The 110,475-nt window shown below is 67.3% G+C and carries 112 protein-coding genes, 1 tRNA gene and 1 pseudogene (2 of these 114 running past the window's edge); 49 read left to right on the top strand and 65 right to left on the bottom strand.

Features of this window, described 5'->3' with window-relative positions; genetic code table 11:
• The 5 genes from L2D01_14355 to hslU form a co-directional block, all read right to left on the bottom strand.
• Positions 1-599: the 5' portion of a F0F1 ATP synthase subunit gamma gene (locus L2D01_14355; protein ID WBQ10053.1), read on the bottom strand. It extends 286 nt beyond the left edge of the window; 599 of the gene's 885 nt are visible here — the first part of the coding sequence; its start codon is at positions 597-599; its stop codon lies off the left edge, out of view.
• Between the two features lie 60 nt (positions 600-659).
• Positions 660-2,192, bottom strand: coding sequence for a F0F1 ATP synthase subunit alpha (atpA, locus tag L2D01_14350; GenBank protein WBQ10052.1), 1,533 nt, complete (start codon positions 2,190-2,192; stop codon positions 660-662).
• Between the two features lie 4 nt (positions 2,193-2,196).
• Positions 2,197-2,757, bottom strand: coding sequence for a F0F1 ATP synthase subunit delta (locus L2D01_14345; GenBank protein WBQ10051.1), 561 nt, complete (start codon positions 2,755-2,757; stop codon positions 2,197-2,199).
• A gap of 492 nt (positions 2,758-3,249) precedes the next feature.
• The gene (locus tag L2D01_14340; protein WBQ10050.1) at positions 3,250-3,552 is read right to left on the bottom strand and encodes a type II toxin-antitoxin system ParD family antitoxin; all 303 of its coding nucleotides are present in this window, start codon (positions 3,550-3,552) and stop codon (positions 3,250-3,252) included.
• Between the two features lie 84 nt (positions 3,553-3,636).
• Positions 3,637-4,941: an ATP-dependent protease ATPase subunit HslU gene (gene hslU, locus L2D01_14335; GenBank protein ID WBQ10049.1), complete on the bottom strand. Its 1,305-nt coding sequence runs from the start codon at positions 4,939-4,941 to the stop codon at positions 3,637-3,639.
• A 64-nt stretch (positions 4,942-5,005) separates the two neighbouring features.
• Here hslU and L2D01_14330 point away from each other — a divergent pair, with 64 nt between their 5' ends.
• The 4 genes from L2D01_14330 (at position 5,006) to L2D01_14315 (ending at position 9,592) form a co-directional block, all read left to right on the top strand.
• Positions 5,006-5,965: a hypothetical protein gene (locus L2D01_14330; GenBank protein ID WBQ10048.1), complete on the top strand. Its 960-nt coding sequence runs from the start codon at positions 5,006-5,008 to the stop codon at positions 5,963-5,965.
• A gap of 53 nt (positions 5,966-6,018) precedes the next feature.
• Complete coding sequence (locus L2D01_14325; GenBank protein WBQ10047.1) at positions 6,019-6,498, top strand: glyoxalase; 480 nt, start codon at positions 6,019-6,021, stop codon at positions 6,496-6,498.
• Between the two features lie 92 nt (positions 6,499-6,590).
• Positions 6,591-9,164 carry a valine--tRNA ligase gene (locus tag L2D01_14320; GenBank protein ID WBQ10046.1) on the top strand — a complete coding sequence of 858 codons (2,574 nt, stop codon included), beginning with the start codon at positions 6,591-6,593 and terminating at the stop codon, positions 9,162-9,164.
• Positions 9,165-9,175: 11 nt separating this feature from the next.
• Positions 9,176-9,592 carry a DUF1330 domain-containing protein gene (locus L2D01_14315; protein WBQ10045.1) on the top strand — a complete coding sequence of 139 codons (417 nt, stop codon included), beginning with the start codon at positions 9,176-9,178 and terminating at the stop codon, positions 9,590-9,592.
• On the opposite strand, the gene L2D01_14310 is transcribed toward L2D01_14315, so the two are convergent.
• From L2D01_14310 to hemC, 7 genes are all read right to left on the bottom strand, one after another.
• The gene (locus tag L2D01_14310; protein WBQ10044.1) at positions 9,578-11,233 is read right to left on the bottom strand and encodes a Na/Pi symporter; all 1,656 of its coding nucleotides are present in this window, start codon (positions 11,231-11,233) and stop codon (positions 9,578-9,580) included. The genes L2D01_14315 and L2D01_14310 overlap by 15 nt on opposite strands.
• 202 nt (positions 11,234-11,435) lie before the next feature.
• Positions 11,436-11,511 (bottom strand) — tRNA-Thr (locus tag L2D01_14305).
• 116 nt (positions 11,512-11,627) lie between these two features.
• A complete protein-coding gene (gene udk / locus L2D01_14300; protein WBQ10043.1) occupies positions 11,628-12,302 on the bottom strand; it encodes a uridine kinase in 675 nt (224 codons plus the stop codon).
• Between the two features lie 8 nt (positions 12,303-12,310).
• Positions 12,311-13,768, bottom strand: a complete 1,458-nt coding sequence (locus L2D01_14295) for a hypothetical protein (protein ID WBQ10042.1) — start codon at positions 13,766-13,768, stop codon at positions 12,311-12,313.
• Positions 13,765-14,949 (bottom strand): hypothetical protein, encoded by a 1,185-nt coding sequence (locus tag L2D01_14290; protein ID WBQ10041.1) that lies wholly within the window; start codon positions 14,947-14,949, stop codon positions 13,765-13,767. Before L2D01_14290 ends, L2D01_14295 begins: the two co-directional genes overlap by 4 nt.
• 81 nt (positions 14,950-15,030) lie before the next feature.
• Complete coding sequence (locus tag L2D01_14285) at positions 15,031-15,753, bottom strand: uroporphyrinogen-III synthase (GenBank protein WBQ10040.1); 723 nt, start codon at positions 15,751-15,753, stop codon at positions 15,031-15,033.
• A 1-nt stretch (position 15,754) separates the two neighbouring features.
• Positions 15,755-16,711: a hydroxymethylbilane synthase gene (gene hemC / locus L2D01_14280; protein ID WBQ10039.1), complete on the bottom strand. Its 957-nt coding sequence runs from the start codon at positions 16,709-16,711 to the stop codon at positions 15,755-15,757.
• A 60-nt stretch (positions 16,712-16,771) separates the two neighbouring features.
• On the opposite strand from hemC, the gene tsaD reads away from it, so the two are divergent.
• Together tsaD and L2D01_14270 are read left to right on the top strand one after the other, a co-directional pair.
• A complete protein-coding gene (gene tsaD, locus L2D01_14275) occupies positions 16,772-17,917 on the top strand; it encodes a tRNA (adenosine(37)-N6)-threonylcarbamoyltransferase complex transferase subunit TsaD (protein ID WBQ10038.1) in 1,146 nt (381 codons plus the stop codon).
• Between the two features lie 11 nt (positions 17,918-17,928).
• Positions 17,929-18,930, top strand: a complete 1,002-nt coding sequence (locus L2D01_14270) for an NAD(P)-dependent glycerol-3-phosphate dehydrogenase (protein WBQ10037.1) — start codon at positions 17,929-17,931, stop codon at positions 18,928-18,930.
• 16 nt (positions 18,931-18,946) lie between these two features.
• On the opposite strand, the gene L2D01_14265 is transcribed toward L2D01_14270, so the two are convergent.
• Both L2D01_14265 and L2D01_14260 read right to left on the bottom strand, forming a co-directional pair.
• Positions 18,947-19,246: a GNAT family N-acetyltransferase gene (locus L2D01_14265; GenBank protein WBQ10036.1), complete on the bottom strand. Its 300-nt coding sequence runs from the start codon at positions 19,244-19,246 to the stop codon at positions 18,947-18,949.
• Positions 19,247-19,277: 31 nt separating this feature from the next.
• Positions 19,278-19,676 carry a DUF2237 domain-containing protein gene (locus tag L2D01_14260; GenBank protein ID WBQ10035.1) on the bottom strand — a complete coding sequence of 133 codons (399 nt, stop codon included), beginning with the start codon at positions 19,674-19,676 and terminating at the stop codon, positions 19,278-19,280.
• A 181-nt stretch (positions 19,677-19,857) separates the two neighbouring features.
• Here L2D01_14260 and L2D01_14255 point away from each other — a divergent pair, with 181 nt between their 5' ends.
• Complete coding sequence (locus tag L2D01_14255) at positions 19,858-20,478, top strand: peroxiredoxin family protein (protein WBQ10034.1); 621 nt, start codon at positions 19,858-19,860, stop codon at positions 20,476-20,478.
• Here L2D01_14255 and L2D01_14250 read toward each other — a convergent pair.
• Positions 20,475-21,241 (bottom strand): IS5 family transposase gene (locus tag L2D01_14250; GenBank protein WBQ10033.1). Its coding sequence is split into 2 segments (ribosomal slippage): positions 20,475-20,932 and positions 20,932-21,241, totalling 768 coding nucleotides; the frame shifts between segments, so codons are not numbered across the junction. The genes L2D01_14255 and L2D01_14250 overlap by 4 nt on opposite strands.
• Before the next feature lie 113 nt (positions 21,242-21,354).
• Between L2D01_14250 and L2D01_14245 the strand changes: the two genes are divergently transcribed.
• On the top strand, positions 21,355-21,948 hold the full coding sequence (locus L2D01_14245; protein WBQ10032.1) for a GNAT family N-acetyltransferase: 594 nt from the start codon (positions 21,355-21,357) through the stop codon (positions 21,946-21,948).
• A 193-nt stretch (positions 21,949-22,141) separates the two neighbouring features.
• Here the strand turns inward: L2D01_14245 and L2D01_14240 are convergent, their stop codons facing one another.
• A complete protein-coding gene (locus L2D01_14240; GenBank protein WBQ10031.1) occupies positions 22,142-22,915 on the bottom strand; it encodes a LytTR family transcriptional regulator in 774 nt (257 codons plus the stop codon).
• A 166-nt stretch (positions 22,916-23,081) separates the two neighbouring features.
• Here L2D01_14240 and L2D01_14235 point away from each other — a divergent pair, with 166 nt between their 5' ends.
• From L2D01_14235 to L2D01_14215, 5 genes are all read left to right on the top strand, one after another.
• Positions 23,082-23,558: a DUF2141 domain-containing protein gene (locus L2D01_14235; protein WBQ10030.1), complete on the top strand. Its 477-nt coding sequence runs from the start codon at positions 23,082-23,084 to the stop codon at positions 23,556-23,558.
• Position 23,559: 1 nt separating this feature from the next.
• Positions 23,560-23,946 (top strand): DUF2306 domain-containing protein, encoded by a 387-nt coding sequence (locus L2D01_14230; GenBank protein WBQ10029.1) that lies wholly within the window; start codon positions 23,560-23,562, stop codon positions 23,944-23,946.
• A gap of 69 nt (positions 23,947-24,015) precedes the next feature.
• On the top strand, positions 24,016-25,251 hold the full coding sequence (locus tag L2D01_14225) for an alkaline phosphatase family protein (protein WBQ10028.1): 1,236 nt from the start codon (positions 24,016-24,018) through the stop codon (positions 25,249-25,251).
• 122 nt (positions 25,252-25,373) lie between these two features.
• Positions 25,374-26,777 carry a dihydrolipoyl dehydrogenase gene (lpdA, locus tag L2D01_14220; GenBank protein ID WBQ10027.1) on the top strand — a complete coding sequence of 468 codons (1,404 nt, stop codon included), beginning with the start codon at positions 25,374-25,376 and terminating at the stop codon, positions 26,775-26,777.
• A gap of 144 nt (positions 26,778-26,921) precedes the next feature.
• Positions 26,922-27,476: a GNAT family N-acetyltransferase gene (locus L2D01_14215; protein ID WBQ10026.1), complete on the top strand. Its 555-nt coding sequence runs from the start codon at positions 26,922-26,924 to the stop codon at positions 27,474-27,476.
• Here the strand turns inward: L2D01_14215 and L2D01_14210 are convergent.
• From L2D01_14210 to L2D01_14195, 4 genes are all read right to left on the bottom strand, one after another.
• Positions 27,473-28,282, bottom strand: a complete 810-nt coding sequence (locus tag L2D01_14210) for an exodeoxyribonuclease III (GenBank protein WBQ10025.1) — start codon at positions 28,280-28,282, stop codon at positions 27,473-27,475. The genes L2D01_14215 and L2D01_14210 overlap by 4 nt on opposite strands.
• 19 nt (positions 28,283-28,301) lie before the next feature.
• Positions 28,302-28,916 (bottom strand): hypothetical protein, encoded by a 615-nt coding sequence (locus tag L2D01_14205; protein ID WBQ10024.1) that lies wholly within the window; start codon positions 28,914-28,916, stop codon positions 28,302-28,304.
• A gap of 353 nt (positions 28,917-29,269) precedes the next feature.
• Positions 29,270-31,360 (bottom strand): EAL domain-containing protein, encoded by a 2,091-nt coding sequence (locus L2D01_14200; protein ID WBQ10023.1) that lies wholly within the window; start codon positions 31,358-31,360, stop codon positions 29,270-29,272.
• 261 nt (positions 31,361-31,621) lie between these two features.
• On the bottom strand, positions 31,622-32,626 hold the full coding sequence (locus L2D01_14195) for an adenosine kinase (protein ID WBQ10022.1): 1,005 nt from the start codon (positions 32,624-32,626) through the stop codon (positions 31,622-31,624).
• 131 nt (positions 32,627-32,757) lie between these two features.
• Here L2D01_14195 and L2D01_14190 point away from each other — a divergent pair, with 131 nt between their 5' ends.
• On the top strand, positions 32,758-33,681 hold the full coding sequence (locus tag L2D01_14190; GenBank protein WBQ10021.1) for a hypothetical protein: 924 nt from the start codon (positions 32,758-32,760) through the stop codon (positions 33,679-33,681).
• Here L2D01_14190 and L2D01_14185 read toward each other — a convergent pair.
• Positions 33,662-34,534, bottom strand: coding sequence for an isoaspartyl peptidase/L-asparaginase (locus tag L2D01_14185; protein ID WBQ10020.1), 873 nt, complete (start codon positions 34,532-34,534; stop codon positions 33,662-33,664). The genes L2D01_14190 and L2D01_14185 overlap by 20 nt on opposite strands.
• A 172-nt stretch (positions 34,535-34,706) precedes the next feature.
• Between L2D01_14185 and L2D01_14180 the strand changes: the two genes are divergently transcribed.
• Entirely contained in the window at positions 34,707-35,480 is a 774-nt protein-coding gene (locus L2D01_14180) for an SDR family NAD(P)-dependent oxidoreductase (protein WBQ10019.1), read from the top strand.
• Positions 35,481-35,483: 3 nt separating this feature from the next.
• Here the strand turns inward: L2D01_14180 and tadA are convergent, their stop codons facing one another.
• Positions 35,484-35,966, bottom strand: coding sequence for a tRNA adenosine(34) deaminase TadA (tadA, locus tag L2D01_14175; protein WBQ10018.1), 483 nt, complete (start codon positions 35,964-35,966; stop codon positions 35,484-35,486).
• A gap of 38 nt (positions 35,967-36,004) precedes the next feature.
• Between tadA and L2D01_14170 the strand changes: the two genes are divergently transcribed.
• Both L2D01_14170 and rsmD read left to right on the top strand, forming a co-directional pair.
• Complete coding sequence (locus L2D01_14170; protein WBQ10017.1) at positions 36,005-36,895, top strand: rRNA pseudouridine synthase; 891 nt, start codon at positions 36,005-36,007, stop codon at positions 36,893-36,895.
• Positions 36,870-37,430 carry a 16S rRNA (guanine(966)-N(2))-methyltransferase RsmD gene (rsmD, locus tag L2D01_14165; GenBank protein ID WBQ10016.1) on the top strand — a complete coding sequence of 187 codons (561 nt, stop codon included), beginning with the start codon at positions 36,870-36,872 and terminating at the stop codon, positions 37,428-37,430. Before L2D01_14170 ends, rsmD begins: the two co-directional genes overlap by 26 nt.
• A gap of 31 nt (positions 37,431-37,461) precedes the next feature.
• Here rsmD and L2D01_14160 read toward each other — a convergent pair whose 3' ends face one another.
• Positions 37,462-38,274, bottom strand: coding sequence for an SDR family oxidoreductase (locus L2D01_14160; protein ID WBQ10015.1), 813 nt, complete (start codon positions 38,272-38,274; stop codon positions 37,462-37,464).
• 37 nt (positions 38,275-38,311) lie between these two features.
• Entirely contained in the window at positions 38,312-39,265 is a 954-nt protein-coding gene (locus L2D01_14155) for a hydrogen peroxide-inducible genes activator (protein WBQ10014.1), read from the bottom strand.
• A gap of 176 nt (positions 39,266-39,441) precedes the next feature.
• On the opposite strand from L2D01_14155, the gene L2D01_14150 reads away from it, so the two are divergent.
• The 4 genes from L2D01_14150 (at position 39,442) to L2D01_14135 (ending at position 42,475) form a co-directional block, all read left to right on the top strand.
• Positions 39,442-39,993: a peroxiredoxin gene (locus L2D01_14150; protein ID WBQ10013.1), complete on the top strand. Its 552-nt coding sequence runs from the start codon at positions 39,442-39,444 to the stop codon at positions 39,991-39,993.
• A gap of 96 nt (positions 39,994-40,089) precedes the next feature.
• Entirely contained in the window at positions 40,090-40,623 is a 534-nt protein-coding gene (locus L2D01_14145; protein WBQ10012.1) for a carboxymuconolactone decarboxylase family protein, read from the top strand.
• 122 nt (positions 40,624-40,745) lie between these two features.
• The gene (locus tag L2D01_14140) at positions 40,746-41,024 is read left to right on the top strand and encodes a hypothetical protein (protein WBQ10011.1); all 279 of its coding nucleotides are present in this window, start codon (positions 40,746-40,748) and stop codon (positions 41,022-41,024) included.
• 125 nt (positions 41,025-41,149) lie between these two features.
• Positions 41,150-42,475, top strand: coding sequence for a dicarboxylate/amino acid:cation symporter (locus tag L2D01_14135; protein ID WBQ10010.1), 1,326 nt, complete (start codon positions 41,150-41,152; stop codon positions 42,473-42,475).
• A 59-nt stretch (positions 42,476-42,534) separates the two neighbouring features.
• On the opposite strand, the gene L2D01_14130 is transcribed toward L2D01_14135, so the two are convergent.
• The 3 genes from L2D01_14130 to L2D01_14120 form a co-directional block, all read right to left on the bottom strand.
• Entirely contained in the window at positions 42,535-42,999 is a 465-nt protein-coding gene (locus L2D01_14130; protein WBQ10009.1) for a PTS sugar transporter subunit IIA, read from the bottom strand.
• Positions 43,000-43,035: 36 nt separating this feature from the next.
• On the bottom strand, positions 43,036-43,698 hold the full coding sequence (gene raiA, locus L2D01_14125; GenBank protein WBQ10008.1) for a ribosome-associated translation inhibitor RaiA: 663 nt from the start codon (positions 43,696-43,698) through the stop codon (positions 43,036-43,038).
• A gap of 152 nt (positions 43,699-43,850) precedes the next feature.
• Positions 43,851-44,747: a hypothetical protein gene (locus L2D01_14120; GenBank protein ID WBQ10007.1), complete on the bottom strand. Its 897-nt coding sequence runs from the start codon at positions 44,745-44,747 to the stop codon at positions 43,851-43,853.
• A gap of 218 nt (positions 44,748-44,965) precedes the next feature.
• Here L2D01_14120 and L2D01_14115 point away from each other — a divergent pair, with 218 nt between their 5' ends.
• The 3 genes from L2D01_14115 (at position 44,966) to L2D01_14105 (ending at position 48,575) form a co-directional block, all read left to right on the top strand.
• Positions 44,966-45,886, top strand: coding sequence for a calcium/sodium antiporter (locus L2D01_14115; GenBank protein ID WBQ10006.1), 921 nt, complete (start codon positions 44,966-44,968; stop codon positions 45,884-45,886).
• 111 nt (positions 45,887-45,997) lie between these two features.
• Entirely contained in the window at positions 45,998-47,365 is a 1,368-nt protein-coding gene (locus L2D01_14110; protein WBQ10005.1) for a DUF1800 domain-containing protein, read from the top strand.
• A 22-nt stretch (positions 47,366-47,387) separates the two neighbouring features.
• Positions 47,388-48,575: a DUF1501 domain-containing protein gene (locus tag L2D01_14105; protein WBQ10004.1), complete on the top strand. Its 1,188-nt coding sequence runs from the start codon at positions 47,388-47,390 to the stop codon at positions 48,573-48,575.
• A 13-nt stretch (positions 48,576-48,588) separates the two neighbouring features.
• On the opposite strand, the gene rpoN is transcribed toward L2D01_14105, so the two are convergent.
• The 5 genes from rpoN to L2D01_14080 form a co-directional block, all read right to left on the bottom strand.
• Positions 48,589-50,046 (bottom strand): RNA polymerase factor sigma-54, encoded by a 1,458-nt coding sequence (gene rpoN, locus L2D01_14100; GenBank protein ID WBQ10003.1) that lies wholly within the window; start codon positions 50,044-50,046, stop codon positions 48,589-48,591.
• Between the two features lie 59 nt (positions 50,047-50,105).
• Positions 50,106-50,873 carry an LPS export ABC transporter ATP-binding protein gene (gene lptB / locus L2D01_14095; GenBank protein ID WBQ10002.1) on the bottom strand — a complete coding sequence of 256 codons (768 nt, stop codon included), beginning with the start codon at positions 50,871-50,873 and terminating at the stop codon, positions 50,106-50,108.
• An 85-nt stretch (positions 50,874-50,958) separates the two neighbouring features.
• Entirely contained in the window at positions 50,959-51,528 is a 570-nt protein-coding gene (locus tag L2D01_14090; protein ID WBQ10001.1) for an OstA family protein, read from the bottom strand.
• Positions 51,525-52,202 carry a hypothetical protein gene (locus L2D01_14085; GenBank protein WBQ10000.1) on the bottom strand — a complete coding sequence of 226 codons (678 nt, stop codon included), beginning with the start codon at positions 52,200-52,202 and terminating at the stop codon, positions 51,525-51,527. Before L2D01_14085 ends, L2D01_14090 begins: the two co-directional genes overlap by 4 nt.
• A gap of 37 nt (positions 52,203-52,239) precedes the next feature.
• Entirely contained in the window at positions 52,240-52,854 is a 615-nt protein-coding gene (locus L2D01_14080) for a ribonuclease D (protein ID WBQ09999.1), read from the bottom strand.
• 206 nt (positions 52,855-53,060) lie between these two features.
• Between L2D01_14080 and L2D01_14075 the strand changes: the two genes are divergently transcribed.
• On the top strand, positions 53,061-53,453 hold the full coding sequence (locus L2D01_14075) for an STAS/SEC14 domain-containing protein (GenBank protein ID WBQ09998.1): 393 nt from the start codon (positions 53,061-53,063) through the stop codon (positions 53,451-53,453).
• Between the two features lie 14 nt (positions 53,454-53,467).
• Here L2D01_14075 and L2D01_14070 read toward each other — a convergent pair whose 3' ends face one another.
• Positions 53,468-54,178, bottom strand: coding sequence for an FkbM family methyltransferase (locus L2D01_14070; protein WBQ09997.1), 711 nt, complete (start codon positions 54,176-54,178; stop codon positions 53,468-53,470).
• 142 nt (positions 54,179-54,320) lie between these two features.
• Between L2D01_14070 and L2D01_14065 the strand changes: the two genes are divergently transcribed.
• Entirely contained in the window at positions 54,321-54,968 is a 648-nt protein-coding gene (locus L2D01_14065; GenBank protein WBQ09996.1) for a hypothetical protein, read from the top strand.
• 7 nt (positions 54,969-54,975) lie between these two features.
• On the opposite strand, the gene lptD is transcribed toward L2D01_14065, so the two are convergent.
• From lptD to rdgB, 4 genes are all read right to left on the bottom strand, one after another.
• On the bottom strand, positions 54,976-57,132 hold the full coding sequence (lptD, locus tag L2D01_14060; GenBank protein WBQ09995.1) for an LPS assembly protein LptD: 2,157 nt from the start codon (positions 57,130-57,132) through the stop codon (positions 54,976-54,978).
• A 93-nt stretch (positions 57,133-57,225) separates the two neighbouring features.
• On the bottom strand, positions 57,226-58,044 hold the full coding sequence (locus L2D01_14055) for a YmdB family metallophosphoesterase (protein WBQ09994.1): 819 nt from the start codon (positions 58,042-58,044) through the stop codon (positions 57,226-57,228).
• Between the two features lie 88 nt (positions 58,045-58,132).
• A complete protein-coding gene (gene hemW / locus L2D01_14050; GenBank protein WBQ09993.1) occupies positions 58,133-59,281 on the bottom strand; it encodes a radical SAM family heme chaperone HemW in 1,149 nt (382 codons plus the stop codon).
• Positions 59,278-59,883 (bottom strand): RdgB/HAM1 family non-canonical purine NTP pyrophosphatase, encoded by a 606-nt coding sequence (rdgB, locus tag L2D01_14045; GenBank protein WBQ09992.1) that lies wholly within the window; start codon positions 59,881-59,883, stop codon positions 59,278-59,280. Before rdgB ends, hemW begins: the two co-directional genes overlap by 4 nt.
• A gap of 452 nt (positions 59,884-60,335) precedes the next feature.
• Between rdgB and L2D01_14040 the strand changes: the two genes are divergently transcribed.
• Positions 60,336-60,890 carry a DUF2975 domain-containing protein gene (locus L2D01_14040; GenBank protein WBQ09991.1) on the top strand — a complete coding sequence of 185 codons (555 nt, stop codon included), beginning with the start codon at positions 60,336-60,338 and terminating at the stop codon, positions 60,888-60,890.
• 18 nt (positions 60,891-60,908) lie between these two features.
• A complete protein-coding gene (locus L2D01_14035; protein ID WBQ09990.1) occupies positions 60,909-61,148 on the top strand; it encodes a helix-turn-helix transcriptional regulator in 240 nt (79 codons plus the stop codon).
• Positions 61,149-61,151: 3 nt separating this feature from the next.
• Here L2D01_14035 and L2D01_14030 read toward each other — a convergent pair whose 3' ends face one another.
• Entirely contained in the window at positions 61,152-61,817 is a 666-nt protein-coding gene (locus L2D01_14030; GenBank protein ID WBQ09989.1) for a hypothetical protein, read from the bottom strand.
• Positions 61,818-62,163: 346 nt separating this feature from the next.
• Positions 62,164-64,101, bottom strand: a complete 1,938-nt coding sequence (gene acs / locus L2D01_14025) for an acetate--CoA ligase (protein ID WBQ09988.1) — start codon at positions 64,099-64,101, stop codon at positions 62,164-62,166.
• 125 nt (positions 64,102-64,226) lie between these two features.
• Between acs and L2D01_14020 the strand changes: the two genes are divergently transcribed.
• Entirely contained in the window at positions 64,227-64,754 is a 528-nt protein-coding gene (locus L2D01_14020) for a hypothetical protein (GenBank protein WBQ09987.1), read from the top strand.
• 6 nt (positions 64,755-64,760) lie between these two features.
• Here L2D01_14020 and L2D01_14015 read toward each other — a convergent pair whose 3' ends face one another.
• From L2D01_14015 to L2D01_13985, 7 genes and pseudogenes are all read right to left on the bottom strand, one after another.
• Complete coding sequence (locus L2D01_14015; GenBank protein WBQ09986.1) at positions 64,761-66,950, bottom strand: prolyl oligopeptidase family serine peptidase; 2,190 nt, start codon at positions 66,948-66,950, stop codon at positions 64,761-64,763.
• 162 nt (positions 66,951-67,112) lie between these two features.
• Complete coding sequence (locus L2D01_14010) at positions 67,113-67,781, bottom strand: thioredoxin family protein (protein WBQ09985.1); 669 nt, start codon at positions 67,779-67,781, stop codon at positions 67,113-67,115.
• A 31-nt stretch (positions 67,782-67,812) separates the two neighbouring features.
• Entirely contained in the window at positions 67,813-69,978 is a 2,166-nt protein-coding gene (locus L2D01_14005; protein WBQ09984.1) for a thioredoxin family protein, read from the bottom strand.
• Between the two features lie 174 nt (positions 69,979-70,152).
• Complete coding sequence (locus tag L2D01_14000) at positions 70,153-70,995, bottom strand: SapC family protein (protein ID WBQ09983.1); 843 nt, start codon at positions 70,993-70,995, stop codon at positions 70,153-70,155.
• Between the two features lie 79 nt (positions 70,996-71,074).
• Positions 71,075-71,320, bottom strand: a complete 246-nt coding sequence (locus L2D01_13995; protein ID WBQ09982.1) for a TonB-dependent receptor — start codon at positions 71,318-71,320, stop codon at positions 71,075-71,077.
• A gap of 42 nt (positions 71,321-71,362) precedes the next feature.
• Positions 71,363-72,505: a TonB-dependent receptor gene (locus tag L2D01_13990; protein ID WBQ11653.1), complete on the bottom strand. Its 1,143-nt coding sequence runs from the start codon at positions 72,503-72,505 to the stop codon at positions 71,363-71,365.
• 576 nt (positions 72,506-73,081) lie between these two features.
• Positions 73,082-73,537 (bottom strand): annotated as a pseudogene (locus L2D01_13985) (Plug domain-containing protein).
• A 142-nt stretch (positions 73,538-73,679) separates the two neighbouring features.
• Here L2D01_13985 and L2D01_13980 point away from each other — a divergent pair.
• Together L2D01_13980 and L2D01_13975 are read left to right on the top strand one after the other, a co-directional pair.
• Positions 73,680-74,117: a transcriptional repressor gene (locus L2D01_13980; protein WBQ09981.1), complete on the top strand. Its 438-nt coding sequence runs from the start codon at positions 73,680-73,682 to the stop codon at positions 74,115-74,117.
• Positions 74,118-74,130: 13 nt separating this feature from the next.
• Positions 74,131-75,054 (top strand): hypothetical protein, encoded by a 924-nt coding sequence (locus L2D01_13975; protein WBQ09980.1) that lies wholly within the window; start codon positions 74,131-74,133, stop codon positions 75,052-75,054.
• Here L2D01_13975 and L2D01_13970 read toward each other — a convergent pair.
• From L2D01_13970 to L2D01_13940, 7 genes are all read right to left on the bottom strand, one after another.
• Positions 75,051-75,875, bottom strand: a complete 825-nt coding sequence (locus L2D01_13970; protein WBQ09979.1) for a protein-glutamate O-methyltransferase CheR — start codon at positions 75,873-75,875, stop codon at positions 75,051-75,053. The two genes, L2D01_13975 and L2D01_13970, sit on opposite strands and share 4 nt — an antisense overlap.
• Positions 75,872-76,951 carry a chemotaxis response regulator protein-glutamate methylesterase gene (locus tag L2D01_13965; GenBank protein ID WBQ09978.1) on the bottom strand — a complete coding sequence of 360 codons (1,080 nt, stop codon included), beginning with the start codon at positions 76,949-76,951 and terminating at the stop codon, positions 75,872-75,874. The genes L2D01_13970 and L2D01_13965 overlap by 4 nt, the downstream gene beginning before the upstream one ends.
• 33 nt (positions 76,952-76,984) lie before the next feature.
• Positions 76,985-77,350 carry a response regulator gene (locus tag L2D01_13960; GenBank protein WBQ09977.1) on the bottom strand — a complete coding sequence of 122 codons (366 nt, stop codon included), beginning with the start codon at positions 77,348-77,350 and terminating at the stop codon, positions 76,985-76,987.
• 13 nt (positions 77,351-77,363) lie between these two features.
• Positions 77,364-77,813: a chemotaxis protein CheW gene (locus L2D01_13955; protein ID WBQ09976.1), complete on the bottom strand. Its 450-nt coding sequence runs from the start codon at positions 77,811-77,813 to the stop codon at positions 77,364-77,366.
• 11 nt (positions 77,814-77,824) lie between these two features.
• A complete protein-coding gene (locus tag L2D01_13950; protein ID WBQ09975.1) occupies positions 77,825-80,524 on the bottom strand; it encodes a chemotaxis protein CheW in 2,700 nt (899 codons plus the stop codon).
• Positions 80,525-80,626: 102 nt separating this feature from the next.
• On the bottom strand, positions 80,627-81,301 hold the full coding sequence (locus L2D01_13945; protein ID WBQ09974.1) for a histidine phosphotransferase family protein: 675 nt from the start codon (positions 81,299-81,301) through the stop codon (positions 80,627-80,629).
• 56 nt (positions 81,302-81,357) lie between these two features.
• Entirely contained in the window at positions 81,358-81,582 is a 225-nt protein-coding gene (locus L2D01_13940) for a hypothetical protein (protein WBQ09973.1), read from the bottom strand.
• 257 nt (positions 81,583-81,839) lie between these two features.
• Between L2D01_13940 and L2D01_13935 the strand changes: the two genes are divergently transcribed.
• A complete protein-coding gene (locus L2D01_13935) occupies positions 81,840-83,333 on the top strand; it encodes a M23 family metallopeptidase (protein ID WBQ09972.1) in 1,494 nt (497 codons plus the stop codon).
• A gap of 24 nt (positions 83,334-83,357) precedes the next feature.
• Here the strand turns inward: L2D01_13935 and L2D01_13930 are convergent, their stop codons facing one another.
• Entirely contained in the window at positions 83,358-84,596 is a 1,239-nt protein-coding gene (locus L2D01_13930; GenBank protein ID WBQ09971.1) for an argininosuccinate synthase, read from the bottom strand.
• 149 nt (positions 84,597-84,745) lie between these two features.
• Between L2D01_13930 and glsA the strand changes: the two genes are divergently transcribed.
• On the top strand, positions 84,746-86,044 hold the full coding sequence (gene glsA, locus L2D01_13925; protein ID WBQ09970.1) for a glutaminase A: 1,299 nt from the start codon (positions 84,746-84,748) through the stop codon (positions 86,042-86,044).
• Here the strand turns inward: glsA and L2D01_13920 are convergent.
• Together L2D01_13920 and L2D01_13915 are read right to left on the bottom strand one after the other, a co-directional pair.
• Positions 86,041-86,727: an SdpI family protein gene (locus tag L2D01_13920; GenBank protein ID WBQ09969.1), complete on the bottom strand. Its 687-nt coding sequence runs from the start codon at positions 86,725-86,727 to the stop codon at positions 86,041-86,043. The two genes, glsA and L2D01_13920, sit on opposite strands and share 4 nt — an antisense overlap.
• A complete protein-coding gene (locus L2D01_13915; protein WBQ09968.1) occupies positions 86,717-87,016 on the bottom strand; it encodes a metalloregulator ArsR/SmtB family transcription factor in 300 nt (99 codons plus the stop codon). Before L2D01_13915 ends, L2D01_13920 begins: the two co-directional genes overlap by 11 nt.
• A 72-nt stretch (positions 87,017-87,088) precedes the next feature.
• Between L2D01_13915 and L2D01_13910 the strand changes: the two genes are divergently transcribed.
• The 7 genes from L2D01_13910 (at position 87,089) to L2D01_13880 (ending at position 93,376) form a co-directional block, all read left to right on the top strand.
• Positions 87,089-88,489 (top strand): alpha/beta fold hydrolase, encoded by a 1,401-nt coding sequence (locus L2D01_13910; GenBank protein ID WBQ09967.1) that lies wholly within the window; start codon positions 87,089-87,091, stop codon positions 88,487-88,489.
• 30 nt (positions 88,490-88,519) lie between these two features.
• On the top strand, positions 88,520-88,936 hold the full coding sequence (locus L2D01_13905) for a hypothetical protein (GenBank protein WBQ09966.1): 417 nt from the start codon (positions 88,520-88,522) through the stop codon (positions 88,934-88,936).
• A gap of 283 nt (positions 88,937-89,219) precedes the next feature.
• Positions 89,220-90,104, top strand: coding sequence for a glycosyltransferase family 2 protein (locus L2D01_13900; GenBank protein WBQ09965.1), 885 nt, complete (start codon positions 89,220-89,222; stop codon positions 90,102-90,104).
• A gap of 39 nt (positions 90,105-90,143) precedes the next feature.
• Entirely contained in the window at positions 90,144-90,848 is a 705-nt protein-coding gene (locus L2D01_13895) for an acylneuraminate cytidylyltransferase family protein (protein ID WBQ09964.1), read from the top strand.
• A gap of 4 nt (positions 90,849-90,852) precedes the next feature.
• Positions 90,853-91,797, top strand: coding sequence for a phosphoglycerate dehydrogenase (locus tag L2D01_13890; GenBank protein WBQ09963.1), 945 nt, complete (start codon positions 90,853-90,855; stop codon positions 91,795-91,797).
• Complete coding sequence (locus tag L2D01_13885; protein WBQ09962.1) at positions 91,797-92,534, top strand: SDR family oxidoreductase; 738 nt, start codon at positions 91,797-91,799, stop codon at positions 92,532-92,534. The genes L2D01_13890 and L2D01_13885 overlap by 1 nt, the downstream gene beginning before the upstream one ends.
• Complete coding sequence (locus L2D01_13880; protein WBQ09961.1) at positions 92,531-93,376, top strand: SMP-30/gluconolactonase/LRE family protein; 846 nt, start codon at positions 92,531-92,533, stop codon at positions 93,374-93,376. The genes L2D01_13885 and L2D01_13880 overlap by 4 nt, the downstream gene beginning before the upstream one ends.
• On the opposite strand, the gene L2D01_13875 is transcribed toward L2D01_13880, so the two are convergent.
• The gene (locus L2D01_13875) at positions 93,373-95,499 is read right to left on the bottom strand and encodes a glycosyltransferase (GenBank protein ID WBQ09960.1); all 2,127 of its coding nucleotides are present in this window, start codon (positions 95,497-95,499) and stop codon (positions 93,373-93,375) included. The two genes, L2D01_13880 and L2D01_13875, sit on opposite strands and share 4 nt — an antisense overlap.
• Complete coding sequence (locus tag L2D01_13870; protein ID WBQ09959.1) at positions 95,499-96,263, bottom strand: glycosyltransferase; 765 nt, start codon at positions 96,261-96,263, stop codon at positions 95,499-95,501. Before L2D01_13870 ends, L2D01_13875 begins: the two co-directional genes overlap by 1 nt.
• 154 nt (positions 96,264-96,417) lie before the next feature.
• Between L2D01_13870 and glmS the strand changes: the two genes are divergently transcribed.
• From glmS to L2D01_13850, 4 genes are all read left to right on the top strand, one after another.
• The gene (gene glmS, locus L2D01_13865; GenBank protein WBQ09958.1) at positions 96,418-98,244 is read left to right on the top strand and encodes a glutamine--fructose-6-phosphate transaminase (isomerizing); all 1,827 of its coding nucleotides are present in this window, start codon (positions 96,418-96,420) and stop codon (positions 98,242-98,244) included.
• Between the two features lie 84 nt (positions 98,245-98,328).
• Entirely contained in the window at positions 98,329-99,444 is a 1,116-nt protein-coding gene (locus L2D01_13860; protein ID WBQ09957.1) for a DegT/DnrJ/EryC1/StrS aminotransferase family protein, read from the top strand.
• 76 nt (positions 99,445-99,520) lie between these two features.
• Entirely contained in the window at positions 99,521-100,531 is a 1,011-nt protein-coding gene (locus tag L2D01_13855; protein ID WBQ09956.1) for a dipeptide epimerase, read from the top strand.
• Positions 100,528-101,535, top strand: coding sequence for a DUF1611 domain-containing protein (locus tag L2D01_13850; protein ID WBQ09955.1), 1,008 nt, complete (start codon positions 100,528-100,530; stop codon positions 101,533-101,535). The genes L2D01_13855 and L2D01_13850 overlap by 4 nt, the downstream gene beginning before the upstream one ends.
• Before the next feature lie 11 nt (positions 101,536-101,546).
• On the opposite strand, the gene L2D01_13845 is transcribed toward L2D01_13850, so the two are convergent.
• The 5 genes from L2D01_13845 to L2D01_13825 all read right to left on the bottom strand — a co-directional run bounded on the left by L2D01_13845 (position 101,547) and on the right by L2D01_13825 (position 104,612).
• Positions 101,547-101,798, bottom strand: a complete 252-nt coding sequence (locus L2D01_13845; GenBank protein ID WBQ09954.1) for a helix-turn-helix transcriptional regulator — start codon at positions 101,796-101,798, stop codon at positions 101,547-101,549.
• Complete coding sequence (locus L2D01_13840; protein ID WBQ09953.1) at positions 101,782-102,282, bottom strand: DUF2975 domain-containing protein; 501 nt, start codon at positions 102,280-102,282, stop codon at positions 101,782-101,784. The genes L2D01_13845 and L2D01_13840 overlap by 17 nt, the downstream gene beginning before the upstream one ends.
• An 85-nt stretch (positions 102,283-102,367) precedes the next feature.
• Positions 102,368-102,817: an acyl-CoA thioesterase gene (locus tag L2D01_13835; GenBank protein WBQ09952.1), complete on the bottom strand. Its 450-nt coding sequence runs from the start codon at positions 102,815-102,817 to the stop codon at positions 102,368-102,370.
• Positions 102,818-102,844: 27 nt separating this feature from the next.
• Entirely contained in the window at positions 102,845-103,438 is a 594-nt protein-coding gene (locus L2D01_13830; protein WBQ09951.1) for a hypothetical protein, read from the bottom strand.
• Positions 103,439-103,469: 31 nt separating this feature from the next.
• Positions 103,470-104,612: an iron-containing alcohol dehydrogenase gene (locus L2D01_13825; GenBank protein WBQ09950.1), complete on the bottom strand. Its 1,143-nt coding sequence runs from the start codon at positions 104,610-104,612 to the stop codon at positions 103,470-103,472.
• 89 nt (positions 104,613-104,701) lie between these two features.
• Here L2D01_13825 and L2D01_13820 point away from each other — a divergent pair, with 89 nt between their 5' ends.
• From L2D01_13820 to L2D01_13810, 3 genes are read left to right on the top strand one after another with little or no spacing between them, the layout of a single operon-like run.
• Complete coding sequence (locus L2D01_13820; GenBank protein ID WBQ09949.1) at positions 104,702-105,829, top strand: phenylalanine 4-monooxygenase; 1,128 nt, start codon at positions 104,702-104,704, stop codon at positions 105,827-105,829.
• Positions 105,830-105,837: 8 nt separating this feature from the next.
• On the top strand, positions 105,838-106,449 hold the full coding sequence (gene thiE, locus L2D01_13815) for a thiamine phosphate synthase (GenBank protein ID WBQ09948.1): 612 nt from the start codon (positions 105,838-105,840) through the stop codon (positions 106,447-106,449).
• Positions 106,419-107,558 (top strand): sel1 repeat family protein, encoded by a 1,140-nt coding sequence (locus L2D01_13810; protein ID WBQ09947.1) that lies wholly within the window; start codon positions 106,419-106,421, stop codon positions 107,556-107,558. The genes thiE and L2D01_13810 overlap by 31 nt, the downstream gene beginning before the upstream one ends.
• Positions 107,559-107,593: 35 nt before the next feature.
• Here the strand turns inward: L2D01_13810 and cmk are convergent, their stop codons facing one another.
• Both cmk and L2D01_13800 read right to left on the bottom strand, forming a co-directional pair.
• Positions 107,594-108,226, bottom strand: coding sequence for a (d)CMP kinase (cmk, locus tag L2D01_13805; protein WBQ09946.1), 633 nt, complete (start codon positions 108,224-108,226; stop codon positions 107,594-107,596).
• 27 nt (positions 108,227-108,253) lie between these two features.
• The gene (locus tag L2D01_13800) at positions 108,254-109,027 is read right to left on the bottom strand and encodes a YebC/PmpR family DNA-binding transcriptional regulator (protein WBQ09945.1); all 774 of its coding nucleotides are present in this window, start codon (positions 109,025-109,027) and stop codon (positions 108,254-108,256) included.
• A 167-nt stretch (positions 109,028-109,194) separates the two neighbouring features.
• Here L2D01_13800 and kdsB point away from each other — a divergent pair, with 167 nt between their 5' ends.
• Complete coding sequence (gene kdsB, locus L2D01_13795) at positions 109,195-109,971, top strand: 3-deoxy-manno-octulosonate cytidylyltransferase (GenBank protein WBQ09944.1); 777 nt, start codon at positions 109,195-109,197, stop codon at positions 109,969-109,971.
• A protein-coding gene (locus tag L2D01_13790) for a histidine phosphatase family protein (GenBank protein ID WBQ09943.1) crosses the window boundary here: on the top strand, positions 109,971-110,475 show its 5' portion. 134 nt of this gene lie beyond the right edge of the window; the window shows 505 of its 639 coding nt (coding positions 1-505); the start codon lies at positions 109,971-109,973; its stop codon lies beyond the right edge, outside the window. The genes kdsB and L2D01_13790 overlap by 1 nt, the downstream gene beginning before the upstream one ends.

The following is a 110,475-nucleotide window of genomic DNA, read 5'->3' as shown; positions in this document are numbered from 1 at the left end:
TCAATGGCGTCGCGCGCCGGGATCAGCACCTGGGCGCGCGGCTTCTGGGTCATCACCGAAATGAATTGCGAGCTGATCACCTCGCACACGTCGAACTCGCCCTCGTCAAACAGCGACACGATACGGTCGCCGATCTGGCCGGCCACCGCGCCGTCCAGCGCCTTCACGGTCCGAAGCTCGATCACGCCGATGATCTTGTCGGCATGCAGGCGCTTCAGCGCGTCTGCGCCCTTCTTGCCGACGCACAGGATTTTCACTGTCTTGCGGGCGGATGTCAGGGCCGCAATGCGCTCGCGGGCGAGGCGGGCGATATTGGTGTTGAACCCGCCGCACAGGCCGCGGTCAGCCGCCGCGACGAGCAGCAGGCGCACCTCGTCCTTGCCGGTTCCCACCAGCAGGCGCGGCGCTGTCGGCCTATCGGCGGCCGTGGCGAGATTGGCCATCACAGCCGCCATGCGCTCGGCATAGGGACGCGCAGCCTCAGCCGCGTCCTGCGCCTTGCGCAGCTTGGCGGCGGCGACCATCTGCATCGCCTTTGTGATCTTCTTGGTCGAGTTGACCGAGCTGATCCTGTTCTTCAGTTCCTTGAGGCTGGCCATGATTTCCGTGCCGCTCGTGTCAATTCAGTCGCCGGCGGCCTGAACCGCCGGCGCAGAGGATCAGGCAAAGCGCGAGGTGAAGGTCTCGACCGTGCTTTTCAGCTTGGCCTCGGTGTCGTCGCTGAGCTTTTGCTCCTTGCGGATCGTGGCCAGCAGGTCGGCCTTGTCGGCATGAAGATGGCGCAGGAAGTCCGCCTCATACCGGCCCACATCACGCGCCGGAATCTTGTCGAGATAGCCGCGCGTACCGGCATAGATCACGCAGACCTGCTCTTCCATGGACAGCGGCGAGAATTCGGGCTGCTTGAGGAGCTCGGTCAGGCGCTCGCCGCGGCCCAGCATGCGCTGGGTGGCGGCGTCCAGATCGGAGCCGAACTGGGCGAAGGCGGCCATTTCGCGATACTGGGCGAGCTCGCCCTTCATCTTGCCGGCGACCGACTTCATCGCCTTGGTCTGGGCGGCCGAGCCCACGCGCGACACGGACAGGCCGACGTTCACCGCCGGGCGGACGCCCTGGTAGAACAGCTCGGTTTCCAGGAAGATCTGGCCGTCCGTGATCGAGATCACGTTGGTCGGAATATAAGCCGCCACGTCATTGGCCTGGGTCTCGATGATCGGCAGCGCCGTCAGCGACCCCGAGCCGTGCTCTTCATTGAGCTTGGCGGCGCGCTCCAGCAGGCGCGAGTGCAGGTAGAACACGTCGCCGGGATAGGCTTCGCGGCCAGGCGGGCGGCGCAGCAAGAGCGACATCTGGCGATAGGCCACGGCCTGCTTGGACAAATCGTCATAGACGATCAGCGCATGCATCCCGTTATCGCGGAAATACTCGCCCATGGCGCAGGCGGTGAACGGCGCCAGGAACTGCATCGGCGCCGGGTCCGAGGCGGTGGCGGCGACCACGATGGTGTAGTCCAGCGCGCCTTTTTCCTCGAGCGTCTTCACGATCTGGGCGACGGTGGAGCGCTTCTGGCCGATGGCCACATAGACGCAATAGAGCTTCTTGCTCTCGTCGTCGCTTTCGTTGATCTGCTTCTGGTTCAGGATGGCGTCGAGCGCGATGGCGGTCTTGCCAGTCTGGCGGTCGCCGATGATCAGCTCGCGCTGGCCGCGTCCGACCGGGATCATGGCGTCAATGGCCTTGATGCCGGTGGCCATCGGTTCGTGCACGGATTTGCGCGGCAGAATGCCCGGCGCCTTCACGTCCACGATGCGGCGCTCGGCCACGTCTTTCAGCGGACCCTTGCCGTCAATCGGCTCGCCCAGCGCGTTGACGACGCGGCCCAGCAGGGCCTTGCCGACGGGCGCGTCCACGATGGAGCCCAGACGCTTGACGGTGTCGCCTTCCTTGATGCCCCGGTCTTCACCGAAGATCACGCAGCCGACATTGTCGCGCTCCAGGTTCAGGGCCATGCCCTTCACGCCGCCGGTGAACTCCACCAGCTCGCCGGCCTGGACCGCGTCCAGCCCGTGCACGCGCGCGATGCCGTCGCCCACCGACAACACCTGACCGACTTCGGACACGTCCGCAGCGGCGCCGTAATTCTTGATCTGCTCTTTGAGAATGGCGGAGATTTCCGCAGCCCGGATGTCCATGGCGTCAGGCCTCTTTCAACGTTTTGCGCAAGCCCTCGAGCTGCGTGCTCAGGGAGGAATCAAACAGGCGCGAGCCGACCTTGACGATCAGCCCGCCGATCATGTCCGGCCGAACTTCGGCGCGGATTTCAACGTCTTTGCCCAGCGCGGTCTTCAGCGCCTCGGCCAGTTCCTTGAGCTGGGCGGCGCTCAGCGCATCGGCGCTGGCCACCTCGGCCGTCAGGGCGCCGCGGCGCTTGGCCGCCAGCACGGCGAAGGCGCGCGCCATATCGCCCAGTCCGCCAGCCCGGCCATTGCGGGCGGCGACTGCGACGAAGCGCCGCGTCAGGTCGTGGAATTTGAGCGCATCGGCGAGCTTGTCCAGCGCGGCGGCCTTGTCGCCGGTCTTGTGGACCGGGCTGGCCATGGCCCGCTGCAGCGCGTCTGATTGCGCAAAGGCGGCGGCCAGCGCCGCCATATCGGCTTCGGCGGCGTCAAGCACGCCTGCCTCATCCGCCAGTTCGAAGAAGGCGCGCGCATAGCGCCCGCCCGCTTCGCTCGTGATCGCATCCTGTCCGGTGGTCACCGTTAGCGCCGCTTTCTTCTCATGATGCCCGTCTGCGGGTCGCGCCCTGAAGGCCGACGCAAACGATTGAAGGACCGTAAGTTTTTAGACGGCGCGACTGGCCTGAGCCCAAGCGTCCGTTAGAACCCGGCGCCGAACTAGCACAGGGGGATGCAGGCGGCAACACCGCGCGCAGGGCCGCTGCAGGGTGAGGGGTGGCTAAGCGCCTGACTGGAGCGCGGGTCCGGGGTCCTGGCGGGAATGAAGAACGCGGACAATGGTGACGGCATCGGGGTCTGCGATGTAAAAATCACGTGCGACCCGGCGGGCCAGGCCCGCATGTTTTCACTCAAATCGTCCCGGCTGCGCCCAGAGAGCGGCCGCTCGCCAACGCTGGCGATGGCGGCTCGCAGCAGACCCATATAGCGCCGCATCTGCTCGCTGCCCCATTCATGCAGAGTGTAAGCGCCAATCGACCGCAGGTCCGCATGCGCCGATTGCGCGATGTTGACCTTAGCCATGGACCGCCGCGGACTGCTCGGGCGTGCGCGGCTCTTCTGGCATGTCCGCAGCCTCTGATTCGATCTCGGCCATCAGCGCATCAAAGTCGAGTTCGCTGACCCGGCCGTGCTTGACATCCTCAAGGCCCTTGTCGATCTCGGCGCGCAAGGCGTCCAGCTTCTCCTGATGGGTTTGCTCGGCGCGCATCTGGGTGCGCAGGGCCTCGCGGATCACCTCGCTGGCATTGTTGTAGAGGCCGCTCTCCACCTTGGCGCGGACCCAGGCTTCCAGTCGGTCGGTGAGGGAAATGTGCATGGCGGCCTCCGGCGCAAAGTGACGCCGTGACCATACACGCTTTGACAATGTTTGTCGCTATGGCGCCCGCCTGATGGCGGCGCGCTAGAGAATGAACTTCGACAAATCGGCGTTCTTCGCCAGCGATTCCACGCGCGCTTTCACATAGGCCGCGTCGATCACCAGCGCGTCGCCGGACCGGTCAGACGCCGTGAAGCTGATTTCCTCGACCACTTTTTCCAGAATCGTCTGAAGCCGCCGGGCGCCGATATTCTCGATGCTGGCGTTCACCTCTGCGGCATAGTCGGCGACCGCATCGATGGCGCTGTCATCAAACGACAGGTCAAAGCCTTCGGTCTCCATCAGCGCGACATACTGGGTGACCAGGCTGGCTTCGGGCTCTGTGAGGATGCGGCGCAAATCGTCGCGGGTCAGCGCCTTGAGCTCCACCCGGATCGGCAGGCGGCCCTGCAGCTCGGGCAGGAGATCGCTGGGCTTGGTCACGTGAAACGCGCCCGACGCGATAAACAGCACGTGGTCAGTCTTCACCGGCCCGTACTTGGTGGCCACGGTGGCGCCTTCGATGAGGGGCAGGAGATCGCGCTGCACGCCTTCGCGCGACACGTCCGCGCCGCGATTGTCGGCGCGGCCGGCGACCTTGTCGATTTCGTCGAGGAAGACAATGCCCTCGTTTTCCGCCAGCCTGATCGCGTCGATCTGGATCTGGCTTTCATCCAGCAGCTTGTCGGCCTCTTCATTGATCAGGGGCGCATAGGCGTCCTTCACGCTGGTGCGCACGGTCTTGGAGCGCCCGCCCATGCCCTTTCCCAGCATGTCCGACAGATTGATCATGCCCATGCCGCCGGGCATGCCGGGAATGTCGATATTGCTGAAGGGCGAGGAATCATCCGCGATCTGGATCTCGATATCGCGATCGTCCAGATCGCCGGCGATGAGCTTCTTGCGGAAGGATTCACGGGTCCCGGGGGAGGCGTCGGCGCCGACCAGCGCATCCAGCACGCGGTTCTCCGCCGCCTCGTGGGCCTTGGCCTTGACCTCTTCACGCTTGGCGTCGCGCACGATGGAGATGGCGACCTCCACCAGATCACGCGCGATGGAATCCACGTCCCGGCCCACATAGCCGACCTCGGTGAACTTGGTGGCCTCGATCTTCAGGAAGGGCGCGCCGGCGAGCTTCGCCAGGCGCCGGGAAATCTCGGTCTTGCCCACGCCGGTGGGGCCGATCATCAGGATATTCTTCGGCGTGACCTCCTCGCGCAGCCCCTCGGCCAGGCGCTTGCGCCGCCAGCGATTGCGCAGCGCGATGGCCACCGCCTTCTTGGCCTCGGACTGGCCGACAATGTGACGGTCGAGCTCGGAGACGATCTCGCGGGGAGAATAATCGGTCATTTTTCTCTTTCCATGTTGAGATATTGCAACTAAAGATGCAATCCGCTGCAACAAGGCGGGGACCATGAAGGCATTTCGTGAGATTTTGCGGAACCTGTGGAAGGCATACCTTGCGATTGGTATCGTCACATTAATCCTAGCAGTGGTGTACCATCAATGGTTCATTCCAGCATCTTGGTGCGATGAAAACGCGTGTGTAGTATTTGACAACCGCGACCATTTTTCGGCGTTCTATATAACATGGCTAGAAGACGTAATTTTCTTTTCACTTATTGGCATACCGGCAGTCTGGATAAGTCTGCGAAAACCTGATGACGATCATATAGAACACAGATTTAATTATTTGTTCAATAGCGATGACGCGCGCAGTCATAATATAGTTAGAGAATTTAATGAAGTCTTTACGAAGATGTCAGCATTCTGCACTCAAGCGAATATCAAAATTCGGCTTTCCGAGTTTATAGAAAGCGGAGACATAATAAAAGTCGAAGCCCAATATCAAATGTACATATCCAATATGTACAAAGATCATACTTATAAAGACCCGGCTCTCGGAATTATAATAGAAATTGATAAAGATGTCGAGAATATCGAAATGCTTGGAGAGGTGACGCTATTGAGAACAATGAAAAATAATATACCAAATGATTACATTTCATCACCAATCCGCTTAAGCAAAAGCAGAAAGTCATTCGAGAAAAAGATAGAGTTGGAGATCGATCCAAATGGCTCAGTTCTATATGAATTTGGTTTCTTTTTATATATAAGAAATGATGATGACTTTTGGGTAAAAGTTGATCGATATACGAAAGATGCCAGTATAACTATATTGAATGATGTGATCGGAACAGAACTCATTGTGAGTTCTGGCGCTGACGGGTTTCTAAAACCTGCGGCGCCGATCTTGCCAGCGGAAAAGCCGACGTCCATATATGAGGGTAGGATGGAGTCGCACAAACCTGTGACTTTTCATTTGAAGCTTTCGAAAGCTTCGAACTCGCCGGAGGAAGCAGATGAGAAATAAGATAGCACACTTTATCCGTGGCGGCGGTGGCGGTGCTAGTGGCGCCAACATAAGTGCACAGATGGGCGGCGGCGGCGGCGGTGGCGGCGGGTGAGGTAAGGTTTCCGCGCTTTCACCTCGCCTTCCCGGTGCATGATCTGGCCGCGGCGCGCGCCTTCTATGCCGGCGTTTTGAACTGTCCGACGGGCCGCGAAAGCGAGTCCTGGATCGATTTCGATCTGATGGGCCATCAGGTGGTGGCCCATCTCTCGCCCGGCGACTGTACGCCGGTGGGCGCGGGCGGGGTGGATGGCCAGGCGATCCCGGTGCGCCATTTCGGGCTGATCGTGGACTGGGAATTGTTTGATGAGCTTGCCGCCCGGCTGAAAGCGGCGGCGGCGCCCTTTCTGGTCGAACCCTATCTGCGCTTCGCCGGATCGCCGGGCGAGCAGAAGACGTTGTTTGTCGCCGATCCCAGCGGCAATGCGCTAGAGTTCAAGGCGTTCCGGGACGAGGCGATGATCTTCGCTACCGATGGCCGCCTGTTCGCCTGAGCTTGCGGGCGGCGCGCGCTTTTGCGCGGGCGCGAAATCGTCTAAGACCGCCAGCCAATCCCTGCCGCTCCAGACATCACGGTCCTGCGCCCATGAAACCGTTTCCCGATTCCTATGACGCCAAGGCCAATGAGGCCGCGCTGCGCGCGCGCTGGGCGCAGGATGACGCCTTCCGCTGGGATCCGGCCCGTCCGGCTGACACCGATTATGTGATCGACACCCCGCCTCCGACCGTGTCGGGCCATCTGCATGTGGGCCATGTCTATTCCTACACCCAGGCCGACATCACGGCGCGCTATATGCGGATGAGCGGGCGCAATGTGCTCTATCCCATCGGCTGGGACGATAACGGCCTGCCTACCGAGCGCCTGGTGGAGAAGGTGCGCAAGGTGCGCGGCGGCACCATGGCGCGCGATGAATTCGTGGCGCTGTGCCGCGAGGTGATTCCCGAATACGAGCAGCAATTCCGCGATCTGTTCTCGCGCCTGGCGCTGAGCGTGGACTGGAGCCGTGAATACCAGACCATCTCCGATGAAAGCCGGGCGGTGTCGCAGATGTCCTTCCTGGACCTGTACCGCAAAGGGCTTCTTGAGCGCCGCCTGGAGCCCACCTTGTGGGATCCGGCCGACCGCACCGCCATCGCCCAGGCCGAGGTGGACGAAATCGAGCGCGACGGCCTGCTCAACTACATCGCCTTTGAAACTGAGGGCGGCGGCGAACCGGTGGTGATCGCCACCACGCGGCCCGAGCTCATTGGCGCGTGCGGCGGGCTGATGATCCATCCCGATCACCCGCGCGCCGGTGAGCTGATCGGCAAGCGGGCTGTCAGCCCGCTCTACCGCGTCCCGGTGGAGATCTACGCCGAGCCCAGCGTCGACCCTGAAAAGGGGACCGGCATCGTGATGTGCTGCACGTTCGGCGACGTGACGGACATTCAGTGGTGGCGCACCCACAAACTGCCGCTGCGCATGGTGATCGATCAGGCTGGCAAGATGATCGCCGAGCTTCCCATCGGCACTGGCGACTGGCAGAGCCTGGACCCGCAGGCCGCGCGCGACGTGACGGCAGCGCTGGCCGGGCAGAAAGCAGCCAAGGCCAAGGAGATGATCCTTGAGATGCTCAAAGCCGCAGGCGTGGTGTTGAAGCAGGAGCCGACCCGGCAGGTGATCCCGGCGGCCGAGCGCTCGGGCGCGCCGCTGGAAATCATCGTGACCCCGCAATGGTTCATCCGCACGCTGGACTTCAAGGACGAGATCCTGGCCAAGGGCCGGGAGATCAATTGGCGTCCCGCCTATATGCGCCAGCGCTTTGAAAGCTGGGTGGAGGGGCTGAAATGGGACTGGTCAATCTCCCGCCAGCGCCATTTCGGCGTGCCTTTGCCGGTCTGGTACTCCAAGCGTCCCGGCGAAGAGGGCAAGATCATTGTCGCGTCGAAAGACGAGCTGCCGGTTGACCCCACCTTGCAGGCGCCAGGTGGCTACGAACCCCACGAGGTGGAGGGCGAGCGCGATGTGATGGACACCTGGGCGACCTCGTCGGTCTCGCCCCAGCTGGTCACGCGGTCGATCAATGCCGATTTCGCGTTCGACTTTGAGAGCCACAAGCGCCAGTTCCCCATGGCCCTGCGCCCGCAGGCCCATGAAATCATTCGCACCTGGGCGTTCTACACCATCGTGAAGGCGCTCCATCATGAGAACGTGACTCCCTGGAGCGACATCGCCATTTCAGGCTGGTGCCTGGCCGGCGACGGATCGAAAATGTCCAAGTCCAAGGGCAATGTGACCGATCCGATCAAGCTCTTGGACGAATACGGGACGGACCCGGTGCGCTACTGGACGGGGACCTCGCGCCTGGGCCAGGACACGGCCCTGTCAGTCAATACGCTCAAGCAGGGCAAGCGCCTGGTCACCAAGCTGTGGAACGCGTCCAAACTCGCCCACATGGCGATCAGCGCAGCCGAGGTGCACGGGGCGCTGGAGCCGGTTTCGCCGCGCGCCGACATCGAGGCGGGCCTGATCAGCCATCCCATGGATGTCTGGCTGATGGGCAAGCTCGCCGAGACCGTGCGCAAGGCGTCCGAGGCGTTCGAGAGCTATGAATACGCCGCCGCCCAGCGCGCCATCGAAAGCTTCTTCTGGAGCGATTACTGCGACAATTATCTGGAGATCGTGAAACGCCGCACCCGGTTTGAGGGCGCCCCCAGCGATGAAGAGCGCTCGGCCGTGCTGACCCTGTGGCACGCCAGCGACGCGCTGATCCGCCTGTTTGCGCCGTTCATTCCGTACGTCACCGACGCGCTCCACGCCATCTTCCATGGCGAGGAGGCGGGCACGGTGCATGCCTGCGGGATGTGGCCGAAACTGGCCGATCAGGCGGACGAAGCCGCCTTCCGCACTGAGGGCGAGGCCTTCCTCGAAGTGCTGGGCGCGGCGCGCAAGGTGAAGTCCGAAGCCCAGCTGTCCATGAAGACGCCGGTCACGGTGCTGACGGTGATTGGCGAGGGCGCGCTGACCGATCTGATCGGCGATACGGTCGAGGACCTTAAAGCCGTGACCAGCGCCGAACGCGCCGAGCGGGCGCCGGCGGCGCCGGAGGGCGCCCGTCAGGCGTCAAGCCCGGACGAGCGCCTCACTGTGGCGCTTGTGCTGGCGCCGCAAGAAGGCTGAGGGGGCCTGCGATGACCCATATCGATCCCGAACGCGCGGCCTTTGAGGCGTTCAAGGCCCTGCCGCGCGACGAGCCGGTGGAGATGCTCAATCTGATCGCCCTGCATGACCGCGCCGCCTATCCCGACGGGCGCGCGATCAGCGGCGCTGACGCCTACCGGCTCTATGGCGAGACCTCCGCGCCGGTGTTTCAGCGTGTCGGCGGGCGCATCCTCTGGCGCGGGACGCCGCGCTGCGTGCTGATCGGACCCTCAACCGAGCAGTGGGACCTGGCCTTCATCGCCGCCTATCCCAGCGCCTCCGCGTTTCTGGAAATGGTCACCGACGCGTTCTATCAGGCCGAGGCCGTGCCCCACCGCCGCGCCGCCGTGCGCGACAGCCGGCTGATCCGCAACGCGCCGTCCGGCGCCGGGTCAGCTTTCGGCTGAGGCTGTGTCTGCATCGGCGGCCTCGGGCTCCACAACTGGCAGGGCGGGTCGCCACGGGTGCAGACGGCGATGGGCCTTGATCACCGTGTCGCATATCTGCCGGATGCGGCGCGCATGCATCAGGGCCGGATCCACTGCGCTGACGGCCAGATCGCCCGACGCGACGCCATTGAGCAATTCAGCCTTCACATCGCTATAGGCGGCCTGAAACGTGCGGTCCAGGCTGCGGGCCCGCGTCTCAAATCCGGCCTCGTCGAGATTGCTCACGTCCAGCGCCAGGACGGCGTGCAGCGCGTGCTGAAGGCCCGTCCACGCCTCGCTCTGGCCAAACCGGCCGGGCGGCGCCGTGTCGGACGCGATCTCGGCCGACAGCATGGCCAGTTCTTCCAGATGCTGCAGGGCGCGCACCAGATCGGGCACGGCCGCTGTGACGCTGCCGGGTAGGGCTGAGGCATTCATGCGCGCCAGAAACGCCCGGATCTGCTCGCCCAGCTGCATCAGCCCGTCCCGGCGCAGTTTCAGGCGGGTCTTGGCCATGGGCTGGGGCCCTGCCGCCTCGCGCACCAGGTCGAGCGTCAGGCCGGTCATGCGCACCAGCTCCTGGGCCAGCGCATTGAGCGCCAGGCTGGGCACGGGCAGGGAGGTGGGGTCGAGATGGACCGGCCGCGCCAGCGTCTCGTCTTCTGTGACGAAACGGGTCGACAGCCACGCCACCGCCCGGCCCACCAGCGGCCAGGCCAGCGCCACGCCCGTAACATTGAACAGGGTGTGGAACAGGGCGAGCGTTGCGGGCGTGTCCTCAGAACCCAGCACCAGCCCGGCCAGCTCACGCGCGGCCGTCAGGAGCAGCGGCAGTGCTGCCAGCGCCACCAGGGCGGCGAACACATTGAACGCGATATGGGCGCTGGCCACCCGGCGGGCGGGCGCGCCGGCGCCCAGCGCGGCGAAGACGGCGGTGGAGGTGGTGCCCAGATTGGTGCCGATCACGGCGGCGGCGGCGAACTCAAGCGGGAAGGCCTGGCCGGCGCTGGCGGTGAGCACAATGGCGATGGCGGCGCTGGACGACTGGGTCAGCACCGTGACCAGCGCGCCCAGCGCCACGAAGGCCAGAATCGAGAGAATGCTGGCGGTTTCCGGGGTAATCGACGCCAGCGCCGGGGCCAGGTCGCCAAACCCGGTCTGAAGCACGCCGACGCCGAGGAAAAACAGGCCGAATCCGGTCAGCGCCCGCCCCGATCCGGCGATGCGCGCCCGCTCGCCGGCGCCCAGCGCCAGCGCCATGCCGATCCCGATCAGCGGCAGGGCCAGTGCGCCCACATCCACCTTCACCCCGACCAGCGCCACCAGCCAGCCGGTCATGGTGGTGCCCACATTGGTGCCCAGGATCACCCATACCGCCCGGCGCAGGCTCAACAGGCGCGCATTGACGAAGCCCACCGTGGCCACGGTCACCGCGCTGGACGATTGAACCACAGCTGTGATCAGCACGCCCAGCGCAAACCCGCGCACGCTCGACTTCGTCCAGGTCTGCAACAGGGTGCGCAGCGCGCCGCCGGCGGCGATCTTCAACCCGTCGGTGAGCAGTCCCATGCCCAGCAGGAACAATCCGATCCCGCCGGCAAGCGTCAAAACCGCCATCATTGACGTCCGCTCCGCTAAGCTGCTCCGGGTTCGGACAATACAGCGATTTGACGACGGATGGAGCGGGCAGGGGCAGCGGGGGTTGTGAAAGGATATGGTGGGGCCTGGCGGATCAAATTCGAACCGGCAGGGTTCGCAAGGGCGAACGCCCGCCCGCAGCGTCAACGAGGATTGACTGAGCGGAGCGAAGGAGAATGGAAAATGGTGCCGCTTGCGTGACTCGAACACGCGACCTACGCATTACGAATGCGTTGCTCTACCAGCTGAGCTAAAGCGGCTCTGGACCCGGCGCGTGGCCCGGTTCAGCGACGGCGGAACCTACCCTTGAACGCCGGGACGGGCAAGCGGGCAGTGAAGCCCGGTTTCAGCGCTCGATACCCCGCTGTTTTGAGCCTCACCCTTGCTCGTCCCGGAACCGCGCGATGGCGTCGCAGACCGGGCGCGACAGGCTTTCGAAGAACGCGGTCAGGTGATCGCTGGGGCGCGCGGCGGCGGCGTCATTGCGGATCACCAGATGGGCGTGTTCGCGGCCCGGCGCGGTCCATTCATGGTGCATGGGGCGCACGGTGCGCAGATACTGGCCGACCACCGACTGGGGCGTACGGCCGCGCTCATTGACGTCGCGCAAGAGGCGGCGCGCCAGGCGGATATCATCGGGCGCATCCACATAAACGCGCAGGTCGAAAAGGTCGCGCACCTGCGCATCGCAGAACAGGTGAATGCCTTCCACGATGATCACATCGGCCGGTTCGATGCGGCGCGTATCGGCGCGGCGGCGGTGAATCGTGAAGTCATAGATCGGCGCCTTGACCGGCTTGCCGTCCTTGAGCGCCGCCAGCTGGCGCGCCAGCAGGGCATGGTCGCGCGAGGCCGGATGGTCAAAATTGAACGCCGCCGGCTCGAAATCCGGTTTGGCGCCGTGGTCGCCGTAATAATCATCCTCGGCCATGACCAGCGCCGACAGGGGCGCGGCAGAGCGGGCGGCGGCGCGCGCGATCTCGGTCTTGCCCGAGGCAGACCCGCCGGTGACGCCGATCAGCAGGCGTTTCTTCGGTGCAAGCAGGCTCATGGGCGGCATCAGTCCTTGCGGGCGTCATCCTCAACGCCGGGATCATCCGGCGCGCGCGGGGCCTGATAGCTGTCCGTGGCGGCGCTGTCGCCCGGTTTTGCAGCGCGCGGTTTGGCCGGCGCTTCCAGCAGGGCGCTGTCGGGCGCAGCGGCGGCGGCGATCTCATAGCGCTCATGGCGCGGGTGGATCAGCCGGCTTTCCCGGCCCCAGGCGTCCACCATGCGCTTCCAGTCCTCGTCGGTATAGGGGAAGGCGGCGCCGGTCTCGTCGATATCCGACCAGTCGGCTTCGCCGGGCGCATGGGCGGCGCGGGTCATCCAGCGCCGCGCCCCGGCGGCGTCGCCGTCCAGCTGGGCGGCGCGGGCGGCCAGTACACAGACCCGCGCCGAGACAGGCGGCTGGGCGGTCAGGCTGGCGAGCGCGTCGCGGGCGGCGTCGCGATTTTCCTGATCCAGCGCCGTTTCGGCCAGCAGGATGCGGCTTTCGCGATGCTCCGGATTGAGGGCGGCCAGGGCGCGCAGGCGCTCGGCCCGCTTGGCCTTGGTGTCGGATTTGCGCAAGGCGCCATGAGCCCGGGCCAGCGCCGGGTGGGGCGCGCGTGTCCAGGAGGTTTCCAGAATTTGCGCCGCCTGCCGGTGACGGCGCTGATCGGCCAGCAGCCTGCCGGCCAGTTCCGCAGCGGGGGCGAAATCGGGCGAGGCGCCCGCGGCGCGCTCGGCCAGCCGGGCCGCCGCTTCGGGGTCGGAGGCCTCCATGCGGCGCGCCTCGGCGGTCAGGAGTACCGCGCGGGTGCGCGCCGCGCGCAGCTTCTCCACCAGTCCGCGCTTTTCACCTTCGGACAAAGTCGTCTCCGCCTCGCGCCAGCGCGCGGCGTTCACCTGGGCGGCGAAAAGCGAGTCATAGGCCCAGCGCGCCGGGCCGGAGGTCTCGAACGCCTCGCTGGCATGAGTGATGACGCCCAGCGCATCGCCGCGCGCTTCGGCGATAGAGGCGAGGCCCCGCCGGGCCACCAGCCGGGTGCGCGAATCCTCCAGCATGGCCTCATACTGGCTCTGGGCGCTGGCCAGATCGCCGTCGGCTTCGGCGGCGCGCGCCGACAAGAGCCGCGACAGGGCCGGCCGGTCCAGCAACGCCTCGGCCCGGGCCGCCTGACGCACCGCCAGCGCGCCCTGGCCTGCGGCGGACGCGATCAGCGCGCGCTCCAGCGCATCGAAGCCCTGATCACGCTTGCGGCGCTGACGGAATTTGCGGAACGCATCCGGCGCGCCCCAGACCTTGGCGATCAGCCACCAGGCGACCACCAGCAAGAAGGTCGCGAGCAGCAGCACGCCCATCGCCAGCGCGAACGGCCCTTCGGCCTGAACGCCCAGAAACTCCACGCGCACCACGCCCGGATTGAGAGTCAGGAAGACGGCGAGCGCCGCGGTGAATACGCACAGTGCAATGGTGGCGATCAGGCGGATCATGGCGCCACCTCATCATCCAGCGCGGCGCGCACCTGGCTCAGCGCCGCCTCGACCTGCAGGCGGGCTTCCGCGCCCTGCAGCCAGTCTGCGATCACCGCGCGGGCCGGATCCTCAAGGGCGCGGGCGTCCGCCACCGCGCCTTCCAGATCGCCATCGTCCAGCGCCGCCCGAATAGCGTCGCCGGGACCCGGGCCTTGCGTATTGCGGGCGATGCGCAGCACGCCGAACCAGACTTCAGTCTGCGCGCTGACGGCCTGCAATTCGTCATCAGGCAGTTGGGCCGCCAGTTGTTCGCGCGACGGCGCGCCGGTGCGGGCATGGGCGCGCAGATCGCCCATTGCCGGCGCATCCGGCCAGGCGCGGCGCAGCTCAGCGAGCTCGACGGCGAAGGGGGCTGATCCGCGCGCGGCCGAAGCCAGATCGGCATAGGCGAGGGCGCGGCGCGCCCCGTCGGGTGAGGGCGGGGCGGCGTCTGGCGCAGCCTCCACCTCCGCCAGACGCGCGTCCAGATCGTCCAGGCGGCCGGTCGCCGCATCGAGGCGGGACTGAAGTCGCGCCGCCTCGTCATTGGCCCGTTCTGCGGCGGCGATCCGGTCGGTCAGCGCATCGAGCCGGGTCAGCACCGGGTCCAGAGCGGCGGACACATCGACGCCTTCACCCGCCTCACCGCTTCCCAGCGCGGCGATCCGGGCCTCCAGGGCGTCGAGGCGGCGGGCGGCGTCGCTGGCCGTCTCGTCGATGCGCGTCTCCAGCCCCGTCAGATCGGTGCCTTCCGGCGGCTCTACAGCCTCCAGCGAGTCCACGCGATCGCGCAGGGCCGCGGCGTCGCGCACCAGCTGTTCCAGCGCCTGCCCGCGCAGGGCTTCGCCCGGATCTTCGGTCTCCAGCGCACTCAGGCGCGTCTCAATGCGTGACAGGTCTGGCGGGGGTATTTCAGCGGTTTCCAGAGCGCCCAGGCGCGCTTCCAGCGCGGTGAGATCCGGGGCCGGCGCCGGCATGGCGCGCACCAGCACCCAGCCGGCCGCGCCGCCAATCAGCGCGGCGGCGACCACAAATCCGGTCAGGCGCAGTATCGCCAGCGCCCGCGACAATCCCTTGCGGGGTTCGGGTTCGCTATCCACCGGTTTGAACTCGGCATCCACCGGTTCGGGATCGCCGTTCGGCTTTGTCCGCCCGCTCATCGCGCCTGCCTCGTCAGCAGCCTGTCATCCATAATGCGCTCGAGTCTAAGCCGCGCCGCGCCTGCGCGCCACCGCCCGATGTCAGGTTTCTCGCGGCGCAAGGATTGTGCTGAGCGCTTCGAGCAGCGCCGCTTCATCAGGTCGTTGCGCTACCGTCACGCGCCCTGCACCCGAATGGCGCAGCGGCCCGGCGGCCGCGTCGGAGATCGCCAGAATATGCGCGCCGCCAAGCGCTGACAGCCGGCCTGCGGCCTCCACCAGCGCCAACAGTCTTTCGGTCCCGAGCGGCGAGTGGAGCAGCACCACGGCGCCGGGTCCGAGCGCCTGCAGGGCGGCCTCAGGCAGGGCGTCCACCGGGCGCGCCTCATAGGCGACGTGGCTCTGGGCGTCGCGGCCCATGGCGGTCAGGGCGCCGGACAGATCAAAGGCCTGATCGCGACCGCGCACATGGATGAGGCAGCCCGGATCGGGCGCGTTGAGGATGATGTCGAGCAAGCCGGCCGCATCGCCCGACCCGGTGACCACGTCCTCATGACCGGCGGCGCGCGCTGCGGCGGCGCTGGCGGGGCCAACGGCGAAGATTTTGAGAGATGGCGGCGCGCCCAGGCGCGTCAACTGACCCGCGCCATTGGGGCTGGTGACGATCACGGCGCCCGCGCCTGTCCAGTCCGGCGCGCCGTCCGTTGCCGCGATCTGCGCCGTTGCGGCGTTCACCGCGTGATAGCCCAGCGCCGCCAGCCGCTGGCAGGTGAGCGTGGCGCCGGGCTCAGCGCGCGTGACCAGCACCGGGCGCGCTTCCGTCATCTCATCCGGTTCCGGCGATGATCGCGGCCAGCGCTGCGCCGCCTGCATCGCGGATGTGCTCACCCACGCTGCGTCCCAGAGCTGCGGCCTCGGCCAGACCCATAGCCGGCGCCGAGCCGGAACCGGTCCAGCGCTGCTTGCCGTCTTCGGACAGCGCCTCCGCGCTCAGCCGGATTTCACCGTTTACGATATGGGCGTAGGCGGCGATGGGGGTGCGGCACGATCCGTCCAGCGCTTCCAGCACGCCGCGTTCCGCCGCCGCGGCCAGCGCGCTGTCGTGATGCTGGATGGCGGCGCATAGGGCCTGAGCCTGCGCGTCGCCCATGCGAATCTCCACGCCGACGCAGCCCTGGGCGGGTGCAGGCAGCATGGCGCCGGTGTCGATGGGCGTGAGCTTCGCCTCGTCCCGCCCCAGCCGGCGCAGACCGGCGCGCGCCAGGAAGGTGGCGTCAATGGCGCCATCGCGCACCTTGCCCAGGCGCGTATCCACATTGCCGCGCAGAAGCGTGACTTTGAGGTCAGGCCGCGCCGCCAGCGCCTGGGCCTGGCGCCGGATGGAGGCGGTGCCGAGCACGGCTCCTTGGGGCAGGTCGGCGAGCTGGGCCGAGCCGTTGGCGACGAGGAGCACGTCGCGCGGGTCCTCGCGTTCCAGGATCGCGGCGATGGCCAATCCTTCCGGCAGGCGGGTCGGAACATCCTTCATGGAGTGCACGGCGAAGCGCGCTTCACCGGCCAGCAGGGCGGTCTCCAACTCTTTGGTGAACAAGCCCTTTCCGCCCGCCGCCAGCAGCGCCCGGTCGGTGATCCGGTCGCCGGTCGTGGACAGGCCCAGGATTGGAAACGCTGCCGCGTAATCCTCCACCCCGGCGGCCTGGCCCAATATGGCCTGCAGATTATAGGCCTGGGCGAGGGCCAGCGGCGAGGTGCGCGTGGCGATAGGCATGGGTTCAAAAGGCATGGCCGCTCCTGAACGGCGCCGCCCATTGTGTGCGGGCGCGCGCAGCGCTAACGATCTGTCATGGCGTTATCCCATGCTTTTCCGTTCGGGCAACCCGTCGCGTCACCGCAAAAGGCGTTGACCGTGCTGGGTCTTGAGTCCAGCTGCGACGATACCGCCGCCTCCATTGTGCGCCGCGAACCCGATGGTGCGATCACGATTCTGGCCGAGGCCGTGATCGGTCAGAACGACGCCCATGCGCCCTATGGCGGGGTGGTGCCCGAGATCGCCGCGCGCGCCCATGCCGAGCGGATGGACGGTCTGGCGGCGCGGGTCCTGACGGAAGCCGGCCTCTCGCCGGGCGATCTTGACGCGGTGGCGGCCACCGCCGGACCGGGCCTGATTGGCGGGGTCATGGCGGCGCTGATGACTGCCAAGGGCATCGCGCTGGGCGCCGGCATTCCGCTGGTGGCGGTCAATCATCTCGAAGGCCACGCCCTGTCGCCGCGCCTGACGGGGCGGCTGGACTTCCCCTATCTCCTGCTCCTCGTCTCCGGCGGCCATACCCAGCTTCTGATCGTGGAGGGCATCGGGGCGATGACGCGGCTGGGGTCCACCATTGATGACGCGGCGGGCGAGGCGTTCGACAAGACCGCCAAGATCATGGGGCTTGGCTTTCCCGGCGGCCCGGCGGTTGAACGCGCCGCGCGCGAGGCCCGCGATCCGGGCCGATTCCCCCTGCCGCGCATGCTGACCGGCAAGCCGGGATGCGATTTCTCTTTTGCCGGCCTCAAGACTGCCGCGCGCCGGGTCTGGGACGGGCTGGATTCGCCAGACGAAGCGGACCGCGCCGACCTCGCCCACGCCGTGCAGGGCGCCATCGCCGCCCATCTGGCCGAGCGTACAGGCCGGGCGATGGACGTGTTTACAGACCGCCTGCCCGAAGCCGGGCGTACGCTGGTGGTCGCTGGCGGCGTGGCGGCGAACCAGACGGTGCGCAGCGCGCTGACGGCAGAGGCCGGGGCGCGGGGCTTCACCCTGGTGGCGCCGCCGCTGAAATACTGCACAGATAATGCGGCCATGATCGCTCTGGCGGGCGCCGAGCGTCTGGCGCTGGGGCTGACGGACGGGCTGGATGCGCCGGCGCGCGCGCGCTGGCCGCTGGACGCCGACGCAGCGGCGCTCGCCCCGGCGACGGGCTCGGGCCGTAAGGGTCCCAAGGCGTGACGGGAGGGGGCATGAACAGGTTTCAATCCATCGGCGTGATCGGCGCGGGCGCCTGGGGCACGGCGCTGGCCCAGGCCGCCGCCAGCGCCGGGCGCGATGTCACGCTCTGGGCGTTTGAGCCGGAAGTGACCGACGCGATCCGCACCACCGGCGAGAACACCGCCTTCCTCAAAGGCGTGGCGCTCAATTCCGGCATCCGCGCGACCTCCGATCCCGAGGCTCTGGCTGGGTGCGCCGCGTATCTGCTGGTCACGCCAGCGCAGCACGCACGGCGCACGCTCGCCGCGTTCGCCTCTCACATCCCGGACGGCGCGCCGGTGCTTTTGTGCGCCAAGGGCATCGAGCAGGGCTCGCTGGCGCTGATGACGCAGGTGCTGGCCGAGACCATTCCCCATGCCGTGCCCGCCGTCCTGTCCGGCCCCAGCTTCGCCATCGACGTGGCGCGCGGCCTGCCTACGGCGGTGACGCTGGCGTGCGATGATGAAGGCCTGGGCCAGCAATTGATGGAGGCCATCGGCTCACCGGCCTTCCGGCCCTATTGGAGCTCGGACCTGATCGGCGCGGAGGCGGGCGGGGCGGTGAAGAACGTGCTCGCCATCGCCTGCGGCATCAGCGAGGGCAAGGGGCTCGGCCGGTCCGCCCATGCCGCCCTGATCGCGCGTGGTTTTGCCGAGATGACCCGCCTGGGCGTGGCGCTGGGCGCCCGGCGCGAGACGCTGGCGGGGCTGTGCGGGCTGGGCGATCTGGTGCTCACCTGCTCCTCGCCGCAATCGCGCAACATGTCCTGCGGGCTGGCGCTGGGCCGGGGCGAGGCGCTGGCCGACATCATGGCGGCGCGCAACGCTGTCACCGAAGGCGTGGCCACCGCGCCTGCCGTCACCCAGCTTGCAAAGCGCGCCGGCGTGGGAATGCCGATCTGCGCCGCCGTCGATGCCGTCCTGTCCGGCGCGCTGGATGTGGACGGCGCCATCGAGGCGTTGCTGTCACGCCCGTTCGGGCCGGAAGCCGCCTGATAACTGGTTCGCCGTGCTAGCCCGCCAGCACGTCCTGCCATTCGGGATGACGGTGGATCTGGGCCTTGGCGAAGGGGCAGAGCGGAACAATTTTCACGCCGCGTTCGCGGGCATCCAGCACCGCCCGCTCCACCATCGCCTTGCCCACGCCCATGCCGCGCCATTCGTCGGGGACGCCGGTGTGGTCGATGATGATGGTGCGCTCATCCATGATGGAAAACGTCAGCTCCGCCTCGGGCTTGCCGTCAGCGCGAGCGGCATACCGGCCTTTCGAGCCGGACCGTGTTTCGGTGATCTCGTAGTCAGGCGTGGTCATGATATCGCTCCGGGTCGCGGTGGTTGATGGGTCAGTGGCGATCCACCGCGTGAGCGGTCAGCGCCTCCAGCGGCACGATGGCCAGCGTGCGGGCATGGGTCGCCGCCAGATCGACCCGGGGCGCGCAACCGGCCTCGTACGCTTCCAGCCACCGCGCCGCGCACAGGCACCAGCGGTCGCCGGGGCGCAGGCCGGGAAAATCGTACTCAGGGCGCGGCGTGGACAGGTCATTGCCCCGGCTCATGGAAAATTTCAGGAAATCCCCGGTCAGCACAGCGCAGACCGTGTGGACGCCGCGGTCCTCCGGCCCGGTATGGCAGCAGCCATCGCGGTAGAAGCCGGTCTTGGGGTCATGGCTGCAATCGGCCAGCGGCCCGCCCAGCACATTGCGCGGGGCGCCGCCGGAACCGGATACGTGATCGAAGGGCATGGCGGGACTCTCAGCTTAGCGGATGGTCAGACTGGCGCGCATGGCCTGTCTGGGCAAGGGGCAGGCCGGGATGTGAGGCGCCGATCACATGGGCTTCACAACACGCTGAGGCGCCTTTTTCTGGCCCGCACGGCGCGGCACAGTGCCTCCCATCAATCCTGACCCGCTGGAGGGCCGTCCCATGATTACCCGCACTGTCGTTCGCAAGCTCGCGTGCGCGTTTGTTGTTTTTCTCGCGGCCCCCGCCGCCTTCGCCGCCAACGATCCCGATCCGGCCATGCTCGCCAGCGAGGCGGCGGCGGCGTTCGGCCCGGCGGTCGGCGCGCAGGCGCCTGATTTCGCTCTGCCGGACGCCAGCGGCCAGACCCGCACGCTGGCCGATATCTCCGGGCCGCGCGGCGCAGTGATCTATTTCAACCGGTCGCTGGACTGGTGCCCGATCTGCATCGCCCAGACGATCGAGCTGCAAGAGGCCGTCGAGGCGTTCGAGGCGGCGGGCTGGGGCCTGGCGGTGCTAACCTACGACAATGTAGAGACTTTGGCCGCCGCCGCCGCGCGGCGCGAGCTGACGATGACCCTGTTGTCGGACGAGGACAGCGCCGTGATCGACGCGTTTGACGTGCGTGACCCGATTTATGCCGAGCCGCGCCACCGCGCCCATGGCGTGCCCTATCCGGTGGCGATCGCCATACGCCGGGACGGCAGCGTCGCGGGCAAGTTCTGGCATGAAGGCGGGCTCGGGTCGGATCGTGGCTATGCGGTCCGGGTGAGCGTGCAGGAGGTGCTGGCCGCCCTCGACTAGGTCGTGGACTCATAAGCTCTGATCCAGAGTCTTGCTGATGCGAGTGCGATGGCGGCCAGGAAGTTTCTGGCCAGCTTTTCGAATCGTGTGGCGCATCGTCTGAAGTGCTTGAGTTTGCAGAAGTAGCGCTCGACGAGATTGCGTTGGCGATAGATGTGCGGCGCGACCGATCGCTGGACCTTGCAGTTTTTCTGGGTCGGGATGTGAGCTGTGGCGCCCATGGCTTCGATCTGCTCCACAAGGGCGCGGGCGTCGTAGCCGCGGTCGGCCACCACATGGCGGGCGCGGCGCAGGGTGGATATCAGCTCGGCGCCGGCGCTCTTGTCACCAGCCTGGCCTTGAGACAGGGCCAGGCGGATGGGCAGACCCTGATCGTCCACGATGGCGTGGATCTTGGTGCTCAGTCCCCCGCGAGAGAGACCGATGGCGTGATCCGGACCCCCTTTTTTCCGCCTGCGGCGTGCTGGTGGGCGCGGATGATGGAGCTGTCGATAAAGGTCATCGACTCTGGAGACTGGTCGGCCAGAGCATTGAAAACACTCACCCATACCCCCGCCTTGGCCCACCGGTTGAAGCGGTTGTAGACCGTCGTGTACGGGCCGTAGCGCTCCGGCAGATCGCGCCAGGGCGATCCCGTCCGCAATATATAGAAAATCCCGTTCAGCACACGCCGGTCGTCCGTGCGCGGCACACCGCGCGGCTTGTTCGGCAGGAGCGGCGCGATGATCGACCACTCCGCATCACTCAAATCAAATCGGGCCATGACCAAACTCCCTTCAAGGAGCTTGAATCACGACCCAGCTGATTTGGGAATCCCGTTTATGGGTACAGAACCTAGGCGCTTGCGTCTGGCGGCGCGCGGGGCGAGTCTGGCGGGTGATACGCACCGCCGGGGAGGATGGCGCCATGCTGGACGGACCGGTTCTGGAGACCGCGCGCCTGCGCCTCCGTCCGCCGCAAGAGGCGGATTTTGCAGGGCTTTGCGCCCTGATGGGCGACGAGCAAACGGCCCGGCACATCGGCGGCGCCACCGAACCGGCGCTGACCTGGCGCTCCATGGCCATGCTGATGGGTCACTGGATGATCCGCGGCTACGGCTTCTTTTCGGTTGAAGACAAGGCCACCGGCGACTGGGTCGGCCGGGTGGGGCCCTGGAACCCCCATGAATGGCCGGCGCCGGAGGTCGGCTGGTCGATCCTGCGCAGCCAGTGGGGCAAGGGCTATGGCCCGGAAGCTGCTGGCGCAGCACTGGATTTTGTCTTTGACCGGCTCGGCTGGGAGCGGGTGATCCACCTGATCGCGCCGGAGAATGTCAATTCGGCCGCCGTGGCGCGCAAGCTGGGCTCGGTCAATACCGGCGAAAGCGCGCAAATCCCTGGTTTTCCAGGCATTCTGACGGATGTCTGGGCGCAGTCAAAGGCGGACTGGGCGGTCAATCGTGCGCGGCTTGTCCACGCCCTGACGCCGTGAGCGGGGCGGGGACAGATGCGCGGCGGGCGCGGCGATACAAGCCCTGTGATCTCCAATTCAGGTGTCGAAAATGGCCTGGCATGTGTCCAAAAGGGCGCCTTGAGGGGTCAAGGGGGCGCATTACGGGGTCAAGACGGACGGATTCATGGCCTTGACGGCGCCAGGCCCGTTCAGTCCCCGCCCTCGCACCCCCTCAAAACCACCCCGCCTCCTTGAGCGCCGGGTAGTAGCTGCGGCTGACCGGGACCTCGGTGCCGTCGGTGAGGATCAGCACGCCGCGGCCGTCGCCTTTCCTGGCGTCGGCGACGGCGGCGCGGGCGACCCACCAGGAGCGGTGGGTGCGGGCGCCGTCGAGCGCGGCGCAGGCGGCGGCCGCGTCTGACAGGCGCATCAGGATCAGGGTTTCGCCGGCATCGGTGCGCACGCGCAGATAATGATCCTCGGCGCTCATCGAGAGGATGGCGGCGCGGCGCAGGCGCACGGGCAGCTTGTCGATGAGGGCGGCGGAGGCGCAGGCCGGGGCGGCTGCGCCGGCGTCCGCGTCGGCGGCCTGCGCGCCCGCCGCAATCATACGGGTCTGGCGGTGGCGGACATAGCTGATGCCGGTCATGGCGGCGGCGATCACCAGCACGAAGACGCCGAGTAGGGGCAGGTGCGACCAAACCGGCGCGCCCCTGCGCACCGCATCGATGGTGAACACCATGGCCGTCACCGGCACGGTGAGGAACACGGCGGCGCCGGCGAACCAGATCCCGTCCGGTCCGTGCGGGCGCAGGCGCCGCACGAGGCGGACGCCCAGATCGCCGCTGATCCCGCCCAGGAGGATCAGCCCCGTCCAGTAGACCCAGACCAGTGGCCATCCAAAGACCTGCGTGCCATAGGGGCCCAGCACGGCCAGAAACGTGCCAATGGCGCTGAGCACGCCCGCTTCGCGGACGGCTTTTACAAGCCGGTCCCGGCTGATCATCCTGGCGACCCCTCCCGTTGGCGAAGCGTGAATGACAGCCATAGCGCCATTCACGACGGCTTTCAGCCCTTTCGCGTATTGACGGTTTTCGCGCCCCGCAGCGGCTGGCAGGTCTGATGGGGCCCGCCGCAATCGTGCGCCGGGACGACTGCATCAGGAGCCGACCATGAGACCCCGCCATTCCATGTCCCGCATCGCCCTCGCCGCTCTTCTGGCAGCCCCGCTCATCGCCTTCGCCGCGCCCGCCTTTGCCGATGACGCCGCCAGCCCGACCGGGCGCGTCAGCCTGGAGATCACCGGCATGGTGGGCGCCGGAGGCGAGATCGCCGTCGCGCTGTATGCCCAGGACGGCGCCTGGCTCGGATCTAACCCGGTGGCGGCCCAGCGCGCGCCGGTCTCCGATGGCGTGATGACGATCGTGTTCGAGGACCTCGCGCCGGGCCGTTACGCCGCGTCGGTCTATCAGGACGTCAACGCCAATGGCGCGCTGGACACAGGCTTCATGGGCATTCCGACAGAGCCGTACGGCTTTTCGGCCGGCGCGGCCGCGCGGTTCGGCCCGCCCTCCTTTGATGCGGCGTCGTTTGAAATAACAGAGGGGCAGGAGACGGCCCAGACCGTCACCCTGCGTGCAGGGCGCTGAGATGAATCCCGACGCTTTCTTCGCCGCCCCCTGGCATATCCAGCTGCACGCCGGGTCCGCCATCGCGGCGGTGCTTCTGGGCGCTGTGCAGCTGATCGCGCCCAAGGGCACGCTGCCGCACCGCCAGCTGGGCTATGTCTGGGTCGGGCTGATGCTGACCGTGGCGGTCACGGCCATCTTCATCCGCCACAGCGGCAGCTTCAGCTGGCTGCACATCTTTGTGCCGCTGACTGTGTTCGGGGTGGCCGGGCTGATCATCCAGGCCCGCAAGGGCCTGGTCAGCCGGCACCGCAATTCGGTGCTGGCCCTGTATCTGGGCGCCTTGATGATCCCCGGCGCGTTCAGCTTCATGCCGGGGCGCCTCATGTGGGACGTGGTGGCGGGGTGAGGTCGTCATTGACCTGACGCAGGCATGGCGTATCAGGGACGGATCCCGCGTGTAACAGGAGCACCGCCCATGTCCCGCCGTCTGACCCGTCTTGCCCGCCTGGCCGGTTTCGCCGCGCCGCTGGCGCTCGTTCTGGCCGCGTGCAGCGAGCCGGTGGCGATGGATCCGGCGCGCGAGACGCCGCCGCCATCGGTGGACATTCTGCGCGAGGCCGGGCTGATCGAGCAGCCAGAAACGCCCTGGGCGGCGCTGGAGTCCTTCTACGACCAGCTTGAGTATGACGTGCCGCGCGCGCCCGCCGGGCCGGCCCTGCCGGGTTCTGATCGCGCGCTGAGCTCCATCGCCTTCGGGTCCTGCAATACGGCCGAGCGCGAAATCCCCATCCTCAACGTGATCGCGGATGCGGGCCATGAGCTGTTCATCTATGCGGGCGACAATGTGTATGGCGATGCGCGCGCCTATGACGCGACGCTGCCCGAACTGCGCACCGCCTATCACCAGCTGGCCGCACGGCCCGAGTTTCAGCGCCTGCGCGCCGCGGTCCCGATGCTCGCAGCCTGGGACGATCATGATTACGGCATGAACGATATGGGCCGCGACTTTGCGTTCAAGGGTTTCGCCGAGCGCCTGTTCCTGGATTTCTGGGGCGCGGGCGAGGACGATGTGCGCCGCACCCGCGAGGGGATTTACGACGCCCATGTGTTCGGCCCCGAAGGCCAGCGCGTGCAGGTGATCCTGCTCGATACCCGCTGGTTCCGCTCCGACCTTACGCCCACGGACGAGCGCGGCGCGGTCGGGCGCGAGCGCTATATCCCCAGCGACGATCCCGATCAGGACATGCTGGGCGCGGCGCAATGGGCCTGGCTGGAGGCCCAGCTTCAGGTCCCGGCGCAGGTGCGCCTGATCGTGTCCTCCATCCAGGTCCACGCGGACGGGCATGGCTGGGAAGCCTGGCGCACCATGCCGCGCGAGCGCGACCGGCTCTATGGGCTGATCCGCCAGACCGGCGCCAATGGCGTGGTGCTGGTGTCGGGCGACCGGCATTCCGCGGGGCTTTATGTGCGCCGGGACGTCATCGATTATCCGCTCTACGAGATCACCTCGTCTGCGCTCAACATGTCGTTCCGCGATGTAAACGACGAACCCGGCCCGCACCGGATCGGCGACATGTTCGCGCCGGAGAACTATGGCGTGATCGGCATTGACTGGGAGGCGGGTGCGCTGAGCCTGGAGATCCGCGACAATACCGGCGCCACGGTGCGCGAGCAGGCCGTGGCGCTGAGCGAGATCGCGGCGCTGCGCTGAAGCGGGGTCAAGCCGTCATGATCGCGTTGACGCAAGCGCGGGGGTGAGTAGGGTGCGGCCAAACCGCGCCCGGCCCCTTTCCGCCCGCTTCGCCCGGCGCCCTCGACGAAAGGCGCGACACCATGGCTGACCAGTTCGACCTGATCATCATCGGCGGCGGCCCTGGCGGCTATAACTGCGCCATCCGCGCCGGCCAGCTGGGCCTCAAGGCCGCCCTGATCGAGAAGCGCAAGACGCTGGGCGGCACCTGCCTCAATGTCGGCTGCATCCCGTCGAAAGCCCTGCTGCACGCCTCTGAAATGTATGAGGAGGCGGGCCTGAACTTCGCCGATATGGGCATTGGCGTGGGCGCGCTGTCGCTGGATCTCAAAAAGATGATGGCGCGCAAGGACGAGGCAGTGAAGGGCCTCACCGACGGCGTCGCCTTCCTGATGAAGAAGAACAAGGTCAAGGTTTTCCACGGGGCCGGCGCGATTGCGGGTCCCGGGAAAGTCACCGTGACGTCCGACGCGGGCGAGGCGCAGACGCTGGAGACAAGCCATATCGTCATCGCCACGGGCTCCGAGGTGACGCCGCTGCCGGGCGTGGAGATTGACGAGGCGCGCATCGTTTCGTCCACCGGCGCGCTGGAGCTGGCCTCCGTTCCCAAAAAGCTCACCGTGATCGGAGCGGGGGTGATCGGGCTGGAGCTGGGCTCGGTCTGGCGCCGGCTGGGGTCGGACGTGACCGTGGTGGAATATCTCGACCGCGTCCTGCCGGGCATGGACGGCGCGGTGTCGAAAGCCGCGCGCAAGATTTTTGAAAAGCAGGGCGTCAAGTTCCAGCTGGCGCGTAAAGTGACGGGCGTGGAAACCGGCCAGGACGGCCTGACGGTGAAGACCGAAGCGGCAGCGGGCGGCGACGCGCAGAGCCATGCGGCCGATGTGGTGCTGGTGAGCATTGGCCGGCGGCCCTACACCCACGGGCTGGGCCTCGATACAGTCGGCCTGGAAACGGATAAACGCGGCTTCATCCCCAATGAGCACTTCCAGACGTCGGCCGAGGGCGTCTGGGTGATCGGCGATGCCACCCATGGGCCGATGCTGGCCCACAAGGCCGAGGATGACGGCGCGGCCTGCGCCGAGCTGATCGCGGGCAAGGCGGGGCATGTGAATTATCTGGCCACCCCGAACGTGGTCTACACTTATCCGGAGATCGCCGCGGTCGGGTATACCGAGGAGCAACTCAAGGAACAGGGCCGCGCATACAAGACCGGCCAGTTTCCCTTCATGGCCAATTCGCGCGCGCGCACCATCCACCAGACCGACGGCATGGTGAAAATCCTCGCCGACGCGAAGACGGACGAGATTCTGGGCGCGCATATCATCGGCCCCCATGCGGGCGAGATGATCGCCGAGCTGGCGCTGGCCATGGAGTTCCGCGCCTCGTCTGAAGATGTGGCGCGCACCTCCCACCCCCACCCGACCCTGTCGGAAGCGATCCGGCAGGCGGCCATGGGCGTGGAAGGCTGGACGATGCAGATGTAGCCGCAGCTGCGGGGACGGAGATTGGCCTTGACGGCGACGCGGTCGCAGGGCCGGCGTGGGGCTGCAGGTCACAAAAGATTTGGATGACGATGCCGTGCGGCGCTGCTCTATATGGCTGCATGGGTGCGGGGCGGAGTGGCGAGCATGGGCGGGTCTGGAACACGGATCGAGGTGCGCACGGCGCGCTTGCGCCTCGTGGCGCTGGATGCGTGGCTGGCGCGCCTGCAATTGCACGCCCGCGACGCCTTTTTCACCACGCTGGACGCGCGCCGCGAGGCGGCCTGGCCGCCCGAGCTCAAGGACTTTTTCTCCATGGACCGCGCGCTGGCGGCGCTGGATGCAGCGCCGTACGAAGCGGGCTGGCATGGCTGGGTGTTCCTGATGCCGGTGCAGGGCGGGCCGGACCGGGCCGTGGGCGCGGGCGGGTTTCATGGCGCGCCGGGCTCCGGCGGGACCATCGAGATCAGCTACGCCATGCTGCCCAGCTTCCGCGAGCAGGGCCTGGCCACAGAAGCGGTGGAGGGCTTGCTGGACTGGGCCTTCACCCATGCCAATGTGACATCGGTGCGCGCGCGCACGCCCGCTCATCTGGCCGCCTCGCGCCGGGTGCTGGAAAAGACCGGCTTCCGCCAGACCGGTGAGGCAACCGAGAGCGGCGAGCAGGTCGCCGATTATGTGCGGGCGGCGCCGCAGCGCTAGCGCAGGTCCAGCGTCACCGGGGCGTGGTCTGAGGGCTTGTCCCAGTCGCGGCAGTCTTCCCAGACCTTGAAGCCCGCGCGGCCCGGCGACATTGCCGCCGCCTCCAGATCGCCATTGACCCAGATATGATCCAGCCGCCGGCCGCGATTGGAAACGCGCCAGTCGCGATTGCGGTAGCTCCACCAGGTGAACAGCTTCTCCGGCTCGGGCACGAGAGCGCGGGGCGCGTCGGCGAACCCGCCGGAGATGCGGATGCGTTCGAGCGCCTCGGTCTCCACCGGCGTGTGGGAGATCACGTTGAGCAATTGTTTGTGCGACCAGACATCATGCTCCAGCGGCGCGATGTTGAGATCGCCGACCAGAACGCGTGCGCCGGGCTCGCTGCGCCGGCCGGCCAGATAGGATTCCAGCGCCGCAAGAAAATCCAGCTTGTGGCGGAAGCGCGGATTGATGTCCGCATCCGGCTCGTCGCCGCCGGCGGGGATGTAGAAATTGAGGATTTCCATCCCGTCCACCTTCACACGCTGATAGCGCGCTTCAGCCTTGGGGCAGACTTTGTGGGGCTCCAGCGCCTCGATCGGCAGGCGTGAGACCACGGCCACCCCGTGCATGCCCTTCTGGCCGGTGACGGCGGCGTGGGGATAGCCCATGTCGGCGAAGGCGGCGTAGGGGAATTGATCCTCCAGGCATTTGATCTCCTGCAGGCAGATAATGTCGGGCGACGCCTCGGCGGCGAAACGGGCGATCTGGGGCGCGCGCAGCCGCACCGAATTGATGTTCCACGTCGCCAGTGTCAGCGCGCGCATGAGCCCGTCCCTTTCGCGTTCACAGAATGTTGTAGCTGGCGCCCGACACCGCCACCGGCCAGCGCCCGCGCACATAGAGCCGCCAGCGCGCCAGAAACGGATGCGGCGGCTGGTCGTCTTCAGCCTCGGCCAGCAGGACCAGCACGGCGCCGTGGGCGGCCTGGATGAGCCCTCCGGCGGCGGCGTTCACGACGTCCTCGTCATAGACATCGTCCATGGCGGCGCTGGCCTCGGCAGCTTCGCGGGCATGGTCGGCGATGCGCGCCTGCACCAGCGAGAACGCGGCATTGACCGCCTCTTCGTCGAGGCGCTCAAGCACCTGACCGGTCAGGGCGGCGCGCAGCATTTCCTCGGCCTCCCAGGCGGCCGGGTTCTGGTCCAGCGTCTCGGCCACGCCCGCAGCGTCGGCCCAGTCGCCCAGAAGCGCCGGTTCAGCCTCGGGAAAACCCAGCCCGTCCAGATAGGCGCGCGCCAGCGCCAGTTCGCGGCTGTCCAGCCGCTCGCCCAGACGCGAGAAGAAGGCCGGGTCATTGAGCGACTCGGCGAACGCGCGCGCCTTGAACAGAAGCGGGATTTCATCAAGCAGGCGGGCGATTTCGTCTTCGCCGCCGCCACGGGCATGGGGATCGGTCATGCCGGGGGTTCTAGCGCGTTTTGATGGGCGCCGGGAACCGGTTTGACAGATGAGGTTGGTTTCGCAGATGGCGCCAGACAATGCGCGCCCGGCGGCTGGGGAACCGCCGGGCGCTGCTGTCGCACCCTGGGGTGAGGGTGCGAGGTCGTGGCCGGGAGGGGTTCCGGCTTGAAGCCTGGCGACGCACGCGGGGGGACGTTGGCGCCAGGAGCGGTCCGTTTGAGGTCCGCACGTGCAAATGTGCCACAACTGACGAGGTTTGTTCAATTAAATTCGAGAAAGAATTTGGATGTTGCTGAAATAGCACATCCAAATCGGCGGCGCTGCAGCCGCCCCGTGTCCTGTCGGCCAGCCTAGCCGGCGATCCGGGCCGCTTTGGCGCCGGGTGCGGAGAAGCGTTCGAACTCGTCCAGAGGCATGGGCCGCGCGAACAGGTAGCCCTGGGCCAGCGTGGCGCCCAGATCGCGCAGTGCGGCATATTGCTCTGCGGTTTCAACGCCTTCAGCGACGGTCTTGAGCTTCAGCGAGCGGGCCATGGCCAGAATCGTCTCGACCACGATGCGCGCATGCTCGTCATCCATCATGTTGCGCACGAAGCTCTGGTCGATCTTGAACACGTCGAACGGCATGCGGGTCAGATAGGACAGGCTGGAATGGCCGGTGCCGAAATCGTCGATGGCGAAGGTCACGCCCATCTCGCGCAGCGGCGCGATCTGCGCGATGACCCGCTCGGGATCGCGCATGGCGGTGGATTCAGTCAGCTCCAGTTCCAGGAGCTCGGGCGGCAGGCCGGATTCCTCCAGCGCATCCATCACGCTTCTGGCGAAGTTTTCGCTCTCGAACTGCATGGCCGAGACATTGACCGCCACCGGCTTGGTCAGGCCGCTGGCGCGCAGGGCCTGGGCGTCGCGGCAGGCGCGGCGCAGCACCCAGTCGCCAATCTCACCGATCAGCCCGCATTCCTCGGCGGCCTGAATGAACGCGCCCGGCGCCAACATGCCGGCGGTGGGGTGGCGCCAGCGCACCAGCGCTTCGGAGCCCGCAATGGACCCGTCAGCAAAGCTGATCTTGGGCTGGTAGAACACCACCAGCTGGTCGTCACGCACGGCCTCGCGCAGCTCGTTCTCCAGCACCAGGCGCTCAAACGCGCTGCGGTTCATGGAGGCTTCGAAATATTCATACGCATTGCCGCCGCTGCGCTTGGCCGCGGCCATGGCGAGGTCGGCGTGGCGCAGCAGGGTCTCGGGATCGTCGCCGTCGCGCGGGAACAGGGCGATGCCCGCCGACAGGCCCAGGAAGACCTGATGGCCGGAAATCTCGAACGGGCGGCGCACCGAATCGATGATCCGGCGGGCCAGGCGCGCCGCGTCGGCCGGATCGTTCACCTTGGGCAGCAGCACCGTGAACTCGTCTCCGCCCAGGCGCGCCACCATGGACGGCTCGGAGCCGCCTTCGCCATGGGCGAGATCCCAGCCGCGGGCCGCTTCGCGCAGCCGGCGCGCCACGGCGTCCAGCAGCCGGTCGCCTTCGCCGATGCCGAGTGAGTCATTGACCCGCTTGAACCGGTCGAGATCGAGGAAGAGCACTGCGCCCTCCTGACCGTCCGCGGCTTCGCGGGTGACGCGCTCGACTTCCTTGCGGAAGCGTTCGCGGTTGGGCAGCTCGGTGATCATGTCCACATAGGCCAGGCGATGGACGCGCTTCACGCTGGCTTCCAGGCGCGCGAACATGCGGTTGAAGGCATTGGCCAGCAATTCCAGCTCGTCGCCGGTGCGGATATCGATGCGGATGTCCAGATTGCGCGAGGATGCGGCGCGGGCCGCCTCGATCAGCTTGCGCATGGGGCTCAGCGCGCGGCTCACCACCAGCGCCACCAGCGGCAGGAAGACCAGCAGCGCGCCCAGAGCAATGAGCAGTTGGCGGCGCAGAATCTCGCCGGCGGGGCGCGCCACGGCCTGGATCGGCACCACCACGACGATGGCCCCCACCAGGCGGCCGTCGTGGAAGGCCGGCGCGGCGACATGAATGTCCTGACCGATGGTTTCGACGCGCGTGTCCACGGCGCCCAGCGCCGACTGGATCAGCGCGTCAGCGGCGCGCATGCCCGGATTGACCGGCACGTCGCCCTCTGACGCCAGCACAATGCGGCTGACATTGACGGCGTAGATGCCGTCCACGTCGGCGCGGTCGGCGAACTGGCCCAGGCGCGTGACCAGAAAGCCCGCATCGCCGCTGGCGATGGCCGGGGCGAGGGTGGTGGCGAACAGCTCGGTGATGATCTGTGCATGCTGCAGACCGGTTTCGGTGTTTTCAGCGCGCTTGAGGTAGTACTCCACGCTCATCAGGGCAGCCGTCGCGAGGATCAGGATCAGGCCGCACAGCAGCGTGAACTTGATGACCAGCGAACGCATGACGCGTGAAATCGCATGTCTGATCGGCGCCATGTCCCCTCCCGAGCACACCTGCAGGCCGTCTTCGGACGAGACCCTGCCACGGGGACAGCATTGCGTGCTGTGCTGAATATAGGGTTAAGCGGCTGAAACCGTTCATTGAGCCGAATTCAGGCGGGGGCAATGAGTAAAACTACTCAGAGGCGGGGGTGGAAGCCGAACCACCAGCCCACGCCAAAAGCAACAAACCCGCGCCGGAACCGTTGGCGCGGGCTCGTCTTCAGCCACGTTCGATAGTGTTGGCCCGGCAGATGCCTACCGGTCCAGCGACAGCCCCGCCTTGGCGGCGAGATCCTTAAGGTCGGCGTGGGGGCGGGCGCCGAAATGGGTGATGACTTCGCCCGCGGCGATGACGCCGAGGCGTCCGCAGGTCTCCAGATCGCGGCCCAGTGCATAGCCGGTGAGGAAGCCGGCGGCGAACTGGTCGCCGGCGCCCGTCGTGTCCACGAGGCGCTCGATTTTGGTGGCCGGCACGCGGGCCTCCTCCTGTCCCGACACGATCACGGCGCCTTTTTCAGAGCGTGTGACGGCGGCGATGCGGGTTTCGGCGCGCACGGCGGCCAGGGCCTCGTCGAAATTGTCGGTCTCGTAGAGGGATTTCAGTTCAGCCTCGTTGGCGAACAACACGTCCACATGGTGGCGCACCAGCTGGCGGAAGCTTGCCCGGTGGCGCTCCACGCAGAAAATGTCCGACAGGGTGAGGGCCACGGCGCGGCCGGCGGCGGCGGCGAGCTCGGACGCGCGCACATAGGCGGCCTTGGCCTCCTCGCGGTCGAACAGATAGCCCTCCAGGAACACAACGCGGGCGGCGGCGACCAGATCGCGGTCGATGTCATCGGGGTCCAGCAGGGTGGACGCGCCCAGATAGGTGTTCATCGCCCGGCGCGCATCAGGCGGCACAGCGATCAGGCAGCGCGCCGTGGATGGTCCGCCGCTTAAGGGCGCGGTGTCGAAATGAACCCCCGCCGCGCGCAGGTCGCGCGCGAAGGTCTGGCCCAACCCGTCATCAGCGACCTTGCCGATATAGGCGCCGCGCGCCCCGAAGCTGGCGACGCCCGCCAGCGTGTTGGCCGCTGACCCGCCGGAGATTTCCTCGCCTTCGGGGAAGGCCGCATAGAGCGCATCGGCGCGCGCTTCGTCGATGAGGATCATCGCGTCCTTGACCAGGCCGTGGGCCTCGATGAAGGCCTCATCCACGGGGGCGAGCACGTCGACAATGGCGTTGCCGACGCCCAGGACGTCGAAGCGGGTTTCGGACATGGGAGGCCTTTCAAAAAGGGCGGGAAGGAGGGCAGGCGGATTGGAAGACCCGGACTTAGCCTGCATGACGTCCCGGCTCAAGGCGCCGCAGAGGCTGGCGTGAGGCGCGCCGCCACGTTAAGGCCCCGCCCATGAGCGCACGGGTCTGTTTTCTCACCTCCGCCGACATGATGAAGGACCGCCCGGGCGCGCGGACCGACTGGGTGGAGTTCGACCTGGAATTCGACGCCCTGGCGGGCGCCTGCACCGATATCGGCATTTCGCTGGAGCACCGCGTTTGGGACGAGGCGTTCGACGCATCGCTCTTTGACGGCTTCATGATCGGCACGGTGTGGGACTATCCGCCCAAGCTGGCGCTGTTTCTGGAGACCATCGACCGGCTGGCCGGCCATGGCCCGGTGTGGAACCCGCCCTCGGTGGTGCGCTGGAATATCGAGAAGACCTATCTCAGGGCGCTGGAGGAGGCGGGCGCGCCGGCCATCCCGACGCTATGGCGGGAACGCGCCGATGCTGCCGCGATCACTGACGGTTTTGCGCTGTTCGACACCGACCGTCTGGTGGTGAAGCCCCTGGTAGGCGGGGGCGCATGGCGCCAGGCGCTGATCCGGCGCGGAGAGGCGCTGCCCGGCGCTGACGCCCTGCCGCCCGGCGCCTGCCTGATCCAGCCCTTCCTGCCCAGCGTGCCCGAGGAGGGCGAGTATTCGCTGATGTTCTTCGGCGGCGAATTTTCCCACGCCCTGGTCAAGCGCCCCAAGGCGGGCGATTACCGCGTCCAGTCCATGTTCGGCGCCCGCGAAGAGGTCTGGACGCCGGGCGAGAGCGATCTGGCGCTGGCGCGCAGCGTGCTGGACGCCGCCGCGCAGATCACCGGCGAGGCGGACCTGCTCTATGCCCGTGTGGACATGGTGCGCGGCCTCGATGGCCAGCTGGCCGTGATGGAGCTCGAAGTCATCGAGCCGTATTTCTATCCCGAGCAGGGCCCAGACATGGGCGAGGTGTTCGCCCGCGCACTTCAGGCCAAGCTCACGGGCGGCGCTATTTCACACCGGCGGTGATGCGCCCGTCCGTGTGGACGATGGCGTGCTTCATGCCGGGTGAGTTGTACTGCGCGCTGACGGCGCCCGACGCGTCCACGGCGATGATGCCGCCCTCGCCGCCCAGATGTCCCACATCATCCAGCGCGCCCTTGACCGCCGCCTCCAGGTCCGCGCCAGCATAGCGCACGCGTGCCGACACATCGGCGGCGGCGTTGGCGCGCATAAAGAACTCGCCCTGGCCGGTGCACGACACCGCCACGCGTTCGTCCGCCCAGGTGCCTGATCCGATAATGGGCGTGTCGCCGACCCGGCCCCACACCTTGTTGAGCGTGCCGCCCGTCGACGTAGCTGCCGCCAGCGCGCCGGAGGCATCCAGCGCCACTGCGCCCACCGTGCCGGTGGGAATAGCGCGATTGTCGGGCGCGGCAGCGGAGATGTAATAGCCCTCGGGGTCGCGCACCGGCGCGAGGCCGCGCTCGCGCACGAAATGCGCCGCGCCCGCGCCCGCCAGCAGGACATGGGGCGTGTGATCCATCACCGCGCGCGCCGCGTCCACCGGCGACAGATAGCCTTCCAGCGCCGACACCGCCCCGGCCCGGCGCGCGCGCCCGTCCATGACGGCGGCGTCCAGCTCATAACGCCCGGCGCGGTTGGGCGCGCTGCCCTTGCCCGCCACATAGAGCCCGGAGATTTCCATGGCGCGCACCATGTCGCACACGACATCCAGGGCATCGGCGCCCGCTTCCAGCGCGGCGCGGCCCTCTTCGGCGAGATTGCGCAGGTGCGCGATCTCCACATCATAGGACCGCTCGGCGAGCACGCCGGCGCCGCCATGCAGAACGAGGGCGGACCTGGGGGCGGTCTGGGTCATACAGTTGTCTCCGGTGAAAGCGTGGGCGTGCTCTAGCAGAGGCAAAGCCCGGCTCCAAGGCGCGGGGCTTTTCCTCGCGCTTCCCTCGCTCGCCCGCGCGCGCTATGTCCGGGGCGACCCGCGCGGATGCGCGACGACATCACAGACCACCAGCTTTCAAGGGAAGACACTCATGGACATCAACGGCAAGGCAGCGATCGTCACCGGCGGGGCTTCGGGCCTGGGCGAGGGCACGGCCCGGCGCCTGGCCGCCGAGGGCGCCAAGGTCGCCCTCTTCGATCTCAACGAGGCGCGCGGCCAATCCGTCGCAGCCGAGATCGGCGGCGTGTTCGCCAAGGTCAATGTGGCCGATGTGGACAGCGTGAAGGCCGGGTTCGAGATCGCGCGCGCCGCCCACGGGCAGGAGCGGATCATGGTCAATTGCGCCGGCATTGGCTGGGCGGAGAAGACCGCGCGCCGCTCGTCGGCCGGCGATATCGTGATGCACCAGCTCGACAAGTTCGCCCTTGTGGTCAGCATCAATCTCGTCGGCTCGTTCAACTGCGCGGCGCTGTCGGCGGCGGGCATGCTGACCCTGGACCCCGACGCGTCCGGGCGCGGCGTGATCGTCAATACCGCCTCGGTCGCCGCCCAGGATGGGCAGATCGGCCAGGTGGCCTATTCCGCCTCCAAGGGCGGGATTTACGGCATGACCCTGCCCATGGCGCGCGATCTGGCGCGCGAGGGCGTGCGGGTGAACACCATCTTGCCAGGCTTTTTCGAAACCCCGATCTACGAGCAGATGCCGCCGGAAGTGAAAACCAATCTCGCCAGCCATCTGCAATTCCCCCAGCGCTTCGGCACCCCGGCCGAGTTCGCCGATCTGGTCGCGTTCATGGCGAAAAACGACTACATCAACGCCGAATGCGTGCGTCTGGATGCGGGCGCCCGCATGCCGCCGAAATAGGGGTCAGTCCTCAGACGCTTTGGGGCGGCGGCGCGCGCGGAAAAAATCCTTCAGCAGCGCTGCCGCCTCTTCGCTCCGCACGCCGCTGGTCACCTCCGGGCGCCAGTGGCAGGTGGGCTGGGTGAAGAAGCGGGGGCCGTGCGCCACGGCGCCGCCCTTCACATCGTCCGCGCCATACACGAGGCGCCCGATGCGGGCATGGCTGATGGCGCCGGCGCACATGGCGCAGGGTTCCAGCGTCACATAGAGGGTGAGGCCGGTGAGCCGGTAATTGCCCAGAACTTGCGCCGCTGCGCGCAGGGCGAGGATCTCGGCGTGGCCGGTGGGATCGAGGCCGGAAATCGGGGCGTTGCCGGCCTGGGCGATGACCTTTCCGGTGGCCGGATCGACGATCACGGCGCCCACGGGCGTCTCGCCCGCAGACGCTGCGGCTTGCGCCCGGGCCAGCGCCCGTCCCATAAACGCGTGATCGTGCGCATCGCTCATGGATGCGCCATAGCCTTGGCCCGGAGGCCAGTAAAGCCTTGAGCGAGACAGACGACGACCAGGCCGGGTCCGGCGAGCGCATCGCCAAGGCGCTGGCCCATGCCGGCGTGGCCTCGCGCCGCGAGGTGGAGCGGCTGATCGCGGCAGGGCGCGTGGCGGTCAATGGCAAGGTGCTCGACACCCCGGCCTTCAAGGTCACGCCCGACGACATCATCACCGTGGACGGCAAGGTGGCGGGCCCGCGTCCGCCCACCCGCCTGTGGCGCTATCACAAGCCGGCGGGCCTGGTGACCACCCATGCCGACCCCCAGGGGCGCGAGACCGTGTTCGCCGCCCTGCCCAGAGATCTGGGCCGGGTGATCTCGGTGGGCCGGCTCGATCTCAATTCCGAAGGCCTGATGCTGCTGACCAATGATGGCGAGCTGGCGCGGGTGCTGGAACTGCCCGCCACCGCCTGGACGCGCCGCTACCGCGTGCGCGCCTTTGGCGATGTGGACGATTCGGCGCTGGCGCGCCTGGCCGCCGGGGTGACGGTGGAAGGGATCAGCTATGGCCCGGTGGAGGTGGCGGTGGACCGCCATACCGGGTTTAATGTCTGGCTGACCGTGGGCCTGAAAGAGGGCAAGAACCGCGAAGTGCGCAAAGTACTCGCTCATGTGGGGCTGACGGTGAACCGGCTGTTGCGCACTGCCTATGGCCCGTTCCAGCTGGGCTCGCTGGAGCGCGGCAAGGTGGAGGAAGTGCGCCTGAGCGTGCTGCGCGAACAGATGGGCAAGCTCTACCGCCTCGGGCCTGACGGTCATCCGCTGAAAGCCGGCGAGGCCGCGAAGGCGCCCGCCAAGACCGAGGACGGCGTGCGTGGTCCCGGCCGGGCCAAGCGGCGCGAACCCAAGGGACCGACCCATGCGGATCGTCGCCGGCGTCCATAAGGGCCGCCCGATCGCCGCCCCGCGCGGCATGACCACCCGGCCCACGTCGGACCGGGCGCGCGAGTCCATGTTCAACAAGCTCGTCCATGCGCCGTGGGCGCCGGACCTCACCGGCGCGCGGGTGATCGATGTGTTCGCAGGTTCCGGCGCGCTGGGCTTTGAGGCGCTGTCGCGCGGGGCGGGCTTTGTGTTGTTCGTGGAGACCGATCCCGGCGCGCGCGGCGCCATCCGCACCAATGTGGAGGCGTTCCAGGCCTTCGGCGTCACCAAGCTGCACAAGGGCGACGCCGTCGCGCTGGGTCCCAAGCCGGACAAGCTGGGCCCGCCCTTTGCGCTGGCTTTGCTCGATCCGCCCTATGGCAAGGGTCTGGGTGAGCGCGCACTCGCCAAACTTCACGCGGGCGGCTGGCTGGCCGAGGGCGCGCTGGCGGTGCTGGAGACCGGCGCGGACGAAGAGCCTGACCTGACCGGCTGGGAGGTGCTCGACACCCAAGCCAGCGGCGCGGCGCGCTTCTGGTTCGTGACGCGGGGCTGAGGTAGGCTTCCCGGCCCCTGCTACCCGTCCCCTACTTCCCGTCCATCGTCTTTTCCTGACGCGCCATCAGGGCGCGGGCCAGCGGGTCGGGCAGGATGCGGGCCAGGCCCGTCATGAATTTGTAGAAGGCGCCGGGCACGCGCAGGGGCACGCCGCGCTCCACCGCGTCATAGCCGGCGGCGGCCACATCCTCGGCCTTGAGCATCCAGTACCCAGGCACGTTGGACACGGTCTCGCGCGCGCCGTTCACGTCGTGAAACTCCGACCAGGTATAGCCCGGCGCGACCGCCGTGACGTGGACGCCCTTGTCGCGAAGCTCCGCGCCCAGCGCCTCGGACGCCTTGATCAGCAGCGCCTTGATGCCGGGATACATCGTGCCGGAATAGCGCGTATGCGCCTTGGCGATGGGCACCAGCGCCGAGACTGAGGAGATATTGATGATGCGCCCGAAGCCGCGCTGCGCCATGCCGGGCGCTGTGAGGTGCATGAGTTTGAGATAGCTGGTGACCATCAGTTCCAGAAACCGCGCCTGATCATCCCAGCTGGTCTCGCAGAAATGGCCCGGCTGGCCGGCGCCGGCATTATTCACGAGGCCATCGATCTGGCGCCCGGCCTTGGCGACGGCGTCAAAGATCGCTTGCGGCGCGGCTGGGTCGGCGAGATCCGCGGCGATGACCAGCGTGTCCACGCCATGTTTCTCTTTCATCTCGGCGGCCAGCGCCTCCAGCTTGTCCTCGCGCCGCGCCACCACGGCGAGATCCCAGCCATGGCTGGCGAACTCGCGCGCGAAGGCGGCCCCGATGCCGGACGAGGCGCCGGTGACGAGAACGAGTTTGCGGGCCATGGCGTAAGCTCCTTGCGGCGGCGGACAGTAGAGAAGATCAGGCGGACGGTTGCGCGTGGGCGGCGGCGTGTCCAGACGGCGCGGCCAGCTCTTTACGGATCGCGTCGCCCAGGGTGCGGGTTTCGTCAGCGCGGGCCGAGCCCTTGCGCCAGACCAGGCCGATCTCGCGGCCCACAACCGGCGGATCGAAGGGGCGAATGGTCAGGTCCATCTGGTCGGCGAGACCGGCATCCACCGCCATGCGCGGCAGAAGGGTCGCCCCCAACCCGCTGCGCACCATCTGGATCAGCGTGTGCAGGCTGGTGGCGGCGAAGTCGGAACGGCCCGCGCCGCGCCGCTCCGGGCTGGCGGCGCAGACGGTCAGAGCGTGATCGCGCAGGCAGTGCCCGTCTTCGAGCAGCAGGAGCTGCACGCCGGCCAGCATGCCGGTCGTCAGTTTGGGAACATTTGAGAGCGGATGATCGGGCGGGGCGGCGAACAGGAATTCGTCGGCCATCAGCACCTGCGTCTCCAGCCCGTCCGCCTCATAGGGCAGGGCGATGACGGCGGCGTCGAGGCGCCGGTCTCTCAGTGCATCGACCAGGCGATGGGTCAGGTCCTCGCGCAGGAACAGCTCCAGCGCCGGGAAGCGCGTGCGCAGATCGGGCAGGGCGCGCGGCAGCAGGAAGGGCGCGATGGTGGGGATGACGCCCAGCCGGAACGGCCCGCTGAGCGGCTGGCCGGCCGCGCGGGCGGCATGGACCAGGTCTTCAGCCTCGGTCAATACGACGCGGGCGCGCGCCACAGCGGTTTCGCCCGCCGGGGTCAAGGCCGCGCCCCGGGCGCTGCGCTCCACCAGGGTGGCGTTGAGGATGCCCTCCAGCTCCTTGATGGCGGCGGACAGGCTGGGCTGGGTGACGTGACTCATCTCGGCGGCGCGCGAAAACGTGCCGTGATCGGCCAGCGCGACCAGGAAACGGAGTTGGCGCAACGTGGGCAGAAGCGTGCTCATGGCTATTGAGATAGGCTATGGAGGCCAGAGTGACAATCCATTGGATTTATCGCCCCGGCCTACCATATGGAGAAGGCGATGCTGCACTGCCGCAAAGAATATTGCAGCGCAGCCAGACTGGCGCGGTCCCGCCGCGCCGGCGCTTTTGCAGGTTCAAGGTTCAACAGGAGAGTTACATGCTCGGTATTGGCGACAAGCTGCCGCAATTCGAAGTCACTGGCGTAAAGCCGAAATTCAATGCGCACGAAGAAAATGGCGTATCGGCCTTCGAGCCGATCACCCACGAGAGCTTTCCCGGCAAGTGGAAAGTGATCGTATTCTACCCGAAGGATTTCACCTTCGTGTGCCCGACCGAGATCGTGGCCTTCGCCAAGCTGAACGGCGAGTTCGCTGATCGCGACGCGGTGGTGATGACCGGCTCCACCGACAACGAGTTCTGCAAGCTGGCCTGGCGCCGCGAGCATGCCGACCTGCGCTCGCTCGATCAGTGGCAGTTCGCGGACCCGACCGGCTCGCTGGTGGACGCGCTGGGCGTGCGCTCGCCTGAAGGCGTGGCCTATCGCTACACCTATATCATCGACCCGCATGGCGAGATCCAGCACGTCTATGCGAATAATCTCAATGTCGGCCGCAATCCGGAAGACACGCTGCGCGTCCTTGATGCGCTGCAGACCGACGATCTCTGCCCGTGCAACCGCCAGGTCGGCGGCGAGACGCTGGCGGCCTAAGACTTCCCTATGCCTGCGGCCGGACGCGCGACCCCCGTCCGGCCGCTGTGCGCCTTTTGACGCCTCCTCCCCCCATAAAAAATCAGGAATGCCCCGATGAGCCTCGACGCGCTGAAAGACTCCCTTCCCGACTACGCCAAGGACATCAAGCTGAACCTGTCCTCGCTGGCGCGCGAAAACGTGCTGAACGACCAGAAGAAATTCGGCTGCTTCCTGGCCAGCGCCTATGCTGTCGGCGAACCGGCGGTGGTGCGCGCCCTGGGCGCCGAGTTTGAAGGCAAGCTGTCGCCCGAAGCGGCCCAGGCGGCCAAGGCCGCCGCCGCGATCATGGGCATGAACAATGTCTATTACCGCTTCGTGCACCTGTCTTCGTCCAAGGATTACAAGACCCTGTCCGCGCGCCTGCGCATGAACGTCATCGCCAATCCGGGCGTGGACAAAGCCGATTTCGAGCTGTGGTCGCTGGCGGTGTCGGCCATTAATGGCTGCGGCATGTGTATCGACGCGCACGAACACGAACTGCGCCAGGCCGGCCTCACCACCGAGCAGATCCAGGCCGCCGTGCGCATCGCCTCGGTGGTCAACGCCGCCAGCGCAATCCTGCGCGCGGAAGCCGCTGCGGCGGCCTGACCGACGTCAGCGCGCCGCAACTGCATCCAGGCCGTTCTGCCCGTCCGCGCGCTCCGTGGGCGGGCGGATTGCGTGTGAGCGCAGGCTTTGACAGGCGGTTAATTTGTCCGTATAGTGAGCAAATGACCCACGCACTCGACCAGTCCGAACATGCACGCCGCGCCCGGGACAGGGGCCGGACGACGCGTGCGTGGACCTGGTTTTCGCGCCGCACCATCGAGGCGGGCAGCCATTATCGCGATCTGAGCTGGCGCACCGTGTGGGTCCAGGCGGCGATGGCGGCGGGTCTGATCGTAATGTCGCGGATTGACCCGGGTTTCGCCCTGGCGCCCTGGGCGCTGCTGGCCGGCGTTGTCTGGTCGTTGCTGATTGCGCGCATCGCCCTTCTCAAGCTGACCTGACCGCCTGAGCTGATCATCCAGAGACGACGGCCGCAGACGCCTTGCGCCGCGGCGTTGACCTTGGGCGCGGGCGGCTTAGGCTGTCACGTTGTTGAACGGCTGGCGGCCAATCAAAAGGGGCTCTCATGACTTGGTGGTTCGGGACCGCGCTGTGGATGCGCGTGCTGGGCGCGCTTGCGCTGGGCGTGGTGTTTGCGCTGGTGCTGGCCCAGGTGATGGGCCAGGAGGCGGCGGCCGCCTTCATCAGCAGCTTCGTCCAGCCAGCGGGCGAGCTGTTTTTCAACCTGATCCGCATGCTCATCATCCCGCTGATCCTGACCACGCTGGTGGCCGGGGTGGTCAGTCTGGGCGATCCCAAGAAGCTCGGCTCCATCGGCGGCAAGGCGGTGGCGCTGTATCTGGTCACGACGTTCTTTGCGGTGTGGATCGGCATTGGCTTTGGCCTGGCCTTCCAGCCGGGCGCCGGGGTCAATCTGGGCGGGGCCGAGCCGATCCCCGTGGACACCAATGCGCCGGGCATTATCGAGCGCCTGATCGCCATCGTGCCGACCAATCCGGTGGCGGCGATGGCCGACACCGACGTGCTGGCCGTGATCTTTTTCGCGATCCTGCTGGGCATCGCCATCATCATGGCGGGCAAGTCCGGCAAGCCTGTTGGCGATCTGTTCAGCTCGGCCGCCGATGTGGTGCTGAAAATCACCCATATCGTGATGGAAGTGGCGCCGTTCGGCGTGTTCGCCCTGGTCGCCCACACCGTGGCCACGCAAGGCATCGAGGCGCTGGCTTCCGTGGCTGTGCTGATCGTCACGGTGTATCTGGCGCTGATCGCCCATGCGATCATCGTCTATGGCGGGTTCATCCGCTTTGTCCTGAACCTGCCGGTATTCAGCTTTGCGCGCGGCATTGTCGACGCCCAGGCGGTGGCCTTTTCGACAGCTTCGAGCGCGGGCACCCTGCCAGTGACCATCGCCAATGTGGTGAATAATCTCGGTGTGAAGCGGTCTGTGGCCGGGTCGGTGCTGCCGCTGGGCGCCACCATCAATATGGACGGCACAGGCATTTATCTGGGCATTCTGGCGCTCTTTACGGCCCAGGCCTTCGGCTATGATCTGGACCTGATGCAATACACTATGATTGCGCTGACGGCGGCTCTGGCCTCGATCGGCGCGGCGGGCATTCCCAGCGCCGGGCTGTTCCTTCTGGCGATCGTGCTGGGCACGTTCGACGTGCCGCCCGAGCAGATCGCCATCATTGTCGGCTTCATCCTGCCGGTGGACCGGATCATGGACATGGCGCGCACCACGGTGAACGTGACCGGCGACGCCATGGTCGCCACGGCGGTGGCCAAATGGGAGGGTGAGCTGGACGAGGACCGTTTCCGTGCGCCGGCTGACAAGCCCTACACCGCACCCGACCGTGCACCGGACGTGGCGGACGCGGATCGCGACTGAACGCGTATATCTGGATTGAACGGATGACGTGCGCCTGACCGGGCTCTTGCGCGCCGGACTCAGGCGGCGTTGGAGCGCACGCTGCCAGCGATAATGGCGCCGATGGCGTCGGCGTCCGGCGCGGCGCGCACGGCCCGGCGCACATCCTCGCGCCGGAACAGGCGGGAGATCTGAGCCAGCGCCTTGAGGTGTTCTGCACCGGCGTCTTCGGGCGCCAGCAGCAGGAACACCAGATCGGCCGGCTGGCCGTCCACGGCGTCAAAGTCCACGCCCTGCTTGAGGCGCGCAAACACGCCGCACACCCGGTCCACCAGATCGGTGCGAGCATGGGGGATGGCCACGCCGTCGCCAACGCCGGTGGAGCCGAGGCGCTCGCGCTCGATGACGGCGTCCAGCACCGGCCGGCATGGCGTATTCAGCGTGCGCTGCGCCAGTTCGGCCAACCCGTGGAGGGCCTGCTTGCGGCTCGTGGCGTTCATATCCGCCACAATGCCGCCCTGCGGAATCAAGTCGATCAAGGTCATGTCCTGCTCAGCCAGACTGAAGCGCGGATCGCGCCGTCAGGCGGAGACGCTTGCGCCCGCCGCCGGCTTCGCGCCGTCTTTAGCGCTTCGCGCCGGATCAATCCAGCCCACATGTCCGTCGGGGCGCCGGTAGACGATGTTGACCGCGCTGTTGACCGCATTGCGGAACATCAAGAAGGGCGCATCGGCCAGATCCATCTCGAGCACCGCCATGGAGACGGTCAGGGTGCGCAGCTCGCCGGCGGTCTCTGCTATGATCACCGGCTCGTCGCCGCCCACCGCGCCGCCGTCATCGTCCTCGTCCAGATCGGCGTCCACATCCGCGTCCGCCGCGCCATTGCGCCGCCCCGACTGCAGGACTTTGATAGACGCGCTTTCCGCGGGCAGGGCCGCCTTGTTGTCAGCGTGGTGATCTTTCAGCCGGCGCTTGTAGCGGCGCAGGCGCTTTTCCAGCCTTTGGGAGGCCGCTTCGGCCGCGGCATAGGCGTCTTCGCCCGAGCCCGACGCCTGCAAGAACGCGCCGGACGGCAGGTGCAGCGAACAGTCGACCTTGAACCCGAACCCCTCCTTGGCGGCCACGACGAAAGCTTCGGCGGGGCGGCTGAAATACTTCGCCGCCGCGTCGGATACGCGCAGTTCGATACGCTCGCGCAGGGCGGGCGAGACGTCGATGCCTTTGGAGACGAACTGGATTTGCATGGGAACTCCCTTTGCAGCCTGTGGCCGCGCACCGCATTCGGCGCATTCGGGCTCTCCCGCCGCGCCGGTGCGCGGCCCGCTCCCGATCAGGGGCGGGTAGATACGGTATCGGCGCACAACAGGGCGCGTCAATGCGCGAGGCTCAGGCGCGCTCAGGTGCGCCAGCGCAAAGTGGCCGCACGCACCGGGTTCTCAAAGGCCCGGCCCTCGGCCCGCGCGCCAGCCCATTCAGCCTTCATCCGGCGGTACCAGATGAACAGCTGGTCGCCGTCACGGATCAGCATTTCACGCAAACGCCAGGGCGCGGCGCGCTGGCGCAGCGTCATGATATGCACGTCCTGCTGCAGGAAACCGCGGGTGAAGGGCCGCACGAAGGGGCTGACCAGGCTCAGCATCGGCGATCGCCAGTAGAAAATCTGCCGGATGCGCGTGGAATGGGCGTCCACCGGCGTCAGCGTGGTCAGGCCGAGTACTTTATTGGATGTGTTGGAAATCCATTCGCTGCGCAGGGCGGGCAGCTGGAAGCCGATCTCCACCTGCACCCCGCCGCCAATCACCTTGTAGGCGGCGGAATTCTTGGGCTCGTGGGCCAGCATGGTGAAGCCCAAGGGGCTGGGCACATAATCCTTGGCCTTCTCGCGCAGGGTCCGGCTGGAGCGCCAGAGCGGGCTGGCGTGCACATAGGGGCCATGGGCGGGATCGAGCAGGCCGTAGACCGCATCGTCATAGGGGCCGGGGAGAAGCGCCTCCTCGACAAAGCGCACCTTGCCGCCCGGACCGTTGAACACGGGCGGGCCGCAGGGCGGCGCCTCGCCCTCGGGACCGGCCAGCCAGGCCCAGATCAGGCCTTCGCTTTCGCGCACGGCAATGGGATCGGAGCTGGCGTCGATGACCACGCCTTGGGCATCCCGTGTCAGGCGCAGCGTGCGGCCAAACACCGGCTCGGCATGCTCAGCCCCGGCGCGCACCTGGCGGGCGATGGCGGCGACATACCACAGGCCCTCGGGCGCGGCGGTGGAGGCGTCGGTCGGGGCGGCGGCGTCTGGCATGTCGGAACCCGGATCGCAAAGCGCGGCGACAGGCGCGCGCAAGGAAGGCCAAGCCTCCTAGCACGCCTTGCGTTGAAGCGGGAAGCGGGGCGGGGCGAAAGGGCGCGCACTCTCCGTGTTGCTCCGGCGGCTAAATTGATCGCGGCCCCCTTGCGTCGCGCCGTCAGGATACGCAGATTCACGATTGGGCGGAACTTGCCGCCTCGAGGTGTGCTCCCGTGGACTATATTTTTGTTGTGGGCGGCCTGATCGGGCTGTTTTTCGGGGGTGAGGCGCTGGTGCGCGGCAGTGTCGGCATTGCGCGCCGTCTGGCCATTCCGCCTTTGCTGATCGGGCTGACCGTGGTGGGCTTCGGCACGTCGATGCCCGAGATGATGGTGTCGGTCGGCGCCGCTTTGCGCGGCGTTCCCGACATCGCCATCGGCAATATCGTCGGCTCCAACATCGCCAATATCCTCTTGATCGTCGGCGTGTCCGCGCTGGTCTGGCCGATCAAGATCATGGGCGCGACCCTGCGCCGCGATACGCTGGTGATGATGGCCGCAGCGCTCATCCTGCTGCCCCTGTTCGCCCTGGGCGAGCTCGGGCGCGTGGCCGGCCTCGGCCTGGTGCTGGCGCTGTCGGGCTATCTGTATTGGGCCTATCGCCAGCCCGGTGAGGCGGTGAGCGAGGATACGGATGCGCCTGCGCCGCGCTCGGCCTTGATCTCGGCCCTTTGGGTGATCGCCGGTCTGATTGCGCTGGTGGTGGGCGCACGCTTCCTGGTGGACGGGTCGGTGTCCATTGCGCGCGGGTTCGGCATATCGGAGGCCTTTATCGGCCTCACCATCGTGGCGGTGGGCACGTCGCTGCCCGAGCTCGCCACCTCGCTGATCGCGGCCCTGCGCCGCCAGTCGGAAATCGCCATTGGCAATATCGTCGGGTCGAATATCTTCAACGTGCTGGGTATTCTGGGCGTCACCGCGCTGATTGCGCCGATCCCGGTGGCGCAGCGATTCCTCACGCTCGACCTGCCGGTGATGATCGCCGTGTCGCTGGTTCTGACCGTTCTGCTGCTCACCCGCAAGGTGATTGGGCGGGCCGCCGGCGTCCTGCTGCTGGCCGGATATGCAGTCTATATCTGGTCCGCGCAGGGCTGATCCCGGCGTCCTCAGGCGCGCGTGTGCTCAAAATTCCGCCGCCCTTGCGACGGAAAGGCGCGCGCAGGCGCGTACAGGATACCAAGGCGCACGGCCCGGAGAGGACTGATCATGAGCGCACGCGACGCCGCCATCGCCGTCAACCGCTTCGGTCTGGGCGCGCGCCCCGGGGACATCGGCACGGCCGCACGCGACCCGCACGCCTGGCTCGCCGCCCAGATCGATCCGTCGGTGATTGCAGGCCCAGCCCCCGGAATGACGGCCCGGGAAGGCCTGGTGTATCTGCAGACCGAATATCCCCGCTTCCGCGCGGAGATCGAGCGTGCGGGCGCCGATCCTGAAGAGATCCAGCGTCAGGTGCGTGAATTGCTGCGCGAGCCGCGCCTGGCCCATATCGCCTGGCGCACCGGCATCGCGGTGACCACCCCGGACGGCTTCGCCGAGCGCTGGGTGCGGTTCTGGTCCAATCATTTCTCGGTGTCGTCCAACACGCTGCCCATGGCGGTGGTCGCACCGACGCTGGAAGCCGAAGCGATCCGGCCCAATGCCTTCGGCCCGTTCGCCGATCTGTTGCGCGCTGCCGAGCTGCACCCGGCCATGCTGATCTATCTCGACCAGGCGCTGTCGCTGGGCCCGAACTCGATGGCCGGGCGCTTTCTGGACCGGGGCATCAATGAAAACCTGGCCCGCGAGATTCTCGAACTGCACACGCTGGGCGTGGCGGGCGGATATGGTCAGGGCGATGTGGAGGCGCTGGCGCGCATCCTGACAGGCTGGACCGTGGGCAGCCGCCGTTTGCGGTCGGACCCGGAGGATTATGGACGCGCCGTGTTCGACGTGCGCCTGCAGGAGCCGGGCGCCCACACGCTGCTGGGTCAAAGCTTCGGAGGGGAGGGGCCGCAGCGCGCCGGCGAGGCGCTCGAATTCATCGCCGCCCGGCCCCGGACGGCCCGCTTTCTCTCGGAAAAGCTCGCCCGGCATTTTCTGTCCGATGATCCGGCGCCCCGCGACATCGCCCATATCGAAGCGGCCTGGACGCGCAGCGGCGGCGATCTGGCGGCGGTGGCGCGCGCCGTGATCACGGCGCCGTCGGCGTTTGATCCGGCTTTGCTCAAGTTCAAGACGCCCGAAGAGTTCCTGATCTCGTCACTGCGCGCGGTGGGCGCGCCGGCGCCGAACCCGCGCCAGCTCTATGCCGGCTATGTGGCGCTGGGCCAGGCGCCGTTCTCCGCGCCCTCGCCGGCAGGCTGGCCCGATCAGGCCGAGGCCTGGGCCAGCCCGGACGCCGTGCTCAAACGGCTGGATTTCGCCACCGCCGTGGCCGCCCGCGTCGGCCGTAACGCCCGCCCGCGCGAGCGCGCTGTCGAGGTGCTGGGACCGAGCCTGAGCGACGCCACCGCACAGGCGATCGCGCGCGCCGAAACGCCCGAGCAGGGGCTGACCCTTTTACTGATGAGCCCGGAGTTTCAGCGCCGCTAGGCCGGCTGAGGAGAGTATTGTCATGACTGACATGTCCACCACCCGCCGCCGCCTGCTTGTGTCGGGCCTGGCTGGCGCAGGGCTCGTGCTGCCGGGCGCCGCCGCCGCGTTCGCCCAGGCGCCGCGCGCCGCCGGGCGCAAGCTGGTGGTGATTGTCCTGCGCGGCGCGCTGGACGGGCTCGCCGCCCTCGCCCCGGTCGCTGAGCGCCGCTATGGCGAACTGCGCGGCGATCTGGCTCTGGAGGGCGGCCTGCCTGCGCCGGGACCTTTCGTGTTTCACCCCGCGATGCCGACACTGGCCGGCCTGTTCGCGTCCGGTCAGGCGCTGGCCGCCCACGCCATCGCCACCGATTATCGCGAGCGCTCCCACTTTGACGGTCAGGACCGGCTGGAGGCGGCGACGCCCGCCATTCGCGACGGCTGGATGAACCGGGCGCTGACGCTGATGGGGCCGGACGCGCCGGGCGCGGTGGGGGTGGGTCAGTCCATGCCGCTCTTGCTGCGCGGGCCGGCGCCGGCTTCGACCTGGGCGCCGGCGGTGCTGCCGGGCGCCGATGACGACACGATCTCGCGGCTGATGGATTTGTACGCGCGCGACCCCATGCTCGGTCCCGCGCTGGCCCGGGCGCTGGAGACCGACGCCATCGCGTCGGGCATGACCAGCGAGTCCGCCATGGGCGGGCTGGGCGCGCGCGGCGCAGGGCCGCAGGCCTATGCGCTGATCGCGGAGGCGGCGGGCAATATCCTGACGGCGCCAGGCGGTCCGGATGCGGCGGTGATCAGCTTTGACGGCTGGGACACCCATGTGCGCCAGGGCGCACTCGAAGGCCAGCTGGCCAACCGGCTGGCCGGGCTGGACGCAGCCATCGCCGCCTTGCATGAGCGCTTGTCAGAAGCCTGGGACCGCTCTGCGATCCTAGTGGTGACCGAGTTTGGCCGCACCGTGCGCATCAATGGCGCCGGCGGCACGGATCACGGCACAGGCGGCGCGGCCCTCCTCATCGGCGGGGCGGTGCGCGGCGGGCGCATCATCGGCGAGTGGCCGGGGCTGGACCGCCTGTATGAGGACCGCGACCTGTATCCGGCCAATGATCTGCGCAGCCTGTTCAAGGGCGTGCTCGCCGGGCATTGGGGTCTGGACCGCACTGACCTGGAGCGCACGGTGTTCCCGGGCGCGGGCGCGCGGCCATTCGAAGGGCTGATCCTCTAGTCAGGCAAAGCGCCTAGCTGGCGCCCTTCATGATGCGGCGGCGCTGGACCGAGGAGGGGATGTTCATCGCCTCGCGGTATTTGGCGACGGTGCGCCGGGCGATATCCACGCCGTCCGCCAGCAGGCGTTCCACAATGGCGTCGTCGCTCATCACCTGATCGGCGGTTTCAGCATCGATCATCGCCTTGATCCGGAAGCGCACGGCCTCGGCCGAATAGGCTTCGCCGCCATCGGCGGACGCGATGGACGAGGTGAAGAAGTATTTCAGCTCGAACAGGCCGCGCGGCGTGGCGATGTATTTGTTCGAGGTGACGCGGCTCACCGTGCTCTCGTGCATGCCCACGGCGTCGGCCACGGTCTTGAGGTTCAGCGGGCGCAGCCAGGCCACGCCCTTGACCAGAAAGGCGTCCTGCTGGCGCACAATCTCGCTGGCGACCTTGAGGATGGTGCGCGCGCGCTGGTCGAGGCTTTTGACCAGCCATGACGCATTCTGGGCGCACTCGGTGATGAACTGCTTTTCCTGATCCGAGCGCGCGCCGCGGCTGATCTGGGCGGCGTAGCGGTTATTCATCAACACGCGCGGCAAGGTGTCGGTGTTGAGCTCCACGGCCCAGGTCCCGTCGGGGCGCTCGCGCACGGTCACGTCGGGCTCCACCGAGCGCGCGCCGTCGGCGCCAAAGCCCAGGCCCGGCTTGGGCGTTAGGCGTTTGAGCTCGGCGATCATGTCTTCCAGGTCTTCACCATCCACGCCGCAGGCCGCTTTCAGCGCCGCGTAATCGTGCTTGGCCAGCAAGGGCAGATTATCCACCAGCGCCGCCATGGCGGGGTCCAGCCGGTCGCGCTCTTTGAGTTGAAGCGCCAGGCATTCCTGCAGCGAGCGCGCCATCACGCCACACGGCTCGAACTGCTGGAGGCGGTCGAGCATGGCCTCGGTCTCGGAGCGCGTCACACCCAGGCGCTGGGCGGTCTCGTCCAGATCAGCCCGGAAATATCCGTCCTCGTCAGCCAGATCGATCAGATGGGCGGCGATCATGCGGTCGGATGCGGCCAGCACGAGGTCGGCCAGCTGGTCGTGCAGGTGCTCGCGCAGCGTCTTCTCGCGGGCGCTATTGGCCGCCGCGTCATAATCCTCGCCGTCGAACCGGCCGCCGCCGCCCGCGCCGGCGCGCGACCAGTCAATGGCGCCGCCGGCCGGCTCGGCGCCCGCCATATCGGCCTTGGAATCGGAGTACATCGCCTCGGTATCGGCGTCGATCGCCTCGGTGGCGCGTTCGGGCGTGTCGAAACTCAGCTCGGCGCCGGGCGCGGTGTCTGTGGCCTCGACCGGGTCGGCGCGCTCGTCGGCGGCGGCGTCTGTGCGCTCTTCGCGCTCAAGCAGGGGATTGCGCTCCAGCTCGGCCTCGACGAACTCGGCCAGCTCCATATTGTTCAGCTGCAGCAGCTTGATCGCCTGCTGCAACTGGGGCGTCATGACGAGGCCTTGCCCCTGACGCGCCTCGAGCCTGTGTCCGAGCCCCGCCATGTTTCCCCCTAGTTGAACTGCTCGCCGAGATAGTGACGGCGCACGCTCTCATCGCGCCGGACTTCCTCGGGCGTGCCTTCAAACAGCACTTCGCCGTCATAGATGATGGTCGCGCGATCGGTGATCTCGAGCGTTTCGCGCACATTATGGTCAGTGATCAGGATGCCGATGCCGCGCCCCTTGAGATAGGTGATCAGGTCGCGGATGTCGGAGATTGCCAGCGGATCGATCCCGGCGAAGGGTTCGTCCAGAAGGATGAAGCTCGGCTGGGCGGCCAGGGCGCGGGCAATCTCCACCCGGCGGCGCTCGCCTCCGGACAGGGCCACGGCCGGGCTTTTGCGCAGATGGCTGATATTGAGCTCTTCGAGCAGTTCGTCCACCAGCGCCTTGCGACGGGTGCGGTCAGGCTCGGCCAGTTCGGCCACTGCCGTGACATTGTCCTCCACCGACAGGCCGCGGAAGATCGAGGCTTCCTGCGGCAGATAGCCGATGCCCAGGCGTGCGCGCTGGTACATGGGCAGGTCGGTGATGTCGGCCCCGTCGAGCATGATGGTCCCGCTATCGGCCCGGATCAGGCCTGTGATCATATAAAAGCAGGTGGTCTTGCCCGCGCCGTTCGGACCCAACAGCCCCGCCACCTCTCCACGCTGGAGATCGAGCGAGACATTGCGGACAACCGCCCGCCGGCCATAGGCCTTGCCCAGCCCCCTGACCGAAAGCCCCGAACCGCTCGCGCCGGAGGCTTGCGCCTCCGCCTGCTTCGCCGTGTCCATCATGGTTAGCTCCAGCACGCCTAAGATTTGGTGAAGCCGCGCGCGGGCGCGGTGCGATCGGCATTGAATCGGGCGACGGAGGCGGGGATCAGCGTCCGTCCGGGAAGGGGCGCGGACCGTCTCCGGGGACGGCGGGAAGCGGGCAGCTCCCGGCGGCCTGTTCGGCCTCGGGCCCGGTGAAGAAGATCGAGCGCACCCGGCCGCCCTCGCCGCTGCTCAGCCGGGCGACCCCTCCGTCGATATCGGCCTCCAGCCGGTCGCCGGTGGAGACATTGCATCCCTGTGTCAGCACCACCGACCCGACAAGGGTGATGGTGCCGGCCTCCAGATCGTAAACGCCGCTATCGCCGCGCGCGACTTCGCCGGGGCGCACATAAAACACCTCGCCCGTCGCCACCACCCGGCGCAGTCCGCCCATGCCGCCGCCGGAGCGCCGGTCGAAGAAGGCCTCGACCCGGTCGGCGCGCAGGCGTTCATCGCCGCGGATCATGTTCACATCGCCCCAGTAGACGAGGCGTCCCTGGGGATCGAGCATCTCGCTGTTCTGCGCGCTGATATCGAGCGGCCCTGTCTGGCCGGGCGTTTGCGCCAGGGCGGCTGAGGCCGCGGCATGAGGGGCGGCGCAGAGGAGGGCGGCGCAGAGCAAAGGGCGGATCATGGTCTGGTCTCCTGATCATCTGACGGCCTGCCGTCAGGATAGATGCGGGTGCGCACATCGCCGCTGAGGATAACCCGGTTGGCGCCGTCTTGCACCTCGAACGAATCGGCGCGCACAGCGCCCCATGGCGCTTCGCCGGAAACGCCTTCCTCTCCGCTCACCGTGCCGTCGCGCAGGCTGATGCGCGCTGACGGCGCCTCGAACCGGTACCCGGCGGGCGTGGCGAACCGCACATCGGTGCGCAAGGTGAGCATCTGACCGGCCTCGTCGAACACGCCGCTTTCGGCCAAAGCCTGAGAGGCGTCGCGCAGACCCTCGATCCAGGCATAGTCCAGCGCCGGGCGCTCCAGATCGGTGAGCGGGGACACGCCGCCCAGACGGCGCACGGCGGCGTCGGCGGTGACCACGAAGGGCGTGCCGCCGCGGTCGCGGCCCGTGAAGCGCGGATTGGTGATGCGCTCGGCGTCGCCGGCCGGCGTGAAGGCGGGCTCGGCCGGGCCGGACGCGCCGGAGGTGAATATCTGAAACACGACATTGCCCGCCACCAGCACCATGGCGGCCAGCAGAACGGCGCGCAGAATCCGCACCCGCCCCGAACGCGCGCGCGCACTGGTCAGCGAGCGCGCACGGCGTTCCCCGATCAGGCTGTCGCGCGCAAGGGCGGCGGCGTTCATTCAGGTGTCTCCCGGCCGGGCTGGAGGGGCTGAGCCATCATGAATGGGAGAAAATGTCGATTTCAGGCCAGCCGCCGAGATCCAGACGCGCACGGGCAGGCAGGAAATCAAAGCAGGCCCGCGCCAGGTCGGTGCGTCCCTCGCGCTCCAGCATCGCGGAGAGACCGTCGCGCACCTGATGCAGGTAGAGAACGTCAGAGGCCGCGTATTCCAGCTGGGCGGCGCTGAGCTCCGGCGCGGCCCAGTCAGAGCTCTGCTGCTGCTTGGACAGTTCGATGCCGGCGATCTCGCGCACCACGTCCTTCAGCCCGTGACGGTCTGTATAGGTGCGCGTGAGTTTCGAGGCGATCTTGGTGCAGAACACCGGCCCGGTCTCCACGCCCAGATCACGCAGCAGCATGGCGACGTCAAACCGGGCGAAGTGGAAGATTTTCTCCACGCTGCGGTCGGCGAGCAGGGACTTCAGGTTCGGGCAGTCTTCGCCGGAGCGCGTCAGCTGGACAATGTGGGCGTCGCCATCACCGGCCGAAAGCTGGACCAGGCAGACGCGGTCACGCGTCAACGACAGGCCCTGGGTTTCGGTATCCACCGCCACGCGCGGGCCGAATTCGAGCCCGTCCGGCAGATCGCCCCGGTGAAAGTGAATCGCCATGTCTTCGCCTGTACGCGCTTGTGTGATAGGATGTCGTCATGGGTATCGGACCTTCCGTCCGGCGCGTCAATGCACACGCTGGTGCAAGGCGGACTTGCGCGCGCGGAGTTGCTGATCGGGCCCGTTATGGGCCATGGCAAGGTTATAGGATGCGGGGATCCCAGCCCCGGCGTCCGTGACGTCACACGCCGACCGGGCAGGCCCAGATGCTGAAATTCCGTCTTTCGCGCCAGGACAAGGCCGCTATCGACATCCGCTTCGAACCGGATGTCGGGCTGATCAGCTTTCTGTGTGAAGGCGTGGTGACCCAGGACGACCTCAAGCAGGCCCAGGCCGAGGCCGACCGCCTGGCCGATGGCCGCAGCGTGCGGGCCATGATGATCGATGCGCGAAACTCCTCGCCCGGCTACCCGCCAGGACAGCTGGTCGAGCCGATGTCGGCGGTGCTGGAGGAGCTCAGGATCAGGCGCTGCGCCTTTGTCAGCGTGCGCGGCCGCGACGAGATTCTCGATGTGATCGAGACCGTGACCTTTCCGTATGCGGTGCGGGTGCGCGCATTCGACAGCGATGTCGAGGCGCGGGCCTGGCTCCTGAGCTGACTGAAGCGTCGCGTTCAGCCGAACAGCGACCAGTTGCCCTTGCGGAAGGTCTGGTAGAGATCGGGGTCGGCCTCGCCGTCAATGCGCGCGAAGTGCTCGCGGTGCAGGTCCTCGCGCAGGAACACGGCGTCGCATTGCCACAGAGCGCCATCATAATAGCACGGCTCGGCCAGGTCGAAGAGGCGGAAGCCCGCATCGCGCACCGCGGCCGCGCGCTCGGGCAGCGTGTCCACAGTGCATTCGATGATCACCACCGAGCAGCGCGGCAGGGTTTCGCGCGCGCCGGCGAGCACCTTCATCTCATGGCCGTCAATATCGATCTTGAGCAGGAAAGGTTCAGGCAGATCACGTCCGGCCAGAAACCCGTCCAGGGTGATCGCCTTGACCGTCCGCACCGCGCCGCCGCGCTGGGCGCCGCCTGACACCATGCCGGCATGGGTCAGCGCGCCGGTGTCGGGGCGGGTGTGAATCTCCAGCTCGACCTCGCCTTCGGCGTCACTCACGGCGGCAATGACGATCTGGTGGGCGAGGGTGCGGTAGGTGGCGGCGATGGCGCCGTGCAGCTCGGACACCGGCTCGAACAGGATGTGAGGCGCGTCAGGGTAGGCGCGAATGAGCTCCGGCGTGCCGTTCAGGGCGCCGACATCCAGGACGCAGCCCACCGGCACGCCGCGGCCGACCAGCATGGCCAGGGCCTCCTGCTTCAACGGCGCGCGGCGCGGCATGGCAAAATCCTCTGCGTTTGAAATTCGGGCGCATACAACGCCGTGCTGCACCTGCGCGCAAGGCGGAATCTGCGCCTTGCGCATCCCGGCGCCGGCGTCCTATCGATGTACGGGCGCGCAGCGGCACAGACAGGCAGGCCCCATGGCCGTGATCAGCTTCCAGCACCGGTTCGTCTTCATCAAGACGCAGAAGACCGCCGGAACCAGCATCGAGATCGATCTGGCCCGGCGCCTGGGCCCCGACGCCATCGTCACACCGGTGAAGCCGGCGGTTGAGGGGCATGAGCCGCGCCATCATGTGAACGGCGAACGCACATTGTCCGCGCACGCCAGCGCAAGCGAGATCAGCGACTTCATCGGCGCGGACGCGTTCGCAGGCATGGCCGTGATCTGCGTCGAGCGCGAGCCGGTGGACAAATGCCTCAGTCATTTTCACATGAAGCGCAACTCGTCCTACCACAACCCGGACGGGGCTTATCAGCGTGACTGGGCGGCTTATTGCGAGGCGGGCGCCTTCCCGGTCGACACGGCGCGCTACGCCACGCGTGACCGTCAGACCGGGCGCTGGCGCCGCCGCGCCGATCATGTGATCGCGTATGAGCGCCTTGACCAGGACCTGCCCGCTCTGCTGGGCGCGCTGGGCCTGGCCGGGTTCGGTCTGACCGCGCGCGCCAAGGCCGATTACCGCACGCCTGTCCTGGCCCGGCCCGAAGAGGTCACTGCGCAACAACGCCAGCGTATATATGACGCCTTCGCCGACTGCCGGGCTTTGACGGGATTGTATCTGTAGGCGCCGGTCAGCGCCCGTCGACCCCGCCCAGCGTGAACAGGACCAGCTCGAACCGGATGGATTCGCTCGGTTCAAGATTGCTGATGCGCTCGTTTTCGCGCTGGTAATAGATGCGCATCAGCGTGCATTCATCCCGGTACATGAAGCCGGCCTGGATGCGCCGGGCTTCTCCGGCATCCAGATCCTGGAGCTGGCGGTAGAAGCCTGACCAGCGATCGGTGATCTCGACCTGACCAGCCGTGCTGAGCTCGCGCAGGGCCGAGCCTCCGGCTTGCGCGGCGACATCGGTGTAGCGCGCCGACAGGCTGGCGCGCCACAGCTGCACCGAGCCATTGGCGTCGAGCCGGTTGGTGGCGCCGGTGTCGCCATCAAGGCGCGCGCGCGCGCCCAGGGTCAGCCAGTCATAATCGAGCTGGCCTTCGGCGACCCAGTCGGACGCGTCTTCGGCTACGCCCGACGCGGCGGGGAAGCGGTCATCGCCCGACAGGCGGTAGCTGCGCCCGGCGAACAGCTCCAGTCCGCGCGGGCCGCCCGCCTCATTGAAGGAGGCCGACAGGCCCAGATCGGCGCGCGCGCCGTCTTCCCAAAAGTCAAATCCCGGCGAGCGCACCGGCGCGAACAGGAAAGAGCGGTCCAGATCGAGGGTCTGGCTGTCGAAATTGGGCGGCGCATTGCCGGTTCCGGCTTCTGTGGAGGCGATGGCGGCCAGGCGCGGCGCCAGGATCACGTCCACCCGCTCGCCGGGCCGCAGGAAAGGCCAGCTCACGTCCAGCCCCGCCGCGCCGAGCCAGCGCGCGGTGTCGAAACGGCCGGTCTCGACGCCCGCAACATCGCGCTGGGTGATGTCGAATACGTCCGCGCGCGCCACGGCGAAGGGTTCGGCGCGCACCCCGCCGGGCAGGATCATCGCGCGGCTCCACTCCGCGCCGGCGCTGGCGCGGTGATAGTCATCGCCCAGCTCGCGCGTCAGGCTGAGCGCGTGGAACGACAGGTCCGCCACCCCCGCCCCGCCCGGCAGGGCCAGCTGGTAGTGGCCGCGCACCTGCGGCGCCGCCAGCGGCAGGCGGTCGTCGTCAAACGTCTCGCTGAGCTGGTTGAAGTGGAAGGCGGCCGCGTCGGCATACCAGGCCGGTCCGCGTCCCGCCGTCCAGACCTGACTGATCAGCGTGCGCCGGGGCGCTGTGAACAGGCTCTGATAACCCTCGGCGTCTTCCGAATAGCCATAGCGGCGCAGAAACAGATCGCCGCCGGTCACAGCCTGGGCGCCGAAGCCCCAGCGCCAGTGGCGGGAGATGTCGAACTCGCCCGTCGCAAACAGATGCCCGCGCAGTTCGCGGTCGCCGAACGGCCCATCGCGGTCAAACTCGCGCTCGTACGTGGCCGATGTCTGCACGCGCAGTTCGCCGGACCAGAACCGCCTGCGCCAGTCCAGCTCCAGCAGCGGATTGACTTCGGTCATCACCCGCGGGGCGATGGTCAGGTCCTGGTATGGGCTGATGGCCCAGAAATACGGCTGCTGCCACGAAAAGCCGAGCCGGTTGGAGATATCGATCCGCGGCGCCAGAAAGCCCGACTTGCGCCCCACGCTGGGATCGGCGTGGGCGAAGGCGGGCGAGTACAAGACCGGCACGCCGCGCACTTCCAGGCGCACATTGCGGTACCGGATCATGTCGTTGTCGACGTCCTGGATCACCTGATCGGCGCGCAGCCGCCAGGTCGGCTCGCGAGAACCGTCCTCGCACAGATCACAGGCCGTGTAGTAAGCATCGTTGAGCTCGACCCCGCCATCGGCGCGGCGCAGGGCCAGCGCGGCGGCGGTGCGCCCGTTATTTTCCAGCAAGGTGGCGAAGCCGCGCGCGAAGCCCTCGCGCATCTCATCGTCCAGCTCGACATAATCGGCCAGCTGGGCGGGGCGTCCGGGCTCGTGGATCTCGACAGAACCGGTGGCGATGATGCGCCCCAGAGCCGGGTCATAGGTGATCTCGTCGGCCAGCACGACACGCTCGTCCGAGCGCATGCGCACGGCGCCGCGGGCGATGTAGAGCCCGCGCGCCCGGTCCTCGATCAGCTCGGCGGCGTCCAGATAGGTGCGGTCAGCCTCGCTCTGGCGGGCTTCGGCGAGTCCGGCTGTCAGCGCTGCAGCAGCGCAACTGAGTGCGAGCAAAGACCGTCTCACCGCAGACCTCGATCCCGACCAGCGCCCCGGCGCCAAGCCCTCTGGGTGTACCGGATGAAATGCGGCCCGTCCACGGCCTGCTCAGGCTTCGGGCACAGCCCGGCTCAGACGCCCTCCGACACGCAGCGGTTCGCAGCGCACGGCCAGCCCCGTGCGCGGATCGGTTTCGACGAAGACGCCGCTGATCGTCGCCTCGCCGCTGGCGGCGGTGAAGCGCGTGGAGCGCATATGGGTGACGAAGCGCGCCACCGGCTCGGTCTTCTCCATGCCGATCACCGAATCATAATCGCCGCACATGCCCGCATCGGTCATGTAGGCGGTGCCTTCATTGAGGATCATGTGGTCGGCGGTAGGCACATGGGTGTGGGTGCCCACCACCAGGCTCGCCCGGCCGTCGCAATAATGGCCCAGCGCCATTTTCTCCGACGTGGCTTCGCCATGCATGTCCACGATGATCGCGTCGGCGACCTGGCCCAGCGGGCAGGCGGCAAGCTGGCGGTCCACCGCCGCGAAGGGGTCGTCCAGCGGCTGCATGAACAGGCGCAGGAGCACGTTCATCACCAGCACCTGGCGCCCATCGGGCAGGGTGTAGAGCGAGCAGCCCCGGCCCGGCGCGGCGCCTTCGGGATAATTCACCGGGCGCAACAGGCGCGGTTCGCGCTCGATATAGGTGAGGGCTTCCGACTGGTCCCAGGAATGATTGCCCAGGGTGAGCACATCGGCGCCGGCGTCATAGAGCTCGATGGCGGTGCGCTCGGTGATGCCGAAACCGCCCGCGGCGTTTTCCGCGTTCACCACCACGAAATCGAGCTTGAGCTGCTTGCGCAGGCCGGGCAGGTGCGCCGTCAGGCCGTCCCGGCCCGCCTTGCCCACCACATCGCCAAAAAACGCCAGCCGCATGCCGGATGATCCCTGTTCTCAAGTCTGCGTCGATGCGCGATATAGCGCATGCACCCGCCTGCGGCCACGCAAGGGCTCAGGGGGGATATCAGGGGGCGAGGCCGCTGGCGACCGCGTCGGCAAAGATGCGCCCGGCGGGCGTCAGGATGAGGCGCGCGCCATCACGGCGCACCTGACCGCGCGACAGGGCCAGCGCCAGACCCTCAGCATCCACCTCAAAGCCGGTAAGCGCCTTGAGGGCGTCCAGATCGAGCCCCTCCTCCACCAGACGCATGCCCATCAGCACCCGCTCCACCGCTTCGTCGCGGGCGTTCAGCGCTTCGATCTCATGGGCGGCGCCGGTTGCCACGCGAGCGATATAGTCGGCGGGTTTGCGCGCCGCTTCCGTGGCGAGGCGTCCGCCGGAGGCATGGGCGCCCAGACGCCCATGGCCGCCCGGACCGATGGCGATCCAGTCCGCGCCCTCCCAGTAGAGCCGGTTATGCACCGAGTGATCCGCGCGGGTGCGGGCGTGATTGGAAATCTCGTAGGCCGGCAGGCCGGCGGCTTCGGTGAGCTCTTGCGTCAGCGCATACATGTCCGCCGCATCGTCATCGCCGGGCGGGGTGAGGCGGCCACGCTCGGCCTGACGGGCGAACGCCGTGCCCGGCTCGATGGTCAGCTGGTAGAGCGAGAGATGACTGAGCCCCATGGCCAGAGCCCGAGACAGCTCAGCTGCCCAGTCATCCGGGCTCTGGCCCTCGCGGGCATAGATGAGGTCGATGGAGAGGCGGTCAAACAGCGCCTGCGCCGTTTCCAGCGCATGCAGCGCGCCAGCAGCGTCATGATCACGGCCGAGGCGGGCGAGGCTTGCGTCGTCAAGCGCCTGCACGCCCAGCGACAGCCGGTTGATCCCGGCGCCGGCGAGCCCGGCGAAGGATGCGGCCTCTTTGGGATTGGCTTCCAGCCCGATCTCGGCGCCCGGCGCGATGCCCCACAGCGCATCGGCGCGCGCCAGCACGGCCTCGATCTGGGCGGGCGTCATCAGCGAGGGCGTGCCGCCGCCGAAATGCACGCTGGCCAGCACGCGTGGTCCGGTGCGTTCGCGCCAGTTATCCAGATCGGCGAGCAGCGCGTCCGTTAGCGCGCCGCTATCCGCGCCCGCCGCCTTGTAAACGTTGAAATCGCAATAGGGGCAGATGCGCGCGCAATAGGGCCAGTGGATATAGAGGCCCAGCCGGACGGGCGATGCGCTCATGCGCCGAACACATCGTCAGTCATGGCCGCGAAGGCGCGGGCGCGGTGGCTGAGCGCGCGCTTGGCGCTCGCGTCCATCTCGGCGAAAGTTCGGTCATGGCCCTCGGGCAAGAAGATCGGATCATAGCCGAACCCGTGTTCGCCGCGCGGCGGGAAGGTCAGCGTGCCGCGCACCTCGCCCTCATAGAGCCGCGTCTCGCCATCGGGATGGGCCAGAGCCAGCACGCAGATGAAGCGGGCCGTATGATCGTGTGCGCCCTTCGCCTCCAGCTCTGCGCGCACGCGCTCCATCGCAGCGGTGAAATCCTTGCCTGGCCCGGCCCAGCGGGCGGAGTAGACGCCCGGCGCGCCGCCCAGCGCATCCACCGCCAAGCCGGAATCATCGGCCAGCGACACCCGGCCCGAGGCGCGCGCAGCCGCCTCGGCTTTCAGCCGCGCATTGCCGGAAAAGCTGGTTTCAGTCTCTTCGGGCTCGGGCAAACCAAGCGCCCCGGCGCCGATAACGGTCAGGCCGTGAGGCGTCAGAAGTGCATCCAACTCTTTGATTTTCCCCGGGTTATGGCTCGCCAGCACCCAGGAATCCGTCCGTGTGAAGACATTCATGCATAACCGTCCTGCTGAAAGCTCATATCGCCTTTCGGAAAATTAATATCGAATTTCGATATATTTTTGTTGCCAAGCGATGCGGAGTGTCCTAGATGTGTTCTCGAGGCGAGCGGGAACGCCCACCTCATAAAGCCGACAGCCCGGCGGAACAATGACCGGGCGAGGCAAAAAGTTGGTCGACACGTAACACAAGGAGAGTATGAGATGGTCAGGACCACCAACACCGCAGGACACGCCGCAATCGCCATGGTTATCAATCTGGTTCTGGTGGCGGGCGTCTTCGCCGGTATGGCCGCCGCGATCGCACCGCTGGTCGCGTAAGGTAATGGCGACGGCTGACGGCCGGAAGCTCTGAGATGAACCGCGCCTCCCCGGCGGATTTCGATCAGACGCTTTCCGGCCACAGCCCGTTCGTCGCCCGGGTTTGACGAGGAAGAGGGGAGGACAGCATGAGAACGCTAGGCGCCGGGTCGCTGGCCTCCATCCTGAAGGTGCTGCTCGATATCGGCTATTTCGTGCTGCTGGCCGTGCTCGGCCTGGCCAGCCTGATCATCGTCCTCATCGTTTTCAGCGGCATTTATGGCCTGCTCGGCTTCGGGCCGGAGCTGCCGGGGCTTCTGCGCCAGTTGCTGGCGCGCGACTTTGTGGTGGCCCTGCCCATGGCGATCGCCGCCTGGGCTGCGCTGACCTTTATCGTTCACCGCCTGCGCCTGATTTTCGCGACCCTGCGCGCGGGCGATCCCTTTGTGCCGGAAAATGCCGGCCATTTGCGGGCCATCGCCATCGGCATCGCGGTGTATCAGCTGCTGCATTACGCCGCGCACGGCGTGCTGGCGCTGGTGATCACGCTGCTGGGCCGGTCGCCGGTGGAAAGCGGCGCGCGGGTGATCCCTGATTTCAGCCTCAATCTGGCGGCCTGGTTCTCGGTGCTGGCGATCCTTGTCCTTGCGGAAGTGTTCCGCGAGGGTGCTCGCCTGCGCGACGAACAGAAGCTGACGATCTAGGGGAGCGGGGACAGAGCCATGCCCATCCGCGTCACCCTTGACCGTATGCTGCTGGAGCGGCGCATGTCGCTGACAGAGCTGTGCGACCGGGTGGGCATCACCATGGCCAATCTGTCGATCCTGAAAACCGGCAAGGCCAAGGCGGTGCGCTTCTCCACGCTGGAGGCGCTGTGCCGGGAGCTGAATTGCCAGCCGAGCGACCTCCTCGTCTACGATCCCCACGGCGATCCTGACGAGGATGATGACGCGGACGATTGAGGCTTACTCCGTGCAGAACATCAATATCCCGCAGAACACCGCCGGGATGCTCAGCATGGCCAGCACCACCAGCACGCCAACCCCGAACAGCCAGACCATAGCGATCAGCGCCAGCGCCGCGTTGAGCATCACCCAAGGGCCGGCGCGGTGCGGGTCCTGCGCAATTTCCCTCAACATGTGACCCAGAAAAGGCACGGCCAGCAGGAGACGCCCCAGCTGGCGCGGCGGCATCAGCAAAAGTGCGGCCGGACGGGTGAGCCAGTGGCCCATGGGCCGGCCGCTCTGGGCCGCGGCGATCACGCCGGCCATCGCCAGACCGGCCAGCGCCACACCGGCCACCGAAGCGGCGCCTTCGCCCGTCCGGACGATCCACCAGGCCGATGCGATGGTGAGCACGAGGGTCAGCGGCGCCATCGCCTGGCTGATCCGGCGCGCAGGCCCCCAGACGGGCGCGGTCTCTCCGGACCGCCCCGACATGGAGTTGGCCACAAAGGCGAGCCCCGCCATGCTGTGGTACACGACCAGCGGCAGCGACACGATCAGCAATGCCGTGGTCAGCGGCGCATCGGTGATGCCCGATTGCGGACCCGGCATGACCGTGGACAGCCCCGCCCAGATCACAAACGGGGTGAGCAGGAATATCCCGAACACATAGGGAAGATATCGCATGGCTGCGCTCGCTTAGGGCTTCGTGGCTTCAAGAGGCGCGCCGGTATCGCGGCCAAATCGGGCGCCCGCAAGGCAAACCGGTGCGGCCAGAAAGCGCTTACCGGTTGTGGGGTTGTTGGCGGGCCGGTCTACGCTAATCGCCGTATTCTTCGACCCGCGCCCAGGTAGTAAGTTCATGACGCTACGCCAAACCTGTCGACAGCGGCGCGTGGTTTGGGCGGGTCAGCTGGTCTTGCGGGAGCACACGCCCGCAAGATGTCAGCCGCCCAAGGCGGGAGGCCCGACCCCTCAAGCGGCCTCCCGCTGCCCGCCGGTCACTGGAAAGCCACCGGCCTGCGCCCCACCGCTACCCCTTCCGCCCCGCAATCAGGCTGTCAACTACGCCGGGATCGGCCAGGGTGGACACATCGCCCAGCGCGCCGGTTTCGCCTTCCGCGATTTTCCTGAGGATCCGGCGCATGATTTTGCCTGACCGGGTCTTGGGCAGGCCGGGGGCGAACTGGATCACGTCGGGGCTCGCCACCGGGCCGATCTCCTTGCGCACCTGGTCTTTGAGGGCGGTTTCCAGCGCGTCATCCGGCTCACGCCCGGCGGTCAGGGTGACATAGCAATAAATGCCCTGGCCCTTGATATCGTGGGGATAGCCGACCACGGCGGCCTCGGCGACCGCCTCATGGGCGACCAGCGCGCTTTCGATCTCGGCCGTGCCCAGCCGGTGGCCGGAGACGTTGAGCACATCATCCACCCGGCCAGTGATCCACCAGTACCCGTCCGCGTCGCGCCGGGCGCCGTCGCCGGTGAAATAGGTTCCCGGATAGGCGGTGAAATACGTGTCGATGAAGCGCTGATGGTCGCCATAGACCGTGCGCGCCTGGCCCGGCCAGGAACCCAACAGGACCAGATTGCCCTGCGCCTCGCCCTCGTCGGGCAGGCGCTGGCCCTCCGCGTCCATCAGGGCTGGCCGGACGCCGAACATGGGAAAGCTCGCCGAGCCGGGTTTCAGGGCGTGTGCGCCGGGCAAAGGCGTGATCAGGTGCCCGCCGGTCTCGGTCTGCCACCATGTGTCCACCACCGGGCAGCGGCCTTCGCCGCACACGGCGTGATACCAGCGCCAGGCCTCGGGATTGATCGGCTCGCCCACACTGCCCAGAAGCCGCAGCGAGGACCGGTCATGGGCGCGCACCGGCTCATCGCCGAAGCGCATCAGGGCCCTTATGGCGGTTGGGGCGGTGTAGAGGACCGTGACCCTGTGCTTGGCCACCACCTCCCAGATCCGGTCCGGGCCGGGCCAGGTGGGCACGCCTTCGAACATCAGCGAGGTGGCCCCATTGGAGAGCGGCCCGTAGACGATATAGCTGTGCCCCGTCACCCAGCCCACATCGGCGGTGCACCAGAACACATCGTCCTCGCGATGGTCGAACGTGTAGTCATGGGTCATGGAGGCCCAGACCATGTACCCACCGGTGGTGTGCATGACCCCCTTGGGCTTTCCCGTGGACCCCGACGTGTACAGGATGAAGAGCGGGTCCTCGGCGTTCATGGGCTCGGGGTCGCAGTGCGCGTCCACCTCCAGCGCGCGCTCATCGTGCCAGTGGTCGCGCCCCTCCACCCAGCCAACATCGGCCCCGGTATGACGCACGCACAGCACGGCCTTCACGCCCGGCGCCTGGGCGAGCGCTGCGTCCACATTGGCTTTCAGCGGCACCGGCTTGCCGCCGCGCACGCCTTCGTCGGCGGTGACTACGAATGTGCTCTCGCAGTCTCGGATGCGACCGGCGAGCGCCTCGGGCGAGAATCCGCCAAACACCACCGAATGGACCGCGCCGATGCGCGCGCACGCCAGCATGGCGTAGGCCGCTTCGGGGATCATCGGCATGTAGAGCGTGACCCGGTCGCCCTTCTTGACGCCCAGGCTTTTGAGCACATTGGCGAAGCGGCAAACATGGTTGAACAGCTGGGCGTAGGTGATGGCGTGATGGCGCGCGGGGTGGTCGCCCTCCCACAGCAAGGCCGGCTTGTTCGCCCGCTCCGGCAGGTGCCGGTCGACACAGTTCCAGCAGGCGTTCAGAACCCCGTCCGCGAACCAGCGGATGTGCAAATCGTCAGCGGCGAACGAGACGTCGGAGATCTGGGTGGGTTTCTCGATCCAGCCGATGCGCTCAATCTCCTCGCGCCAGAACCCGTCCGGGTCGGCGATGGAGCGCTGATATTTGTCCTGATAGAGCGCAGGCGTGATGCGCGCGCGCGCAAAGCTGGCGGGGACAGGGATCAAGGCGTCAGTCATCACTCGCTCCGGATTGGTTTGCTTGCCCTAGCTTGGCCCGGCGCGCGGGGCCGGTGCAAGCACGCGTCTGAGCGCTTGCCGGCAGTTGCGCGCCCCGCCATAATCGCGCAACACGGGAGGGGCGCATGCATATAATCCTGGCCATTCTGGGCGCACTGGCGACGGTGGGCGTTATCATCTGGCGCGTGCGCGTGGCCATGGAGGCGGCGCGCGAGCTGTCGGACCTGGCCGGTGAAGCCGCCAATCTGCCCCGCAAGATGCGCTTCCGCGCCAAGGCCCGCCGGGGCGGGTTTCAAACCATTGACGATCCGCGCGAGGCCGCAGCCGTGCTGCTTTACGGGGCGGGGGCCTGCGCCAATCCGCTGTCGCCGGAGGACAAGGCCGCCCTGTCGGCCGATCTGGCCGGGCTGTTGGAGATCAGCGCCGGTGACGCCGACGAACTCACCGCCCGCGCCGCCTGGCATGTGAACCAGTTGAATGATCCCATGAACGCCGTGAGCGCGATGACCGACCTCATCGTGCAGCGCGCCGGGCTCGAAGCGCTGACCAGCCTGATCCCCGTGCTTGACCGGGCCATCGACCGGTCCGGCCCGGGCACGCATGAACAGACGCTCTATCGCGACAAGATCCTGCGCCGCGCGGGCCTGCGCTGAGCGCCCCTACTCGATCGCCAACCCGGTGTGGAAGGCGATGAACGCCCATTTGTCGGCGGTTTCCTCGATCAGCTTGGACACTGGCGTGCCCGCGCCATGCCCCGCGCTGGTTTCGATTCGGATGAGGGTGGGCGCATCGCCCGTGTCCGCCGCCTGCAGGGCGGCGGCGAACTTGAACGAGTGGCCCGGCACGACCCGGTCATCGGTGTCGGCAGTGGTGATCAGGGTGGCCGGATAGCCCTCGCCCTCCGGGATGGTGTGCAGCGGCGAGTAGCCGTAGAGCACGTCGAACATGGACGGGTCCTGGGGGCTGCCATAATCCGACACCCAGAACCGTCCGGCGGTGAACTGATTAAAGCGCAGCATGTCCATCACGCCCACGCCCGGCAGGGCGGCGGCGAACAGGTCTGGGCGCTGGTTGGACACCGCGCCGACCAGCAGCCCGCCATTGGAGCGGCCCTCGATGGCGAGATGGTCCGGGCTGGTCCAGCCCATGTCGATCAGATGCTCGGCGGCGTTGATGAAGTCGTCAAAGACGTTCTGCTTCTCGGCCAGGCGTCCGCCATCATGCCAGTCGCGGCCGTACTCCGAGCCGCCGCGGATATTGGCCAGTGCGAAGACGCCGCCCATCTCCATCCATTGCAGGCGGCGCACGTCGAAGCCCGGGCGCATGGGAATTTTGAAGCCCCCATAGCCGAACAACAGCGTCGGGCGGGCGCCGTCCGGCGTCACATCGCGGTGGTGCACAATGAACATCGGCACGCGCACATCGCCGGTGGATTCGAAGAACACCTGTGAGACGACATAGTCGTCGGGATCAAACGTCAGCTCCGGCGCGCGGAAGACGGTGCTCTCGCCGGTCTCCACGTCATAGCGATAGAGCGCGCCCGGCTGGTTGAAGCTGGAGAAGCTGTAGAAGGTTTCAGCGCTGTCCGGCTTGCCGCTGAAGCCGGACGCCACGCCCAGGCCCGGCAACTCCACCTCGCGCACCCGCGCGCCGTCGAGATCATGGACTGTAACGGCGCTGGCCACGTCGCGCATGGTCTGAACGATCAGATGTCCGCCCACATGGCTGGCGCTGGTAATGGGGAAATCGCCTTCAGCGACGACGTCACGGCGCGCCGCCGGATCGGACAAATCCACGGCGACGATGCGCTGGTTGGGGGCGTTGAGATCAGTGCGGAAGAAGAAGGTCTCGCCCGCATTGCCCACATAGCTGTGGTTATTGGCGAAACCTTCAAAAATCTCGACCGGCTCGCCTTCTTCGGCTTCAAGATCCAGCACCCACACGCCATTGCCGTCGGTGCCCTGGCTGGAATTGATCACCAGATAGCGCCCGTCATCACTGACCGACCCGCGCCAGCTGGTTTCAGGCGCTTCGGGATCGGCGATAATCAGCCGGTCTTCGCTCTGATCAGTTCCCAGAGCGTGGAAATATATGGCCTGGTTCATGTTCAGAGAGGTGAATTCCTCCCCCGCCGCCGGCTCGGGATAGCGCGAATAGAAAAAGCCCGACCCGTCGCTGGCCCAGCTCAGCGGCGAGAACTTCACCCAGCGCACTTGGTCTTCCAGCTGCGCGCCGCTGTCCACGTCGATGACGCGGATGGTGCGCCAGTCCGAGCCGCCTTCCTGGATGAGATAGGCCACGCGTGAGCCGTCGGGCGACGCCACCGAACCGGCCAGCGCCGTGGTGCCGTCCTCCGACCAGGCATTGGGATCGATCAGCGCCTGCGCCTCACCATCAAGGCCATCCTGGACCATCAGCACGGACTGGTTCTGCAGCCCGTCATTGCGGGTGAAGAAATACCGGCCGCCGCGCTCTGTCGGCAGGCCGTAGCGCTCATAGTTCCACAGCTCGGACAAGCGCTCGGCAATACGCGCCCGGCCTGGGAGCGCCTCGAGATAGGCGTTGGTGACGTCCTGCTGGGCGCTCACCCAGCCGGCGACGTCATCGGAGACGCGCACATCGGCTTCCAGCCAGCGATAGGGATCGGCGATCACCACCTCGCCCAGCGACGCAGACTGGTATGTGTCGCGCTGATCGGTGGTGCGGGTTTCCGGATAGACCGGCGCTGAAGGGCCTTGCGCCGCTTCGGGCGCCGGGTCGCTGGCGGGGGCCTGGGGCTCGGGCGCGGGGTCCGGGCTGCAGGCGGCGAGCGCCAGCAAGGAAGCAAAGGTCACGAGAGCGGCGCGCATCGAACGTCTCCATCAGGCGGATTCATGAACAGGCGCGCAGACTAGGGCGCCGGTCCGGACCTGAAAAGCGGGGCGGCTGGCGCGGCGCAGCGTGCCCAAGAAAAAGCCCCGGCGCCGCATGGGCCGCCGGGGCTTGTTCGTCTGCTCGAGACAGTGCGAGACTTATGTGCCCTCGTACTTCACCGAGCAGCCATAGGGCTGGGTTTCCGGTGTGGAGACCGGCTCGCCGGCGGCCAGCTCGTCCAGCGCCTGGCTGACATAATTGCGCGCGCCGTTCAGCGAGGCGGGGTTGGCGCTGGGCTGGTCGTCGATGGCGCCGGCGTACTGGATGACGCCGTCGGCGTCGATGACGAACATGTGCGGCGTGGTGCGCGCCTCATAGGCGCGGCCGATATCGCCGCTTTCATCCAGAATGACATAGGTCGGGCTGGCGCCGCGCTCTTCATTGAGCTCCAGCGCGCGCTCCGGGCTGACATGGCCTTGCGTGCCGGGGAAGGAGGAGATGATCTGCAGCCAGACATGTCCTTCATCCGCCGCGCGGGTCTGGAGGTCGGCCATGGTGGTCCCGTGATTATAGTGCTTCACCACGAACGGGCAGTCATGATTGGTCCATTCCAGGATCACGGTCTGACCGGCGAAATCGGACAGCGAGACAGTCTCGCCCGCAGCGGTGGCGCCGGTGAAGGCCGGGGCCGGATTGGCCGGGAACGGCTCGGCTTTGGCCAGCCCCGTGAACGCGGCGATGGCGAGCGCCGAAGCGGTCAGCAGCGTGGCGCCGAGCATCATGTGGCGGCGGCTGACGCCGGCGGTTCTGGCGGCGGCTTTGATCATGCGGGTCTCCTGTCGAGGGCTTCGGTTGATCTCAGGGGCTCACGGCGCGGTCAACGGCGCGGGTGACGATGGTCCCGGTCAAAAGCGGCGGCAGTATGTCGGGCGCGCCGCCGCTCGCCGGGTACATCAGATAGAGCGGCACGCCCGCGGCGCCATGCTGCGCCAGCGTATCGGCGATGCGCCGGTCACGATTGGTGAAATCAGCGCGGAACAGCGCCACGTCATGGGTTGCGAAATGCTCGGTGACGCTCCGGTCCGACAGAGCCCCGGCCTTGTTGACCTGACAGGTGACGCACCAGGCGGCGGTGAAGTCGACAAAGACCGCGCGGCCCTCGCTGCGCGCCGCGTCCACGGCCTCGGGCGACCAGTCGGCCCAGCGGGCGTCGGCGCTGGAGGGCGCTTGAGACACCGTCGGCTGGGTCGCGGCGGTGTAGAGCAGGCCTGCGGTCAGCACGGCAGCGGCCGCCGCCGTGACCCGCGACAGCGTTCCGTGCAAGGAGAACGCCCAGGCGGTGAAGCCCGCGGCGAGCAGCATGATCAGCCCCCACAGGACGCCATTGGGCCCGGTTTGGGCGGCCAGCACCCAGACCAGCCAGATCGCCGCGCCAAACATGGGAAAGGCCAATACCTGGCGCAGCCGGACCATCCACGCGCCAGGCTTGGGCAGGAAGGCCAGCAAATGGGGATAGAAGGCCACGATCACAAACGGCAGGGCGAGACCAATCCCGAGGAAGGCGAACACCGCCAGCGCCACGTGGGGCGGCTGACCCAGCGCATAGGCGAGCGCTCCGGCCATGAAGGGAGCGATGCAGGGCGCGGCGACAAACACGGCCAGCACGCCGGTGAAAAAGGCCCCGCGGCGCCCGGAATCCCGCACGCCCGAGCCGACGGACTGAAGCGAGGTCCCGATCTCGAACACGCCCAGGAAATTGAGTCCGATCAGGAACATCAACAGCGCCAGACCCGCCACCACGCCGGACGACTGGAGCTGCATGCCCCATGCGGCATCTCCGCCCGCCGCGCGAACGGCCAGGAAGACCGCGCCCAGGGCCAGGAAGGTGAGGATCACGCCGGCGCCGAAGATCAGGCCCAGAAGACGTCCTTCGCCCCGTTCGATCCCACGCTTCTCCACCAGGGTCAGCGCCTTCATGGACAGGATCGGAAAAACGCACGGCATGAGATTTAGGATCAGCCCGCCGATCAGCGCGAACAGGGCTGCTTGCAAAAAGCCGATGCCGGATGAGGCCGGGGCGGCGCCCGCAGGGTCGGCGTCCGGTGCTGCGTCATTGATGGCGTCCGGCGTCCCGGAAACCGGCGCAGAGGGAGCCGGTGCGGCGGCGAGGTCCGAAACCTGAGCGCCCGGCGCGGCTTCAATTGTATAGGCCATGCGGACCGGTTCGCCGCCGTCCAGGCGATCAAACGTGATGACGCCGCCATAGGCTTCATCGACCGACTGCCGGGTCAGACGGCCCGGGCGCATGTCGATGCGCGCCTCGCCCGTTTCCAGCGCCACGCGCTGGGGTGCGGCGTGGTCGATGACGGACGGGTTGAAGGGGAAGAAGGCCAGGTTGCTGACGGCGTCCGCGCCGCCATCCAGCGGCGCGCCGGCAAGCGTCAGGATCAGGGAGTCCGGTCCGCGCATGAGCCCGGCTTCGATCGCGCCGGCCGGTTCCGGGGCGGCGTCGAAGGCGGCGGCGATCAGGTTCGCGCCGGCGCGATCCGGGCGGCTGGCGCCGACATCAATGATCAAGGTCAGCTGCGCGTCCTCGGGCACGCAGATATCCTCGCACACCAGCCAGCTGGCATAGGCGGGTATCTCGATCCGGCCGGGCGCCGCGTCAGCCGGGACGGTGACCGGCACGGGCAGGGTGACGGCGTTGGAGTAGCCGTAATTGGTCAGCGGCCCGAGCGGATAGGCTTTTGGCGCCGGCCAGACGATGTCCCCTGCGGTCCAGCCCTCTGGCAGGGTCAGGTCAATCTCGGTCGGCAGGCCGGAATCGCCGGGATTGCGCCAGTAGGTGTGCCAGCCCGGGGCAATGTCCTGATGCAGGGCGATATGGAAGGTCTCTCCCGGCGCCACCGAGACGCGGTCGGCGGTCAGGCGCGGATGCACCCACGGCCCGTCCGGGCTGAACTCCTGTGCCGACGCGGCGGCTGAGACCAGAAGCGCGGCGAGGGCGGCGAGCAAGCGGATCAAATCAGGCATCCTTCGGAACCGGGGCCGGGCGGGGCCGTCTGCAGACCCATGCATATACGCCCTGAGCCCGCGGGCTGAAACCGGGCTGACACGCTTGTGAACGCGCAGTGATCGTGCGGTGCTGACGCCCAAGAAAAACGGCCGGGGGTTATCACCGCCCGGCCGCTTTTGTGGTCACATATGTCTGGCGTCCGCGCCTACAGCTCTGGCGAGGGCGGCGGCGTGGCGGGCGGGAGCTGGAAGTTGGCCTGGGTCTGACCCTGGCGCCGGCCGGCGCGCTGAAGCAGCAGCTCCCACTGGGACATCGAGATCATGTGGGCGTAGATCGCGCCCAGCGCCGTCGAATCGCGCAGCTTGGCCAGATTGTCGTGGGACAGCGCTTTGACCTTCTCGCCGGACACGCCCCAATAGCTGGCGACGACCTGCGGCTCCCCCACAGGGTTGCCTTAAATTGGTCTGTTGCTGGTCGAACAGGTCCAGATCGCGCAGTTCCTTCACGAACTCGACGGTCTGGGCGACGTCGCTTTCGAAGCGGCGCACATAGTCGATGGCGCGCTCCAGGAACGGCGTCGGCGTGCCGTCCTCGTTGAAGAATGGCTCTTCAGGCGTGTCGGAGAACAGGTGCGATCCGGCGTCCACACACACGGTGAAGCGGTCGCTGTCGTCGCCATGGCTGGCGGCGACAAACGGATAACGCCGCACGAAGGCCGGCAGATAGCAATTTTCTTCGTACAGGCCGTTCTGCGGATTGACGAACAGATTGGCGCCCTGCTGCAGGCCCATTGCGGCTACCGGTGTGCGGTTCTCGCCCAGGAAAAGGATGGGAAAACGCGATGCGGCCAGTCCGAACTCGCCCACGGTGAGCGGCACGAAATGGGTGTCGGCCAGGAAATCAAACGGCCGGCCGGTATAGGTGATGCCTTTGCCCTTGTGGGCTTGGGCGCTGAGCGGTTCGGGCTTTTTGTAGAGCGGCAGCTGGCCCTGAATGGTCGGTTCGTTGGCGGTGGCGTCGGCCATGTCGGTTCCCCCTGGATGGACGGTTGCGGTTCGTTAGCGCACGCAGCGGCGCGAGGCAACAAAGCCTGGCGCCGCCGTGTCAGGCGCCTACCTGCAAGTCCGGGGCCTTATGCGCCGCAAAACGGGCGCGCACGCCGACATACAGCGCGCGGCCGATGATCGGCGCTTCGTCCTTGAAGAATGAGGTGTGGCGCCGGCCCGCCTCGTCCAGAAGATTGCGGCCCCTGAGATAGATAGTTGCGTTCAGGTTTTCGAACGGCAGGTCATAGCTGGCGTCGAGCGACACCAGATCATAGCCCGGCGTTGCGCTCTCGGCTTCAGACACGCGGTTCTGGGCGTTGACCCTCAGACTTTGGTCGGGGCTGGCCTAGAACCCGGCCCGGATGGCCAGGCGGACATTGCGTCCGGGCAGCGGGACCAGATCCTTCAGGAAGGAGGTGTGCGCGCGCGCCTCTTCGTCGGCGATGTTGCGCACGCCCGCGATCAGAGCCACATCGCGCGCTTCGGCGAACGGGCGCCATTCCACAGACGCGTTCAGCAAGGTGTAGCCGTCTGTCGGCAGCTCGAAAGCCGCAACATCATCCTGCTCATCCACCAGGCGCGCCTCGCCCCGGGCCGAGAGGGACCCGAAGTCGGCCTCGATCCCGATCAGGCTGGACAGGGGCGGGATGCGCGGCAGGTCGCCGCCGTCAGTATCGCCTTGAACATAGTCGACTGCGGCGTCCATGGACCAGGCCGCGCCGAACGCGTCGCCAAGCTCCAGACGGCCGGAGACTTCGAACCCGGTCAGGGACGCATCGGTCTGGCGGTACTCGAACACGTCCAGCTCGTCTTCTTCGGCCCCCGTCCCGAACAGCCCGATGAAGCCGTCATAGTCGGAGTGGAACACATTGGCTTGAGCCGACCAGCGCTCGCCGCTCCAGCGCGCCGTGCCTTCAAGCGACCAGGCGGTTTCAACGCCCAGGTCCAGGTCGCCGACCTCGAAGGTTTCGGTGGCCAGGTGCGGGCCGTTGGAGAACAGCTCGGTGTCGGTGGGCGCGCGTTCGGTTCGTGACAGCGTGACGGCCAGGAAGGCCTGATCCGCCGGCCGGAAGAAGAGCGAGCCTGAGGCGGAGACCGTATCGAAGCTGCGCTCCGTGTTCTGTCCGGTGAGGTCGCGCCTCTCAAGACGCGCGCCCGCTTCCGCGCCCCAGCTCTGGAAATCCCAGCGCTCCACCGCGAACAGGCCGAAGTCCGCGGTGTTGACCGACGGCACGAAAGCTTCCTCGCCGAGCGCGGCGAAGTCCTGATTGAGGAATTGCAGCCCCCAGGCGCCTTGGCGCGCGCCTTCATGGGCGTGAGCAAGCTCGATGCGGCCTTCGACCCCGTCGCGGGTGAACGTCACGCCGACCTCGCCATCGCCTTCGATTTCGGAGTGCTCGTATTCGCCGTAGGCGAAGGACCAGCGAACCCGGTTGAAAAAGCCGTCAAGATTCAGCTCGCCACGCAGATCGATGCGGGTCTGATTCATGACCAGAAGAGCGCCGCCCTCTTCGTCCCCATGTTCGTCATCATGGTCCTCGTCATGATCATGGCCGTCGTCGTGATCGTCCTCGCCGTGCTCATGGGCGTGGCTGTGACCGGGCAGGCCGTACTCGCCGTCGGTCGATTTCACCGCGACGCCGACAAAGCCCCAGTCCTCTACGAGCGAGATCGCGCCGGAGACCGTCTCGAACGTGTAGAAGGAATTCGAGACAGTCCCGAAATCCTCTTCGTCTTCTTCCTCCTCGTGATCATGATCCTCGTCGTGATCGTGCTCGTCTTCTTCTGCAGCGCGGAAGGCGGCGGATTCGGCGAAGCCGGGAATGTCGAAATTCTGCGCTTCCCGGCGCAGGGCCTCCAGCTGGAAGACGAAAGGTCCCGCGCCGACCGCGACGCGCCCGGCGGCTTGGGTCCCCTCATCCACGCTCGTCGCGCCCAGATAGGCGAAGCCGTCAAAGAGGCCGTCCACACGCTCGGTCGGAACGCGGCCGTCCAGGATATTGACCACGCCGCCGATAGCATTGCCGCCATAGGCGATGGCCGCAGGCCCGCGCAGGACTTCAACGCCGCGCGCGCCGAGCACTTCGCCGACCACGGCATGGTCCGGGCTGGACGCAGAAGCGTCCATGGCGGTGAGCCCGTTGATGAGAACCGCGACGCGATCCTCGCCCAGGCCGCGGATGACGGGACGGCCCGAGGCCGGGCCGAAATAGCTCGAATTCACACCGGGCAGAGCGTCCAGCGTATCGGCGATGTTGCCGCCGAACAGCTCCAACAGCCGCTCCTCTGTGAGCACGGTCACCGCGCCGACGACCTCATCGGACTGAAGGCGCAGGGGCGTCGAGGTCACGGTGATCACATCCGGCTGCTCAGCAACGCCCGTGTCCGCCGTCGTCTTGGCGAAAGACGGGGCCGCGTCGCCGCGCTGCTGCGCCTGTGCGGCGGGCGCGCCGGCGGCGGCCAGCAGCGGCGCGGCGAGGGCCGTGGAGACAAGGAGGCGGGCGAGGATGGGGAGGGACATGGGGACGGCTCCGGATTGTTATATTATTACGAGCCGGTGTGATACTGTAACGCCTCTTCTGTGGCAAGCCGGTCATCCGCCTGCGGAATCACGCCTGCGTGAGGTCTCGCCCGGCGCGCCGGACCCGTTTAGGATGCCCTTCATGACCGAGGAGATGAGTCGCGCATTGTCCGCCGCCGAGCGGATCTGCCGGAGCCGGGGCCTGGCCCTGACGCCCGTGCGCAAGCGGGTGCTGGAGCTGTTGCTGGAAGCCAATGCGCCGGTGAAGGCGTATGATCTGCTGGCGGCGCTCAAACCCGGCGCTGCGGCCCAGCCGCCGACGATCTACCGGGCGCTGGACTTTTTGACCCGGGCGGGCCTGGCCCACCGCGTCGAGGCGCTCAATGCTTATACCGCCTGCGTGCATGCAGGCGGGCGCGGCACGGCGGAGCTTTATGTGTGTGAGACCTGCGGTCTTGTGGAGGAGCGTCACCGCAAGGACGCCGCGCCCGCAGGACCGGGCGGGTTTCAGGTCAGCCGGTCGGTGATCGAGCACTATGGCCATTGCGCCGCGTGCGCCGCCGCCAGCCAGAACGCCTGAGCGGGAGGCGCGCATGATCCCTTTGTGGCGCGGCAATGCCAATGCCTGGGAATGTGACGAGCTCGGCCATCTCAATGTGCGCTTCTATCTCGCCAAGGCGTGGGAGGCCGTCGAGGCGCTGTCCGAGGCGCTCAACATGCGCGCGGCGTTTCAGCCCGGCGCCACGGCGACGCTGATCGCGCGCGAGATCGATATCCGTTTTCTGGCCGAGGCGCGGCCCGGCGCCCCGCTGGCGATCCACGGCGTCATCACCGGCTCTGACGAGGCGAGCCTGACGGCGGTGCTGGTCATCGAACACGCCGCGCTGGGGCGCACGGCGGCGACCATGCGGCTGCGCCTCGATCACGCCGATCCGGTCAGTGCGCGTCCCTTCGCGTGGAGCGGGCGCACACGCGCCCATATCGACACCCTGATCGGCGAAGCGCCGGCCGAGAGCATTCCGCGGTCTCTGTCCACAGCCGCGCCGGCCTCTGACGCATCAGTGGCGCGCGCCGACGCGCTGGGCCTGCAGGAGATCGGACGCGGCCGCATCAACGCCCAGGAAGCCGACCGCTTCGGCCGGATGCGGCCGGAATTCGCGCTGGGCAAGGCGTCCAGCAGCGTGGTCCATTTCACCGGCGGTTTTCCCGAGCAATACGAGGCGTACCGCACCGGCGCAGCGCTGGATGTGGCCAGCGTGCTGCTGGAAGCGCGGGTGATCATGCGCCGCTGGCCAGTGGCGGGCGAGGGCTATGTCATGCGCTCGGGCCTCGCGGGCGCCAGCCGCAATGTGCGCCATCTGGTGCACTGGGCCTGCGACCCGGTCAGCGGCGGACCGCTGTGGTCCATGGAGGGCGTGGGCGCCCTGCTGGATCTGGAGACGCGCCGCCTCAGACCCGTCGAGCCGGACGCGCTGGCCGCCCTGCAGGCGTCGGCGGTTGACGGGCTGGCGGTTTAGGCGGCGGCGCGGCCGGCCATGGGCGCGCGGGCGTACAGGCCGCGATGACCTTCGACGGGGCGCAGGGCGTCGGACAGGCCGATAACCGTCTCCGCCGCGCCCAGGATGAGATAGCCGTCATCCGCCAGCTGCGCCGCGAGCCGGTCGAGGATTTTCGATTTGGTCTCGATATCGAAATAGATCAGCACATTACGGCAGAAGATCACGTCCATCGGCCCCAGGCGGGAGAAGTCCTCCAGCAGGTTGGACTGCTCGAACCGGACTTTCTGGCGCAGGTGCGCCTTGACCCGCCAGGCTTCGCCGGCCGGGTCGAAATGCTTGACCAGGCGCTGGATGGCCAGGCCGCGCTGGACCTCAAACTGGCTGTAGAGCCCGGCCCTGGCCTTCTCCAGCACAGCGCCGCTCATATCGGTGGCCAGGATGTCGGCGTTGGGCCCGCCCGCCTCGTCCAGCAGCATGGCCAGCGAATAGGGTTCCTGGCCCGAGGACGCCGCTGCGCACCAGATTTTCAACGGCCGTCCGGCGCGCGCCGTCTTCAGCGTGGGCGCGATCACCTGCTCGAACAGGTCGAACGGGGTCTTGTCGCGGAAGAAGAAGGTCTCGTGAGTGGCCAGCGCCTCGCACACATCGGTGTGGATCGCCTTGTCGCCGCGCATCATGGCGTCCACCAGCGGCTCGATGGCGGAGAACCCGGATCGGCGCGCCAGCGGCCCGAGCCGGCTTTCCACCAGATAGGCCTTGTCCGGTCCCAGTACGAGGCCGGTGCGCGCGCGCACCTCGCGGCACAGATAGTCGTATTTGGCCGGGGCGAGCTGGGTCATGACCATCCTCTCAGTCGGCGGGCGATTTCCGGCCCGATTTCGCTCAATGGCAGAACCATGTCAGCCAGGCCGGCCTCGACCACCGCGCCGGGCATGCCCCAGACCACGCTGCTGGCCCGGTCCTGCGCGATGACATGGGCGCCGGCCTCATACAGGCGGCGCGCGCCTTCGCGCCCGTCCGTCCCCATGCCGGTCAGCACCACGGCCAGCACGTTCCGGATGTTGGCCTCGGCGAGACTCACAAACAGCGGGTCGACCGCCGGACGGCAAAAATTCACCTTGGGGCCCTGGTCGAGTGCTGCGTGCAGTCCGCCGGGCCCCGGCGTCACCCGCATATGGAAATCGCCCGGCGCCAGATAGATGCGGCCGGGCCGCAGCGCCTCGCCATCCACAGCTTCAGCCGCCGGCAGGCCCACTTGGGACAGATGCTCGGCCAGCATGGCGGTGAACAGGCGCGGCATGTGCTGGGTGATCAGGATGGGCGCGCCCGCATCGGCAGGCAGGGCGGCGACCACTTCGCGCAAGGCCTGGGGTCCGCCAGTGGAGGCGCCGATGGCGATGAGGGATGGGCGAGAGACCGCCGGGCGTTGATCGGGACGCAGGGGCGCGGTGACGCGCCGCGGCGGCGCCGGGCGCGGGCACAGCGCGGTCAGCTTCTCCAGAAGGTCGATGCGGTAGGCGTCCGCGCCGCCCAGCTGTCCGGCCCCGGGCTTGGCCGCGAAATCCGCCGCGCCCAGAGACAGCGCTTTCATCGTCACCTCCGCACCCTGTCGCGTCAGGGTAGAGGCCATCACCACGCGCGCCTTCGGGGCGGCCTTGAGAATCAGGGGCAGGGCGGTCAACCCGTCCATGCGCGGCATTTCCACGTCCAGCACGACCAGATCGGGCTGCAGCTCGGCGGCCCGGCGCAGGCCCTGCTCGCCATCAGGGCAGGTCCCGGCCAGCTCCAGCCGGCCGTCGGCCTCGATCCAGCGCGCCACCAGACCGCGCACCACGGCGCTGTCATCCACCACCAGCACGCGCGGGCGGGACCCTGCGGGCGGCGCGGATGGCGTATCGGGCCGGGCGGCGGTCACGGCGCGTATGGCTCCCGGAGGATCATCGCCCGCTCAGACCAGGCCGGCTTCAGCGAATTTGGATTCGATGATCTCGCCGTCGAACGGCTTCATCACGTATTCGTCCGCGCCTGCGCGCAGGGCTTGGGTGATATGGGCCATGTCGTTTTCGGTGGTGCAGAACACCACGACGGGCTTCTTGCCGCCGGTCTCCTGACGCAGCCGGACCAGGAAATCGAGCCCGTTCATCACCGGCATGTTCCAGTCGAGCAGGATCGCTTCGGGCATCGCCTTGCGGCAGGCGGCGAGCGCCTCCTGTCCGTCGCAGGCCTCTTCGCACACGAAGCCCATATCCTCGACGATCTTGCGCGCCACCTTCCGGATCACCCGGCTGTCATCGACCACCAGACAGGTTTTCATCACGCGCCCTCCTTCAGGCCGCCAGTGCGCCGCGCCGCCCGATCAGGGCGCGCACGTCGAGAATGGGAAGAAGCTGGTCTTCCAGCCGGTGAACGCCCCCTATGAGGGTGCGCCATTGGGGATCGAGATGGCCGGGCGCCGCATCCGCCGCCGCCGGATCGAGGCGCAGCACCTCGCCCACCGCATCGACCAGCACCCCATACAGGTCTGCGCCCTCGTCCAGACCCAGCGCCATCGCCGGTTCGTCGGCGCGGCGCGCGGCGAGCCCGAGGCGCGTCCGGGCGTCGATCATGGTGACGATGCGGCCGCGCAGATTGAGCAGGCCGGCGACGCCGTCCGGCGCGCGCGGCACAGGGGTGATGGCCTGGGGGCTGAACACTTCGCGGATCTCGCTGACCGCCACGCCGAAGCCTTGGCCGCCGATGCGGACGGTGACGTATTCGATCAGCTTTTGCGTGGCCATTGAGCTGTCCTTCACGCCGCGCGCGCGGCCTGGTCGAGCGCTGCGATCAGACCGCCCCGGTCGCCGGGGCGCATGATCGCCACAAAACCTTCAAGAATGCCTGAATGCCCGTCGCCGACGCCCAGCCTTGGCACCTCTGCAAACAGGCCCTCCTCGCTCAGACGCGCCAGCGCCCCGGGGTCACCCACCAGCACGTCGTAGCGCGCGCCCATCCGGGCCGCGTCGCGCGCCTCGTGCAGCCCGCTGGCCACCGTCAGCTCATAGCCCGCCGCCGCCAGCAAGGGCGCCAGCATGCGCCGGGAGAAGGCGTCAGCTTCCACCAGCAGCACGGCCGGGCGGGACGTGCGCGCCGCGGCGCTGCGCTGGGGCGCGCCATCCCAGGCGCGCTCCATGTACCAGGCGATGTCGAGCATCTCGGTCGCCTTGCCTTGCACAATCGCCGAGCCGATCACGCCGGGCCGGTCAGAGCCGAGCTCAAGGTCCAGCGCCTCTTCGACCACGTCGAGAATGGCGTCCACCGCCACACCCGCCGAGCGTCCGTCTTCAGCGAACACCAGCACGGGCTGGCGGCCTTCGGCGCGGAAGGCGGCGGGGCCTGCGGCGTGGGCCAGCGGCAGAATCCGGCCGCGATACTGCACCACATGGCGCCCGTCCACGATCTCGATGGCGCTGGCGTCGATCTCTTCCAGGCGGGTGATCAGGCTGACCGGCACGGCCTTGGGCTCCGGACCGCCGGCCCGCACCAGCAGCAGACGCTGGCGCAGGGCCGCATGGGCCATGTCATCATTGGCGGCATCCGCCCCCACCTCCCCGCCCTCGCCTTCAAGCGCGCATTCCTGCGCCAGCCCGTTGGGATCCAGGATCATGATCACCGAGCCGTCGCCGAGTATCGTGGCGCCAGCGAACACGCCGGTCTGGCGCAAGGGCGCGGAGAGCGGTTTGACGACGATTTCCACCGTGTCGATGACATCGTCCACGATCAGGCCTATGCGCCGGCCCGGTGCTTCGAGCACCACGACATAGCCTTCGGGGGTTTCTGTCGCCGCCGCGTCCGCGTCCAGCACGCTGGCCAGCGCCGCCACCGGCAGGAGCCGGTCGCGCAGGCGGATGAGATGGGCGCCGTTGATGGTCTCGACCTTCACCGGCGCGTCCGGGCCGACGCGCACCAGCTCGCGCACGGACAATTGCGGCGCGGCGAAGCGGGCGCCGCCCGCCTCCACGATCAGCGCGGAGATGATGGCCAGCGTCAGCGGAATCTTGATGGTGAACGCCGTGCCCGCGCCCGGCGTGGAGGACAGATCAACGGCGCCGCCGATCTGTTCGATATTGGTGCGCACCACGTCCATGCCCACGCCGCGTCCGGACAGGCTGGTCACGGCGGCGGCGGTGGAGAAGCCCGGCGCGAAGATGAAGCGCTGGATCTGCGCCTCGGTCATGCCCGCCAGTTCTTCCGGGGTGGCCAGGCCCTTTTCAAGGACCTTGGCCCGGATGCGCTGCGGGTCCAGCCCGGCGCCGTCATCGGTCAGTTTCAGGATGATCGCGCCGCCTTCGTGATAGGCCGACAGGCGGATCGTGCCGGTCTCGCTCTTGCCGGCGGCGGCGCGCACGTCGGGGCGCTCGATCCCGTGATCGCAGGCATTGCGGATCATGTGGGTGAGCGGATCCTTGATCAGCTCCAGCACCTGACGGTCAAGCTCGGTGTCCTCGCCCTCCTGGATGAGGCGGATTTTCTTGCCCAGGTCCTGACAGGCGTCGCGCACGATGCGCGGCAGCTTGCGCCAGGCATCGCCCACCAGCTGCATGCGGGTCTTCATAACCCCGTCCTGCAGCTCTGCGGTCACCGAGGTGAGGCGCTGGAGCGGACCCTTCAGGGCGCTGTCATCGGCGGCGTTCACCAGTTGCTGCATCTGGTTTCGCGCCAGCACCAGTTCGGACACCGTGGTCATCAGGCCTTCAAGCACATCCACGCTGACGCGGATCGTCGCCACGCTGCGTGCGCTGGCCGCGGCTACCGCCGGGGCGGCGCCGGCTGACAGCGTATTGGCGGGCCGGGCGGCCCTCCAGGCCTCGTCTCCGGCGTCCTCAGCGGCATCGTCGAAACTCGCCTCGGCGCCCGCGTCCGCCTCATGTGTGTCATCCACATCCTGAGGACCCGGCGTGGCCAGGAAGGCGGCTTCCAGATCGGCCAGTGACACCTCGCCCGGACGCAGCGCCCGGCCCAGATCAGCGTCAAAGCCCCACTCGCCTTCCGCCTCAGCCTCAAGACCGGCTTCCACCGGCGCGGGTTCGGGCTCCGGTTCGGGTTCACGCCGCGCCATCGCCTCTGCCCCGCCGCGCCCTTCGGCCAGCGCTTCAAGGCGGGTGATCAGGTCCTGGTCGTCGCCTTCCGGCTCGGCGCCGGAGGCTTCGATCCCGGCGAGGATCATCTTGATGCGGTCCAGCGCCTCGAGCACCAGCGTCACCGCCGTGCTGTCAGGCGCCCGGCTGCCGTCACGAAACCGGCCCAGCAGAGTCTCGCCGGCGTGGGCGACCGCTTCCAGACGGGTCAGGGCGAGAAAGCCGCACGTGCCCTTGATGGTGTGCAGAAGGCGGAAAATATTGTCCAGAATGGCCCGGTCGCCCGGGTTCGCCTCGAACTTCACCAGCTCAGCGTCGATGACGTCGAGACTCTCTGCGGTTTCTGCGAGAAATTCGCCGATCAGATCGTCCATGACATCGCCCGGGGCCGGAGTGCGTTCAGCATCCTCGACGGTGTCATGAACCGGGTTAATGCAACGTTGGCAATTTGCGCAGGGACCGCCAGGTTCGGGCGGCTACTCCGCCGCCTGCACGCGCTGCCCGGGACCGGTCAGGGCGGAGAACTCGATGCGCTCCTCGCTGACGCTCGCCTCCGCGCGGCCGCCGCTTTCGCGCGCCAGCAGGCCGGCATAATAGGGCTGGACCGAACGGCCGTCGAAACCGTCCTCGGGCCGCTCCCCACGCAGCGCCACAACATAGGATGGATCAAGACGCAGGCGCGGTCCGGCCGAGACCACGCGCAGGCGCGCGCCGCCTCCAGCCGAGGCGTGGGCCTCCACGGTGACAGTCCCGCCGCGGGGCAGGGCGTCCACCGCCAGCCAGATCAGATTGAGCAGGATGCGCGCGGCGGTCTTGTCGATCACGCCGTCTGTGGATTTCCACGCCAGTTCCGCCCGCGCCTCGCTGAACATCGGCGTGCTGAGAGTCTGCAGCTGGGTCAGGCTCATTTCGCCGCCGCGGGTTCCGCCGGCGCCGAAGCAAACCCGGGCATATTCGATCTTGGCGGCCAGCTGGCGCACGCCCGAGCGCAGCAGCGCCAGCGCGTCCTCGCGCATGTCGGCGGCATTGGGATCGTCCAGGACGCCGATCGCCGAGTTCATGCCCTGCACAGGGTTTGCGAAATCGTGACACACCCGCGAGGCCAGCAGCGCCGCGAGCTCGGAAGCGGAGGGGATGATGTGCGTGCTCATGATGCGAGCCTTAGCCGATTCGCGCGTCCTCAGAGGTTAACGCGCTGCGCGATCATTCAAGGCTCGCGGTCGATATCATCATGACCGTGACGGGCCGAATAGAAGACCAGCGTCATCAGCCCGCCGCCCACCGCCAGAGACACTACCACGCCGATGGCCATGGCCAGCCACCCGTGCCAGGTGATCTGCAAATCCCCGCCGCCCAGCCCCCAGATCGCGAAGGCGATCGAAGCGACGAGTAGAATGCCCAACGTCCCGGCGAGTAGCAGTGTCTTGGTCATGGCTTCAGCTGTTTTCTCACATGGCCCGTCGGGGCGTTGTCTTATCGTTAACGTCCGGTAACGCTAATTGATCTTGGCAATACGAGCCGTCTGGGTCACCATCATATGCGTGCCGGCTGACCGCAAAAGCAGACTGATCCAGATTGGTCTGGTATTTGCTAGCTGGTACGCAGCGCTCCGGCGCCGGCCTCTAGATGCTCATCTCGGAGGGGAGATGGGACCTCAGACCATAGGAAGCAACAGGGATACCTGAGTCCATGTCAGGATTCGACGTCCGTCTCGATGACGCCCGCCGTTCCCGTACACTGGTGTTTTTCGCCACGCTGGCCCTGGGCCTGATCATCGTGGTGGGCGCCCTGCTGTTGCGGTTTACCAGCCCCGGCGCACCGTCCAGCCAGGCTGCGCCCATTCCCGCCAGCGCCAGCGCGATCGAAGCCCTGTCCGAAACGGCGGGCCAGGCGATTGAGGGTGCGGCCAGCGCGGCGGCTTCGCCCTTGCTGGATTCAGCGCGCGCGGTCATTGAGGCCGAGCACGCCCTGTTCACCGCCGCGCCGCTCCGCGCCGCCGTGGAAAGCGTGGACGTCACTGTACGCTCGGGTCAGACGCTCGCCAGCGTGCTGACCAATGCCGGCGCTGAACGCGTCGAAGCGGCGCGCGCTATCGCGGCGCTCGATCCGGTGTTTTCGGTGCGCCGGCTGCGCGCCGGTCAGGATCTGACCATCTTCTTCGAAACGCCTGCGGGCATGGACGATAGCGAACGGCGTCTGGCCGGTCTGTCTTTCCGTCCCGATGTGGAACGCACGCTGACCGTCGCGCGTTCCGGCGACCGCTTCCGCGCCCGCGAAGCCGCCCTGTCATTGCAGCGTGAGTTCGTGCGCGTGCGCGGCGAGGTCAATTCCAGCCTGTATATGGCGGCCATCGAGCAGGGCGCCACTGACCGGATCGTGGTGCAGCTGGCCGGCATTCTGGGCTATGCGGTGGATTTTCGCACCATTCAGCCCGGCGACGCCTTCGACATGGTCTATGAGCGCGAGGTCAACCGCGACGGCGAGACGGTGCGCACGGGCGAGATCGTCTATGTCAATTTCGCCGGTCGCGGATCGCCCATCGAGTATTTCCGCTACACCGCCCCGGACGGAGAGACCGGGTTTTACACCGGCGACGGTGAAGCCGCCCAGCGCCTGCTGATGCGCATGCCGGTGAACGGAGCGCGCATCTCCTCCTCGTTCGGCATGCGCTTTCACCCGATCCACCGGGTCAACCGGCCGCACAATGGCACCGACTTCGCCGCCCCGCGCGGAACGCCGATCATGGCCGCAGGCGCGGGCGTGGTCACGCGCGCCAACTGGCATGGCGGCTATGGCAATTATGTCAGCATCCGTCACGCCAATGGCTATGAGACGTCCTATGCCCACCTTCAGGGCTTCGCCCGCGGCATACGCGCCGGCGCGCGCGTCTCCCAGGCGCAAGTGGTCGGCTATGTGGGCTGCACCGGCTCGTGCACCGGCCCGCACCTGCACTATGAGGTGCACAATAACGGGCGCCCGCTCAATCCGATGCGCCTGGACCTGCCCACAGGCCGCCGACTGACGTCGGGCGAGCTGCCCGACTTCACCGCGGAACGCGACCGCCTGATGACGCTGCGCGACAGCGTGGTCTTCGCCAATGGCGCGCCGCCGGCGAATGGTGAAGGCGCGCCGGTCATGCTCGCAGCCCGCGACGCCTCGACGGCCGCCAGCGGCAGCCGCTAAGGACTGCCGCCGCGTCCCCTCTGCCTACTCGTTCTCGCCCAGCCGCTTCTTGCGGTCCGCGATGAGGCGCAGGCGCAAGGCGTTGAGGCGGATGAAGCCTTCGGCGTCTTTCTGGTCGTAGACGTGATCTTCCTCGAAGGTCACGTGGGCCAGCGAGTAGAGCGAGGCTGGCGACGTCCGGCCCACCACCAGCACATTGCCCTTGTAGAGCTTCAAGCGGACCTCGCCGCTGACATGGCGCTGGGAATGGTCGATGGCTGCCTGCAGCATTTCGCGCTCGGGGCTGAACCAGAAGCCCTCATAGAGGAGCTTGGCATATTTCGGCATCAGCTCGTCCTTCAGGTGCATGGAGCCCCGGTCGAGGGTGAGCTGTTCGATGCCGCGATGGGCCATCATCAGGATTGTCCCGCCCGGCGTTTCGTAAATGCCGCGCGACTTCATGCCGACAAAGCGGTTCTCCACCAGATCCAGCCGGCCAACGCCGTGCTTTGAACCCAGCGCATTGAGCGCAGTGAGGAGCGTCGCGGGCGACATCGCTTCACCATTGACGCTGATGGCGTCGCCGCGCTCGAAACCGACGGTGATGTATTCAGGCTGGTCCGGCGCGTCCTCGGGATGGGTGGTGAGCAGGCAGACCTCGTTGAAGGCTTCCTCGGCCGGGTCCTCGAGCATCTTGCCCTCGGACGAGGTGTGCCAGAGATTGGCGTCCACCGAGAACGGCGCCTCGCCCCGCTTGTCCACGGGCACCTGGATGCCGTGCTGCTCGGCATAGGCGATCAGCTTGGTGCGCGAGGTCAGATCCCATTCGCGCCACGGCGCGATCACCCTCAGGGACGGGTCCAGCGCCGCCACGCCCAGCTCGAAGCGCACCTGGTCATTGCCCTTGCCGGTGGCGCCGTGCGCCACAGCGTCGGCGCCGGTTTCGTGGGCGATCTCCACCAGGCGCTTGGCGATCAGCGGGCGGGCGATGGACGTGCCCAGGAGATACTGGCCCTCATAGACCGCATTGGCGCGCACCATGGGGAAGCAATAGTCGCGCACGAACTCCTCGCGCAGATCATCGATATAGATCTGCTTGATCCCGGCCTTCTCGGCCTTGGCGCGCGCCGGCGCCAGCTCTTCGCCCTGACCCAGATCGGCGGTGAAGGTGACGACCTCGGCGTTATAGGCGTCCTGCAGCCATTTCAGGATGACGCTGGTGTCCAGCCCGCCCGAATAGGCGAGGACGATCTTTTTCACGGGGCGGGCGGCAGGTGAGGTCATGAGCTGAAATAATCCGGTTGGAAGGGCATGGTGCGGCGCGGCAATCTAGCGGCTTGGCCGGGCGCGTCAAAGCCCCGCCGTCAGGGCGGCTTGCTAGCGCCCGCGCGCGGCGCGATGCTGGACGCCCGCAGCCGGAAGCCTGTCACCCCGTGCCCAAAACCACCAGACCCGATTCCGCGCCGGCCCTGTCGCCGGGCGCCTTCCGCACCCGCCCTGCCCAGTTCGAGCGCGCCGCACCCGCCACGGACAAGGCCGAGAGCGCGGCGGCCTGGCGCGCGCTGGCGGCGCGGGGAGAGCCGTCGGGCCAGGCGCTGCTGGAGGCGCTGACGGCGGCCGGGCTGGGGCCGGACGATCCGCGCCTCTCGGCCACCCGCGCGGCGTTCGCCAATGCGGGCGCGCTGGATAAAGACCGTTTCATCCTGCCGGGAGACGAGGCGTGCCTGGTGCGCGCGGCCCTGACCGGCGCTCTGGCGGCGAGTGATTTTCAGGCCTTCCGGGGGCGCATCACCAATCTGTTCCACTACGCCTCGGGCGTCAGCGCGGGCAAGGTCGCCAGCTATATCCCGGAATTGGCCAAGGCTGACGCGGAAGCCTTTGCGCTGGGTTGCTGCACGATTGACGGCCAGCGCTTCGAGCTGGGCCTGCGCGAGGACGACGCCAAGCGGCGCTTCTGCGTGCAGTCGGTGATGAAACCAATGAATTACGCCCTGGCGCTGGAGCTGGCGGGGGAGACGACGGTGCACGCCCATGTGGGCCGCGAGCCGTCGGGGCAGGGCTTCAACGAGATCACCCTCAATCACAAGGGCCGGCCCCATAACCCGATGATCAATGCCGGGGCGATCCTGACCGCCGCGCTGATCCGGCCCGGCCTGCCGGTCGACCGGCGCTTTGCGCTGATCAACCGCCTCTGGCGCGGGGCGGCGGCGGGTGATGCCCCGGGTTTTGACGAGGCGGTTTACGCCAGTGAGACCCAACACGCCGACCGCAATCATGCGCTGGCCTACTTCATGCGCGAGCATGGCTGCTTCCCGCCCGAGGCCGACATGCACGAAGCGCTGGAGCTATATCTGCGCTGCTGCGCCATCGAGACCGATGTGCGTCGGCTCGCCTGCGTGGCGGCGACGCTGGCCAATGGCGGCGTCTGCCCGGTGACCGAGCGCCAGCTCATCTCTCGCGAAAGCGTCAAGGCGGTGCTCTCGCTCATGCTGAGCTGCGGCATGTATGATTTTTCCGGCGAGTACGCCTTCACTGTAGGCCTGCCAGCGAAATCCGGCGTCTCCGGCGCGCTGATGATCGTCGTGCCCGGCGTCGCCGGTTTCGCCCTGCACAGCCCGCGCCTCGGCCCCGCCGGCAATAGCGAGCGCGGCGTGGAGTTCTCCCGCCGCCTGGTGCAGGCCTTCCCATGGCATGTGTATGCGCCCATCGTGGCGGAGCCCGCGCGCGGCTAGCTGTCCTCGCTGTACACGTCCCGCTCCGGGTCGCGGCGCCAGACGAGGAAGGACAGCGCCACCGATCCGGCGGCGGTGGCCAGGATCAGGCCGGCGAACACAAAGACCGCCACCATCAGGGGCGCGAGCAGGGTGCACGCTGCGCCGATCAGGCCGCTGAGCACGAAGCCGCGCCCGGCCCAGCGGTGGGTCGCGTCCCAGGCGCGGTCGGACGACAGGGTCCAGGGCGTGCGCACGCCGACGAACCAGTTGGGCCGCGCCTTGCCCAGCGCATTGCCGATAAGGACCATCAGGGCACACACCGACAGCATCACAGCGCGCGGCACGATCTCGCCGTCAGCGGTGATGAGGCCCAGCGCGGTGAGGGTGAGGGCGGCCTGGACGATGGCGAGCACCCCTACAGTCCCGATCCACACGGTCATCAGAACCGGCCCGGACGCCGCCAGATTGCGGCCGCGCGGATCGATATGGGGTGCGGCGGCGAACAGGAGAGACAGGAGGACGGCGATCCCCGGGATCAGCAGGAAAGCTTCCGCCTTGCCGCCATAGCGGTCGGGTTGTCCGGCGGCGTTCCAGTGCACGGCGATCTCGGCGCCGGGCGGTGTGGCGAGCCAGCCCCAGACGCTGAAGGCCAGGGTCAGTGCGATCAAAGCCGCTGCCGCGGCCAGTCCTTTAACGGTCATGCCTGGTCTCTTCTTCCTCGTGATCATCCTTGCCCGTCCCCAGCAGCCCCATGACTGCTGCGACGGCGTCCTCGGCCACTGACACATTGAGCCGGTAGCGGATGGTGGTGCCGATGCGTTCGGCCCGGATCAGGCCGGCCTCTTTCAGGGTCGCGAAATGGCGCGACATGGTGGGCTTGGTCACCGGAAACGCATCGGCCAGATCGCCCGCGCTCATCGGCCCCGCGCGCAGCTTTTTCAGCACTGCGCGGCGGACTGGATGGGCCAGGGCTTCGAAAATATCGGTCATGATCAAAATTTAGGCTCGACGCTAATTAGCGTCAATGCTAAATATGACGTCAAGCTGATCAGGAGCCTCGTCATGACCGCCCTCCACCGCGCCGTTCTATGCCTTGCCGCCGGCCTCGCGCTCGCTGCGTGCGGACCGCGTCCGGCCGAAGATGCACCGACGCCCGCCGGCTCCCGGGGCGAGGCGACGCCTGCCGCCGGCTTTGACGGCGCCTGGCGCGCGCTATTGGAGATTGGCGGGCAGTCGCTGCGTCTGGAGCTGGAACTGGAGGAGGGCGAGGATGGCTGGCAGGGCGCGCTGATCTCCCTTGATCAGAGCCCGGCAGGCATGGGGCTGACCAGTCTGACCATCGACGGTGACGCGATCAATTTCGCCATCAATCCACCGGGCGTCGCTTTCGATGGCGTGCGCGAGGGTGATGTGATTCAAGGCCGCTTCCGCCAAGGGCCGGTCGAGGCTGATCTGAGGTTCGAACGCGGACGCTTTGAGGAGGCGGCCCCGGCGCCGCAACACAGCGATGTGGGCGAAACCCCTGTGACCATCCAGGCAGGCGAGGTCACGCTGTCGGGAACATTGCGTCTGGCGCCGGGCGAGGCGCCCGGTCCCGGCGTGGTGATCCTGTCCGGCTCCGGACCCCAGGACCGGGACGGGACGTTCGGCGAGCTGCGCCTCTACGCTGCGCTGGCGCAGGCGCTGGCCGCACAGGGGGTGTCGTCCCTGCGTCTTGATGATCGCGGCGTGGGCGCCAGTACAGGACCTGCGCCGCAGGCCCCGTCCCATCTCGCCGCCGACGCGGCGGCGGCGCTGGCCGCGCTGGCGGCTGAACCGCGTGTGGCGTGCGCCGGGTTCGCCGGTCATTCCGAAGGCGCGCTGATCGCCCTGCTCGCCGCACCCGCCGCGCAGCCTGACTTCATTGTCTCGCTGGCCGGAATGCATATGAGCCTGGAACAGACCCTGTTTGACCAGGCCGAAGCCCTGATCCGCGCCTCGGGCGGGACCGACGCCCAGGTCACCGGCAATCGCGCCTTGCAGGCAGCGATGTTCGCGGTGTTGCGCGAAGCGGAGCCCGGCGCGCGCGTGAGCGAGGACATGGAGCAAGCCTTGCTGGACGCCGGCGCGCCCAATGGGCTCGCCCGCCAGCAAGCGCAGATCTGGGGCCAGCCCTATGCCGTGGCGGGTTTCGCCGTGGACCCGGTCGCGGCGGCGGCTGGCTATCCCGGCCCCATGCTGGGCGTGTTCGGCGAGTTTGATCTGCAGGTGTTGCCCGCACCCCAGTCCCAGGCCCTGATGGCGGCGCGTGAGGGGTTGCCCACGCAGGTCGTGGTCCTCGACGGCGTCAATCACCTGTTCCAGGAGACCGAAACCGGCCTGCCGGCCGAGTACGGGCAGGCCCGCCATCCGCTCTCGCAAGACGCCCTCGGCGCCATCGCCCGGCGCACCGCCGCACTGGCGGCGCAGGCCTGCGGCGACTAAGTCTGGCGCCATGTCCTCGCCGGAGCCGCCATGCGCCTGATCGCCCTGTGCCTTGCCGCTGTGACCCTAAGCCTCGCCGCCTGCCAGCCTGCAGGCCCGGCCGGGCCGATGGCGGTATTGTCCGGGACGGGCGAGCCGGCGGCGGCGCCGGACCCGAGCCTTGAGGGCGTGTGGGTCACGGTTCTGGAGACCGGGCTGGAGCCGCGCGCGCTGCGCCTGATCATCAGGCTGGAGGGCGAGGCGGCGCAGGTTGTGCTCACCGCGCCAGACCAGGGCGGAGCCCAAGTGCGCTTTGAGCAGGTGCGGGTGGACGGGCCGCGAATCGGCTTCGCCACGGGCCTGGGCGCGCTGATGTTTGAAGGCGCGCTCGACGGCGAGGACGCCATTGCCGGCACGGTCTGGCAGGGGCGCGCGCCCAGCGATCTTGTCTGGTCGCGCGCGCGGTGACGCGGGCCGGCGCGCGGCGTGAATGGGCGCTGCGGCGCTGATGTGCAGCGCACCCAGATGACGCGTTGTGCTTGGTCCGGGTCATGGATATGGTGCGTCGCAATCAAATCCGGGTGTGTTGCACGCAGCCTCTCCAGGGGATGGCACGAGAGGTTGCGCACGGCGGCGCTGGTCCTGCTTGCGGGATCCGGGTCCGCCGCGCGCCGTCTGCGGCGGTGTGACGATCCGGATTTGGATGCGCGATGGGACCGAAAGCGCCCGCTTCCGGGGGGAGATTTGATTCATGGACGCATCCATCGTCATTCGCACCTATAATGAGGGCAAATGGCTGGGTGAGGCGCTTCAGGCGGTCGCGGCGCAAGACGCGGCGCCCTACAGCTATGAAGTCGTGATCGTGGATTCCGGCTCCACCGACGACACGCTGAAGATCGCGGAAGCCCATGGCTGCCGGATCACCCATATCAAGAAATCCGACTTCACCTTCGGCCGGTCCCTCAATGTCGGGTGCGAGGCGGCGCAGGGGCGGTTTCTGGTGTTCATTTCGGGCCATTGCATCCCGGTGGGCGCGCGCTGGCTGCATGATCTGGTCAAGCCGCTCGATGACGGGACTTGCGCCTATGTCTACGGACGCCAGCAGGGCAAGCCGGGTTTGACCAAATTTTCCGAGGAGCAGCTGTTCCGTAAATACTTTCCGGAGACGTCGAACGTCCCGCAGGATGATTTCTTCTGCAACAACGCCAACTCGGCCATCCTCAAATCGGTTTGGGAAACCCGCCCTTTCGACGAGACGGTGACCGGGCTGGAAGACATGGTGCTGGCCAAGCAGCTCGTGTCGGAAGGCATGAAAATCGGCTATGTCGCCGAGGCGTCGGTGATCCACATCCACGAAGAGAGCTGGTCCAAGGTCAAGACGCGCTATGAGCGCGAGGCCGTGGCCCTGCAGGACATCATGCCGGAAGTGCATGTCAGCTTTGGCGATTTCCTGCGCTACACGATGTCGGGCGTCTTCCATGATCTGGGCGAGGCGCTCACTCAGCGCGTGTTCTGGAAGGAGGCGGGGGGAGTCATCCTGTTCCGCTTCAACCAGTACTGGGGCAGCTATCAGGGCAACAATAATCACCGCAAGCTGTCGCAGGATCGCAAGGACCGGTATTTCTACCCGCGCTGACCCGCGTCAGGCGGCGCCATTCAATCAGGAGCCTTTCCCATGCCGGACCGTTTCAAGCTGGTCGCCCTTCTGCCGATGAAGGCGCACTCGGCGCGCGTCACCTCCAAGAATTTCCGCGAGTTCGCGGGCAAGCCGCTGTTTCGCTGGATTCTCGACACCCTGCTGAGCATGGAGGAGATCGACCGCGTGGTGATCAACACCGATGCGCGCGAGATTCTGTCGGACAAGGGCCTCAATGACGGCGATGGCGGCGGCCGGGTGATGATCCGCGACCGCAAGCCGGAGATTTGCGGCGACTTCGTCTCGATGAATCTGGTGCTGGGCGATGATGTCGCCAATGTGGACGCCGACACGTATCTGATGACCCACACCACCAATCCGCTCCTGTCGGCCGACGCCATGCGCGGCGCGCTGGCCAAGTATCATGCGACGAAGGCGGCGGGCGAGGCCGACAGCCTGTTTGCGGTGAACCGCATCCAGACCCGCTTCTACCGCGAGGACATGACCCCGGTGAACCATGATCCGGACAATCTGATCCGGACCCAGGATCTTGAGCCCTGGTATGAGGAAAACTCCAATCTCTACCTGTTCAACCGGGAGAGCTTTGCGGCCACCAGCGCCCGCATCGGCAAGCGGCCAGCCATGTATGTGACGCCGGCGCTGGAATCCATCGATATCGACGACGCCGACCAGTGGGCGCAGGCCGAGGCGGTCGCGCTGTACAATGCCCGCAAAGGAAGCTGAGCTCATGCGCGTTCTGGTCACCTGCCCGCCCATGCTGGGCATGATTGATGAGTTTCGTCCGGTCTTCGCCAAAAGCGGTGTCGAGTTGGAGGCGCCCAAGGTCGTCCAGACCCTGTCAGAGGACGAGCTGATCGCCCTCCTGCCCGGCTTTGACGGCTGGATTATTGGCGATGACCCGGCCAGCGCCCGCGTGCTGGAAGCCGGCGCGGCGGGCAATCTCAAAGCCATCGTGAAATGGGGTGTGGGCGTCGACAATGTGGACTTCGCCGCCGCCAAGCGTCTCAACCTGCCCGCAGTGAACACGCCGGGCGTGTTCGGGCGCGAGGTCGCCGATCTGGCGGTCAACTATGTCAACGGGCTGGCGCGCGAGAGCTATTACATCGACCGGGAAATCCGCCTCAACAAGACCTGGCCCAAGCCGCGCGGCATTTCGCTGGCCGGACGCACAGCCGGCGTGATCGGGTTTGGCGATATCGGCCGCAACACCGCCCTGCGCCTTCTGGCCGCCGAGATGCACATCATCGCCTATGATCCCGCCTTCCGCCCGCTGGAGGGCCACCAGGTGGAGAACAAGCCCTGGCCCGAGGGCGTGGAGGCGTGCGACTTCCTGGTCTTCACCGCTCCGCTCAACGCCCACACCCGCCATATGTTCAACGAGGATATGCTGGCGCGGGTGAAGCCGGGCGTGCGCATCGTTAATGTGGGCCGCGGGCCGGTGGTCAAGGAAACCGCCCTGCTGGCGGGTCTGGAATCAGGGCGCATTCACTCGGCGGCGCTGGACGTGTTCGAGATCGAACCGCTGGCCCCGGACAATGTGCTGCGCACCTATGACCGCTGCATATTCGGCTCGCACAACGCCTCCAATACCGAGGACGCGGTGCGCCGGGTCAGCCTGCAGGCCATTGGCCACATGTTCGACTTCCTGGGCGTCAAGCAGGCTGGCGGCTGATGCAGGCCGCGCTCGTCACCGGGATTTCGGGCGGGATCGGAACCGCGCTGGGCGCAGCGTTCAGGGCCGCGGGTTACCGCGTGATCGGCACCGGGCGCACGCCCGCTGAGGGCGATGTATGCGACGCCTTCGTGGAGGCCGACCTCAACCGCATCGCCGAGGACGGCGCCGCGCTGGAGACGTTCGCGCATGCCGTGCGCGGCGCGCTGGACGGTGCGCAGCTGACGGTGCTGGTCAATAACGCCGCCGCACAGATCCTCGCGCCAGTGGACACGCTGTCCATGGACGCCTGGCGGCGCACTATGAACGTCAATCTCACCGCGCCCTTCCGCCTGGTGCAGACCTTCCTGCCCGAGCTCGAGGCCGCGCGCGGCTGCGTGATCAATATTGGCAGCGTGCACGCCCAGGCGACCAAGCCGGAATTTGCCGCCTACGCCACGTCCAAAGCGGCGCTGCATGGCCTGACGCGGGCGCTGGCGGTGGATCTGGGTGCGCGGGTGCGCGTCACCTGCCTGGCGCCCGCCGCCATCGCCACCCCCATGCTGATGGCCGGGTTCGAGGGGCGCGAGGAAGCGTTCCAGGAGCTGGAAGCCTGCCACCCCCTCAATCGCATTGGCGCCCCGGAAGAGGCGGCGCAGGTGGCAGTGTTTCTCGCCTCGCCTGCAGCTGCGTTCGCAACGGGCACGACCTTCTGGCTCGACGGGGGCGTGCTGTCGCGCCTGCATGATCCGGTATGAGCGCTGGGCTGCGGATCGGGACGCCTGAGTGCGTGTGGGACGCCCGGGCCATTCTGGGCGAGGGCCCGGTCTGGGACGGGCAGGCGCTCTGGTGGACCGATATCAAGGCGCCCGCGCTGCACCGGTATGAGCCGGCGGGCGGCCACAAGACCAGCTGGCCCGCGCCGGAACCGGTGGGCTCATTCCTGATCGAGCCTGACGGGCGGCTGCTCGCGGCCATGAAATCGGGCTTCGCCCGGCTGACTCTGCCCTCGGATGGCGGAGCCATTGAGGTGGAGCCGGTCTGTCAGCCCGAGGCCGCGACGCCCGGCAATCGCTTCAATGACGGCAAGCGCGCCCCGGACGGCAGTTTCTGGGCCGGGACCATGGATGATGCTGAAGCTATCGCATCCGGCGCGTGGTGGCGGCTCGATCCGGACGGGACGTCGCGATGTCTGGAAACGGGCTACCGCGTCACCAATGGTCCGGCCTTCGATGCGGCGCGCGGGCGGGCCTATCTCACGGATTCTGCGCGCCAGACCGTGTTTATCGCTGATCTGGACGGCGGCGGCTCGGGCTTCTCCAACAAGCGGGTCTTCGCGCAGTTCGGGGACGGCGATGGCTATCCGGACGGTATGGAGACCGATGCGGACGGCTGTCTCTGGATTGCGTTCTGGGACGGCTGGCGGATCGACCGGTATGACCCGGACGGCGTGCTCATGGCCCGCATCGAGATGCCGGTGGCGCGCCCCACCAGCCTCGCCTTCGCAGACGGCGACATCTATGTCACCTCGGCCTCCATCGGCCTGGAGGGTCAGGCGCTGGCGGGCGGGCTGTTCAGGATTGGGCTGAGCGAAGCCTAGTCCGTATCCGGACGGTCAGCTTCCAGCTCTTCTAGCCGTGCGCGCGCATCCTCCAGCTGGGAATCCAGTTCGATATAGCGCAGCTCACGTGATGCTTCGCGCCGGTGCAGGTCCGCCAGCTGCCGGTGCGCTTCCATCAGCAGCCGGCGCGATTTGATCGCCACGGCGCCGGTGAAGATAAACCCGGCGGCAAACAGGGCCAGCGGCCATATCCACAGGCGGAAGGGTTCAACGGGCGGGCTCGCCACCACGACCGCTCCGATGGCCGTCATCACCAGTACCGCGGCGGCGAAGCGGCGATTGCGCCACAGCGACAGGAGAGGCTGGCGAAAGGACGCGGGCGCCCGGTTGATCAAGGCGTCCATGCCGCGCGGCCCGGCCGCCTGATCGGCCGCCGGGGCGGCGGCGGCGCGCGCCTTGATGATGACCTGAGCGTCCGGATCGAACAGCGCGCTGAACTCAACCTTGTCAAATACGTCCAGCGCGCCGTCGACTGTGGCGTCGAACACTTTAATGCCGCGCGCCTCCAGTGCATCGCGGGCGATGCGGTAGTGCTCCACCATCAGCTCGACTTTTGGGGCATGCCATTTGCGGCCCTTGCCGAAATAGGCCGGATCGAAATGATTGGCGTCATCGTCGCGCGTCGAGACCAGCGCCAGGCCCTCGCCATCTTCCTCATCGACGGTCGCGGGCACTGTGTAGCGCGTGTCGCAGCCGATCAGGTAAATCTCCGAAAAGCCCATATAAGCGGCGATCTGCAGCATGGTGATCGTGACGGTGCGCGGCTGTATCACATGCTGGTCGATATCGGGGGAGAACATGGACTCGGGCAGGTTCTCCAGAGTGCCGTAGGCTTCGCGGAAATAGAAGCGGTTGCGCGCCGAGGGCAGGATCGCGCGTGTGGGGTAGCGCCGCTTCTCCCCCACATGCTCCTGCACCTCGGCGGGAAAGAAGGCTGTTATGGACGGATTTTGCGCCAGCATCGCCTGGATGTCGCCGGCGCGATCCGGCAGCACGCGCGAATCCACACAGGTGTAATAGGTCGGGCGCCAGTTGATCCGGTCAAACAGGAGGAAGGCGGAATTGCACGCGAAGACCGTTTCGCCTTCCAGCAGCTCCAGATCGGTCCGGTTCAGCGACGGGCCATTGCCCATGATGAAGCAACGCTGCCCGGTATGAACCCCGGCGAAGCGCTCCAGCAGGCTGGGCGCGCGCGCACGCTCCAGCGCGCCGTCGAAGGCGCGGGTGTCGAGGGGGGCGGTGCGCGAGCTGCGCCCGCGCGGGTTCAGGCTGGCCGGGCGGATGATCGGCGGATCGCAGGCCGACAGCTCGGCATTGCGCGCCAGCCGCGTCTCGTCATCCAGCGTGACTGGTGCGTCCGGCAAGAAAGCGCCGAAAGCGTCGCGGAAAGTCGGCTCCACCGCGTCCAGCTCGCGGGCCAGAACATCCTTTGCCTCGCTCTCATAACGCGTCTTGAAGACAATGGACCGTTGGCCGGGCCGGACCCGGAAGCAGCCCAGATGCCGGTCGACTGTATGAAGCTCCGCATGCCGGAAGAATCGGCACCACAGCTCGAAATCGTTGGCCAGGCGAAAGTCCGTATCCAGACGGCTGCCGGCGCGCTCCCACAGGCTGCGCCGCCAGAAGGTGGATTCCTGCTGGATCCACTGATTGTCGCCGGCCAGGAATCGCAGGCGCGACCAGGGCCTTGTCTGCCCCATCCACTCGATCACGCCGTCGGAATTCATACTGGAGGGGCGCCCGGTGATCCATTCGATATCGGGCCGCATTTCAAACAGCCGCGCGACAAAGGACAGCGTGCCGGGCAGGATCACATCATCGGAGTTGATCCAGCCCATCAGCTCGCCGGTGGACGCGGCGAAGCCCTTGTTCAGCGCATCGGCATGCCCGTTATCGGGCTCGCAGATAATGGTGGAGAGCCGGTCGCGGTATTCCTCTATGAGCAGCCGGGACCCATCCGTGCTCGCCCCGTCCACGACGATGTATTCCAGCTCCGGATAATTTTGCTCCAGCACTGAATCCAGGCAGGGGCGCAGATAAGCCCGTCCATTCCAGTTCGGCGTCACGATGGAGAAGCGGGGGCGTGTCGCGGCGGCGGACATCAGCGGCTCCGGATGGGGTGCAAGGCGAAGGATGCGGTTGATTTGACGGCGTTCCACAGTCCGGCATGACGATGTACCAGCCGGGCGATTTCGGTGAGGCGGCGCGCACTGATGTCGGCCGTTTTAGTTCCTGACCCCATGTAGACGTGTGACAGCGTCCGGTCGATGCGCGCGAACCGGACCCCGGCGGCGTACAGACGCACCCAGAGCTCCCAGTCCATGGTGTAGACCAGCGATTCATCAATTCCGCCAGCCGCCTCCACAATGGCGCGGCGCACAAAGCATGAGGGCTGGGAGATCAAATTGGAGCGGTAGAGCAGCGGTCCGGCTTCATCCACATGGTCGTGCACGCCGATGACGCGCCCGGTTTCGTCGATGAAGTCCGATCCGCCATGCACGACGCCGGTGTCAGGATCAGCGTCAAAGGCTTGCGACACGGCGGCGAGGGCGCCGGGAACCAGCAGATCGTCCGCATTCAGCCAGCCCAGGATCGGCGCGCGCGTGTGCGCCCATCCTTCCGCGATGGCGGCGGCCTGGCCTGCGTCCGGCCCGGTGCGCCGGTAGGCGAACTCAAGCTCGCTAGCGTCCGCCGCGGCGGCGACGCGCCCATCGCCTGACGCATCCAGAAAGGCGATCTCGACGCCTGTGTCCTGCCGCGCCACGCTGTCGAGAGCAGCCGGCAACAGCGGATGCCACGCCCCCACCGGCATGGCGATGGCGAAGCGCGCGGCGGTGTCAATCGGGTCCGGGCCGGAGGCGGTCATGATTCGCGTTCTAGGCGGGGGTGCGCCGCGGTGCAATGTCGAGCTTCCTCATGTCATGAACTGAAATGATTTGTCGATGCGGGGTCTCTGGCGCCCGGCGTGCAGGGCTGACTATAACCGGTCCGGGTCCGGACCGCTGCGGGAGGCGTTTTCAATGTGTGGCATTGTCGGTGTGTCGGGGCGGGCGGATGCGGCAGACGTGCTCGTGGAAGGCCTGCGCCGGCTGGAATATCGCGGCTATGACTCGGCGGGCGTGTGCGTCGCCGGCCCGGATGGCGGGCTCGCTGTCGAACGCGCTGCGGGCAAGGTCGCGGCGCTGTCAGACAAGCTGACGGCGCGCGGCGGGCTGGCGGGCCTCAGCGGCATCGCCCACACGCGCTGGGCGACCCATGGCGCGGCGGAAGAACGCAACGCCCACCCCCACCGCGCCGGACGGGTGGCGCTGGTCCATAATGGCATTATCGAGAACCATGCCGCGCTCAAGGCCGAACTGGCGGGCGAGGGCCGGGTGTTTCTCTCCGACACCGATTCAGAAGTCGTCGCCCATCTGCTCGACGCGGCGCTGGACGCCCACGGCGATCCCCATGACGCCTGGCGCGCGGCGGTCGACCGGCTGCAGGGCGCCTTTGCGCTGGCCGCTGTCAGCAAAACCGCACCGGGTCTGGTGTTCGGCGCGCGCAAGGCTGCGCCCCTGCTGGCCGCGCTGGGGCCGGGCACAGGCTATATCGCCTCGGACGCCATGGCGTTGCCAGAGGATGCGGCGACGCTGATCTATCTGGAAGACGGCGATACGGTGGTAGTGGGGCCGGGCGCGGCGGATGTGCGCGATGCCCGGGGCCGCCCCGCCCAGCGCAAACAGGCCGCCGGCCCTGGCGCGTTCGGGCGCGTGGACAAGGGTCCGTTCCGCCACTTCATGGAAAAGGAAATCCACGAACAGCCCGAAGTCGTCGGCCGCACGATCGCCGCTTACGTCAATCTCGCCGAGGGCGCGGTTAATCTGCCCGCCGCGGTGAATTTCGCCGGCATGAACCGGCTGCTGATCGTGGCGTGCGGCACGGCGGCCTATGCTGGCATGGTCGCGCGCTACTGGTTCGAAAGCCTCGCCGGGCTTCCCACCGAAGTCGATATCGCGTCAGAGTTCCGCTATCGCGACCCGGCGTTCTCACCGGGCGACGCAGCCCTTTTCATATCCCAGTCAGGCGAGACCGCCGACACGCTCGAAGCCCTGCGCTTGTGCAAGGCGGCGGGGCTTGTGACCATCGCCCTGACCAATACCGCCCATTCCACCATGGCGCGCGAGGCCGATATCGTGCTGCCGACGCTGGCCGGGCCGGAGATCGGCGTAGCCTCCACCAAGGCCTTCACCTGTCAGCTCGCCGCGCTGGCGGCTCTGTCCATCGCGGCGGGCGCCCAGCGTGGTCGCATGGATGCGAAGGCGGTGCAGGGCGCCATCGCTGATCTCTCCGCCGCGCCGCGCCTGATGGGCGAGGCGTTGAGCCTGCGTCAGGGCGTGGACGCGCTCGCGCTGGATCTCGCCCGCAGCGACATCGTGCTCTTCCTGGGGCGCAACTCCCTGTTCCCGCTGGCGCTGGAAGGCGCGCTGAAGCTCAAGGAGATCAGCTATATCCACGCTGAAGGCTATGCCGCCGGCGAGCTCAAGCACGGCCCCATCGCGCTGATCGAAGAAGGCGTGGCGGTGATCGTGCTGGCGCCCATGGACGTCTTGTTCGACAAGACCCGCTCCTCCATCGAGCAGGTGCGCGCCCGCGGCGCCCGGGTGATCGCTGTGACCGATCCGCAAGGCGAAGCAGAGCTGGCTGACCAGAGCGCGCTGACGCTGGTGACGCCCGCTGCGGGCCGGCTGGCGACGCCTATCGTCATGGCCGTGGCGGTGCAGCTGATCGCCTATCTTACAGCGGTGCACAAGGGCACGGACGTGGACCAGCCGCGCAACCTCGCCAAATCGGTGACTGTCGAATAAGGCAATGAAACGTGACTTAAGCGCTCGTGCGCGCGGGGCTATACGCCCCGCCGTGCCCCGCCTCGCAACAGGATGACCGCCCGCATGATTCCCTTTATTGATCTGGCCGCCCAGCGCGCCCGCATTCAGGACCGGCTCGACGCCGCCATCGCCAAGGTGATCGAGGAGGGCAAATATATTCTGGGGCCCGAAGTCACCGAGCTGGAAGCCCGGCTCAAGGCGTTTGGCGAGACGCGCCACGCCCTGACCTGCGCCAATGGCACCGATGCGATCCTTTTGCCGTTGATGGCGTGGAAGATCGGCAAGGGCGATGCGGTGTTCGTGCCCAGCTTCACCTTCGCCTCTACCGCTGAAGTGGTTGCGCTGGCGGGCGGGACAGCCGTGTTCGTGGATATCGATCCCGACACCTACTGCATGGACCCGGCAAGCCTGGAGCGCGCCATTGATGCGGTGAAACGCGAAGGCGCGCTGACCCCGCGCGCGGTGATCGCTGTGGATCTGTTCGGCCAGGCGGCGGACTATCCCGCGCTCAGCGCCATCACCAGCGCCCACGGGCTGAAGCTCATTTCCGACAGCGCGCAAGGCTTTGGCTGCACGCTCAATGACTATCACCCGGCCCGATGGGCGGACGTGGCGACCATCAGCTTCTACCCGGCCAAGCCGCTGGGCTGTTATGGCGATGGCGGGGCGGTGGTGACCAATGATGATGAACTGGCCGCCCTGTTCGCCTCGCTGCGCAATCATGGCCAGGGCGCCGAGCGCTACGCCTATGACCGCATCGGTCTGAACTCGCGCCTCGATACGATCCAGGCGGCGATCCTCCTGGAAAAGCTGGAGATTTTCCCTGACGAGATCATCCACCGCAACGTCGCCGCCGACGCTTATGCCGCCGCGCTCTCTGACGTGGTGAAGACGCCGGTGGTGATTGAGGGCGGGGTGTCGACCTGGGCGCAGTACACGATCGAGGTCGATGACCGCGACAAGTTCCGCGCTGCGCTGGCCGAGAAGGGCGTGCCCACGGCGGTGTACTACCCCGTCCCCATGCACGTGCAGGAACCCTATCAGCGCTGCCCGTTGGCGCCGGGCGGCCTGCCCGTGACGGAGCGGGCCATGGCGCGCGTCGTGTCGCTGCCCATGGACGCCTATCTGGCCGGGGAGCGTCAGGACCAGGTGACCAAGGCCGTGCGCGCCAGCGTGTAACGCGCCGTCTCGCCAGAGCCCGGCCAAGCCGTTACAAACGCAGGCGCAAATCAGTTGTGCGAAAGGGCCCACCGCCGTGCGCCACCTGCAGGCCAGCATCATAACCCGGCGTCTGAAGCGGCCCTTCGTGATCGCCACCGGCGCGCGCACCGAACAGGCGTCGGTGTCCGTCACCATCAGCCAGGGCAGTGATGTGGGCTATGGCGAAGCGGTGGGGGTGAGCTATCGCGGCGAGACCGCGCAGACCCTGATGTCGGAGATTGAGGGCGTGCGCAGCGCGATCGAGGCGGGCGCCGACCGCATGCGCCTCATGAGTCTGCTGCCGCCGGGCGGCGCGCGTGCGGCGCTGGATGCGGCGTTGTGGGATATGGAAGCGCGCCGGGCCGACACCAGTGTCGCCGCGCTGTGCGGGCTTTCTGGCCCGATCCATCCTGTCGTCACCGCCTTCACCATCTCGCTCGACACGCCGGACGCCATGGAAGAGCAGGCGCGCGACGCGGCGCACCGGCCGCTCCTGAAGGTCAAGCTCGGCCGGCGTGACGGGCTGGACGGCGCGCGCGCCGCCGCCGTACGCCGGGGCGCGCCGGATGCGGTGCTGATCGCCGACGCCAATTGCGGCTGGACGCGCGAGGACTTGCCCCACCACGCCCATGAGCTCGCGGGGCTGGGTTTCAAACTGCTTGAACAGCCTTTGCCGCCTGATCAGGACAATCAGCTGGACGATTTCCGCTCGCCCTTGCCGCTGTGCGGCGATGAAAGCTGCCAATCCATGGCCGAGCTCGACCGGGCGGCGAGGCGCTATGACGTCATCAATATCAAGCTCGACAAGTGCGGCGGGCTAACCCATGGGCTGGAGATGCGCGCGCGCCTGCGGGCGCTGGGCAGGGGCGTGTTTGTGGGCTGCATGATCTGCGGCGTGCGGGCCATCGCCCCGGCGCTGATCCTGGCCCAGGACGCCGATTTCGTGGATGTGGACGGGCCGGTCTGGCTGGCTGAGGACATCGCCCCGATGGCGCTGGACGATCAGGGCCGGCTGTCGCCAGTGCCGGCCGGCGTGTGGGGCGGCATGGGAGAGACATTGTCATGATCGCGCTGCCCTATCTGGTGTTTCTGGGCGATGCCGACCGCGAAGTCGGTGTGAAGACCGCCCAGGGCGTGCTGTACTGGCGCCCCGAACAGGTGGCGGGCCAATTCCGTCTGCCCGGCTGCGAGCTGGACCTGGGCATTCCCGACATGGACTACGAGGCGGCCGTGGCGGCGGGCGCGCGCACCGTGCTCATCGGCATCGCCAATCGCGGCGGCATACTGCCCGAGCGCTGGATCGAGCCGCTGCGCCAGGCGCTGGAAGCCGGGCTCGACATCGCCAGCGGCCTGCACCAGCGCCTGAGCTCGTTCCCGGTTCTCAAGGAGACCGCAGACCGGCTGGGCAGGCAGCTTCATGATGTGCGCCACTGGTCGGGTCCGCCCATCAAGCTGGGCACGGGAGAGAAGCGCTCCGGCAAGCGCGTGCTGATGGCCGGGACCGATTGCAATATCGGCAAAAAGTACACGGCGCTGGCCGTCGCGCAGGAGATGCGGGCGCGCGGCCTCAACGCCACTTTCCGCGCCACCGGTCAGACCGGGGTGCTGATCGCGGGGCAGGGGGTCGCCATTGATGCGATCCCCGCCGATTTCGTGTCGGGAGCGGTTGAGATGCTGGCCCCGGCCAACGCTGACGGCCACTGGGACGTGATCGAGGGGCAGGCCAGCGTGCTGCATCCCTTCTTCGGTCAGGTCACGCTGGGCCTCGTGCTCGGCGCCCAGCCCGATGTGCTGGTGCTGTGCCACGAGGCGGGTCGCGCCCATATCCGCGGGATGCACCACCGAGCTTTGCCCAGCCTCACCGCGACGCTGGAAGCCCATCTCGCGGCAGCCCGCATCAATAATCCGGCTGTGCGCGCCGCGGCGGTGAGCGTCAACACGGGCGCGCTGTCGCCCGACGCCGCCGAAGCCGCGCTGGAAGCTGCCAGGCGCGAAACCGGCCTGCCAGCGACCGATCCGGTGCGTCATGGGGCGGGCGTGCTGGTGGACGCGATCCTGGCGGGGCGTTAGGAGCAGAGCGGTCAGTCCTGCCGCCCCTGCACGTCCAGCAGATCACCGGGGCGGCACTCCAGCGCGGCGCAGAGCCGGGCGAGCGTGTCAAAGCGCACGCCCTTCACCTTCCCCGAGCGCAGTAGAGACAGATTGGCCTCGGTAATGCCGATCTGCGCGGCCAGATCCTTCGCCTTCATCTTGCGCCGCGCCAGCATGATGTCGAGCGTGACGACAATGGCGGGCGGCTCGCTGTCTGCGCCTGGCTCAGACAAAGCTGTCATGCTCCGTTTGGAGCGCGTGGGCGTGCTGCATGGCGTAGGCCATGGCCGTGGTGAATATGCCCCCGGCGGCGAGTGCCAGTCCGGCGGCATCGATGTTGACCTCGAACCCGCGCGATCCGCCGCCGATCCAGTCCAGCAGGGTGGGCTGGATCACGATCACCGCCGCCGCCGCCCAGACCAGCGCCTCGCCAAAGCTGCGGATGCGCTTGGCGTTCTGGGCGGAGAACATTTCCCCGCGCCCATAGGCGGCGCCGAGAGCGGCCATCGCCGCCAGCCCGTTGATCAGGAAGAGCAGCGGCATGGCGTCAACAAAGCCCAGCAGGACCGCGTTGAGCATGCCGAGCCCTCCCTCCGCTCCGACAGGCCCAGCCGAGACCCGCTCGGCCAGATGTATGGCGGCATGAATGAGGCAGAGCATGAGGGCGAGATAGCCCCCCACTTCCATCGCCCGTCCGAGGTTGCGCATTTGATTGTCAGCGGTCATGTGTCATCTCCGAAAGACCATGCCGTCTTATAACAAGAAATTTCTGCCTTACAATAATTTTTTATCGCGTCGCGGGGTTTTCTCGCTAAGCCCCGGATTCTACGGACATCCAGCCCGACAACACCGCGCGCCAGTTTTCAGGCAGGGGCGCGGGCCGCCGGCTCTCGCGGCCCACATAAACATGCACGAAGAACCCCTCGGCGATGGCCGCGTCTTCGCCGGTTCGGAAAATCGCCAGTTCATAGCGCACCGAGCTGGTCCCGATGTGCGCCACCCTCACGCCAGCCTCCAGCGGCTCGGGGAAGGCGGCGGACGCGTGGTAGCGGCAGCCGGTTTCCACTACGAGGCCGATCGTCTCCCCGCCGGTGATGTCCAGCAGGCCGGCCCGCGCCAGGCGCCGGTTCACGGCAGTGTCGAAAAAGGCGTAGAAGACCACGTTGTTCACATGGCCATAGGCGTCATTATCGGCCCAGCGCGTCTCAATGGGTTCGAAGACGGGAAAGTCGGCGCGGGAGGCGCGGCTGCGGTGGGTCATGGCGAGAAGCCCTATTGTAACACCTTGCTAATTTTCATCGTTGTTTTCTTGTGGCAGCTCAAAATTTAGCGGCTTTGATTCTAATAGCCTAGGAATTTCAAACATTTCGTCTCCAGACGGAAAGCTTTTCTCTTCAGCGTTAGGATTGAAGTAAATTCCCAAGCCTACGCACAAGGTAGCCAACGCGCCGGTTGCATATAAATTATCAATCACATCTTTTTCGCTCGCCAAAACATAGAGGTGTGTATGCTTCGGGCTCTTCGAGGCGCGAGTCCACATAAATTGTCCGTCTGCTTCTTTTGTAATTGAATGAGCGTGAACTAGAACGTTGCGGTTGCTTCTCAGGCGATTGAACGCTTTTGCAGCGAATTTAACGAGCTCCACAATGTCATCCGGCGCTTTGCTCCGGCTTGCCAACGTTAGAAGGGTCTCTGCACGTGTTTGGTTTCCAAGGCCCAACGAAAAGGCGGCACCAACATTCATATCGCTAGAAAACTGCCACAGGAGGGCATTGAACATCTGCTCAGCCCAATTCCAATCAACGATAAAATGGCCGAAGGCGAGCAACGTCGGGCCAAATTCATCTGACCTGTGATAGTCTAATGTCGGTATTTCTTCCATTATTAATGATCTAATGTATTATATTCCTTGCTTACAGAATTTCCTCAAACATCGCCACGATGGAGGCATAGTCCATCTCGCGCGGATTGTTCGGCAGGAGCCGGTCATTGGCAGCCACGTCCGCGGCCATGGCCGGGATGTGGTTGTGGCTGATCCCGAGCTCTGTCAGGCGCCGCTCTATGCCCACCTCCGCCGCGATGCGGTCCATCTCTTCGATCAGGCCGTCGGAGGACGCGTGCAGGCCCAGATGGGCGGCGATCTCTGCATACAGCCGCTCCGCCGCCGGGGCGTTGAAGCGCAGCACGGGCGGCAGGACGACGGCGTTGGACAAGCCGTGGGGCACGTGGAACATGCCGCCGAGCGGATAGGCCATGGCGTGCACGCCCGCGCAAGGGGAGTTGGAGAAGGCCTGGCCGGCCAGCATGGCGCCCAGCAACATGTCGCCGCGTGCGTCCCTGTCGGACCCGTCAGCGCAGGCGCGCAGGATCGACCCGTGCAGTTTTTTGAGCGCCGCCAGCGCCAGAGCGTCGGACACCGGGTTCTTGGCGCGCTTGTTGGTGAAGGCCTCGATGGCGTGGACCATGGCGTCAATGCCGGTATAGGCGGTGGGGTGGCGCGGCAGGCCCAGCGTCAGATCCGGGTCCAGGATCGCCATGTCGGCATAGAGCGCATCGGCCGCGATGCCGCGCTTGGAGGTGGCGCCGGTGGTGAGCACGGCCACATTGGTCACCTCCGATCCCGTGCCGGCCGTGGTGGGCAGAAGGATCAGGGGCGGGCGGCTCGCGCGCACCTGTTGCACGCCATACATTTCCCTCAGGGCCTGCTCGCCTGACAGCAGCACGGCGACCACTTTGGCGGTGTCCATGGGGCTGCCGCCGCCAAACCCGATCACCGCCTGCGCCCCGAATTCACGTCCGGCCTGCACGGCGTCAAACACCGTCTGCTCGGGCGGGTCGGGTATGATCTGGTCATGGACCAGCACGTCGAGCCCCGCCTCGGCCAGTCCCGCCAGCGCGCCGTCGCACAGGCCCGCACTGCGCACCCCGGCATCGGTGACGAACAGAATGCGCCGCGCGCCCTTGAGTGCGGGGGCCGCGGTCTGCGCCAGACGGGCGCTGGCGCCGGGCTCGAACAATATGTGCGGCACGGTCTTGAAGGCGAAGGCGGTGGTCATGGGGCGCTCCGGGCTACGGCGCCCGTTTCTGGCAGGCGCCCGCACGCCCATGCTAGAAGGAGGCGGATACGCAGGACAAGGTTCAAGCCATGGCCGACGACATCGCAGGACACGCGCGCGCCCAGTCCATCCCGGGCATGGGGGACGCCTATTTCGATCCGCTGCTGCAGGACGCCGGCGAGGGGCTTGAGGGTCCCGGCGGCGCCATGCACCGCTACGCTAAACGCCCCGAAGGCTACACGCTGGGCGCTGACGACTTCGATGCCGACAGCTGGCTGCTCGCCCGCCAGCCGCGCTATACCGAGGCCGAGCATCACCGCTGGCGGCTCCTGTTCGAAAACCAGCGCAAAATGCTGCCCGGCCGCGCCTGCAGTGACTTCATGAAGGGCTTCAACGCCCTTGAAGGCGCCATGAAGGACGGCATTCCGGAGTTTGCCGACCTCAACAAGGTGCTGGAGCCCGCCACCGGCTGGACCGTGGTGGCGGTGCCCGAACTGATCCCAGACAACGTCTTCTTCTGGCATCTGGAGAACCGGCGCTTTCCCGCCGGCGCCTTCATCCGCGGCGGCAAGCCTAAGACATCCAGGGTGCGCAAGGCCAATGAGGGGCGCGCGCCCGAGCACATCGCCTATGAGCGGGTGGAGGATGACCTGTTCTATCTGCAGGAGCCGGACATTTTCCACGACGTGTTCGGCCATGTGCCCATGCTCATGGATCCGTTCTTCGCCGACTATATCGCCGCCTATGGCAAGGGTGGGCGGCGCGCGATCGAGCATAACCGTCTGAAGAATTTCGGCGCGATCTACTGGTATACGGTGGAGTTCGGCCTGATCCAGGAGGATAACGGCCTGCGCATCTATGGCGCGGGCATTTTGTCCTCGCCGGACGAGACATTGTTCTCGCTCTACTCCGACAGCCCGCACCGCATTGCGCTCAATGTCGACCGGGTGATGCGCACCGACTATGTGATCAGCGATTTCCAGGACACGTATTTCGTCATCGACTCGCTTGAAGCCCTGCACAAGGCCACAGCCGGGCGCGATTTCGGGCCGATCTACCAGCGCCTGCCCGCCGGCTTCACCTACGCCACCACCGCGCTTCTGGACACCGACACCGTCGTCCATGCGGGTACTCAGGAATACAAGTTCAATGGCGGCAAGGGCAAACCACGCGCCATGGAGCACATGACCGCCCTGCGCGACGCGCACGGTCGCTGATCTGATCCATGAGCGAGCTTTACCTTCTCACTCCGCCGCGCATTGACGCGCGCTTTGAAGCCCTGCTGACGCGGACGCTGGACGCCGGACGCGTCGCGGCGTTGCAGATCCGGCTGAAGGATCATGAGCCGGGCGATATCCGCGCGCTGGCCCCCGGCCTGATCGCCGCGGCGCGGGCGCGTGGTGTCACGGTGATCCTCAATGATGATCCGGCGCTGGCCGCCGAGCTGGGCTGTGACGGGGTGCATGTGGGGCAGGAGGACGCCAGCTACGCGCAGGCGCGCGCCGCCATGGGACCCAAGGGACTGGTGGGCGTCACCTGTCACGACAGCCGCCATCTGGCCATGGTCGCGGGCGAACGCGGGGCGGACTATGTCGCCTTCGGCTCGGTCTTTCCCACCGCCACGAAAACGCCCAAGACATCCGCACCTTTGGAGCTGATCAGCTGGTGGCGCGAGCTGTTTGAACTGCCTTGCGTCGCCATTGGGGGCATCACGCCTGACAACGCCGCTCCGGTGATCGAGGCCGGCGCCGATTACATCGCTGTGTGCGCCGGAGTGTGGTCGCACCCGAAAGGACCTGAACACGCATGCGCGGCTTTCTCAAAATTGCTGGACTGATCCTGGCCGCAGGCCTCGCCTGCGCCGCCGCCCCCGGTGCGCGGGGCGATGAGGCGCCGGCCTTGCCGCCCGGGCTTTCAGACGTGATCGGGCGTGACCGCAGCGCCGAGCCTGTGGAGGGGCGTTCGCTCTCCAATGACGCCATGGCCAGTGCGTCGGGCGCTTACATGACCGGTGACTACGACATGGCGCTGCTGCATGCCGAGCGGGCGGCGGCGGGCGGCGAGCCGCGCGGCGCGACGCTGGCGGGCCATATCCTGTTGCACGGGCTCAGCGGCGAGGCGGATGAGGCGGCGGCTGTGCGCTGGCTGCGCCGGGCGGCGGACCTGAACGAGCCCGATGCGCTGATCATCCTGGCGCGCCTGGCTGAAGCCGGCCGCGCGGGCCTCGACCCGTGGCAGGCGCGCGAATATTTCTCCCGCGCTGCGGAAGCCGGCGATGGCCGCGCCGCCCATGAGTTCGGCCTCTATCTGATGGAGCGAACCGATCCCGGCGCAGCCTCCACCGCACTGGACTGGCTGCGCCTGGCGGCCGAGAGTGGGCGCACGGAATCCTATGCCGACTATGCCTATGCGCTGGGTGAATGGCCGCACGGTCCGCGCGACCTGACCCAGGCGCGCCAATGGTATGAGCGGGCGGGCGAGGCGGGCGTGCCATACGGCGCGCTGATGGCCGGCACCATGCATCTGGCCGGCGAGGGCGCCGACCCCGATCCCGAGCGCGGCGCCCAGCTGGTGCGCGTGGCGGCAGAATCCGGCCTGGTCCCGGCCATGGGCCAGTATGCGCTCTTGCTGTTTCAGGGCGCGCCGGGCATGGCCGCCGATCCGGTCAACGCCGCCCATTGGGCGCAGCAAGGCGCACAGCGCGGCGATCCCGAAAGCCAGTTTCTCTACGCCTATGCGCTGGCTGTCGGCGACGGAACCGCGCGCGATCTGGAAGACGCCTATGTCTGGGCGGTGCGCGCCGGGATCACCCGTGACGGCGAGATGGCTGATGACCCCGACCGGACGCAGCTGGAAGCGGCGCTGGCGCGGGCGCTGGGTCCGGAAGAGACCGAGCGCCTCAATCGCGCCGCCCGCCTCGCCGCTGCGGGGATTGAGTCGCGTTAGAGGCTGGAGGGTCTGAGTGCGCCACACGCGCTCATTCAGCGGCCAGTGCCCCGCCGTCCCTCCACAATCGCGATCGCCGCGCGGATAGCTTCGCCCTGGTTGAGCTCGCTGGTGTCCAGCTCGACGGCATCGTCCGCTTTCATCATCGGCGCGTCGGCGCGGCTGGCGTCGCGGGCATCGCGCTGGCGCAGCTGGTCGAGCACCTGGTCAAAGCCGATCTGCTCGCCGCGATTGACCAGCTCGGCATGGCGACGGCCCGCGCGCACATCGGCGCTGGCGGTGACGAAGAGTTTTACATCGGCATGAGGCGCGATCACCGTGCCGATATCGCGACCGTCCAGCACCGCGCCGCCGGTCTGGCCGGCGAACTCACGCTGCAGCGCGACCAGGGCCGCGCGCACGCCGGGGTGGGCTGCAACGATGCTGGCGCTGACGCCGGCCCCGGCGGTGCGGATGCGGGTCTCGTCAATGGCGTCGATGTCCAGCGCGCGCGCGGCGGCCTCGGCGGCGTCCGCGTCTTCAGGCTGGGCGCCGGAATCGGTCACGGCCACGGCCACGGCGCGGTAGAGCGTGCCTGTGTCCAGATGGGGCAGGGCGAAATGGGCCGCCAGAGCGCGGGCAAGAGTGCCTTTGCCTGACGCCAACGGGCCGTCGACGGCGATGATCATGACGTGAAGCCCCTCCCCGGGGACCGGTCAGGAGGCGAGCTTGTCCATTTCGTCGTCGGAAATGTCGAAATTGGCGAACACCTCGCTCACATCGTCGAGATCTTCCAGCGCTTCCATGAGCTTCATCAAGGTGGCGGCCTTCTCGCCATCCACCTCGATGAGGTTTTGCGGTTTCCAGATGATATTGGCCGATTTGGCTTCGCCGAAATTGGCCTGCAGGGCGGCGGATACTTCGGCCAGATCCTCGCGGGCGCACAGGATGAGGTGCTCGCGCGCCGGCTCGCCGTCATCGTCGCTCACGTCTTCCTGGGTCACGTCCTCGGCGCCGGCCTCGATGGCGGCTTCCAGCATGGCGTCCTCGCCGGCCACCGAGGCCGGGAAGCGGATTTCGCCGAACTGGTCGAACATGAAGGAAACCGAGCCGGTTTCGCCCAGATTGCCGCCATTGCGCGAGAACGCCGAGCGCACTTCCGAAGCCGCGCGATTGCGGTTGTCGGTGGCCGCTTCGACAATCAGGCCGATGCCGCCGGGGCCGAAGCCCTCATAGCGGATCTCGAAATACTCCTCGACGTCACCGCCCTGGCCCTTCTTGATCGCCCGCTCGATATTGTCCTTGGGCATGGACTGGCCCTTGGCGTTGGCCACAGCCAGACGCAGGCGCGGGTTCATGTCCGGGTCCGGCCCGCCCATTTTCGAGGCGATGGTGATTTCCTTGGACAGCTTGGTGAACAGCTTGGCGCGGGCCTTGTCCTGGCGGCCCTTGCGGTGCTGGATATTGGCCCATTTGGAATGGCCGGCCATGAGATGTCTCCGCAGCAAAATGTCTGGCGCGCCGGGGCCGGGCCCGGACGCGAGACGCGCCTTCTAACCCATCCCCGCGCGTCCGGCAAAGGGGGCGGCGCCCTTGGCGGGGCGGCATGGTTCGTGGCAAGGACGTAAGCGCCTGTTTCGTCCGCGAGGCTCCACCCATGTCCGTGATCGCCGTCATTCCTGCCCGCTATGGCTCCACCCGTTTTCCCGGCAAGCCGCTGCACGCGATTGCGGGCGTGCCGATGGTGGAGCGGGTGCGGCGGCTGGCTGCCTCCGCCGCCTCAGTGGACCGGGTGCTGGTCGCCACGGATGATGAGCGTATCGCCGACGCCGTTCGCGGGTTCGGCGGCGAGGCGGTGATGACGCCCGAGGCCTGCCGCAACGGCACCGAACGATGCTTTGAGGCGGTAAAGAGCTTCGCCAGGCCGGATGACGTGATCGTCAATCTTCAGGGCGATGCGCCGCTCACCCCGCCCTGGGTGATCGAGGCCGCCGCAGGCGCCATGGCGGCCGATCCCGCGCTGCAGCTGGCCACCCCCGCTGTGGCGCTGACAGATACGGCTTATGAAAAGCTCGCCGAGGCCAAGGCGCGCGGCGAGGTGGGGGGCACCAGCGTGGTGTTCGATCACGCCATGAACGCGCTGTATTTCTCCAAGACGATCATACCCTTCCGCCGCGACCGCGAGGCGGCGCGCATCTACAAGCATATCGGGCTCTACGCCTACCGCTTCGCGGCGCTGGAGCGGCTGGTGGCGCTGGAGCCGGGCCCGCTGGAGCTGGCCGAGAGTCTGGAACAGCTGCGCGCGCTGGAGAACGGGATTCCGATCCGGGTGGTGCTCACCGATTATCGCGGGCGCACGCCCTGGTCGGTGGATTCGCCGCGCGACGCCGAAATCGCCGCGCAGATCATCGCGGCTGAAGGCGAGATCGTGTGATGCGGCTGATCCTCGCCCGGCATGGCAATACGTTCGAGGCGGGCGAGACGCCGGTCTGGGTCGGCGCGCGCGAGGATTTGCCGCTGACCGCCAGGGGTGAAGAGCAGTCGCGCGCCATCGGCGCGGCGCTCAAATCGGCCGGCATCGCACCGGCCCGGATCGTCGCAGGTCCCCTGAAGCGCACGCGCCATGGTGCAGCGCTGGCGGCGCAAGCGTGCGGCTTTCCTGGCGAGATTGAGATCGATGACCGTCTGAAAGAAATCGACTACGGCGTCTGGGGCGGGCGCAGCGATGCGGACATCGCCGCACAATGGGGCGACAGCGCCATCGAGGCGTGGCGCGAGCGCAGCGTGGTCCCGAATGGCGCGGGCTGGTCGCCGGATCCGCAGACGATTGAATCCAATGCGCACGCCGTACTCGGCGCTATCGCCCAAGACCCGCGCGGCGATGTGCTCCTGATCAGTTCCAATGGGATCTTGCGCTATTTTCACCGCCTGATCGCAG

This window comes from Hyphomonadaceae bacterium ML37, from assembly GCA_027627685.1.
GTDB lineage: Bacteria > Pseudomonadota > Alphaproteobacteria > Caulobacterales > Maricaulaceae > Oceanicaulis.
This window is presented reverse-complemented; position numbering and strand designations above follow the sequence as displayed.

What these genes read in the sequence shown, in the direction of transcription:
- L2D01_13875 (WBQ09960.1), bottom strand. Translation starts at nt 95,499, where the DNA reads ATGTCCGCCGCCGCGACACGCCCCCGCTTCTCCATCGTGACGCCGAAC.
- L2D01_13860 (WBQ09957.1), top strand. Translation starts at nt 98,329, where the DNA reads ATGATTCCCTTTATTGATCTGGCCGCCCAGCGCGCCCGCATTCAGGAC.
- L2D01_13940 (WBQ09973.1), bottom strand. Translation starts at nt 81,582, where the DNA reads ATGACCAAGACACTGCTACTCGCCGGGACGTTGGGCATTCTACTCGTC.
- tsaD (WBQ10038.1), top strand. Translation starts at nt 16,772, where the DNA reads ATGGCGTTATCCCATGCTTTTCCGTTCGGGCAACCCGTCGCGTCACCG.
- L2D01_14340 (WBQ10050.1), bottom strand. Translation starts at nt 3,552, where the DNA reads ATGCACATTTCCCTCACCGACCGACTGGAAGCCTGGGTCCGCGCCAAG.
- L2D01_13900 (WBQ09965.1), top strand. Translation starts at nt 89,220, where the DNA reads ATGGACGCATCCATCGTCATTCGCACCTATAATGAGGGCAAATGGCTG.
- L2D01_14270 (WBQ10037.1), top strand. Translation starts at nt 17,929, where the DNA reads ATGAACAGGTTTCAATCCATCGGCGTGATCGGCGCGGGCGCCTGGGGC.
- L2D01_13870 (WBQ09959.1), bottom strand. Translation starts at nt 96,263, where the DNA reads ATGACCGCCTCCGGCCCGGACCCGATTGACACCGCCGCGCGCTTCGCC.
- L2D01_14200 (WBQ10023.1), bottom strand. Translation starts at nt 31,360, where the DNA reads ATGGCGCCGATCAGACATGCGATTTCACGCGTCATGCGTTCGCTGGTC.
- L2D01_14070 (WBQ09997.1), bottom strand. Translation starts at nt 54,178, where the DNA reads ATGCCGCGCCGCGCGCCGTTGAAGCAGGAGGCCCTGGCCATGCTGGTC.
- L2D01_14205 (WBQ10024.1), bottom strand. Translation starts at nt 28,916, where the DNA reads ATGACCGATCCCCATGCCCGTGGCGGCGGCGAAGACGAAATCGCCCGC.
- L2D01_14265 (WBQ10036.1), bottom strand. Translation starts at nt 19,246, where the DNA reads ATGACCACGCCTGACTACGAGATCACCGAAACACGGTCCGGCTCGAAA.
- cmk (WBQ09946.1), bottom strand. Translation starts at nt 108,226, where the DNA reads ATGATCATCGCCGTCGACGGCCCGTTGGCGTCAGGCAAAGGCACTCTT.
- acs (WBQ09988.1), bottom strand. Translation starts at nt 64,101, where the DNA reads ATGACTGACGCCTTGATCCCTGTCCCCGCCAGCTTTGCGCGCGCGCGC.
- L2D01_13885 (WBQ09962.1), top strand. Translation starts at nt 91,797, where the DNA reads ATGCAGGCCGCGCTCGTCACCGGGATTTCGGGCGGGATCGGAACCGCG.
- L2D01_13825 (WBQ09950.1), bottom strand. Translation starts at nt 104,612, where the DNA reads ATGACCACCGCCTTCGCCTTCAAGACCGTGCCGCACATATTGTTCGAG.
- L2D01_14255 (WBQ10034.1), top strand. Translation starts at nt 19,858, where the DNA reads ATGATTACCCGCACTGTCGTTCGCAAGCTCGCGTGCGCGTTTGTTGTT.
- L2D01_14030 (WBQ09989.1), bottom strand. Translation starts at nt 61,817, where the DNA reads ATGCGATATCTTCCCTATGTGTTCGGGATATTCCTGCTCACCCCGTTT.
- rsmD (WBQ10016.1), top strand. Translation starts at nt 36,870, where the DNA reads ATGCGGATCGTCGCCGGCGTCCATAAGGGCCGCCCGATCGCCGCCCCG.
- L2D01_13945 (WBQ09974.1), bottom strand. Translation starts at nt 81,301, where the DNA reads ATGAGCACGCACATCATCCCCTCCGCTTCCGAGCTCGCGGCGCTGCTG.
- L2D01_14110 (WBQ10005.1), top strand. Translation starts at nt 45,998, where the DNA reads ATGAGCGCACGCGACGCCGCCATCGCCGTCAACCGCTTCGGTCTGGGC.
- udk (WBQ10043.1), bottom strand. Translation starts at nt 12,302, where the DNA reads ATGAGCCTGCTTGCACCGAAGAAACGCCTGCTGATCGGCGTCACCGGC.
- L2D01_13850 (WBQ09955.1), top strand. Translation starts at nt 100,528, where the DNA reads ATGATCGCGCTGCCCTATCTGGTGTTTCTGGGCGATGCCGACCGCGAA.
- L2D01_14010 (WBQ09985.1), bottom strand. Translation starts at nt 67,781, where the DNA reads ATGATCAAAGCCGCCGCCAGAACCGCCGGCGTCAGCCGCCGCCACATG.
- L2D01_14320 (WBQ10046.1), top strand. Translation starts at nt 6,591, where the DNA reads ATGAAACCGTTTCCCGATTCCTATGACGCCAAGGCCAATGAGGCCGCG.
- L2D01_14130 (WBQ10009.1), bottom strand. Translation starts at nt 42,999, where the DNA reads ATGACCTTGATCGACTTGATTCCGCAGGGCGGCATTGTGGCGGATATG.
- L2D01_13905 (WBQ09966.1), top strand. Translation starts at nt 88,520, where the DNA reads ATGCGCCTGATCGCCCTGTGCCTTGCCGCTGTGACCCTAAGCCTCGCC.
- L2D01_14105 (WBQ10004.1), top strand. Translation starts at nt 47,388, where the DNA reads ATGACTGACATGTCCACCACCCGCCGCCGCCTGCTTGTGTCGGGCCTG.
- L2D01_14015 (WBQ09986.1), bottom strand. Translation starts at nt 66,950, where the DNA reads ATGCGCGCCGCTCTCGTGACCTTTGCTTCCTTGCTGGCGCTCGCCGCC.
- L2D01_14155 (WBQ10014.1), bottom strand. Translation starts at nt 39,265, where the DNA reads ATGAGCACGCTTCTGCCCACGTTGCGCCAACTCCGTTTCCTGGTCGCG.
- L2D01_13890 (WBQ09963.1), top strand. Translation starts at nt 90,853, where the DNA reads ATGCGCGTTCTGGTCACCTGCCCGCCCATGCTGGGCATGATTGATGAG.
- L2D01_14040 (WBQ09991.1), top strand. Translation starts at nt 60,336, where the DNA reads ATGAGAACGCTAGGCGCCGGGTCGCTGGCCTCCATCCTGAAGGTGCTG.
- L2D01_14210 (WBQ10025.1), bottom strand. Translation starts at nt 28,282, where the DNA reads ATGCGCGCGCTGACACTGGCGACGTGGAACATCAATTCGGTGCGGCTG.
- L2D01_13960 (WBQ09977.1), bottom strand. Translation starts at nt 77,350, where the DNA reads ATGAAAACCTGTCTGGTGGTCGATGACAGCCGGGTGATCCGGAAGGTG.
- L2D01_13955 (WBQ09976.1), bottom strand. Translation starts at nt 77,813, where the DNA reads ATGGCCACGCAAAAGCTGATCGAATACGTCACCGTCCGCATCGGCGGC.
- L2D01_13820 (WBQ09949.1), top strand. Translation starts at nt 104,702, where the DNA reads ATGGCCGACGACATCGCAGGACACGCGCGCGCCCAGTCCATCCCGGGC.
- L2D01_13895 (WBQ09964.1), top strand. Translation starts at nt 90,144, where the DNA reads ATGCCGGACCGTTTCAAGCTGGTCGCCCTTCTGCCGATGAAGGCGCAC.
- lpdA (WBQ10027.1), top strand. Translation starts at nt 25,374, where the DNA reads ATGGCTGACCAGTTCGACCTGATCATCATCGGCGGCGGCCCTGGCGGC.
- L2D01_14230 (WBQ10029.1), top strand. Translation starts at nt 23,560, where the DNA reads ATGAATCCCGACGCTTTCTTCGCCGCCCCCTGGCATATCCAGCTGCAC.
- L2D01_13980 (WBQ09981.1), top strand. Translation starts at nt 73,680, where the DNA reads ATGACCGAGGAGATGAGTCGCGCATTGTCCGCCGCCGAGCGGATCTGC.
- L2D01_13840 (WBQ09953.1), bottom strand. Translation starts at nt 102,282, where the DNA reads ATGACCGCTGACAATCAAATGCGCAACCTCGGACGGGCGATGGAAGTG.
- L2D01_14215 (WBQ10026.1), top strand. Translation starts at nt 26,922, where the DNA reads ATGGGCGGGTCTGGAACACGGATCGAGGTGCGCACGGCGCGCTTGCGC.
- L2D01_13935 (WBQ09972.1), top strand. Translation starts at nt 81,840, where the DNA reads ATGTCAGGATTCGACGTCCGTCTCGATGACGCCCGCCGTTCCCGTACA.
- L2D01_13920 (WBQ09969.1), bottom strand. Translation starts at nt 86,727, where the DNA reads ATGACCGTTAAAGGACTGGCCGCGGCAGCGGCTTTGATCGCACTGACC.
- L2D01_14140 (WBQ10011.1), top strand. Translation starts at nt 40,746, where the DNA reads ATGACCCACGCACTCGACCAGTCCGAACATGCACGCCGCGCCCGGGAC.
- lptB (WBQ10002.1), bottom strand. Translation starts at nt 50,873, where the DNA reads ATGATGGACACGGCGAAGCAGGCGGAGGCGCAAGCCTCCGGCGCGAGC.
- L2D01_13830 (WBQ09951.1), bottom strand. Translation starts at nt 103,438, where the DNA reads ATGGAAGAAATACCGACATTAGACTATCACAGGTCAGATGAATTTGGC.
- L2D01_14150 (WBQ10013.1), top strand. Translation starts at nt 39,442, where the DNA reads ATGCTCGGTATTGGCGACAAGCTGCCGCAATTCGAAGTCACTGGCGTA.
- thiE (WBQ09948.1), top strand. Translation starts at nt 105,838, where the DNA reads ATGAGCGAGCTTTACCTTCTCACTCCGCCGCGCATTGACGCGCGCTTT.
- L2D01_13930 (WBQ09971.1), bottom strand. Translation starts at nt 84,596, where the DNA reads ATGACCTCACCTGCCGCCCGCCCCGTGAAAAAGATCGTCCTCGCCTAT.
- L2D01_14185 (WBQ10020.1), bottom strand. Translation starts at nt 34,534, where the DNA reads ATGACCCAGACCGCCCCCAGGTCCGCCCTCGTTCTGCATGGCGGCGCC.
- L2D01_14135 (WBQ10010.1), top strand. Translation starts at nt 41,150, where the DNA reads ATGACTTGGTGGTTCGGGACCGCGCTGTGGATGCGCGTGCTGGGCGCG.
- L2D01_13845 (WBQ09954.1), bottom strand. Translation starts at nt 101,798, where the DNA reads ATGACAGCTTTGTCTGAGCCAGGCGCAGACAGCGAGCCGCCCGCCATT.
- L2D01_14190 (WBQ10021.1), top strand. Translation starts at nt 32,758, where the DNA reads ATGAGCGCACGGGTCTGTTTTCTCACCTCCGCCGACATGATGAAGGAC.
- L2D01_14145 (WBQ10012.1), top strand. Translation starts at nt 40,090, where the DNA reads ATGAGCCTCGACGCGCTGAAAGACTCCCTTCCCGACTACGCCAAGGAC.
- L2D01_14090 (WBQ10001.1), bottom strand. Translation starts at nt 51,528, where the DNA reads ATGATCCGCCCTTTGCTCTGCGCCGCCCTCCTCTGCGCCGCCCCTCAT.
- L2D01_14080 (WBQ09999.1), bottom strand. Translation starts at nt 52,854, where the DNA reads ATGGCGATTCACTTTCACCGGGGCGATCTGCCGGACGGGCTCGAATTC.
- L2D01_14120 (WBQ10007.1), bottom strand. Translation starts at nt 44,747, where the DNA reads ATGCCAGACGCCGCCGCCCCGACCGACGCCTCCACCGCCGCGCCCGAG.
- L2D01_14240 (WBQ10031.1), bottom strand. Translation starts at nt 22,915, where the DNA reads ATGATCAGCCGGGACCGGCTTGTAAAAGCCGTCCGCGAAGCGGGCGTG.
- L2D01_14260 (WBQ10035.1), bottom strand. Translation starts at nt 19,676, where the DNA reads ATGCCCTTCGATCACGTATCCGGTTCCGGCGGCGCCCCGCGCAATGTG.
- L2D01_13975 (WBQ09980.1), top strand. Translation starts at nt 74,131, where the DNA reads ATGATCCCTTTGTGGCGCGGCAATGCCAATGCCTGGGAATGTGACGAG.
- L2D01_13970 (WBQ09979.1), bottom strand. Translation starts at nt 75,875, where the DNA reads ATGACCCAGCTCGCCCCGGCCAAATACGACTATCTGTGCCGCGAGGTG.
- glmS (WBQ09958.1), top strand. Translation starts at nt 96,418, where the DNA reads ATGTGTGGCATTGTCGGTGTGTCGGGGCGGGCGGATGCGGCAGACGTG.
- L2D01_14065 (WBQ09996.1), top strand. Translation starts at nt 54,321, where the DNA reads ATGGCCGTGATCAGCTTCCAGCACCGGTTCGTCTTCATCAAGACGCAG.
- L2D01_13835 (WBQ09952.1), bottom strand. Translation starts at nt 102,817, where the DNA reads ATGACCCACCGCAGCCGCGCCTCCCGCGCCGACTTTCCCGTCTTCGAA.
- L2D01_14295 (WBQ10042.1), bottom strand. Translation starts at nt 13,768, where the DNA reads ATGATCCGCCTGATCGCCACCATTGCACTGTGCGTATTCACCGCGGCG.
- hemC (WBQ10039.1), bottom strand. Translation starts at nt 16,711, where the DNA reads ATGCCTTTTGAACCCATGCCTATCGCCACGCGCACCTCGCCGCTGGCC.
- L2D01_14000 (WBQ09983.1), bottom strand. Translation starts at nt 70,995, where the DNA reads ATGGCCGACGCCACCGCCAACGAACCGACCATTCAGGGCCAGCTGCCG.
- hemW (WBQ09993.1), bottom strand. Translation starts at nt 59,281, where the DNA reads ATGAGCGCATCGCCCGTCCGGCTGGGCCTCTATATCCACTGGCCCTAT.
- rdgB (WBQ09992.1), bottom strand. Translation starts at nt 59,883, where the DNA reads ATGAATGTCTTCACACGGACGGATTCCTGGGTGCTGGCGAGCCATAAC.
- L2D01_13950 (WBQ09975.1), bottom strand. Translation starts at nt 80,524, where the DNA reads ATGGACGATCTGATCGGCGAATTTCTCGCAGAAACCGCAGAGAGTCTC.
- L2D01_13915 (WBQ09968.1), bottom strand. Translation starts at nt 87,016, where the DNA reads ATGACCGATATTTTCGAAGCCCTGGCCCATCCAGTCCGCCGCGCAGTG.
- tadA (WBQ10018.1), bottom strand. Translation starts at nt 35,966, where the DNA reads ATGAGCGATGCGCACGATCACGCGTTTATGGGACGGGCGCTGGCCCGG.
- L2D01_14225 (WBQ10028.1), top strand. Translation starts at nt 24,016, where the DNA reads ATGTCCCGCCGTCTGACCCGTCTTGCCCGCCTGGCCGGTTTCGCCGCG.
- L2D01_14195 (WBQ10022.1), bottom strand. Translation starts at nt 32,626, where the DNA reads ATGTCCGAAACCCGCTTCGACGTCCTGGGCGTCGGCAACGCCATTGTC.
- L2D01_14180 (WBQ10019.1), top strand. Translation starts at nt 34,707, where the DNA reads ATGGACATCAACGGCAAGGCAGCGATCGTCACCGGCGGGGCTTCGGGC.
- hslU (WBQ10049.1), bottom strand. Translation starts at nt 4,941, where the DNA reads ATGACCGATTATTCTCCCCGCGAGATCGTCTCCGAGCTCGACCGTCAC.
- kdsB (WBQ09944.1), top strand. Translation starts at nt 109,195, where the DNA reads ATGTCCGTGATCGCCGTCATTCCTGCCCGCTATGGCTCCACCCGTTTT.
- L2D01_14235 (WBQ10030.1), top strand. Translation starts at nt 23,082, where the DNA reads ATGAGACCCCGCCATTCCATGTCCCGCATCGCCCTCGCCGCTCTTCTG.
- L2D01_13800 (WBQ09945.1), bottom strand. Translation starts at nt 109,027, where the DNA reads ATGGCCGGCCATTCCAAATGGGCCAATATCCAGCACCGCAAGGGCCGC.
- L2D01_14310 (WBQ10044.1), bottom strand. Translation starts at nt 11,233, where the DNA reads ATGATGGCGGTTTTGACGCTTGCCGGCGGGATCGGATTGTTCCTGCTG.
- L2D01_14075 (WBQ09998.1), top strand. Translation starts at nt 53,061, where the DNA reads ATGCTGAAATTCCGTCTTTCGCGCCAGGACAAGGCCGCTATCGACATC.
- L2D01_14315 (WBQ10045.1), top strand. Translation starts at nt 9,176, where the DNA reads ATGACCCATATCGATCCCGAACGCGCGGCCTTTGAGGCGTTCAAGGCC.
- L2D01_14035 (WBQ09990.1), top strand. Translation starts at nt 60,909, where the DNA reads ATGCCCATCCGCGTCACCCTTGACCGTATGCTGCTGGAGCGGCGCATG.
- L2D01_14085 (WBQ10000.1), bottom strand. Translation starts at nt 52,202, where the DNA reads ATGAACGCCGCCGCCCTTGCGCGCGACAGCCTGATCGGGGAACGCCGT.
- raiA (WBQ10008.1), bottom strand. Translation starts at nt 43,698, where the DNA reads ATGCAAATCCAGTTCGTCTCCAAAGGCATCGACGTCTCGCCCGCCCTG.
- L2D01_14290 (WBQ10041.1), bottom strand. Translation starts at nt 14,949, where the DNA reads ATGAGCGGGCGGACAAAGCCGAACGGCGATCCCGAACCGGTGGATGCC.
- atpA (WBQ10052.1), bottom strand. Translation starts at nt 2,192, where the DNA reads ATGGACATCCGGGCTGCGGAAATCTCCGCCATTCTCAAAGAGCAGATC.
- L2D01_13990 (WBQ11653.1), bottom strand. Translation starts at nt 72,505, where the DNA reads ATGAATCAGACCCGCATCGATCTGCGTGGCGAGCTGAATCTTGACGGC.
- L2D01_14055 (WBQ09994.1), bottom strand. Translation starts at nt 58,044, where the DNA reads ATGCGGCTGGCGTTTTTTGGCGATGTGGTGGGCAAGGCGGGCCGGGAC.
- L2D01_14020 (WBQ09987.1), top strand. Translation starts at nt 64,227, where the DNA reads ATGCATATAATCCTGGCCATTCTGGGCGCACTGGCGACGGTGGGCGTT.
- L2D01_13880 (WBQ09961.1), top strand. Translation starts at nt 92,531, where the DNA reads ATGAGCGCTGGGCTGCGGATCGGGACGCCTGAGTGCGTGTGGGACGCC.
- L2D01_13810 (WBQ09947.1), top strand. Translation starts at nt 106,419, where the DNA reads ATGCGCGGCTTTCTCAAAATTGCTGGACTGATCCTGGCCGCAGGCCTC.
- L2D01_14330 (WBQ10048.1), top strand. Translation starts at nt 5,006, where the DNA reads ATGAAGGCATTTCGTGAGATTTTGCGGAACCTGTGGAAGGCATACCTT.
- L2D01_14285 (WBQ10040.1), bottom strand. Translation starts at nt 15,753, where the DNA reads ATGACGGAAGCGCGCCCGGTGCTGGTCACGCGCGCTGAGCCCGGCGCC.
- L2D01_13910 (WBQ09967.1), top strand. Translation starts at nt 87,089, where the DNA reads ATGACCGCCCTCCACCGCGCCGTTCTATGCCTTGCCGCCGGCCTCGCG.
- L2D01_14160 (WBQ10015.1), bottom strand. Translation starts at nt 38,274, where the DNA reads ATGGCCCGCAAACTCGTTCTCGTCACCGGCGCCTCGTCCGGCATCGGG.
- rpoN (WBQ10003.1), bottom strand. Translation starts at nt 50,046, where the DNA reads ATGACGCCCCAGTTGCAGCAGGCGATCAAGCTGCTGCAGCTGAACAAT.